Origin of the sequence: Roseibium sp., assembly GCF_048260565.1 — a bacterium.
Classification (GTDB): Bacteria; Pseudomonadota; Alphaproteobacteria; order Rhizobiales; family Stappiaceae; genus Roseibium.
On record NZ_JBLXGP010000002.1, the window covers coordinates 57474 to 170166 of the forward strand.

Genomic DNA, 112693 nt, shown 5'->3' on the forward strand with positions numbered 1-112693 from the left:
CATGTTTCGGCCAATCCCGATAACAGGTTAGGCGTGCATCTCGGCGAGTTCATTGGCCGTGACAAAGTGCATATCGTTGCAATGACGGGTTCTTATTTCCGGGGTGATGCCGAGCCTGTGTTGATGCCGCATGACGAGGCGAAATTCGATGTCGTCACCTACACTTACTATGAGCAGCTCAACGGTTATAAGTATCTGAAGCAACTCGATATCGGCTATTTCTTCTATGCCAGCGCTTATTCCGACGACATTCTGAAGGTACTGAACCCGAACGAGAAGACCATCATTCACATTCCCTCCGTCAATTCCCGGGAGAGCACGAAGGATAAAATCAGGGAAGTCGAGCACATCCTTGAAGAGCTGGGTGAATGGCAGGGGACCGACCCTTCTACGGGATTCCAGCGGGTGAAGACGACGGAAGGCCGTGTCATTAAGATTGCGGATCTGGTTGATGACGATGCCTCCAAACGCGACAAGGTATCAGCGGCTCTCAAAGACCCGGTTCACAAAGACGACCGCGATCATGTGGATATCATAATCGCGCTCGGCATGGCCAAAGAGGGGTTCGACTGGATTTGGTGCGAGCACGCCTTGACTGTCGGTTATCGCTCCAGTCTGACCGAAATCGTGCAGATTATCGGGCGAGCAACCCGTGATGCGCCTGGAAAGACCAGAGCTCGCTTCACCAATCTGATTGCTGAGCCAGACGCATCGGAAGAGGCCGTGACCGAAGCTATCAACGATACGTTGAAGGCGATCGCTGCGAGTCTTCTCATGGAGCAGGTGCTTGCTCCGCGCTTCAACTTTACGCCTAAGCGGCCTGAAAACGAGCCGATACCTGGTTTTACCTATGGTGAGGACGGATATGATCCTTCGAAATGCAATGTTGGCTTCAATGAGGAAAGCGGTCAGTTCCAAATTGAAATCAAAGGTTTGACAGAGCCGAAGAGCACGGAAGCGCAGCGTATCTGCAAAGAAGATTTGAACGAAGTAATTACCGCCTTTGTTCAGGACAAGACCGCCATAGAACGCGGCTTATTCGATGAAGAGTTGGTGCCAGAAGAGCTGACCCGTGTGCGCATGGGAAAAATCATCAAGGATAGATACCCGGAACTGAATGAGGGCGATCAAGAGGCTGTGCGACAGCATGCGGTCGCCGCTCTCAACCTAACGCAGCAAGCTAAGGCTCTACTGAACCCAGGTGGCGGTGCATCGGACACCCAAAATACGGCACTGATCGATGGCATTCGCAAAATCGCGATGGACGTTAGGGAACTTGATATTGATCTGATTGACCGGATCAACCCGTTCGGGGAAGCTTACGCCATCCTCGCCAAAACGATGAGCGAAGATAGTCTGAAGCAGGTTGCCGCTGTCATATCCGCAAAGAAAGTCAGCCTTTCACCAGAAGAGGCACGGGACCTTGCACGCCGGGCACTTAAGTTCAAGCAGGAGCGGGGTCGTTTGCCTTCAATTACTTCGTCTGACGCTTGGGAAAAGCGCATGGCAGAGGGTGTCGCAGTTCTCGCCCGCATGAAAGCGGAAGCTTCCAAAGATGGCTAAGTTTACCGACGAAGATGATGCGCTTCTAGCCGAGCTTGGCGTCGAATTCGAAATAAAGAATACGAGAAGCCGGACGCCGCGTGAGGAGAGGATCTTTGCCGGTTTTGAGGAAATTCAGCGTTTCGTTGATGAGAACGGTCATGTGCCCCAGCATGGGGAAAAAGGCGATATCTTTGAGCGGCTCTATGCTGTTCGGCTCGATCGCATCAGGGCGTTGGCGGAATGCCGCACGTTGGTCGAACCGCTGGACCATCAAGGACTGCTCGCTGAAGGAAACGCGTCTTTACAGCCTGCTGTAGAAGAGATGGATGATGACGCTTTGCTCGCGGAGCTGGGTGTGGAGGCGGAAACATCTGACATCACAACTCTCAAGTATGTTCGTTCAAGCGCGGAAAAGCGCGCAGCTGAAGAGATTGCCAATCGAGAACGATGTGAGGATTTCGATAGATTTAAGCCGCTGTTCGAAGAAGTGCAGGATGAATTAAAAAATGGCGTCCGGACAACCCGGCCATTTGTGAGAGACGCAGGCTTTCTCAAGGCGGAAATCAAGGCGGGCCAGTTCTTTATCCTGGCGGGGCAAACAGCCTATGTCGCTGAAGTGGGTGAACCCATCAAAGCCCCGAACGGTGAAATCGATGCACGGCTGCGGGTGGTCTACTCGAACGGAACAGAGAGCAATCTGCTTCTTCGGTCTCTTCAGCGCGCACTTTATAAAGATGAGGCAGGGCGCCGGATTACCGATCCGACCGCTGGTCCGTTATTTGCCGACGAAACTTCTGAGGAAGATGAAGCGAGTGGTACAATTTATGTTCTACGCAGCAAATCCAATCATCCGCTCGTCGTAGAAAACCGTGACATCGTGCATAAGATCGGCGTTACCAGTGGCAGTGTCGAGAAGCGTATCGCCAATGCAAAACTTGATGCCACCTTTCTCCTCGCCGATGTAGAAGTCATTGCCACTTACGAACTCTACAACATAAATCGGGCTAAACTCGAAAAACTCCTTCACCGTGTATTCGCAGCAGCTCGTTTAAATATCGAGATCATAGATCGCTTTGGGAATCCTGTGGTGCCAAGAGAATGGTTTCTAGTACCGCTTTTTGTAATCGATGAAGTGGTCGAAAAGATTAAGGATGGTACGATTTCTGATTATGTTTATGATACAAATTCCGCGTCACTGGTGAAAGAATAATTGACAGACTACAAAGCTGTTCATTTGGTGACTTGAGGGGATTCGCTTTGAAGCTTCCTGCTGTCCGAACAGGTGCACCGCTGTGCATTGAAATGGACAAAATTAGTGGAATGAACGGGGTTCGGCAACGTACATGCTCGGAGTCCGGTTCAGACCGCTTTCCACAAGTGCCATCTGCGGGCTTGCGTCTTGCGATGAAATGCGCATGAAAGAGTTTCTCCCCTTCATTTTCTAAAACACGGCGCCATGCCGGTATTCTTAAAACACACCCACCTCAAGCCCCCCGCCGCGCCCGTATCGCCCACACCCTGAGATCAACCGCGACCTTCACCGTCGCCGCGAGCACCAGCACGCACAGCACCGTCTTGGACACCGTCTCCATCGTTCCCTCGATCAGCAGGGCATGAACCACGCTTCCAAGCGCGGCCACTATGACGAGGGAGGTGTGGGCGGCGCGCCATGTCCGCGGGCGCAGGTGGAGCGGCCGGCGCAGGGCGGCGAGGAGGGCGGCGAGGAAAAGCGCTGCCATGGCGATCACGCCCCAGGCGGAGAACGGGGTGGGCGAGCGAAACAAAAGCGCGTCGATCACGTCCGGCGGGCTGGTGATCCACAGGCCCGCCACGTGGACAATCACCGCCGCGACCAGAACGGCGCCGGTCCATCGATGGACGGCGCGCCCGCGTGAGGCGGGCAGGCCCGGCAGATATCCGCCGGCCAGCAAGGGCTGAACCAGCAGGAGCGCCATGGCGGCGATGCCGGCGAAGCCGGCCGCGATATAGACCGGGTCGCGCCAGGCGAGCAGGGGACTGGCCGCAGCGGCGGCGAGCGGCACGGCAACGGCGATTGCAAGAGCGGTCCAGATCAGGATCGGGCGGGCCGACGGCATTCCGGGCAAATCCACCTCGCTCAGGCCGGCTGAAGGACGAAATGCGCCTCCAGGCTGGTGTCTTTCGAGCTTGCCATCACGGGCCGGAGGAAGACGGTTTGAAAGTCGCCGCTGTCATAGGCCAGATGCCCGTGCGGCTGGCCGAAGGCGGGCACGATCTGCGGCATCTCCATGCGGAAGACGCCGTTTTCGTCCGTGAGCGTGGCCCCGTGGCTGTGCGGGTCCCGCTCGTGGCCCTCGGTCGTATGCGCCCAGATCTGGATGCGCTGATGGCTAAGTGGAGCGCCGTCGCCCGCGCGGCGCACGGTGCCCGTCATAAGGAAGCCGCCACCACCGATCCGCTGCACGATCGGCGCGCCGGGCCGGTAGTTGTTGGACCCGCCGCGCATGGAGGGCGTCGGCGCCACGCCCTTGGCGATGGCGGGGGTGCTGAACGGCACGATGACGGGAACAATCAGCCCGCTCGCCATGACGGCTCCGCCGGTGGCGAGGAGGCGACGACGGGTGATCGGGTCTCTGGTCATGGGGCATTCTCCCATCGGGTTCGGACGCGACAGAACCCTGAATATAGGGCGCCTGCGGGCAATTCCGAGCCGGAGGCCGTTGGCAGATGCGGTGAAGGAGGTCACGGTTTCGTGAGAGTGGCGCAGGGCTGGCATCTGGTCGTTGGACAACTTTTTTCCGATTGCCCTAAAAAACTGACACATAGACAGGCGATTGTGCCCGCCTCGAATCACAGGCCCGGCAGAGGCGGGGAAGGAAAGACCATGAACATCGCGCAGCAATCGGACCGGACCGAAGGCGGCTCTGCCGTTTTCAAGAATGCGCGGCTGGTTCTCGCCGACGAGGTGGTCACAGGCCATGTCGCGGTAAGCGCCGGCAGGGTTGTCGCCATCGATACCGGCGTGGCGCCGCAGGGCGGCGTCGACCTGGAAGGCGACTTCCTGCTGCCGGGCCTGGTCGATATCCACACCGATCATTTCGAAAAGCACCTCTACCCGCGCGCCCATGTGCGCTGGGATCCGGTGCGCGCGGCGCTCGCCCATGACGCCCAGATCATCGGCGGCGGTATCACCACCGTGTTCGACAGCCTGTGCGTCGGCGCGACACTCAAGAACCCGGAACGCCGGGAAATCCTGGGGCCGATGATCGACGCGCTGGAGACGACCCGCAACGCCGGCATGCTGCGCGCGGAACATCTCGTCCATCTGCGCTGCGAAATCACCGACCCTGAATCCGCACGGCTGGTGGAGGAAAACATCGGGCGGGAGATCGTCCGGGTGATCTCGGTCATGGAGCATCTGCCCGGCCGCCGCCAGAGCAAGGATGTGGAGGGCTATATGCAGCGGCGCATGGCCGACACCGGGCTGCCCCGTTCCGTGGTCGAGCGCGACACGCAGGAGCTTCTGGATTTCTCCGACGAGATCAGCGCCGCTGTCCGGCCGGCCGTCGTCCGCATGGCCCATGACCATGGCCTGCCGCTCCTGAGCCATGACGACACCGATCCCGAACACATCGATCAGGCGCTCGCCGAAGGCGTTTCCGTGTCCGAATTCCCCTGCAGCCTCGAAGCCGCCCGTCTTGCCCGGGAAAACGGCATGACCACGGTGGGCGGCGCCCCGAATATCCTGCGCGGCGGATCCCAGTCCGGCAACGTTGCCGTTGCGGACCTGATGGCGGAAGGGCTGGTCGACATTCTGGCTTCGGATTATGTCCCGCGCTCGCTTCTGGATGCGGTCTTCCTGATTGCGGCCACGGAGCATTTCGAGGAGGATCTGCCGGCGGCGGTCCGCATGGCCTCCAGGACGCCGGCGGAAGCGGCCGGTCTGAACGACCGCGGCGAGATCGCCATCGGAAAGCGCGCCGACCTTCTGCACATCGGCCTCCATGGCGGCCATCCGTATCTGAAAACCGCATGGCGGCTGGGCGAACGGGTGCTTTGAGGGAAAGCCGTCTGTAAACCGGGTCGGATCTGGCGCATAATGCCAAGCGCAGTTTTTTAGACCTTGTTGAGTGGAATAGATCAAAGGGAGAATTTCAATGCGTCTGACCAAAATTCTGATGGCCGCGGCCTTCGTTATCGCCGCGCCGACCGTCGCCCTCGCCGATTGCACGTCGGATATCGACAAGGTGGAGGCGACCCTCGGGCGGGCCGACAGCAACGGCATCGATTTCGAGACCGGCAACCAGATGCGCGCACTTCTGGAAAAAGCCTACGAAGAGCACCGGAAGGGCAACGAAGCCGCCTGCCAGGAGCTGATCGATCAGGCGAAATCCATGGGCGGCGTGGAATAGACAGCGATCGTCCGGATCTCCCGGAAAAAAGCGTTTGGGTCATTGCGGGCGTTCCTGAGGAAGGGGCGCCTGCGATGACGCTTGGCTGAAGAGCACTTGACCTTCCAGTTGCTGGAAGCCTTATCTTCGGGTTCAATCACAAATCCGAACGATGAGAGGCGCCTGCAATGAGCACGAACAGTGTAGCGAAAACGCCGGCATCGGGACCAGGCAGCGTTCATGATGAACATGCTGGCGGTGATGGCGCTGCGGAGACGGTCATCGATCCGGTCTGCGGTATGACGGTCGCCCTTGGAAAAGGCAAGCCGCACCTTGTCTACAAGGGCAAGGACTATCATTTCTGCAGTTCCGGCTGTCACGACAAGTTCGAGGCCGATCCCTACTTTTATCTGTCCGGCAACCACAGCAAGAAAAAAGCGCTGGAGGCGGAAAAGGCGTCCTCCGGCGGAGCGCTCTACACCTGTCCGATGCATCCGGAAATCGTTCAGGAGGGGCCGGGTTCCTGCCCGATCTGCGGCATGGCGCTCGAGCCGATGAGCGGTGTGTCGGACGAGCCGAACCACGAACTGGTCGACTTTACCCGCCGCCTGTGGGTCAGCGCCGGCGCGGCTGTCCCGCTTCTCATCCTCACCATGGGGCCGATGATCGGCCTGCCGTTCCGCGAATGGCTCGGCGAACGGCTTTCGATCTACCTGGAGGCGCTGCTGGCGACGCCGGTGGTGCTATGGGCGGCCCAGCCGTTCTTTCTCCGCGGCTGGGCGTCGTTGAAGACACGCAAATTCAACATGTGGACCCTGATCATGCTGGGCGTGGGGGCGGCCTATGCCTATTCCATGGTCGCGGGGCTTATGCCGGAGATCTTCCCGGCCGAGATGCGTTCCGGGAACGGCTTCATGCCGGTCTATTTCGAGGCTTCGGTGGTGATCGTCGCCCTGATCTTCGTCGGTCAGGTGCTGGAGTTGAGAGCGCGTGAGCGCACCGGCGGCGCCATTCGCGCGCTGATGGACCTGGCGCCGAAGACCGCGCGCCGGATCACGCCGGAGGGCGATGAATATGACGCGCCGCTGGAAAATATTCTTTCCGGCGACAGGCTTCGCGTGCGCCCCGGCGAAAAAGTTCCGGTCGATGGCACGGTGATCGAGGGTTATTCCTCCGTGGACGAAAGCCTTGTGACCGGCGAACCGGTTCCGATCGAAAAGCAGGCCGGTGACGATGTCACCGGAGGAGCGCTGAACAAGTCCGGCACACTCGTCATGGAAGCAAAGCGGGTCGGCAGCGATACCATGCTGGCCAAGATCGTCGACATGGTGGCCGCCGCCCAACGATCCCGCGCACCGATCCAGGGGCTGGCCGACACGGTCTCGAGCTATTTCGTCCCCGCCGTGGTCCTGTCGGCCGTCGCGGCTTTCGTCGTCTGGCTCTTCGTCGGGCCCGCGCCGTCGCTCGTCTATGCGGTCGTGGCCGCGGTATCCGTGCTGATCATCGCCTGCCCCTGCGCGCTGGGCCTCGCAACGCCCATGTCGATCATGACCGCGACGGGCCGGGGCGCCCAGTCGGGCGTGCTGATCAAGGACGCGGAGGCGCTGGAGCGGCTTGCGCGCGTCGATACCGTCATCGTCGACAAGACCGGCACACTCACCGAGGGCCGGCCCGAACTTGCCGATGTAATTGCCTTTGGCAGCCTTGAGGAGGACGACCTGCTTGTCCTGGCCGCTAGCCTTGAAAAGGGATCGGAACATCCGCTGGCCGAAGCCATCGTGCGCGCCGCTCAGGACAAGAATCTCAGCCTCGGCCCGGTTTCCGACTTCAACGCGGAAACCGGCAAGGGCGTGCTCGGCACAGTCGATGGAAAGACATTGCTGTTCGGCAATCTGGGCCTGCTTCAGGACAAAGGCATTGACCCGTCTTCTGGCGAGGAACAGGCGGCACGGCTTCAGGATGAGGGCAAGACCGTCATGTTCTTCGCGGTGGACGGTCTCTTCGCCGGCTTGATCACCGTGGTCGACCCGATCAAGGAAAGCGCGCGCGCGGCGATCCGCACGCTCCACGATGAAGGGTTGTCGGTCATCATGGCCACCGGCGACAATGCCCGCACGGCCCATGCGGTGGCCAATGCGCTCGGCATCGACGATGTGCTCGCAAGCGCCCTGCCGGAAGACAAGAAGGCGCTGGTCGAAAAGCTGAAGAAGGCCGGCAAGAAAGTCGCCATGGCCGGTGACGGCATCAACGACGCGCCGGCGCTTGCCGCCGCCGATGTCGGCATTGCCATGGGGACGGGCGCGGACGTGGCGGTGGAGAGCGCGGGGCTCACGCTGCTGAAGGGCGATCTCGCCGGCATTGCCAAGGCGCGCAAGCTGGCCCGGGCGACGCTCGCCAACATCAAGCAGAACCTTTTCTTCGCCTTCGTCTACAATACGGTCGGCGTGCCGATCGCGGCCGGGGTTCTCTATCCCGTCTTCGGGGTCCTGTTGTCGCCGATGCTGGCGGCGGCCGCCATGAGCATGTCGTCGGTATCGGTGATTTCCAACGCCCTGCGCCTGCGAAACCTGAAACTCTAGATCAACCTGCTTTCATGCGGTCCCACATGAAAGCGGAAAAGTTGGTCGATCTTAAAATGATAGAAGATCTCGTCAGCGTTCACCTGAACGCAAGATGCCCTAACCGGGGAGCTCGACATGAATATCGGACTTGCGGCCGAACAGTCCAATCTGCCGCCCAAAACCATCCGCTACTATGAGGACATCGCCCTTATCCGGCCCGCCCGTTCGGAAAACGGCTACCGGGACTATTCGGAGACCGACGTCCACCGGCTGAAATTCCTGCAGCGGGCGCGCAGCCTCGGCTTCACCATCGACGAGTGCCGCCTGCTCCTGTCCCTCTATGAGGACGAGCATCGGGCGAGTGCGGACGTGAAGGCGATCGCGCTCGCCAAGATCGACGAGATCGACCGGAAACTGACCGAACTCCAGTCCCTGCGGGCAACGCTGGCAAACCTGGCCGGAAACTGCCACGGCAATGACAAGCCGAATTGTCCGATCATCGACGACCTTGCGGGGGAGAAATGAAGACGCAGGTCTGGATCGCCGCGGCAGCCGTCATTGCCATCGCGGCAGGCTATCTCCTTCTGAAAAAGGAGGACAAATCCTCCCTCGATGTCGCGGCCGGAGCCCCCCTGGTCGCCGTCAAGGTGCCGCAACTGACCGGAGACGCCCTGAAAGGCGAAGCGCTGTTCAACGACAACTGCGCAAGTTGCCATGGAAAGAATGCGGCCGGACGGGACGGCAACGGACCGCCGCTGATACACAAGATCTACGAGCCGAACCACCATGCCGACGGCGCCTTCTATCTGGCTGCGATGCGCGGTGTCAGGGCCCATCATTGGACCTTTGGCGACATGCCGCCGGTCGAAGGCATGGGGCAAGAGCAGGTGGCGAGCATCGTCACTTATGTGCGGACCTTGCAGCGGGAAAACGGGATTTTCTGACCGGCCTGTCCGGCAGACTTGAAAAGTGCGCTTTGCGCCGGGAAGGATACGTCATGGTGACAGGCAGTTCGGGTTTGACAGAAACCCGGAAGAACGATTTCCGGTTTACCCGCCGCAAACTGCTGGCGGGTGCGGCCGGTTTCGCTGGTGGGGCAATGATCCCCGGGAGTGGCTTCGGGACAGCTCATGCAGCCGACGGCTTTTTAGAAATCACCGCCGGTCCGACCCAATACAAGCTCTACAAGGACGATGCCGCAGCCTCGGACCTGTGGCTCTATGACGGCGGCCTTCCGGGGCCGGAAATCCGGGTCCGGCGCGGCGAGCGGGTGAAGGTGCGTCTGATCAATGCCCTGGAAGAGGCAACCTCGATCCACTGGCACGGGGTGCGGATCGACAACGCCATGGACGGGGTGTCCGGTCTGACACAGGATCCGGTGCCGCCCGGCGGAACCTTCGAATACGACTTCGTCGCGCCCGACGCGGGCACCTACTGGTATCACGCCCACAACAAGAGCTGGAACCAGGTCGGGCGGGGGCTCTACGGTCCCCTGATCGTCGAGGAAGAGGACCCGGTCTTCGACCGCGACCACGATCTCATGCTGATCATGGACGACTGGCGCCTCAATGACGAGGGCCGACTGGACACGGAAAGTTTCGGCGCGCTGATGGACTGGGCCCATGCCGGAAGGCTCGGAAACTGGCTGACCGTGAACGGCAAAAGCAGTCCGTCCTTCGCCCTCAAGGCGGGCGAGGCCTACCGGATCCGCCTGGTCAACGCCTCCAATGCCCGTGTGCTGGAACTCGATCCCGACAGCATCGGTGGTCAGGTGATCGGCTATGACGGGCAGGTCTTGACCGCTGCCGAACAGGCGACGACCGAAGCCCTCGTGATCGGCCCGGCGCAAAGGGTGGATCTGATGGTGGTGCCGGAAGCCGGCCGTGACCTCGCGCTTGTGGAGGTCTCCACCAGAGAACGGTTCGCCTTTGCCGAATTCAAGGTGACGGGGGAGGGCAAGGGCAAGCCGCCCGCGCGGCTGCCGCTGGCCAACACGCTTCCCGCACCGGATCTGTCGAATGCGACGCGGGTCGTCCTCGACATGACCGGCGGAGCAATGGGCCAGATGGGACCGATGCGCTACAAGGGTCGTGAGCTGACACAGGACGATATGCGGGCAACCGGTCAGGTCTGGGCTTTCAACGGGATCGCGAATGTTGGAGAGCAGCCCTTGTTCGAGGCTGCTCGTGGCGAAACGGTGCTCCTTGAGACCGTCAACAACACCGCCTGGCCCCATGCGATCCACCTCCACGGACACCATTTCCGGACCGTCGGCGCCGATGGTTCGCTGGGCCCCTGGCGGGACACGTTCCTGATCGGTCGGGAGGAAACCGTCAAGGTCGTGTTTCAGGCGGACAATCCCGGAAAATGGTTGCTTCACTGCCACATGCTGGAACATGCCGCAGCCGGCATGACGACCTGGATCCGGGTGACCTGATCCCGACGGCGGGCCTGGCAACGCTTGCCAAGCCCCCGGTCATGATCTACGTGAGAGCAACCGTTTCGATGAGCCTGATTTCCGGTTCGTTTTGACGCGACCGGCCCTTCGCGATAAATGACCGGGCTGAATTTGCATGTGAAGGAGCCGTATTCGGCATGACGATCCGCTACCACAAGAACGACCTGCCCGACCTGAGCGCCTACGCGGAAGCCGACGCCGTTGCCGTGGATTCAGAGACCCTCGGGCTCAATCCGCATCGCGACCGGCTTTGTGTCGTTCAGCTGTCGCCCGGTGACGGAACCGCCGATGTGGTGCAGATCGACCGTGGGCAGACCGAAGCGCCGAATCTCGTGGCGCTGCTGTCCGATGCGTCGAAGCATAAGATCTTCCACTTCGCCCGGTTCGACGTCGCGGTCCTGCGCCATTATCTCGGGGTCGAGGTCACGCCGGTATGGTGCACGAAAATCGCCTCCAAGCTGGTGCGCACCTATACCGATCGCCACGGCCTGAAGGACATCACCCGCGAACTCCTGGGCGTGGAACTGTCCAAGCAGCAGCAAAGCTCCGACTGGGCCGCCGAGACGCTGTCTGACGCCCAGCTGTCCTACGCGGCCTCCGATGTGCTGTACCTGCACCAGTTGAAAGCCCGGCTGGAAATGATGCTGGAGCGGGAACAGCGAACCCACATCGCGCAAGCCTGCTTCGATTTCCTGCCCACCCGTGCCGAACTGGACCTGAAGGGCTGGGAGGAAACGGATATTTTCGCCCATTCCTGATGGCGTTCGGGTAGATTGCCGGATGGATGGAAGCGAAAAAGCCTGTAATCCTGTTTTTGAAATCCTATATGGGTGCCGAGGGGGCGTCGGGACCGGTCCGCGGAATGCGGGCGAATAATGCGGGGTTGAACCGTGACGCTTGATGTTGCCGATACCGATCCTCTGCGTGCAGCGCTTGTCGGGGTCAGGGAGATGACGCGCGCCCAGAAGACGGCGCGCCGGCACAGCCGTGCAGTCAGGTTTTTTCGGATCTTCTTCCCTGCGATCGGTGTTCTGATCTTTGGCGGTATGGTCGCACTGATCGTCGTCTTCAATTACCTTTCCGATCTCGGCATCGGGGCCGTCAGTCTGACGGCCGACGGGCTGGTCATGCACAGGCCCGAGCTGTCCGGCCACGATGGCGACCGCTCCTACCGGGTGACGGCAAACCGTGCCGTGCAGCGTCTCAGCAACCCGATGATCATCGATCTGGAGATGATCCGGGCGGATATCGTGCCCGGTCCCAACCAGCTCGCCAAGGTCACCGCGTTGAAGGGCATATTCGATAACGACAAGGAAACGCTGAGGCTTTACGACGGGCTTCAACTCGAATGGAGCGAGGGCTATACCGTCGACCTGTCCGAGGTCTCGATCGATCTGAAGACGGGCGAGGTGCGCACGGATGAACCGATTTCAATCCGCTCCGAGAAGGGAACGATCCGGGCAGGACGGTTGAGCTACGATCAGGAAGCAGGCAAGGTGCGGTTTACCGACGGAATCAAGATGACCCTCCAACCGCCGGAACAGGGGAAATAGAATGAATAAACTGCTCCGCCTGACGCTCGCCGGAGTGCTGTGTGTGTTCGCAATCCCCCATATTGCGTCGGCGCAGACCTTTTCCGATGCCTTTGCAGGGTTCGGTTCCAATTCCAAGGACCCGATCCAGATCGAAGCGGAGCAGCTGGAGGTCGAGGACAAGTCCAACAGCGCCACGTTCAAGGGCGATGTGGTCGTGTCCCAGGGTGACACCCAACTGAAGACCGAACGTCTGCGCGTCTTCTACGACGGTTCCGCGACCGGCGACGTTCAGCAGAAGATATCGCGCCTTGAGGCATCGGGCCGGGTCCACATCACCGCCAAGGACCAGACCGCGACCGGCGATGAAGCGAGTTTCGACATGAACCGCCAGGTGATGGTCATGACCGGCAAGGAAGTGGTTCTCAGCCAGGGGCCGAACGTGGTGGTGGGCAAAAAGCTGACCGTCAATCTCAAAACCGGGACGGCGAACCTGCAAGGGGGCGTTTCTGGAACCTCCGAGGGGTCAGGCCGCGTAAAGGTACTTCTCCAGCCGAAAAGCCTCAACAAGAACTGACTTCGGTCATGACGACCGCGGTATTCCGGCCGGGCGCCTGCCTTGTTCTTAACTCGACAGTGGAAAGGCGAGGCCTTATGACAAGGGCTGCGCGCTCAATCAATGGATCGCATTTGTGAAACTGTTTTCCATCGCCTCGACACCGACGCCCGTGGACATGAATGAGATGTCCGGGGACGGTCATGACCCGACCGGAGCCCTGGTGGTGGATGGTATCGGCAAGACCTACGGTCGTCGTCAGGTGGTCAAGTTCGTGAGCCTGGCGGTTCGACCGGGTGAGGCCGTCGGGCTGCTTGGACCGAACGGCGCGGGCAAGACCACGACTTTCTATATGATCACCGGCCTGATCCGCCCGGATCAGGGCGCGATCATGCTCGATGGCCTGGACATCACCAAGATGCCCATGTACCGCCGTGCCCGCCTCGGTATCGGTTATCTGCCCCAGGAAGCTTCCATCTTCCGCGGGCTGACGGTGGAGGAAAACATCCGCGCCGTGCTCGAGGTGATCGAGCCGAACCGGAAGAAGCGCAACGAGGAACTGGATAATCTGCTGGCCGAATTCGGCCTGACCCACCTGCGCAAGGCGCCTTCGATTTCTCTGTCCGGCGGGGAGCGGCGCCGCGTCGAAATCGCCCGCGCTCTCGCCAGCCGCCCGTCGTTCATGCTGCTCGACGAACCCTTCGCGGGCATCGACCCGATCGCGGTCGGCGATATCCAGCAGCTTGTCCGGCATCTGACCCAGCGCGGCATCGGCGTTCTGATCACCGATCACAACGTGCGTGAAACCCTCGGATTGATCGACCGGGCCTATATTATCGCGGCCGGAGAAGTGCTCACAGAAGGCCTTCCAAACGAAATCGTAACCAATCCGGACGTTCGCCGGCTTTATCTCGGGGAACAATTTACGCTTTGATGACAGGTCCCCTAATACGCTATAAGCAAGAAGTGGACCAAAAGACGATCAGGGCGCGCCGGGCATAAATGGCAATTTCGACAAAGCTGGAGATGCGACAAAGCCAGTCGCTGATCATGACGCCTCAGCTCATGCAGGCGATCAAGCTGCTGCAATTGTCGAACCTCGATCTTGTCGCCTATGTCGACGCTGAACTGGAGCGCAATCCGCTTCTGGAAAAGGGCGAAGGTGACTTGCCCGCAGGCGGCGAGACCGAAACCGGTGCCGGGATGTCCGAAAGCGGGGACTATTCCGGAGAGGACGCCGGATCGGCCGCGTCCGGCGGTGAACCCACATCCGGCGACTGGATGGAAAGCCAGCTGGAAACCGGCTCGGAAGCCATCGCCTCGCGGCTCGATACCGACCTCGGCAACGTTTTTCCCGATGAACCCGGCGTGCCCGCATCGCCCGATCCGGCCGCGCTGAAAGGCGGCGACAGCTACAAGAACGTCTCCAGCGGCTCCGCCGGCGAGGACTACAATCTGGAAGCCTTCGTGGCGGAGGAAGAGTCGCTCGTTCATTCCCTGGAAGACCAGATGCATCTGGTGCTCGCCGATCCGGTGGACAAGCTGATCGGCAATCACCTCATCAACTCGCTGGATGAAAACGGCTATCTCCATCAGGATCTCGCCGAGGCCGCCGAGCAGTTCGGGGTGGACGAAGAGCGCATCGAGCGGGTTCTTGCGCAGATGCAGACCTTCGAGCCGGCAGGTGTTTTCGCCCGCAACCTGCGCGAATGCCTGAAGCTGCAGCTTATCGACCGGAACCGCTTCGATCCGGCGATGGAAGCGCTCATTGAAAACCTGGATCTCCTGGCGCGGCACGACTACGCGGCTTTGCGCAAGGTCTGCGGCGTGGATGACGAGGACCTGACCGAAATGGTCGCGGAAGTGAGGGCGCTCGATCCGAAACCGGGCAGCGTCTTCGGGTCGGCCCTGGTCCAGCCGCTGGTGCCCGACGTCTTTGTCCGCCGGGCGAACGACGGCTCCTGGTCGGTCGAACTGAACTCCGACACCCTGCCCAAGGTGCTCGTCAACCAGACCTATTACGCAACGATCACCAAGACCGCGCGCAACGAGACGGAAAAGGAATACCTGACCGATTGCCTGCAAACGGCGAATTGGCTGGTGAAGAGCCTGGACCAGCGGGCCAAGACGATCCTCAAGGTATCCACAGAGATCGTACGCCAGCAGGACGGGTTTTTGACCTACGGCATCGAGTATCTGCGGCCGCTCAATCTGAAGACGGTCGCGGATGCGATCGGCATGCATGAATCGACGATCAGCCGGGTGACGTCGAACAAATACATGGCGACCTCCAGGGGTATTTTCGAACTGAAATACTTCTTTTCTTCGGCCATTTCGGCGACGGAAGGCGACGATGCCCACTCGGCGGAAAGTGTCCGCCACAAGATCAGGCAGATGATCGACGCGGAATCTCCCGATGCCATTCTTTCCGACGACACCATCGTTAAGCGTTTGAAAGATGACGGCGTGGACATTGCGCGGCGCACCGTCGCGAAGTACCGCGAGGCCATGAAGATCGGATCCTCCGTACAGCGGCGGCGGGAGAAGCGGGCAAACCGCTAAACCGTCTGCACAGGCCTGATGGCGACCGCTTTTCGCCGTCGCGACTGCCTTCCAATTGGTAAACCGGACATCCCCCGCGTATGCGAGCGAATACACAATTCGTGAAGAATCTGGCGCGAAAATGCAAAGTCCTGCAATTGACACAGGCAGGGCACGAGCTTATACGACCGTCCGCATGATGAGAGTCGAAGGGGATGGCGCTCGGGCGCTGACTGGTCCATTCTGTAGGTCTGGAACGTTCACCGCGTTTCAGGCGCCGGCACGGTAGCCGGTGACCTATCGGTCGATACAAGAATAAGAGGTCCCCATGACATTACGGATTTCGGGAAAGAACGTGGACGTTGGCGACGCATTGCGGACGCACGTCACGGACCGGATTGAAGATGCGCTGTCGAAGTATTTTCCCGGCGGCTACAACGGGCACGTCACGTTGAGCCGGGAAGGCACAGGCTTTAAGTCCGAATGTACGTTGCATCTGGATACCGGGACGATTCTCCAGGTATCCGCGCAGGACCAGGAACCGCGGTTGAGTTTCGATCTTGCGGCCGACAAGATCGAGAAACGCTTGCGCCGCTACAAACGCAAACTGAAGGACCATCATCTCCACAATGGGTCCGGACGTGAGGCGTTCGAGGCGGTGTCCTACGTTCTGGCGTCGCCGGAAGAGGAAGAGGAAGTGCCGGAGGATTTCAATCCTCTGGTGATTGCCGAAACGTCGGCAAAGGTGAAGACCATGACGGTCGGTATGGCGGTCATGGAACTGGACCTGAGCGAGGCTCCGGTCGTGATGTTCAAAAATGCGGCCAACGGCGGTATGAATGTGGTTTACCGCCGGGCAGACGGAAATATCGGCTGGATCGATCCGGACCTGGTAGCGAAACAGGCTGCGGAATAAACCAGAAGAAACCGGGTCGGACCCGCGCGGGAGCGTCGGTCCGGTCCCGGACAGTGGCAGGCTAATATGGATCTGAGTGATCTTCTGACGAAGAATGCGGTGATTGCCGGGCTGAAGGCGAAAAGCAAGAAGCAGGCAATCCAGGAAATGTCGGCTAGGGCAGCTGCACTGACGGGGCTTTCAGAACGCGAGGTGTTCGACACGCTGCTTCAGCGTGAGCGTCTCGGTTCGACCGGTGTCGGCCATGGCATTGCCATTCCGCACGGCAAGCTGACGCGTCTGGACCATCTGGTCGGCCTGTTTGCCAGGCTGGAAAAGCCGGTCGATTTCGACGCGCTGGACGATCAGCCGGTCGATCTGGTGTTCCTGCTGCTGGCGCCCGAAGGCGCCGGCGCGGATCACCTGAAGGCGCTCGCCCGTATTGCCCGGCAGTTGCGCGACAGCACCGTGACGCAGGGTCTTCGCGCATCCCATGATCCGGGAGAGATCTACGAGTTGCTGACCCAGCCGATCGCGTCGTCGAACGCGGCCTGAGCCCCGGACGTTTTCGCTCCAGATCAGAGATCTGCAGAAGAGTTCAAAAAACCGGCCTTCGAGGCCGGTTTTTCGTTGCGTGAAGCCTTGTTCTTAGGCCTCGACCGGGACCCGGGCCGGAACCGGTTCGCCGTGGATCGGCATCTGGTCCCAGGCTTCGATCTCCCCGGCAAAGCCGCGTTCGGCCAATGGGGTAAGTCCGAGCGCCCAAAGTTCGGCCGGGGGATCGCTTTCCTCCGGGATCCGCCACAAGGTGGACTTGATGCCCGCAAGGCCGAGGAGAGGTGTGGACGTCAGGATTGCTGCGGGAATGGCGAGGAGCGGTCCCACGGCAATCGGCAGCACCGGCCAGACGAGGGCAAGCGGCTGCTGGCTGATCCAGGCGATGGCGACCAGTCCGAACAGGGTCTGCGGCCAGAGTTTCTGAGCGGTCAGTCCGAGCGGCAGACGCTCCAGATCGCGCCCTTGCGCGCCCCAGCCGATGGACTTTCCGAAGACGAGGCCGCCGATGAAGAGCGTATGGGCAACGGCCATGATCGGTGCGAGCATGGCCGCATAGAGAATTTCGCCGGCGGAGCTGACGATCACGCGGAAAAATCCGCCGAAGGCGCGGCGCAGGTCGGAGCGCAGCAGGATATCGGCGATGGTTGCCAGCTTGGGTGCGAAGACCATGGTCATGATGATGAGGAAGATCGCCGCACCGGTATCCGCCCTGAACGGAGCCACGCCGGTATCCGTCATGCCGAGCCAGGCGGCCGAGACCATGAAGCCGACCCAGGCGGGCGATCCGATGAACATCAAAATGGCGAGAGCGAGCTGAATGCGGCTGACCGGCTTGAGGCCGGGCATGGTCAGCAGCCGCTTGTATTGCAGATTGCCCTGACACCAGCGCAGGTCCCGGCGGATGAATTCCAGGAGGTGGGGCGGGTTTTCCTCGTAGCTGCCGCCTTCCTGAGGCAGGACCCGGACCTCATAGCCGGCCCGGCGCATCATCACCGCTTCCACCTGGTCGTGGGACAGGACCCAGCCCGACAGCGGGCCCTTGCCCGGCAGTTTCGGCAGGCGGCAGTGGTCGATGAACGGCTTGACCCGCAGGACCGCGTTATGACCCCAGTAGGGGCCGCAATCGCCCTGCCACCAGGCGCTGCCAATGGTATAGGAACGCATGCTCAGGCGCATGCCGAACTGGAAGATACGGGCAAAGGCGCTGTCCGTCGGCAGGCCGACCACGAGGCTTTGCAGGATACCGAGCTTCGGGTTGGCTTCCATGCGCCGAACGAGCCCCAGAATGGCCTCCGCCGACATGTAGCTGTCCGCGTCGAGCACCAGCGCGAAATCGTAATCCTTGCCCCAGCGGTCGCAGAAGTCCTCGATATTGCCGGCCTTGTAGCCAGGATTGTTTTCCCTGCGGCGATAGACGACGGAAATCTTGTTCGACCAGCGCTTGGCAAGCCTGTCGGCGAGGGCGTGCTCCGCTTGCACGATGTCGTCAACGAAGCTGTCGCTCAGGACGAACAGAGTGAAGGCAGAAGATTCGCCACTGCGCACCAGATTAGCCAGCATCGCGTTCAGGTTCGTCTCCAGCCGTGAGACGTCCTCGTTGCGGACACAGGACAGGATTGCCGTCCGGCTGGTGAGCGCCGCGGAGGGGTCGCCCTCGTCGATGGGGCACACCGCCCTGGCCGGATCGCGCGAAAGGCGCATGACCGCAAGACCGATGACCGCGTTCCAGAATCCGATGATGGTCCAGGGCAACGTGACGATGAAGCAGCCGAGCACGAGAAAGTCGAGCGCACCGTAACCGTTGGGAGAAAGGGTCACCGCCATCAGCACGGCGAGCGCGGCGAAACTGGCGACAAACAGCGTCAGGAAGGTGATCCTGCGGGCTGTCATGGCCGGTTGGGAGTGTTGGAAAAGAGACATTTCAAATCCAGCGCGCATATTTGTGACTTTCAAAACCTATCGTGATCGCATTAGGGATCTTGTCATCCGTTAATACGGAACTATGACAACGGCAGATCATCGACCGGGTTGTTTCATGACAAATTTCGACGAATTTGCGGCACGCACCGAAAATGCCAGGGCGCTCTGGTACACCGCTCCGGGCGCCTGCGCGTTGCTTGCCGCGAAACTTCCCGTTCCCGATGGCGATTCGGTGCGGATCAGGACGAAGGCGAGCGGCGTGAGCCGGGGAACGGAACGCCTGGTCTGGCGCGGAAACGTGCCCCGGGCCGAATGGCAGCGCATGCGCGCACCGTTCCAGGAAGGCGATTTTCCCTTTCCGGTCAAATACGGCTATGCTGCGGCCGGTATCGTCGAGGCCGGTCCCGATGAATATCTGGGCAGTAGTGTCTTTTGCCTTCATCCGCATCAGTCTGTTTTCACGGTCTCCGCCGGACACGTGGTCCGGATTCCCTCCGGCATCCCCCTGGAACGCGCCGTTCTGGCGGCCAATATGGAGACTGCCCTCAATGCTTTATGGGACGGAATGCCTTCACCTGGGGATCACATCTGCGTGGTCGGCGGCGGCGTGGTCGGCCTGCTGACCGCCTATCTGGCCGCACGTCTCCCGGCGACGCGGGTGACATTGGTGGACGTCAATCCGGCGAGGCGGGACATTGCGGAGGCGTTTGGATGCGATTTTGTTCTCCCCGAAAATCTTCCGGATGATCAGGACCTCGTATTCCACACCAGCGCCACGGCAGCCGGGCTGCATTCGGCGCTGAGAGCCGCCGGCGATGGCGCGACCGTCATCGAAATGAGCTGGTACGGCGACGAGCCGGTCCCGGCTCTTCTCGGCAGCGATTTTCACAGCCGCCGTCTTGTCCTGAAATCCAGCCAGGTCGGCCGCATCCGGGCCGAGCGCCGGGACAGGTGGAGTTTCAAGCGCCGGCTGGAAACCGCCATGTCACTGCTGGCTGACCCTACGCTCGATCGCCTGATCAGCCACCGTATTCCGTTCGACAGTGCGCCGGAGCGCCTGCCGGATCTCTTCAATGACCCGGACGCCCTTGCGACCGTTCTCACCTACGAATGAACCCGTTCCCTCATTTCCAGTTCAAGGATGCTGAAATCGATGTTTGGAGTTGAAGTCCGAGACCACGTCATGATCGCCCATTCCTTCAAGGGCGAATTGTTCGGCCCGGCCCAGGCGCTGCATGGCGCCACCTTCGTGGTGGATGCCGCGTTCCTGGCCGCGACCCTCGATGAAAACGGCGTGGTGATCGATATCGGCCGGGCGCATGAGGCGCTGAAGGAAGTGCTGGAACCGCTGAACTACAAGAACCTGGACGACCTGCCGCAGTTCGCCGGTATCAACACCACGACCGAATTCCTGACCAAACACGTCCACGACCATCTGGCCGCCGCCGCCCGCGACGACCGTCTCGGCCGCCCGGGATCGGAAATAGACGCGATCCGGGTGACCATCTCCGAATCCCATGTCGCCCGTGCCTGGTACGAGGCGCCCGTTGGCTGAGCGCGGCCGTCCGATCGTCTTTGCCTATCCGGGCGACATAGAGACACCGACCGGCGGCTACGGCTACGACCGCCGGATCATCTCCGGATTGCGGGAAAGCGGCCGGCAGGTTGATCTTCTGCCGCTCGGAGATGGATTTCCCTTTCCGGAAGCTGGGGTTCTAGATGAAGCCGTACGCCGGATCGAGACCCTGCCGAAGGGCAGTCGACTTGTCATCGACGGCCTGGCCTACGGGGCGATGGGGGAGGTGGCTGCCCGGCTGGCGGAAGGTCATGACCTGATCGCGCTGGTGCACCATCCGCTGTTCCTGGAAAACGGTCTGCCGCAAGAAACGGCGGACCGTCTGCGGACCTCGGAGAAAGCGGCGCTGGACCGGGCGCAGGCGATTATCGTGACCAGCCCGGCAACGGCCGCGCAGGTTCGCGACTGTTTCGGAAGCGCCGAAAAAAAGATCCATGTCGTTCTGCCCGGCACCGATCGTGCCGCAATTGAAGCGAGGCCGGAGACGGACTGTCCGAACCTGCTGGCCGTCGGCACCATCGTGCCGCGCAAGGGATATGACCTTTTGTTCCAGGCGTTGGTCGAACTGACCGACCTGCCCTGGCGTCTGGATATTGTCGGCGATACCACGCGGGACGAACGCTGCTTTCAGGTGCTCAAAACCCAACTCCATGCAAATGGACTGAAGGATCGGGTCACGTTTCACGGCGCCGTACCGCCGGAGGCCCTGGCCGGTTTTTACGCTAAGGCCGATATCTTTGTCCTTGCAAGCCGTTACGAGGGCTACGGCATAGCCTACACCGAGGCTCTTGCGCACGGCTTGCCCGTGATCGGCAGCGGTGGCGGCGCGGTGCGTGAGACCCTGCCCGAAGGCGCTGCGATCTATTGTGGTGTGGAGGATGTCGGCCGGCTCAAGGCAGCCCTGAAGCAACTCCTTGAGGACGGGCAGGCACGCAACCTTTTCGCGGAGGCTGCGCGGCAGGCTGCCGAGGCGCTGCCGACCTGGCGGGATGCGGCCCGTGCCTTTTCAGCCGTACTGGAGGATTTGTCATGAGCGGATTTTCCGCCGACTGGCTGCGACTGCGGGAACCGGTGGATCTGGCCGCCCGCAACGACCTGGTCGAAGACGCTTTTGTGTCCGCCCTTCCCAAGGGGCAGGTGCGCCTGCTGGATCTGGCCAGCGGAGCAGGCTCCACCGTCGCGGCTCTGTCCGCTCGTCTGGGGGCGTCCCAGAACTGGCTCCTGACCGACAATGATCCGGCATTGCTGGAGGTATCCGGGCAACGGTTCTCGCGGTTTGGACAAGGCGCGGTCGCGTGCCGTCAGGTGGATCTTGCCGGTGACCTCGCCTCGCTTCCCTTCGTGAACGTCGACGGGGTGACGACATCCGCCTTTCTCGATCTGGTGACCCCGCCTTTTCTGGAACAGCTTGTCGGCCTCGTTACCGCGGCACGCCTGCCTTTCCTGGCCAGCCTGACCTATGACGGTCGCGCCTCCTGCACGCCCGCCGATCCGTTCGACGAGGACATTCGCCAAGCCATGAATGCCCATCAGAAGACTGACAAAGGCTTTGGTGCGGCCCTTGGTCCCGATGCGGCGGCCGCGGCAGAAGCGCTGTTTGAAGCCGCCGGTTACCGGGTGGTGTCCGGACCTTCCGACTGGCACACGGACCGGAATGCGCCGGCCTTTCAGCGGGAACTGATTTCCGGCTGGGTCTCCGCCGGGTCGGACATGGGACTGGATCCGGACCGCTTGTCCCACTGGCTGGAGAGGCGGACGGAACAGATCGCGGAAGGCGCGCTCGCGATCGCAGTCGGGCATCGGGACATGGCTGCCATTCCTCGCTGACCTCGGATCAAAGAGCGGATGCGCGCCTGAAGAGCGCTACGAATAAAGTTCTCTCTGTGATTTTATAAGCAAAAATACCGCGATTACGCAGAGGCGCTTCTGTAAGCGCCTCTTTTTGTTATGAAATGTCTGCTATATTAAATATTTTTAATAATCGTTTTAGGTTAATAAATCGCTTTTTAACTTTATCAATAAATTAACCAAGCGTTTTAAGGTAAGTTTATCTATTATTCTCTAGTTAGATCTTACGAGGTGCGCAAACAGCCGGACAAAATCATCAAACCGGCGTAATCGACAGGAAATCACTATGACGACCATTATTCGCGAGCTGTTGGCCAAGCACGGCAGCCTTCCCGTTTCTGTTGACCAGCTGAAAGACACTGATGACCTCTATGAGGCGGGTCTGTCCTCCTTTGCCTCCGTCCAGCTCATGCTGGCGCTCGAGGACGAGTTCGATGTCGAATTCCCAGAAAACCTCCTGAACCGCAAATCGTTCTCTTCCATCGCGGCGATTGCCGAGGCGCTGTCCCAGATCACAGAAGACAAGAAGGTGGCCTGATATGAACAAGGTTGCCGATATCAAGGCCATGAGCCTTGTCGAACGGGCAAAGCGCGCAGCGGTCGTTGCGTCCGAACATGCCGATGATGTCGATCAAAAAGCACGCTTTCCGAAAGAAGCCGTGGAAGCCATGAAAGCCGAAAAGCTCATGGGAATCCAGATTCCGGTGGAGCTTGGCGGAGAAGGCGCTTCGACAGCCGAAATTGCAGAAGTCTGCAGCATTCTCGGCCAGGCCTGTTCAGCGGCAGCCATGACCTTTTCCATGCACCAGATCAAGGCGTCCAGCCTGGTCTCCCATGGGGATGGGGCAAGCTGGCATCGGGACTTCATGGCCCGCATTGCCAGCGAGCAGTTGTTGCTCGGCTCCGCGACGACCGAAGCCGGGATCGGCGGCAACCTGAGAAACTCCATCTGCGCCGTCGAGGTCGAAGGTAACCGTTGCCGGTTGGAAAAGGATGCGACGGTCATATCCTACGGCGAAGAAGCCGATGCCATTCTGGTCACCTCCCGCAGCCACAAGGATGCGGCTCCATCCGATCAGGTGATGACGGTTTTCCTGAAAGGCCAGTATTCGCTGGCAAAGACCCATGACTGGGACACACTGGGCATGCGCGGCACCTGTTCCGACGGTTTCCTGTTCAAGGCCGAAGCGCCGGCGGAACAGATTCTGCCCAAGCCGTTCGCCGAAATCGCGGCCCAGTCCATGCTCGCCAATGCGCATATCCTTTGGAGCGCCGTCTGGTTCGGTATTGCCGCCGATGCCGTCAAGCGGTCTCAGGCCTTCGTCAAGGCGGCCGCCCGGCGCACGCCGGGCGCAACGCCTCCCGGAGCGCTGCGGCTGGCCGAGGTCTCCGGATTGTTGCAGATGGTGAAATCGACTGTCACCGCAGCAATTGCCGAGTTCGACGCCGCCCGCGCCGACGAGAACAAGCTGTCGTCCATGGGCTTCGGTGTGGCGATGAACAACGTCAAGATCTCTTCCTCCCAGACGATCCTGACGATCATCAACCACTGCATGTTGATTTGCGGCATTCTCGGTTACAAGAACGGCACGCCTTTCAGCCTTGGCCGGCACCTGCGGGATGCCCATTCCGCGCAGTTGATGATTTCCAACGACCGCATCCTCGGGAACACGTCGACGATGCTGCTCGTTGGCAAGCAAGACACCAGCCTGTTGGGGTAAGCAAAATGGATATGCAGACTTCACTGCTCGACCGACTGTTTGCAAGCGGCCTTCTGATCGAAACCGGTGTCGATGGTCTTTACGGTCGTTCCGGCAAGTTCGAGGATGTCGTTGCCGCCTTCGAACGGCTGATCGAAACCTTCGGCGGCGAAGACGGCGCCGAGGCGATCCGCTTTCCTCCGGGCATGAACCGGGCCCATTTCGAAGGCTCCGGCTACATGAAGAGCTTTCCGCAGCTTGCCGGCACCGTGCACAGCTTCTGCGGCTGCGAACTCGATCACATGAACCTCCTGCAGTGTATGGCCGAAGGCGGGGACTGGACAAAGGATCAGCAGGCGACCGATATCGTGCTGACGCCTGCGGCCTGCTATCCGCTCTATCCGACGATTGCCAAGCGGGGCCCGCTGCCGGTCGGCGGCGGCCTGTTCGACCTGCAGTCGTACTGCTTCCGCCACGAACCGTCGAAGGATCCGGCCCGGATGCAGCTGTTCCGAATGCGCGAGTATGTCCGCATGGGCACTCCGGCCGAGGTTCAGGATTTCCGCCAGCTCTGGATGGAGCGCGGACAGAAACTGATCGAGACGGTGGGGCTTCCGGTTCATGTGGATGTCGCCAATGATCCGTTCTTCGGCCGCGCCGGCAAGATGTTGGCGAACAACCAGCGTGACCAGAACCTGAAATTCGAACTGCTGATCCCGGTGACCTCGACGGCCAATCAAACCGCGTGCCTGTCGTTCAACTACCATCAGGATCATTTCGGTTCGACCTGGGGTCTGAAGACCGCCGATGGCGAGACCGCGCATACCGCGTGCGTCGGCTTCGGTCTGGAGCGAATCGCGCTGGCGTTGTTTGCCCAGCACGGCCTCGAGACAGCCGACTGGCCGGCGCCGGTGCGCAAGGCGCTCTGGGGCGCGTAATGCGGAAGGACGTCGACATGGAAGCGGTATTTCCGGATATCGATCCGGCTACCTACGTGCGTCATCCCCTGCACGCGATGACGCGCGACTGGCCGGAGACCAACTGCTATCTCGACATCTGGATCGAGGTGCTGGCCGCCTGCGGCATGCCGCCGGAAGCCTGTCTCGGCTTTGCCGTCACCCAGGATTTCGAAGGCGACCAGTTCACCTTCTTCAAGGTGCCCCTGGAAGATCTGGAGGCGCTATTCGGCCTCCGCGTCACAGAGCTTGCGATCTACGACCGCGTCGAGCGCCACGTGGAAGAGCAAATCCGCCGCGGCCGTCTGACCTTGGTGGAAATGGACAGCTATTTTCTGCCGGACACGCAAGGGACCTCCTACAGGAGCCAGCACGGCAAGACCACGGTCGCGATCAACCGGCTCGATGTCGAAGGCCGGACGATGGACTATTTCCACAATCTCGGTCTGCACCGGCTCGAAGGCGAGGATTTCGACGGCATCTTTCATATGAATGCCCCGGAAGGCGCATTGCCTTTTCTGCCCTACACGGAGTTCGTCAAGTTCCCCGAGGACGGTGTCCCGGAGCGGAAACGGATCAGGGAGGCGGCTGTCGAGCTGCTGTCCCGTCATTTGGCGCGGCGACCGCAGGTCAATCCGGTTGCGGCTTTCGCCGGCGTGTTCCCGGAACAGGTCGCTGAGGTTGCCGACCGGCCGTTCGGTTTCTTTCACCTTTACGCGTTCAATACGCTGCGCCAGCTCGGTGCGAATTACGAGCTGTTCTCCGCCCATCTGGACTGGTTGACGGAAGAAGGCGTTGCGGACCTGAGCCAAACCGCCGAAGCCGCCCGGACGATCTCCTCGACCGCCAAGACGGTCCAGTTCCAACTGGCCCGGGCGGTGATGCGCAAGAAGTTCGACAAGCTCGTTCCGGCTTTGCAGCCGGCAGTCGAAGCCTGGGACACCATCATGGACACGCTTGACGCTCAACTCGGCAAGCCTTCGTCGAAGGCTGCCTGAGGATCGGCGCGGCCGGGCGATATCATGGATAGGGGCAAGACGGTTCCTGTCAGGGGGCGCTATAAAAAATGCTGACGGAACAATGGTCTCTTGCCGTGGCGGAGGCCGGAGGGATTGCAGACCCCTCCGGCCTCGCCACTCTCACCGATTGGGTGCCGGCAAAGGTTCCGGGAACGGCGGCGGAAGCCTTGTCGGCTGCCGGCCGCTACGATCCGGAAAATCCTCGGGCCTTGCATGACAAGGACATCTGGTACGTCACCGATTTTGCCGCAGACGTGCCGGGCACGCGGGTTCTGCGTTTCGATGGTCTGGCAACGATCGCCGAGGTCTATCTCAACGGCGAGAAGATCCTGGAAAGCCGGAACATGTTTCTGGGTCACGAGGTTCCCGTCGAGCTTCGCCCGGAAAACCGGCTTGTCCTCTGCTTTCGGGCTCTGCAGCCCGCACTTGACGAAAAAGGGCCCCGTGCCCGCTGGCGGCCACAGCTTGCCACGTCTCAGGGGCTCCGGCTCGTCCGCACCACGCTTCTGGGGCACATGCCCGGCTGGTGCCCGGACGTGCATGCGGTCGGCCCCTATCGCCCGATCTCCCTGATCGACACGTCGACCCCGCGCGTGACGGCCAGGGAGATCGGGGCGCGCCTCGACGGTTCCGGGAACGGCGTTCTCACCGTCTCGGCCGAACTTGGCGGCATCGATGATGCGCCGGTACTGGAATGCTGTGGCATGCAAGCAGACATGGTACACGGCGAGGATGGCCTCTGGTCCGCGACGCTGACCGTTCCTGACGTGAAGCCCTGGATGCCACATACCCACGGCGAACCGGTCCTGCACGCTATCCGCATTCGGTGCGGTGACACGAATCACGACCTGGGACGCACCGGCTTCCGGACGATCGAGGTCGACAGGGGAGCGGACGGCAACGGCTTCGGGCTGGTCGTCAACAGCGTGCCCGTCTTCTGCCGCGGCGCGGTCTGGACCAATGCCGATATCCTGCGGCTGCCGGGTGACCGGGAAAGCTACCGCCCGTGGCTGGAACTGGCGCGCGATGCCGGCATGAACATGCTGCGCATCGGCGGCACCATGACCTACGAGACGCGCGATTTCTTCGAGTTGTGCGACGAACTCGGCATTCTCGTCTGGCTGGACTTCCAGTTCGCCAATTACGATTACCCGGTCAAGGACGAAACCTTCGTCGAAACGGTCGAGGCGGAAGCCCGCTATCAGCTCGAAGTCTCCCAGGGCTGCCCGTCGCTGGCCGTCCTGTGCGGCGGCAGCGAGATTTACCAGCAGGGCGCCATGATGGGCCTGCCCGAGAGCCGCAGGAAGGGGCCGCTGACGGAAGAGATCCTGCCGGCAATCAGCCGCGACCGGCGTCCGGACGTGGCTTATGTGGCAAACTCTCCGTGCGAAGGCGCCTTGCCGTTTTCCCCGAACGCAGGGATTGCCCATTACTATGGCGTCGGCGCCTATCAGCGTCCGCTCGAAGATGCCCGCCGCGCCGATGTCCGCTTCGCGGCCGAATGCCTCGCCTTCTCAAACGTGCCCCAGGCCGAAACCCTTGCCGAACACTTGCCGGTGAAACCCGGCCATGATCCGCGCTGGAAGGCGCGGGTTCCCCGGGACCGGGGCGTCGGTTGGGACTTCGAGGATGTGCGCGATCATTATTTCAGGCAACTCTACGGCCTCGATCCGGCAGCCGTGCGTTACGGAGATCCGGACCGTTACCTCGATCTGTCGCGGGCCGTCACCGGCGAGGTCATGGCTGCGACCTTCGCCGAATGGCGGCGTGAGCGATCCTCCTGCCGAGGCGCGCTTGTCTGGACATTTCAGGATCTTCTGCCGGGCGCAGGTTGGGGGGTCGTCGATGCGACCGGACGTCCAAAGCCGGCTTACTATGCGCTGAAGCGAAGCTTCTCACCGGTTCAGGTAAGCGTGACCGACGAAGGCACGAACGGTCTCAGTGTCCACGTTGTCAACGAGACGGCGGGGTGCAAGCCGCTTGTGTTGACGCTTTCCTGCCTGCGTGACGGCAGAGTGCCTGTCGTTTCCGGGCGCAGAGAACTCGAGCTCCCGCCGCGCGAAGCGCAGGAGATCGCCGCAACCGATCTGTTCGGCGCTTTCTTCGACGTAACCTATGCCTACCGTTTCGGCCCGCCCTCTCACGATGTCACTGTGGCCCGCCTTATCGACCCGGCAACGGAGGAAGTTCTTTCCGAAGCCTTCCATTTTCCGTCGGGTTACCCGCAGGTGCGCCGGCCGCTGGAGATCGAGGGGGATCTGGAAGCAGCCGGCGATGGCAGCTGGATACTGCGTCTTAAGACGACGGGGTTCGCCCAGTCGGTGCATCTCGATGTCCCGGGATTTTCGATTTCCGACGACTGGTTCCACCTGGCGCCGGGAGCCGAAAAAAGGATTATGCTGACCCTCTCGGCCGGCACGGATCCGGAGACTCAGCCGGCCGTCCAGGTTACAGCGCTGAACGGGCTGGCCGCGAAGATTTAAAGGCGGCTCGCTCTATTCGGCTGCCTGAGACTGGAGCGGCTGCGTGTCGTTCCATCGCGGATCAAGTAGAACGCTTTCCAGAAGGTTAAGCAGACTCAGCTGGGAGTCTTCCGGCGTCAGATTATGGTCAGCATTGGGAATGAGGGTCTGCGTCACGTTCGAATAGACCTTTAGCCCGGCAAAATCGGCGCCGAAGTAAGTGGCGAGTTCATCAAGGCTGCCGTCGTTCTCGCTATTCACGATGTAGATCGGGACCGACCTTTTCGCATGGGTTTCGAAAATTCCGAGGCAAGCACGTCTGTTTCGGCCTGTTTCGGTGAGGTTCCCGAGATAGGGCGCAAGTTTGTGGGCAATGCGGTCGTTGACATGAGACAGGATGTGTCTGCCGGCACTGACCACATCGACCTGGCCGGTTACCAGGCGTTTCAGGGTCGACAGACTTCGCGCGCGATGCCGGTATTCCTCCATTGGACGGGCGCCGCTCACGAGGGCCTCATCGATATTGTAATTTGATTTCTCGATCAGCGTTAGCTGATTAATCAGCATCATGCCGCGAATACGCGGATCGCTATGGGCATAATGGAAAGAAGCCCAGGCACCGAGGCAGCGCCCGACCAGAAAGATCGGATTGGGCAGAGTATCAGTCAGGTAATCGGTAGCGATCTTCAGATCGTAGCTTTGGCCGGAGGTGTAGAGGATCCGGTCCGGTTCGCCTTCCGTCGGAGGCGTTTCACCGATGTTTGCGAAGTCGAAACGAAAGGACGGGATTCCCCTTTCGGCGAGGTAGCGCGCTGCGCGGACCCATATTCTGCCCCAGCCGACGGTATGATTGTAAGCGGCATTGAGGAAAACGGCCACTGGCGCGGTCGTTTCGCCCTTCGGACGGCAAAGTACGCCAAAATATCGGTTGTCGGGTCCGAAAGTGACGGGTTGCTCGGTGAAGCCCTGTCCATCCAGGATGACGGGTCCGGCATCCGTCCGGGCCGGTGTAATATCCGATCCTTCCTGGGGGGCGAAATGCGTTTGACTCCAGGCAATGACATCCGCGATCAGCTGGTCCGATATGATCGAGGTCGCGGGTGTGGCCATGAGTTCGGCATAGCCTTTGAAAACCCTCCGTTCGACCTTGCACCCTTTGGCTTCGATCTGATCGGCCATTTCCATATCGTTGCTATCCCCGGTTCGCATCAGAACCAGGCAGCGGGGAGTCGATGTGAGTTCCAATTTTCCGACGTTTACGGACTTGAGGTCCGCCTGCAGTTTTTCGGTCATCTTGAAACCCGAAAAACCCGTATCACTCTTTTTGCCCGACAAGGCGATACCGAGACCTTCATCGGTCATCTGTGCGTGGAGTTGCAACTCACGTATGTAGCGGCGGCCACTGAAAACCGGGTCGGCCAGAATGACGCCTTCGACATTACCAAGTGCCTGGCTCGCCATGAGGGCGATGGTCGAGCCGATGTTCAGTCCAAAGAAAAGAACACGCCGGCAACCGGAGACTTCCTGAAGCCGCTTCGCGGCGTCGACCGCAGTTTGCACCCAACCGTCCAGCCCGCTATCCGGTTCCGGATCCAGCATGTTGCAGGTTCCAGGATAATCGATGCGAAGCACCGGAAATCCCGCTGCCGCGAGTTCATCGGCCAGTATGCGCAAGAACTTGCGACTGCACAGTTCGGCAAAACCCCAGGCTCCGCACATCACGTAGCCTGTATCGCCGAAGGACGGATGGTAAAGGGCGAAGTTGTCTCCGAGGGAAACCGGAATAGCGGCCGAACGGGGCATGGTGGTCGAATACCTTTCTTATTCCATTCCTGTGATTGGTTCGGCGGGTTTCAGCCCGCCGGTTGCGGAGTCCTGAGCAGGCGGGCGACAGTGATCGCGATTCCGGCGACACGTTCCGGAAGCGCCCTTCTCAGACTGGTAGACAGGCTGTCGATGTCGTCGTTGGGGATTGCTCTCAAAAACCGCAACGCAAGCAGATAGACGAGGGCGCCCGCCGGAACTGCAATGCAGAGACCGGCAAGTTCAGGCATCGTCAGAAGCAGGCCGTATGCGGTACCTGCACTGAGGGCGGCCGCGAATCCGATGCGCGCAAGGCTGGACAGCGGTGCCGGGAGCCTCAGAACGGTCTGAGCGTGTCGCAGGAGCCAGGCCAGAGTGACGATGTTGACGCCGGCGCGAACCCATGCGGCGCCTTCACCGCCGAAGAAGGGGGTGACCGCGAGGTTGAGCGCGATCAGGATGACGGCTGAGATCGCGGTGGCATTCAGCATGGTCTGATCTTTTTCGCGTGCCTGGATCGCGGCCAGAGGGATCATGGACAGCGCCTGGGAAAATGTGAACAGGGTCAGCACCAGCGACATGTTGATCGCGGGAGTGAACTCGCTGCCGAACATAAGGGGCAGAAGCACTGGCATGATCGCCGCGCCGCCGAAACAGGCGGGCATCAGGATCAGGCTCATCCAGCGCAGGGCGCGTTGGTAACTGAGCGCGAATTGCGCGTTATTCTCGGTGTCGTGCAGCCGGCCGAAGCCGGGTGTGAGCCCGGCAAGCATGTACATGGAAAACTGGACAATAAGACTGTTGAAGGTCATGCCGGCGGCGAAATAGCCAACCTCGGTGATGGTGAAGAACCAGCCGATGAAGAGGAACTCGATCCGGGTGCGGACGAAGACGTTAAGTGCGCCGGCGATCCAGGTGTTCCGGCCGTAGCGTCGCATCTGGTCCGTCACGACATTGTTCTTTGGATCGGACTTGACCGCCAGATAGCCGAAGAGAGCCAGGCCTTGTGGCAGGTGCCGAACCAGGTAGCCGAGCATCGCGCCGGGAGCCCCGAAGAAGTAGGCGCCGGCGGCGATGACCGGAAGCTGAAGAAGACAGCCCAGGGCGGTAAGACGTGCGATCTCGGGAAACCGGTTGAGACCGCGGGCGGCGCCGATGGCAAGATTACCGTTGGCATAGACCAGAAAGATGATCGCAGTCACGCCCCACAGCAGTCCGGCTTCGGAGCTCTCCGTCAGTCCGGCCCAGACGGCGTAGAGCAGGAAACCGACGAACACGGTGATCATCGGCCATAGGAACCGAGGATAAAGGGCTCTGGTCAGGCCGCCGACGGAAGCGTCGGAATTGCTGTCCCGTGCAATGTAACGCAGTAGAATGGAAGGTATTCCGCGATCTGCAAGCGCGGTCGCGGAAAAGACCAGCCACAGGGCGAAGGCCGTCGATCCGGTGCCGTCTGCCCCCAGGAGGCGTGCGATCAGGACCGTACTGAATAGCCCGGCCACCAGCGAACCCATTCCGGCCACCGTGTTGATGATGCTGGAACTGATCAGACTTTGCATGGGGTGACAATACCTTCATGCGATGACCAGGCGGTCACCGGTACCAATACGATTACAAGACGTGTCCGGCTTCCGGGCGTAAGGGGCGCTTTTCCGGACGGGAGCGCCCGCAGTGTGCGATCTTTATCAGAAACAGATTTGCGAAACCCTAATTGCCCATGGGTCCTGCCTTTTTGCCCGGGTCGTCAGAGACGTCTTTTCGGAGTGTTTTGTCCCATCTCCGGCACAAAGGGCACGCTTGTCAAAATTCGCAGGACGTTTAGCAAAAAATTCAAGGTTTCGGCATTTATTCTGGCCGAGGTCCGCTGCCCGGATCCCGTAGCGGTTTCAGGGTGTTTAAGAACGTACCCGGAAGGACAATTCATGGATTTCATCACGCCCGGAGCGGTCCGGAAACCGCCTCTGTGGAAGCGGGCGCGGCATTTGTTCTGGCGTCTGATTTCCGTGCTTCCCGACCGGCCTTATCTCGCGATCAAATATGCGACCATCGTTGGCCGTTTTCCCGATCTGAAGCATGCCCGGCGCTTTACCGAAAAGCTTCAGGTTCGCAAGATCGAAGACCGCAATCCGCTGTATCCGACTTTGGTCGACAAGGTCGACGTCAAGCCGTACGTCGCCGAACGCGCGGGTCAGGAACATGTGGTTCCCACCTATTGGGTCGGGACGAACCTGGAAGAGGTCGAGTGGGACTCCATTCCACTGCCGGTCGTCGTGAAACCGACCCATGCGAGCGCACACGGCTTTTTCCTTCGCACGTCGTCGGACATCGAAAAGCTCATGGCCCTCCGGCCCGAAGAAGACTGGTTGGCTCTACGCCACGATCGCGTCAACCGGGAATGGGCCTACAAGAATCTGACGCCCCGGATCATCATCGAAAAAATGTTGGAGGACGGCGACCGGCCGCTGACCGATTACCGGCTGTTCGCTTTCAACGGCGAGGTCGTCCACATCGAGCTGCGTTTGCGGAAGGACGAGGGAATTTACGAGTACACGTATTCGCCCGACTGGAAACGTCTTCCTGTACGCACGGGGGATTATCTCTATTCCACGGAAGAGGCACCGAAGCCGTCCAGGCTGGAAGAAATGCTGGAAGTGGCGCGCAAGCTCAGCAGTGGCATAAGCTTCATGCGGGTCGATCTCTACGCTTCTGACGATTGGGTCTGTCTGGGGGAGATGACGCTCTATCCCGCCGGCGGGTTTGAAACCTATCAACCTGAGGACTACGACCTTTTCCTGGGGAGTGAATGGGAGCGCTGTAACAAATGACGCCGTCGAAGCGAATGCCGCAGCTTTGCGGACCATGTCTCCCATGAAGATTTTCAATCTCACGACGCGACCCTTCTTTCCGGAGACGCGGAAAGTCAGCACGCACTTCATTGCAGAAGAATTGGCCGCAGCCGGACACAGCGTGCATGTGGTTACAGTTGGTATGAGCTATTTGACGTTGTTGAAAGACAAGGCCCTGTTCAAACAGCTGACCCCCGACCGCAAGAACAGGTTTGTGGAGACGCAACCGGGGCTGAATGTTTCAGCCTATGCCCCGGTCCTGCATCCTTTCAGTTCCGCAAGACCGCTCCTGAACGCACTGAACAGGCCGTTCTTCAAGCTCTATGGGGGCTTTATTCCCCACTATTGGAAAGAGCCTCTGGCCGAAGCAGAGCTCGTTATTTTCGAGCCCGGAAGCGACTTGTGTTTTTACGATGCCATCAAGCGTTTCAATCCGAATGCTACAGTCATCTATATTCAGAGAGACTGGCTGCCTTCTATCGGTGCGGCTCCGATATTGCGTGAAGTCGAGCAGCGAATGTTCGAAACACTGGATCTCGTGATTTCGCCATCCTCATGGATCTTGTCATCGGTCCCCGCGAACTGCCGAACCGAAATTGTTCCCCAGGCGATCAACAAGGACCTGTTCGACGCTGATGTCGCATCGCCCTTTCCAGCCGGAACGCGGAATGCGCTTTCCGTCGGAAATATGCTGTTCGATGAAGGTGCCGTACGGGCCATGGCGCAGGCGGCCCCCGATGTGACGTATCATGTCTTCGGGGCCAGGTTTTCGGAGGCGGTGCCTGCGAATGTCATCGACTACGGCGAACGGCCCTTTACCGAACTTATTCCCTACATGAGGTATGCGGATTTCGGTATTGCGCCATACAAGATGACCATGGACGATGTCTATTTGGCCGAAACCAGCCTCAAGTTCCAGCAATATGCCTATTGCGGACTGCCCGTGCTGGCGCCTGATCTCATTCCGGACCTGCGCGGCAACCTGATTGGTTATTCACTCGATGACGAGCAGGACTGGAAGGGAAAAATAGAGACGGCGCTTGCGATGGGGCGGAACGAGAAGTTCAGGGAAGGGATCCTGAGCTGGGGGGAAGTTGCCGGAAAAATCGTGACGCTGGCCAAGAGTGCAAAAGCAGACCAGGCCGGACATTGAGAGCAGGCTGCTCGAATTATTTGCGCGCGGGACAGGCCGGCATTTCAAGACCGTCGTCGCGGATATAAGGCTCCAGCACCTTCAGCTGCGGTTTGTCGACACCTTCTTTGGGCTGCAGGGAAAGCGGATAGTCACCCCACCACGGTCCCGCCGCCCAGGCGCTCCAGCCGATCCAGGTGTCGCCTTGGGAATTGATGTAGTCGGCGATCCGGGCGAGACCGTCCAGGCAGTCAGGCGAGCCGGTGCCGCCGAATTCGCCGAGGAAGCCCGCATAGCCGTACTGACGGAACCAGCCTGATACGCCTTCGAGTGCTTTGATCGCATCCTGGACGCGTGGACAGGTCTGGTGCGTTCCTGAAAAGTCGCTGTCCATGTACTGGTGAATGTCGAACACGAACCGGTTCTGAGGGTCACGGACATTCCGCAAGACTTCCGCGTTTGACCCGCCGGGTTGCCGGTCGAACCAGTGCGATGCGCCGGTCCAGATCGTTCCGGGTACCATGACAAGATTGTCGGCACCGGCCTTTCGAATGGCTGCGATCCCGGCGTTGATCGCCTCCAGCCATGTTGCGGCGGTAATTCCTGCCGGTTCATTCATCAGAAGGTAAACGACGTCCGCTCGCCCTGCAAAATGGGGCGCCAGACGAGCCCAGAAATTGGCGAAAGCCGCCGCGGTGACATCGCCCTCTCCGAGCTTTATCTGGTTGTAGCCCGCATAGTTGTGCGGATCGAGGATGGTGGTCAATCCGCGCGAGGACGCTTGGTCGACGGTTTCCTTGATCCGGTTGAGCTCATCCTCGTTGAGCGGGCCATTCAGCTTTGGCTGCAACCGTTCCCATTTGAAAGGCAATCGAATGACATTCATGCCCTTTTGAGCGAAATACAGAACGGTCTTGTCCGAGGGATAGATATAGTTCGTGCCGTACTTGCCAGATGCTGATCCGAACTCGGCCCCGGCAAGGTTTATGCCGCGCAAGCAAGGGGCCGCCTGCACCGGCGTAGCGGCGAGAACGGCACACAGAAGAGCCCACGACCTCAACCGTTTCCCCGCATTTCGATCCGTCATGATCATGAAGCTCCGGTCCATTAACACATTCGATACTCTAATTGAAATTAGGCTTCTCTTTTAAAGGCGAGGCAAGGGGTCTTTTAATTCAAGGCGCTATTATTCCAACCGTTCGTTCGACGGTCCTCTTTTTTAGTGAGGGCCGGCACCAGGGAAGTTCCGTCCATGAATGCCAGCCCTCCCGTCAGAGACCAGGGGAAATCTGCTGAACCCGTGCAGGGGTTTACGAATGTCCACTTGCTGCATGTGGTCCGCCAGTACGCGCCGATGGTTGGCGGATTGGAGGATTTCGTCCGTAATCTCGTCGCCCGGCAGAAAGGCCGGTTTGCCTCCGTACGGGTATTGACGCTCGATCGACTGTTCACCCATCCGGACCAGCTCCTGCCGGAAGACGTCATCATCGACGGAATCCCGGTTCGCCGGATCCCCTATTATGGCAGCAGCCGTTATCCGGTTGCACCGGCAGTTTTTTCAAATCTTGGGCAGGCGGATCTGATCCATGTGCACGCGGTCGATTTCTTCTTCGACGCTTTGGCACTGACAAAGCCGCTTCACCGTCGGAAGCTGGTGGCGACCACCCACGGCGGGTTTTTTCACACCGAACAGAGCCTCGGCTTCAAGACAGTCTGGCTCAACACGATGACCCGTTTGTCTTCCCGTCTTTACGACGGGATCGCCTGTTGCTCGAATAATGATCTGGAGATGTTCCGCAAACTGGCGCCGACCAAGGCACGACTGATCGAAAACGGCGTCGATCTGTCGAAATTTCATGATGCCGCGGCACCCATGCCTGTAAAACGGCTCGTCAGCATTGGGCGGTTTTCGGCCAACAAACGCCTCGACCGGACCCTGGACGCGCTGCAGTCTCTGGTTCGCAGCGATCCGGCATGGCAACTCGACATCATCGGTTCTCCATCCGATCTGTCGGTGGCTGACCTTGAGGAATTGACGGCGGCACGGGATCTCAAAAGCCATGTGCATCTTCATCTTGGCCTGTCCGATACGGCGGTTTGCGATGTCCTGTCCAGAAGCAGCATCTTCGTCAGCGCTTCAGAATACGAGGGCTTCGGGATTGCCATGATCGAAGCCCTGAGTGCCGGGCTTATTCCGGTCGTTCAGCCGAACACGGCATTCAGGGCGCTTGCCGAACGTCATCCGATGGTGCATCTGGCCGATTTTGCCGATCCGGAACAGGCCGCGGGCACGATTTCCCACGTCATGGCCGAACTGGTTCGCGCACCCGCCTTGAGAAGGTCAGCGGTTGTCTCCGCCGAGCAACATGCATGGTCGACGACGATCGGGCATTATGACGAGCTTTACATGGATGCTCTGCGTTCTTGAGACGTAATTCCGGCTCTGCTTTCGGATTGATCGTTTCGGGCAATATCCGCAGCTCCGGCGCAAAACCAGAACAGGGCGGCAAGCTTGATCGAATATATCGAGTTCGAAACGACAAGCAGCAGGCATATAAAAACGGTCGCGAGGGCTTTGAATTTTCCAGCGTCCTCACTGTGTGATGAGGCAAATATGTAAAGCGCCCATAAAAACGCAGCCCCGACAACGCCGATCTGGCTGAAGGAATAGGCATAGCCGTTGTCATCGACGAATGGCAGATCCAGGGCTATTCCCAGATACGCCTGCCAATCCAACTTGGCCATGATCATAGCGGAACTCAGGACACGTCCTGGCAGGTTGTCTTCCCAATGGACCTGGTTGGTCCAGCCGCCATAGAGAATGAGCAGAAGAGCTACGAGAAAGGGGGCAAGCCACAAGACAGCGCGCGGCAGGGCGCGATGAACGAGTCCGACGGCAAAAAAGGCGAAGGTGACGAACAGCCCAAAACGAGCGTCGCCCAGAATAATGACCGTAAAGCCGAGAACGAACAACAGCCACCGCCAGGCCATATCCCGACGAAAGAAGGCCCAGAGACAGAGAAAGGCGCCATAGTTGCCCATGGTCACCGGTTCCAGAAACACGGAGGAGGCGCGGATGTTGCCGAGAAACGGCAAGAAATTACGGCCGCCAATCCGGGTGCTGGAGATGAACAAATTGGAGCCTTCAACGAAGTTGGAATCCGCTGTCAGGGTCCCGCGGGCGACGTAATACTGGAAGATATTCACGAAAGACGTGAAGAGATCGAGGAATAGAAATTCGAACAAACCGACCGCCAGCACGAGGTAGGCACTCAGGAAGACAACCCTGTCGGCGTCCTCGATGCGTTCGACCTTGCGTCCCAGGGCATAAAAAACCAATGGAATCAATATGTCACGGATCGCCTTCAAATCGAGTTCCGGGCGAAGGGACAAAATGAATGCCATGTAACTGAGATAAAGCGTAAGTACGACGTATAAGCTTGCTCTCCGATCCAGCGCCAGAAGAAGACCTACGGAAATAAGGACCATTTCAGACAGCATCACATGACTGTCCCGGATCCCCATGATGTTCGTGTTGACGAACGCAAGCATGAAATTGAACGTCATCGTGCCGAGGATGACGGCAGTGACAAGCGTCAGCCAGACAGTGTACTTGTTTCCGGGATCGGAGGAGACGTCGCCGGCGGGCCAGGAAGCTTCAAGCGGACGAGAGTACGACATTGCCGATTACCCGGTCGTGCCATGGTTCCAGATAAGCCAGCGTGCGATCCAGATCCCGGAAATTGGTCTCGCCGATTTCGCTAACCAGAACGATGCCGTCGCAATGCTTCAAAAGGACCGGAAGGATCGGACTGTCGCTCGCCGGGCCGCAGTCTATGATCAGAAAATCCTCCGCGCCTTCGGCGATCGATGCACAAGAGGCGTATTTGCGATGAGCGTCGATCCGTTCGACGGAAAGGTAGTTTGAGAGCCGGCCGCTATCCTGCTCCTGCCTGGCCGTGGCGAGATGGCCGCCAGAGGCATAGTCCCCGGCCGCTACCGCCACTTTTGCCAGAAGCTCCACTTTCGAATTGTGTTTCCCTTTTTTTCCGGCTTTCCGGAATGTCAGCGGCCTGGTGCTCCTGGCTTTGCTTCTGGATCCGTATCCATGGGCCAAGAGAACGTATTCCCCCATTTCGTTAAGCTGCAACGCGATCTCGCGCGTGAGAGACCTGATGTCGAGGTCATTGTTTGTCGAGAGCACTAGAATGGTAGTCGGACGGGCGTCCTCAAATGTTTGCCGCAGACTATAAGCGACTCGCGTCAGGGCCAAGCTGCGTGCCGTTTCATCGTTGGCCGCTCGCCGGGAAAGCCACGGGACCAGCTTGGCGAGACTGTCGAGTGAACCCGGATGATCGGTTGGAACCAGCGAAAGCACCGGGACGCCGGTTCTTGTGGCGAGTTCGCGCTCGGATGTGACCTTGCCGCTCAACAGTGCCAGGCCGACGATAACCGACGCGGCCACCGCAAAGCCGAAGGCCCCCGCGGCAACAAGCACAATAATCTTTCGAGGCCCGCTCGGTGCCGTTGGCACCTGGGCTTCGGAGAGCACCTGTGAACCGTCGTTATCGATTTTGGGCTGCTCTTCCAGTTCCTTCGAGCGTTGGAGAAAGGTTTCATAGATCGCTCGGCTGGCATCTGCCTCGCTTTGTAACTGCCTCAGTTCGATCAAGGCTTTGCCCTGAACAGAGTTTTCGGACTGCAGCGCTTGAGATTGCTGTTCCAGAGCTGTGAGTGTGCCTTTAGCCTGTTCGTAGGTGTTTTTCAGTGCCCTCTTTAAACGTTGCAGTTCGTTCTGGATCTGAAGCTGTGTATTGGCGAGTTGTGAACTCAATTCCTTGAGCTTGGGATGGTTGGCGCCAAGCGTTGTGGCAGCTTCCGCCCTCTGCTGCGCTATCCGCGAATGCTCAAGCCGGAGTGAGCTGAGGACCGTGCTTTCGCCTGTTTGCGGAACCAAACCGCCTTCCACATCTGCAGCTGTCATCGGTTCGGCGAGAAGATAAGCGGTCTTTGCCTTTTCAAGCTCCAACTTGGCTTGAGCGATCTGGGTGTTAAGCGCCTGAATTTGCTGGTCCACCACCAGCCCGCCGGCACCTGTGCTGATCAGCCCGTGTTTCGCTTTATAGGTCTCGACGGCCGTTTCCGCCTTGTCGAGACGTGCGCGTAATTCGGAGGCTTGCTTGCTGAATGATGAACCGGCTCTCGCCAAGGTTTCGTTGCGCGAAAGGAGGGTCTGGGCGATATAGGAGTTGGCGGTTTCGTTCGCGATTTGGGCCGCCAGGTTTGGCGAAGGGGTGCTGGCGCGGATCTGGAAAACGAACGACCCGGAAATGCGGGTAACCTGAATCATCTCCCGCAGCGCCACGATGATCGCAGCCCGTTTTTCAGTTTGGCTTTGCATGCTCGCCGGCTTGCCGAGAAGACCGCTCAGCAGTCCGGTTTGATTGAAGATCGGGTTGTCATCGAGATTGAGCTTGTTGGCGACATCATTGAGCACTGCGGCTGATAGGATGACATAGGCCTGACTGTCGATCTGGAGCGTTTGAATTGCAGGAGCAGGGCCTGTGCCGTTTTGTTGCATGGCCTGAATTTGCAGACCCTGCGGCTCGACCAGCAGCGTTGCCGTAGAGCGATAAACCGGCGTTTTCAAGACGACATAGATCAGCGCAAGCGCCATGAAAACAGCGGGCGTCACGATGAGCCATATCAGGTGTCTGCGCAAAAGACCCGGTAGTTGGGAAATTTCAATCATTCCGCGGCACTCCTGCACTCCATGACAATCGACGACGTAAGGGCCCTGGGCAGAGCAGACTGGAACGAAACATTGCCTTGACCCAAGCTGGGGGTGTCAGGAGGTAGCGATCGCGACGCGCAGGCCCGCGCGCAGAAGGCGGAACACCTGCGAAGATGAACAAACATGATTAACAGTTTGCAAATCCTGCCTGGTGGCGACATTCGCGCTTTTTATCAACCATCTAAATTGACCGGAAAGCAGGTGTTGCTCAAAGGTGGAGAATTTTTAACGTGTATATTTGGTAAAGTTAATATTATCGTCATGTATAGGTTAGGTTACGGTTAACCTAATAAAGATCGAACAAGCAAAGTTTATTCAGTTTTTACAAAAAGGGCCTATATTACCCTCCGTAAAACGGCCTATCCGAATTCGGAATAATAATCGTTAAGGGTCTGAGCAATCCGATGCTGGCACGAAATCAGGACATCGACTTCATACGGGAGATCGATACGGCGGAAATCGGTCCGCTGAGTATATTGCGCATGGAGCGGGACGAGGCGATCGATCTGGTCCGAACCGCGGTCCTTTCGCGTCAGCGCCTGGACATCGCCATCTGCAATGCCCACACGATCCTCTCCGCCCTCGATGATCCCGCTTATGCGGAAACCCTCCAGTCACTGACGCTGTTCAATGACGGTCTGGGCACGGAACTGGCCAGCAAGATCATTCACGGCAAGGGCTTTCCCGACAACCTCAACGGCACCGACCTTGTTCCCGCGATCCTGAAGGAAATCGGTGTCCCTTTGCGGATCTATCTGCTCGGCGCGGCCGAGGAACAGGTCCGGGCCGCCAGGGCGCATATAGCCGAAACCTATCCGCACCATTCAATCGTCGGGTTCCGAAACGGCTATTTCGACCTTGGCGATGTGGAAGAGATCTGCGAGACGGTGAAAGCGGCCAGCCCGGATCTTCTCCTGGTGGGCATGGGCAATCCTCGGCAGGAACGCTTCATTGCGCAGCATGCGGACCGGACGGGAGCCACCGTCGCGATTGGCGTCGGCGCTCTGTTCGACTTCATGTCCGGCACCGTTATCCGGGCGCCTAAACCGATCCAGAACATCGGTCTGGAGTGGCTGTTCCGCCTGCTGCAGGAGCCGCGCCGGCTTTCCAAACGGTATCTGATCGGGATTCCCAGGTTCTTCTACAAGATGCACGCGCTGAAACGATCCGGCAAGGCTTCCTCAAGCTCTAAGTGACGGTCTGCGCGACCAGGCGCAGGACGTCCTCCCTATCCCGACATGTCTGCGTATCTGAAGGATCCGGCCGGTCGATCATGATCACCGAGACCCCGAGACGCCTGGCCGCCTCGATCTTGGCATGCGACCGGCTGCCGCCGCTGTTTTTCGATACCAGATGGGTGATCCGGTATGTGCGCAGGAGATCTTCCTCCGCCTCCACGGATTGTGCGGGCCGGCTCAGCTCCAGATGCCAGTGAGCAGGAAGCGGAACCTCCGGCGGCTCGATCATCCGCGCCACCGCAAACAGATCCGTTCGATGAGTGAAGGCCGCAATTTCCTTGCGGCCGATTGCCAGAAAGACGCGCGCCTCGGCCGGGAGCCTTTCGGCAGCCTCCGCGAGGCTCGAAACGCGTTGCCATCGGTCGCCTGTTTGCCGAAGCCATTCCGGCCGTTCGAACCGGACCAACGGCACGCCCGTGTCCTTTGCGGCTTCCACGGCGTTGCGGCTTATGCGGTCCGCAAAGGGATGGGTGGCGTCGATGACGAGCGTCACGTGTTCCTCATCGATGAACGCGGCGAGACCTGCCGCACCACCGAAGCCGCCGGTTCTCGCCGGAATGCCGGGGTCGGGAATATCCGACACCGCGCCGGCAAAGGACGCCGTTAGCCGGACATCGGGAAAGCGTTCGGCGAGCGTCCGCGCCAGTTGTCTGGCCTCGGGCGTTCCCGCTAGGAGGAGGACATGGTGTCTCTCAGTCATCCCAGCCGGTTTCCCCAGTGACACGGCCGCTCCGGTCGACGATCAGAACTTCCACTTCCACAGGCGCGCCGCGCAGGATCTCCAGGACGGCGGCCTTTGTCCTGCGCGCCAATGGCGTGCTGAGGTCGATCCCGCTTTCCAGGGACTGGTCCAGCACCTCCTTGGCCGTGTTCGCGTGGAGCGCGGCATCGCGTAGCGCCTGCGGTGCGCCCTGGTCCGCGAGCAGGTCCGCGAGAAAGGCGAAATCGACCCGGCTGCGGGCCGAATGCAGGTCAAGCGCGCCTTGCGCCAGCTTGGTGAACTTGGCAAAGCCCCCGGCCAGTGTCAGGCGGGGGACGGGATGGGCGCGCAGGTATTTCAACAGCCCGCCGGCAAAGTCGCCCATGTCGAGATAGGCGGCCTCATCCAGCTCGTAGCGGGCCCGCACTGCTCCTTCCGAGGTGGAACCGGTCGCGCCGACCACATGGGTCATGCCTGTCGCCCGGGCGACATCGATCCCCCGATGGATCGAGGCGATCCAGGCGGCACAGGAAAACGGTCGTACGATCCCGGTGGTGCCGAGGATCGAGAGGCCGCCGACAATGCCGAGCCGGCCGTTCAGGGTCTTTTTCGCGAGCTCCTCACCGTTTTCGATGGAGATCTCGATCTCCACGTCTCCTGCAAGACCGGTCTGTACCGAGACTTCCGCGATCGCCTGGCGCATCATCTCCCGCGGTACCGGGTTGATCGCCGGTTCTCCGGGCGGGATCGGCAGGCCGGGCCGGGTGACGGTGCCGACCCCTTCGCCGGCCTTGAACACAAGGCCGCTTCCCGCTGGCAAGCACCGGACCGTTGCGCTGACAAGGGCGCCATGGGTGACGTCCGGATCGTCACCCGCATCCTTGATGATTGCGGCAGTGGCGGACCCGTTGTCCAGGTCATGACGGGCAAGGGCAAAAGCTGTGCTGCCGCCCCTGGGGAGAGAAATATCCACAGGGTCGGGAAAATCGCCCGTGGCAAGGGCGGTGAAGGCCGCCTTGGCCGCTCCCGTGGCACAGGCGCCCGTCGTCCAGCCGCGTCTGAGGTGTTGAGGATCGGCTCCGCTCATGGCTGCCTTTATAACGTGAAATTCGGCTGTGGCACCGGTGATTTGCAGCCCATGTCGCATGTGCGCGCATTCAGGTTGCCATAGCGCTTGGCGTTCCCGGCAAGGCCGGATAGAACGGGATCATGTCGACGGAAACAGAAATCGCGAACCTTCCTGGAAAACTGCCGGCTTTCGAACCGGGTTGGGTCTGGCTGGCGGGCGCTGGGCCGGGGGATCCGGGCCTTTTGACTTTGCATGCCCTGAACGGCCTCAGGCAGGCGGATGTGATCGTCTATGACGCGCTGGTCGATGAGAGTATCCTGTCCTGGGCACGGCCCGAGGCGCACCGGGAATACGCCGGCAAGCGTGGCGGCAAACCCAGTCCGAAGCAGCGCGACATCACCTTGAAGCTGATCGACTATGCGAAGGCGGGAAAGAGGGTGCTGCGCCTGAAGGGCGGCGATCCTTTCGTTTTCGGCCGGGGCGGCGAGGAAGCGCTCGGCCTTGTCGGCGCCGGTATCCCGTTCCGGATCATTCCGGGCATCACCGCGGGCATCGGCGGTCTGGCCTATGCCGGCATTCCGGCGACCCACCGCGACACCAATCAGGCGGTGACCTTTCTGACCGGTCACGACCAGACCGGACTGACGCCGGATGCAATCAACTGGGAAGGCATCGCCAAGGGCTCTCCGGTAATCGTCATGTACATGGCGATGAAGCATCTGGAAACCATAGCCGGCAAACTGATAACCGGTGGACGGTCTGTGGACGAGCCTGTGGGTATTGTGTGCAATGCGTCCCTTACGGGCCAACAGGTTCTGGAGACGACGCTCGGGCGCTGTGCCACGGATGCGGCGGCGGCAAATCTGGAGCCGCCGGCGGTCGTCTGTGTCGGGGAGGTGGTGCGTCTGCGGGCCGGGCTCGACTGGATGGGCGCCCTGTCCGGCCGTCTTCTGGAGGCTGATCCGCTCGGCCTGTCGGAGGCTCGGACCTCCGACGCCGGTTGATGATCACGGATGGCAGGCGCTAATCCAAGAGGCCTCCTGATCGCCGCGCCCCAGTCGGGGGCGGGCAAGACGACGGTGACGCTCGCGCTGCTACGGGCGCTGAAGAACGCCGGCCGTAAAATCGTCTCCGCCAAGTCGGGGCCGGATTACATCGATCCCAAATTCCACGAGGCGGCAAGCGGCCGGCCCTGTATCAATCTCGATGCCTGGGCGATGACGCCGGAGACGGTCCGCGCGCTTGGGCGTTCTCACGCGGAAGCTGCCGATCTCCTGATCGTTGAAGGTGCCATGGGGCTTTTCGACGGAGCGGCCAGCGGCAAGGGATCTGCGGCGGATCTCGCAGGCCACCTCGGCGTGCCGGTCGTCCTCGTGATCGATTGCGGCAAACAGGCCCAATCGGTCGCGGCTCTGGTCAACGGCTTCCGGACGTTCCGGGAGGACGTGACGGTCGCCGGGGTGATCCTCAACAAGGTGGGCAGTCCGCGCCACGAAAAGATGCTGCGCGATGCCCTGGCCCCGCTCGGCGTGTCCGTGCTCGGAGCCCTTCCGAGGATGGACGATCTGGTTCTGCCGGAACGCCACCTGGGTCTGGTGCAGGCGCAAGAACATGGCGATCTCGATTGCTTCCTGGAACAGGCTGCGGCCCTGTGCGCGGAGCGGATCGATCTCGAGCGCTTCGTCGAACTGGCCGCACCGCTCACACGGCCTCAAGAACCCGCTGCGCTCCTGCCGCCGCTTGGCCAGCGGATCGCGGTTGCCCGCGATGTCGCCTTTGCCTTTTCCTATCCCCATGTGCTGGAGGGTTGGCGCAAGGCCGGGGCGAACGTGCGTTTCTTTTCGCCGCTTGCCGACGAGACGCCCGATCCTGACGCCGATGCCATCTTCCTGCCCGGCGGCTACCCGGAACTGCATGCAGGCGCCCTTGCCGCGGCCGGCAGTTTCCGAGAAGCCATGCGGGAGGCCGCCGCACGCGGGACGCTGATCTATGGCGAGTGCGGCGGTTATATGGCCCTGGGCGAGGGGCTTGTCGATGCGCAGGGCGCGCGCCATGAAATGCTCGGCCTGTTGCCGCTCGATACCAGCTTCGCGGCTAGAAAACGCCACCTCGGCTACCGGGTGCTCACACCTCGTTCAGACCTGCCATGGGCGCAGCAGCTGGCGGCGCATGAATTCCATTACGCGACCACTCTGCGCGAGGGAAACGCGGAACGGCTGTTTGCGGCCACCGACGCGGAAGGGACTGCCGTTGCCGATATGGGCCTGCGCGTCGGAAGCGTCATGGGCTCCTTTGCCCATGTGATCGGTCTCCGCTGACCCGGATCAGCCCTTCGCCTTCTTCTTCGGCCGCAGAACATGCACATGGTCTGCATCGTAGAGCGCCGAATCCCGGAAGTCCTGAGCCGGCTTGAGAGCATGCCCGACAAAGATCAGTGCGGTGCGGGTGATCTTCGCCTTGCGCACTTCGTCCGCGATGGTCGACAGCGTGCCGTGGATGAAGGCCTGGTCCGGCCAACCGACCCGGTAGGCGACGATCACCGGGCAGTCGGCCCCGTAAAGCGGTGCCAGCTTGCGCTCTATTTCGCGCAAGTTTCGGATCGACAGGTGAATGGCAAGCGTCGCCCCGCTTTTACCGAGCGTTTCAAGATCCTCGTTGTTGGGCATGGCCGAGGATTTCATCGAGGTGCGGGTGACGATGATCGTCTGCGCGACTTCGGGAATGGTGAGTTCCATCTTGAGCGCGGCAGCGGCGGCCGCGAAGGCCGGCACGCCGGGAACGACTTCATAGGGAATGCCGAGCGCATCCAGCCGGCGCATCTGTTCAGCCGTCGCGCCATAGATCGACGGATCGCCGGAATGAACGCGGGCGACGTCGGCCCCCTTGCCATGAGCGTCCTCGATCTCGGCGATAATGTCGTCAAGCGTCATCGGCGCGGTGTCGATGACCCTTGCGTCGCTAGGAGCCGCGGTGACGATTTCCTCCGGCACCAGCGAGCCCGCATAAAGACAGACCGGGCAGGCCTGGATCAGCTTCAGCCCGCGAACGGTGATCAGGTCCGGGTCGCCGGGTCCCGCGCCGATGAAATAGACCGTCATGCCGTTTCTCCTGTTTTTTCTTGCTTAGTATTTTCTTTAGGCGCGTCGATCCGCTTGGCGTAACCGCGCGGGGTATAGACGAAGGGTCTGCCGTCGCCGCGCGTGACCGCCCGGCTGTTGGAAGACCCGACCAGCACCGTCGTCAGCATGTCGACTTCATCCACGGTCAGCGCGCCGAGGGTGGTGACGCGGAGCGTTTCTTCCGGGCGACCGAGATTGACGCCGAGCACCACCGGCGTGTCGGCGGGGCGGTGCGTCAGCAGGATTTCGCGTGCAGTCGCCAACTGCGACCGGCGCCGCTTGGAGACCGGATTGTAGAAGGCGACAACGAAGTCGCCCTCGGCCGCCGCCCTAAGCCGCTTCTCGATCGCCTCCCAGGGGGTGAGCAGATCGGACAGGGAAATGGCGCAGAAGTCGTGGCCGAGCGGCGCGCCGATGCGGGCGGACGCCGCCTGCAGCGCGGAAATTCCCGGCGCGTTGACGAGGCTGACGCGCTTTGCGGCATCCGAGACGCCGCCGTTGTCCGTATCCCGGTCGAGCAGTTCGTAGACCAATGCGCCCATGGCGTAGATGCCGGCATCGCCCGAGGACACCAGCGCGACGTTGCGGCCTTCGCCGGCGCGTTCCAGGGCAAAGCGCACCCGGTCTTCCTCCTTGCCGAGCGGGAAGTCGTGGCGGGTCTTGCCCTTGATGTGGGGTGCGACGATGTCGAGGTAGAGCGAGTAGCCGACAACCTCTTCCGCGTCCGCCAGCAGGCGCGTCGCCTCCGGCGTGCGCCAGGCGTCCTGACCAGGTCCGATGCCAATCACGGAAAGATGCCCGCGCGCGCGGCCGGCAAGATCCGGGTCGACCGGCTGCGGCGCCCGGGCGATGGCAACGGTCGCATTGGCGGTCTTTTGTTTCTCGACAACCAGCTCACCGTCGGCGTCGACACCGGCAAGGGCAGCGCCTTCTGAAACTCCGTGGCAGCCGACTTCTTCGAAGACCACGTCGGACGGATTTTTCAGCCGGGGCGTTTCCTGTTCCAGCCGGTCTGCTGAGAAAACCCGGAACGGCACGCCGAGATGCTGCGCAAGTGCGGCCATTGCCGGCTCATCCGCCTTGAGGTCGAGACTGGCGACACAGGCAACGCTGCCCCTGGCGATGTTCGCCTGGGCGAGGGCCGTATCGACAAGATCGATCAGTTCCTGAGCGTCGCAGCCCCGGGCACAGCCGACGCCGACCACGTGGGTCTGCGGATGGAACACCAGCCGGGTCGGCGAGCCGGGGTCCGGTTTTTCGGTCACGGCAAGGGTGATCGCCGCGTCGGCGCTTGTCGAGAGCGCGGCCTGTTCCAACCAGTCGGCGTTACCCTCAAGGCGCACCGCGGCTCCGGAGAGAAGCTCTGCCATGACCGGCTTGGCATCTTCGGGGTTGGCGATCCGCCAGCCTTTCGGCGGGGCGTCCAGCGCAATTCCAAGCGCGGTATCGCCGGCGGTCGTCACGGCGGCATGCCCGTCAAGAAGGCCTGCGACCCGGCGTGCCAGATCGTTGGCGCCGTGGTGGCCGCCGAGCAGCGGCACGACGCTTTGACCGTCTTCGGAAACGGCGAGCACCGGCGGCTCGGCGCGCTTGTCGGACAGAAGCGGCGCAAGCGCACGGATCAGGATGCCGCTGGCGCACACGCCGACAATGGGGTGCCCCGCGGAAAACAGCATGCGGATATGGGCGATGGTTTCGCTGAACAGCGTATCCGCCTCGCGGATCCGGCCGGCAAGCCCGTGGATTGCGGAACCTGGAAGCCCTGCTTCGATACGCTTTGCGGTCTCAAGACCGGCGGAATTCAGGACGAGAACGATGGGGGAAGCGTCCACGCTTCATCTCCCTTGTATATGAGGATCATGGAAAAATAAGGCGCTTTGTCGCCGGTGAAGTCGGCAAGGGGCAGCACCTTCTGTTCGTCGAGGCTGGCGCGCTCCACGTAACCGGCCCGGTCGGTCAACCCGAGGTCGTCGAGCAGCGCCTTAAGGCGGCCGACATGACGGCCGACCTTCATGATGGCGATCGACTGGGCGCTGTCGATCCGCGCGCGGATGTCGTCATCGGGCAGGGTCCCGGGAATGACGGTGAGCACGTCGGTCCGGCTGGTCAGCGGCCGCCGTAGCGCCGCCGCGCAGGCGGTCAGGGAGGTCACGCCGGGCACGATCACCGTCGGGTAACGTTCCGCCAGCCGTTCGAACACATACATGTAGGAGCCGTAGAAGAACGGATCTCCCTCGCACAGGGTGACGACGTCGGTACCGGAGTCGAGTACTTCAGCGATTTCCTTTGCCGCCCGGTCGTAGATCTCTTTTGCCGGAAACCGGCTCTCGCGCATCGGGATGACCACCGGGATTTCCCGGACGCCTTCCGGAAAGTAGCCGGCGGCAATGGCGCGGGCGAAGCTCGGGCCCGTATCCGGTGCCGGATAGGAAATCACCTTCGCCGTGGAGATCAGACGATGGGCCTTAAGCGTCAGAAGCTCCGGATCGCCGGGGCCGAGCCCGACCCCGTAGAGAGTTCCTGCCATGGTGTTATTGAGCTCCCTTGGTCATGTGCCATTGGGTGACCGGCATCAGCGGCCGCCAGCCGGTAAGCCCACCGACTGCACCGGCCCGCTCCACGGAAATCCGGGTGAGCCCGCCGCCAAGGCGCTTGTGGGCGTCGAGCAGCACGGCTTCGCCCTCCAGCGTCACCGCATTGGCAACCAGCCGCCCGCCGTCTTTAAGCGCGTCGTGACAGGCATCGACGATACCGTCTGCCGTCAGACCGCCGCCGATGAAGATCGCATCCGGCGCCGGCAAGCCGGCCAGCCCGTCAGGCGCGCTCGTGTCCCGGATGTCGAGACCCGGAACGCCGAGGGCAAGCGCGTTTTCGGACGCAAGACTGCGCCGCTCCGCATTCGGTTCCAGGCCGATGGCCTTAGCACCTCGCGCAGAGCGCATCCACTCAATCGCGATGGACCCGCAGCCCAGGCCGACGTCCCACAGCAGCGCACCCGGATGGGGCATGAGATGGGCAAGCGTGACGGCGCGCACCTCGCGCTTGGTCATCTTGCCGTCGTGCACGAAGGCGTCATCGGTCAGGCCCGGTACACGCGGCCGGAAGGCCGTGCCCGGATCGGCGGTGATTTCAAGCGCCAGCGTGTTGAAGTCGGCAACCGTCTCGTGCCAGGCGCCTGCGGTGCCGGAGACGATCCGCTCCTTTTCTCCGCCCATGTGTTCCAGCACGGTCATGCGGGACCGGCCGTAGCCGCTTGCGGCAAGAATGCCCGCGACGGTTTTCGACGTGTCGCCGTTGCTGGTCAGTGCAAGAATTTTTGCACCCGGATAGAGAAAGCCATTCAGGGTTTCGACCGGACGGCCATGCAGCGAAATCGTCTCCACATCCTGCAGCGCCCAGCCGAGGCGGGCGGCGGCAAGCTGGAATGCGGACGGCGCGGGCAGGACACGGATCTCCTCGGGAGAGAACTTCCGGGCAAGCGTCGAGCCGATGCCGTACCACTGCGGATCGCCGGTGGCGAGCACGGCGACAGGCCGGCCACGAAGCGCGTTCAACTCGTCATAGACAGCGGAAAACGGACTTGGCCAGACTTTTTCTTTGCCGGCTAAACAGCCGGTCAGTTCAAAGTGTCGCGCACTGCCGTAGACGACTTCCGCCTCCGCGAGATACATCCGCGCGGCATCGGAAATATAACCGTCCTCGCCGAGGCCGATCAGGGTGAGCCAGCGCGCGGTCATGTGTCTTTCCGCCGGTAGGGTCGCCGCGGCTTTGGCGGGTCCAGTTCGCGCGGCGTGCGCTCGTTGACGGTGCCGTGAGAGAGCATGCCGTGCGATCTGGCGGGCTTGCCGCCGTCCGTGTCATCCGGAGCCGGGTTGCCGCCATGGGACAGGAACCCGTAGGAACGCAGCTGCGGCTTCTTGGCAGCGGACTTCAGTCCGGGTTTCTTGTCGTCGTCAGCCACCGGCGGCCTCCTCCGGCAGGCCGGCAGCAAGCGCATTGACGGCGGCCGCCGCCATGGCCGAGCCGCCGCGCCGACCTTGAAGTGCGAGATAGGAGAGGCCGAACGGGTTTTCGGCAAGTGCCTGCTTGGATTCCGCGGCACCGACGAAGCCGACCGGAAAGCCGAGAACGACGGCCGGCTTCGGGCCGCCGGCGGCAATCGTTTCCAGCAGGTGAAACAGCGCCGTCGGCGCATTGCCGATGGCAACGACGGCCCCTTCGAGCCGGTCCCGCCACAGTTCCGCCGCCGCCGCCGATCGTGTCGTACCGAGCTCTTTGGCAAGCGCGGATACGCGCGCGTCGTTCAAGGTGCACAAGACGTCGTTGTTGGCAGGTAGCCGCGAGCGGATGATGCCATGGGCGACCATTTCCACGTCGGTAAAGACCGGCGCGCCCCTGGCCAGGGCTTCCTGTCCGGCCCGGGCGACATCGTCCGAGAACATCAGATCCTTTACGATATCGGTCATGCCGCAGGCATGGATCAGCCGGATCGCCACCGGCTCCATGTCTTCAGGAACAAGGTCGAGCGCCGCCTCCGCGCGCACGGTCGCGAACGACTGCCGGTAGATTGCCGAAGGGTCGTGCTCGTACTCATAGAGCGGACCGGAGGGAACCGTTTCGTTCACGCTTTCTGATCCGTCGCCTTGGGTCGTTCCATCGACTTCGGCCCGAGCGGATGGTCCGCATGCGGGTAGGGGTGATGATGGTGGTCATGCCCGTGATCATGATCGTGGCTATGGCCATGCCCGTGATTGTGGTCATGGGTATGTCCGTGGCTGTGATGATGGTCATGATCGTGCGCGTGATCATGATCGTGTTGGTGATGGGCGGCCGCGCGAACCTTTTCTTCGCAGGCGCCGGTGCAGAATTCCTCGCACAGCTGGCATTCCGCTTCCGCGCCCAGGCCTTCCACGTGATGGTGATGGCTTTCCTGCGCCAGGCCGATCTCCGCCTCGAAGCCCAGCACCTGTTCGCGGTACTTGCACATCTGGCAGTTCATCACATTGGCGCCCTGCAGGATTTCCTGCACCCGGTCGGCCATGGTGTCGATCACCTGCGGGTGATCGTTCAGATAACCCGCCTTGATGAATTCGATATCGGGATACTTCGCCGCGATCTCGTCCGTCGTGGAATAGATGCGCTGCACCAGAACGCCGGTGAACAGGAAATACGGGAAGACGACGATGCGCTTGTAGCCGAGCTTCGCGGCATGTTCGAGGCCCGGTCCTGTCAGCGGAAAGGTCACGCCCGAATAGGAGGTCTCCGCCCAGCCGAAGCCCATGCCTTCCCACAAGAGCCGGGTGATCTTGGTGACGTTGGAATTGGCGTCCGGATCGGAGGCGCCGCGGCCGACCACCATCAACAGCGTGTCGTGCATCGCCACGTCGTCGCCGGCTGTCTCGAGGGCCTCGCGGATGCGGTCACCGGCGGCGCGCACCATACGCGTATCCACGGCCAGTTCCCGGCCGTAGGTGATCTTCATCTCCGGATGCTGCGCCTGATAGGTGTTGAGCACGGAGGGAATGTCGTTCTTGGCGTGACCGGCGGCAAAAAGCATGCCCGGCACGGCGAGCACATGGGTGCAGCCTTCGGCCCGCAGACGGTCGAGACCGTCCTTGATCACCGGATTGGCGAATTCCAGATAGCCGTATTCCACCGGCCAGTCGGGAAAACGTTTCCGGAGTGCCTCGGCCAGCTTGGCGAACTGCCCGACGGCGCCCTTGTTGCGGCTGCCATGGCCGCAGATCATCAGTCCGAGTTTTTCGGTCATTGTGCGGCCTCGGCCTCGCCGGCGGTCTCCGCACCGGCTTGCGGCTCTTCCTTCCTGTCTTTTTTCTTGCGGTCTTTCAGCGCAACGATGCCGGCAAGAAGGGCCGCCCCGGCAATCGCCGCGGCACCAGCCCAGTGGGAATGGCCGGCAAGTTCGCCGAGATGGCCCACATGGGCATGGGCGATCGAGGGCAGCAGCGGCAGGATCGTTGCGGACAGCGCTCCGGCAATCTTCAACATTGGAAAGTCTCCCTCGTTTTGATCACGACGGTCGGTGGGACCGCGATCTTTTGCAGGCGTCCGGCGAGGGTGAGAAAGCGGGCGCCAAATACCCATAACCCCGGTCCGAGGGCCGGGCAGGGTATCAACGTCGACAGCTCCGGACTGGGTTCCCGAAATGGGTCAACCGTCACCGGAATCGCTTTCAGTCCCTCCGGGGGACGCCGTCCAGTGGCGGCCAAGCTAGAGGAGGGTGGTTCCCGGATCAAGCGCCAATCCGACAGGAAAAAGTATGAGAGCGTCCAGTCCGGCCCAGGCCTGCAGGATGCATCGGGCAAAAATGCTGCGGCACCATGGGACTTGCGCCGCGGCGGCCGGGCGGATGGAATGGGCAATTGATTTGAATGTCACAGGAAACACGCCAAAGGAGACGCAAATGTCCACCGTCAAGCTTGTAGCGGATGAAGAAGCGACCGGTCTTGTCGCCGAGGTTTTCGCCGATATCCGGAAAACCCGGAAAACCGACTTCATCAATAATTTCTGGCGCGCTCTTGCCGTGGACGGGGCTCTGCTGAAGGCGACCTGGGAAGAGGTCAAGGGCGTCATGGCCGTGCCCGGGGAACTCGATCCGCTGACCCAGGAGATGATCTACATCGCGGTCTCCGTCGCCAATGCCTGTTCCTATTGCGTGCATTCCCATACGGCGAGCGCAAGAGCCAAGGGCATGACCGATGCCCAGTATGCGGAACTCATGAAAATCGTGTCTCTGGCGGCCAAGACCAACCATCTGGTCACCGCCATGCAGGTCCCGGTGGATCCGGCCTTCGATCTGGCCGCGTCAAAAGTTTGACAACCTTTGCGTGTTCGAAAGGAATTTTTGCTAGATTGCAAACGTCCCGTGACGCGGCGATGGTATTGCGTCCGAATTCGTGAAAAGGAACATCCATGCTGAACCATCTGGTTTTTACTGTGATCGCGCAGGATCGTCCGGGCCTTGTCGAGCGGCTGGCGGATGCCATCGCGCAGGCAGGCGGAAACTGGGTGGAGAGCTCAATGGCGCGCCTGGGTGGCGAGTTCGCCGGGATTGTCAGCGTCGAGATCCAGGATGACGCGATCGACAATCTGCATACCCATTTCGACGACCTGCTGACAGACGGGATTGCGATTACCCTGCGCTCGGATGTGCACCGCAACGAGGAACCCACCGGCAAGGCCGCCCATCTCGACCTGGTGTCCCAGGACCATCCAGGCATCCTGCGTCAGATCACCCGTATCCTGACACGACATGGCGTCAGCATCGAACATCTGGAGACCGCCGTCGTCGCCGGCTCCATGTCCGGCGAACGGCTGTTCAAGGCCACCGCCGACCTGCGCCTTCCGGACGGCATGGAACCGTCGACACTGAGCGACGCGCTCCAGGCCACCGCCGCCGACATGATGGCGGACCTCAATCTGGTGGAATAAGGCCGCGCCGGCGCTGAGCAAGCTTCATGTTCGTCACATTCTTTCGGCGTCATCCCGGCCGCAGCGAAGCGGAGAGCCGGGGCCGGGGAGCCGGGGTGTCTCGGTGGATATTCAGCTTCGACCCGCAAACGCAGAGGCTCGCCGGTCCCGGATAAAGCCTGTCGGCTTTTCCGGGGTGACGATGGAGAGGGTGGGTTTTGTGGGCAGTCCGAACCGGTCAGCCGGTCTTCACCGTCAGCGGACGGCCGGCGAAGGATTGGCCGCCGTAGGCCTTGACGTAGCCCTTCTCCACCAGGAACTCCGCGTAGTGGAAGTCGTGGATCGTATCGATGTCGACCACCTTGACGTCGTCCGGCATGCGGAAGCCGCGGGAGCCGGGGCCGATCAGGTAGGCGTTGAGCTCGTTGATGCGGTCGGCGTTGACGATCATCGCCCAGGCTGTGAACTCGAAGCAGGACGGATAGTCCTGGCGCCGGTAATACCGGTTCGGGTCGTAGTCCACATAAGACGAGATCTCGCCGGTATCCGACAGGTTGGCGCACAGGAAGGGATGGGTGTCCGGCGTCTTGAAACCGACGACGCTGCCGCAGTCCTCGGCCGCGTTGTAAAAGGCAATGATTTCCGAAAGCTGCTTTGCCGTGCGGAACGGATAGGTCGGGTAAAGCACCAAAACCGCATCCACCGCCTCACCCATTGTCCGCAGGGCCTCGATGAAATCGGCGATCACCGCCTGCATGGTCGACACGTGGCAGGCAAGCGTGTCCGGTCGGTAGTAGGTCTGCGCGCCGAAGGAGGCGCCGATGTTCAGGTATTGCTGGCTGTCGCTGTTGAGATAAGTGGCCGCAATATCCGGGCAGTCGAGGGCGGGCAGGATGCTGTGGGCCACCAGCGGGATGCCGTTCAGCACCTGGATGTTCTTGTCCGGCAGGCCCTGGCTTCCCGAGCGGGCGGGGATCATCGCGACGATATTCTTCTTCATCAGAGGCTCAGCACTTCGTCCAGTTTACCGGCATCCAGCATCGACCGAACCTCTACAAACTGATCGTCCGGCATGTCGCTGTAATTCAGGGGGCGGCCGTCGCTGTTGGCGATCATCTTGCTCGCGTCATTCAGCTCCAGCACGTATTTGCGGTAGTTCTCGTCCGGCACCGGCTGCTTCGTCTTCGCATCGAAGGTGAGGCCGAACACCTGTTCCAGTGAGGCCATCACCTTGGGTGCCTGAAACATTTCCGTGCCCGGATAAGCGGTGGCGGTGAAAAGCGCCTTGTTGATGGAGGCAAGCGCGCGCTTGTGCTCGTCCGACCCCGGCGTCAGGCCTTTGGAGATTTCCTCTTCCTGCCAGCGGATGAAGGCGACGCTGGTCTGGAGATCGGGCAGGGTTTCGCCCGGATAACCCATGATCCAGGTGCAGTTGCCGTGAATGCCCGACGCGTAGGTGTTGCGGATGCCTTCCACCATGGTCAGCGGGAATTCGTAGCCGTTGATTTTGGTGATGCCGTTGGAGAGCATGAAGCCGCCCTTGCCCATGGCGTCGAGCGTCCGCGCGGAGGCGGATTCCGCACCGAAGCCGATATAGACGCAGCCGGCGCGGGCCATCTCGTCCACCCGGCGCACATCCGCCTTCTTGTAGCCGCCGTTCCGGTCGGGGCGGAGGTCTGCGGCCTCGTCCAGCCGGCCGTGGGTGCCCCACTGCAGCTTACCGTCGCGGGCATAGGGTTCCAGAATATCGGCCAGCTCGGTGATTCGCTTCGGGCTCACCATGAAATTATCGTCCAGAAGCGCGATGAATTCCACGCCGTAGCAGTCCCGGTAGTGCAGGAACTCGTCGGCGATGTTCTGCGCGCTGCGCACACCGTAATTGCGCTCGCCCTGACCGCCGCGGAAGCAGAACTTGCAGGCAAACGGGCAGCCGCGGCTGGAAATGGTGGAAATGCTGCGCGGCATGTCGAAGCTTGTCGCCGAGCTGTTCTTCGCCGACCCGCCCCAAACCGGCGTGTTCAGATAGGTCTCCAGCACCGGAAAGCCGTCGACGTCTTCCTTGAGAAGATCATAGGCAGGCCAGGGCAGGACATCGAGATCGGCGGTGCGGTAGCCCTGATAGAAGAACCGCGGGCGGCCGTTCCGGGTGTCGTGGAAGTAAGGCGCCAGACGTCCGGATTTGTTCGCCCGGTCGAAACCGAGGTCGCGGATCGTCTTGGCATCGAGCGCCATCTTCAGGATGACGTCGTCGCCCTCGCTGTGGGACACCGCGTCGAGTTCGGGGATCCAGTCGAGCAGGGTGGTGCGGAACTGGGTCGCAAGGCCGCCGCCGCTGACCAGCATGGCATCCGGATCCAGGTCCCGGATGATCTTCGCCACTTCCGTCTGCCACGTCAGCGTGGTGATCAGGCCGGACAGGCCGATCACATGCTGGGGACCGATCTTGTCCAGGGTGCGCGCGAGCAGCGCGCGCGCCTCGGCGAATGTCAGCGACCGGCCGAATTCCAGTCCGCGCCGGGCCGCTTCCTCGTCCTGGATGCGGTAGATGTTGAGGTCGACGATATTGGGTTCCGCGCCGTATTCCCGTAGGCGGCCAGCCAGAAGCGCGGGGCCCACCGGCGGATTGTTCGGCCGGGCCTGCTCGCGGATGGGCATGTTGATCAGCAGGACCTTCACGCCTTTCAGGGCGCTGGGTCCGAGCGTATCCGGAAAGCTTGTTGGAGCGACAAAATTCATCACTGCCTCGCCGAGATGGTCCAGGCGAACAGGTGGTCCGGACTTCTCCGGCCGAAGGCTGCAACCCTATCTGCTTTCAATTTCTGTTCACCGCCGAACTTTTCGTATGATCGGGTCATCCCAACTCATAACGGGACAGTCATTAACCAATCGATAATATCTTGCAAAATGCGAGTGGCGGTAGGTGCCGACGGAAAAACCGGGAAATCATCCACGGCTAATCGCGACATTTCGGGGCGGAGATCCGGTGCTCCGCATGGCGCCTTGTAAAGATTGCCGTAGCTGGCGGAGAACGCATCTTGCCGGATGTGCACCGATCTCCTTTCATGGGGCGCAAAAGGCACCAGGGGAGGAGACCGTCATGCCGGAATTCAAGACGCTTCGTATCGACCAGGACCCGGACGAGCCGCGCATTGCGCGCCTGCTCCTGAACAGGCCGGAGCGCCTCAACGCGATCACGGACGACACGCCGCGCGAAATCCGCGCCGCCGTCGAATGGGCGCAGGAAAATGACGAGGTTCACGTCATCGTCGTCGAAGGCGCGGGCAAGGGTTTTTGCGGCGGCTACGATCTCGTCGCCTATGCCGAAAACGATGCCGAACATCCGTGTCAGCAGGAAAGCCAGCCCTGGGATCCGATGGTCGACTACGCCTACATGAAGCGCAATACGGAAGACTTCATGAGCCTGTGGCGCTGTACCAAGCCGACGATTGCCAAGGTGCATGGCGCCGCGGTGGCCGGCGGAAGCGATATTGCGCTGTGCTGCGACCTGCTGGTCATGGCCGAGGATGCCCGGATCGGCTACATGCCCACACGTGTCTGGGGCTGTCCGACCACGGCCATGTGGACTTACCGCCTCGGCCCGGCCCGCGCCAAGCAGCTGATGTTCACCGGTGACGTGATCACCGGCACGACAGCCGGCGAGTGGGGACTGGCCAATGTGGTCGTACCCGCCTCCGATCTCGATGCAGAGACACAGAAACTCGCCGCGCGCATCGCCGGTGTGCCGCGCGGGCATCTCGCCATGCACAAGCTGGTGGTGAACCAGGTGATGCTCACCATGGGGCTGGAGCAGTCCCAGACCATGGCGACCGTCTTCGACGGCATCACCCGTCACAATCCGGAAGGCCTCTGGTTCCGCCGCTATGCCCAGACGGAAGGCTTCAAATCCGCGGTGGAATGGCGCGACAGCGGGCGGCCTATTCCGGAAGGCGACGAAGCGCGCGCGCTGATCCGCGAGATGGAAGGCAAGGGGACAGAATGATGTACCCGTCCCGCCCGCCTGTCCGGCCTGCCTGTCCCGCCCGCCCGTCTCGGGTCGCATCAGAACTGGAAATCCTGCGAATAGATCGATAAGTGCTTGGGGGCAGGATCTTAAACCATACCTGCCGAGAAGACCGAAGGAAGCCCAATGTCCGAGTTCGTGATCGCGCCCCCGCCCGTGCCTGCCATTCCGGTTGCCGGCAGCGACGCAATGTTTCCGGTTCGCCGGGTCTATTGCATCGGCCGCAACTATGCGGCACACGCCGTGGAAATGGGCCATGATCCGAACAAGGAAGCGCCATTCTTCTTCCAGAAGAACCCGGACAATCTCGACAGCTCGGGCCAGTTTCCCTATCCGGTGAAGTCGTCCGACGTGCATCACGAAGTCGAAATGGTCGTCGCCCTGAAGTCCGGCGGCACCAACATTCCGATCGACCAGGCCCTCGATCATGTTTACGGCTACGGCGTTGGCCTCGACATGACCCGCCGCGACCTGCAGGGCATCGCCAAGGAGATGGGCCGCCCGTGGGAAATCGGCAAGGCCTTCGAGCGCTCCGCGCCCGTCGGTCCGCTCGCCCCCGCCGAAAAGATTGGCCATCCCGATCACGGCACGGTCACGCTCCATGTCAACGGGGCCTTGAAGCAGGAAGGCGACCTCAACCAGATGATCTGGAAGGTGCCGGAAATGGTCTCCTACCTGTCGGACTATTTCGAACTGGCCGCCGGCGACATCATAATGTCCGGCACGCCCTCCGGCGTCGGACCGGTCATCAAGGGCGACAGGCTCGAGGCCCGTATTGAGGGCCTCGAGCCGCTGGTGGTCACGGTCGTCTGATCGTCGAATTTCCGCCCCGTTCCGATTCGGTGCAATTTGTATCCGGAAGGGGCGGCCCGAAGGCAGGAGCGATTGTCTCCTCCGGCCTGCCGTCGCGGGGTTATCGCGACGGCATTGCGGAAAGAAATCAGCCGGGTTGATCCTCGCCTGCCGCCTGGGCCGGGCGCAGATCCTCACGGGCGTCGGCTGCTTCCGCGGAGGCTGCATCGGCACCACCGGCCACGGCCGCCGTCTCGGCCTTGGCGGCACCGTTCGTCTCAACGGGCTGAGCCGCTTCTTCCGATACCGGTGCCTCAACAGGGGCCTGTGCCGGCGTCTCCGATTGCCCGGCCCCTGTCGCAACCTGCGGTTCAGATGCCGGAGCAGACGTCACGGGAGCCGGAACAGACGGGGACACTTCGCGAGGCGCTTCGGCGGGTGCTGCCGCCGGAGCGGTTTCAGGCAGATTGCCGAACGCGTCCCGAAGGTCGTCCGAACCGGTTGTATCTGCATTTGGTGCCGGTTGCGGGCGGCCCTCCGGAAGGTTGCCGAATTCATCGCGCAGTCCGGGCACGTCGACGGCTCCCGCTTCATTGTTGAACAGCACCTCGGGTGCGACGCCGGGATTTTCCGGAAACAGGACCAGTCGTTCGTCTTCATAAGGCGACAGGCAAAGGCGGCGGGGGCCGTGGTAGGGCTGGAACGTGTTGTCGTATTCCCGGTAGGACTTGTACCGGTTGTAGCACCAGCGAAGGTGCGGGTTGCTGCCCTGATAGGCGTTGTAGCTGCGGTAGGTGCGCGGTTTCTTGTACTGATAGCCACCATAGCCGCCACCATAGCCGCCGCCGTTGCCATAGCCGTAACCATAACCGCCGGCCGAGGCGGAAGTTGGGACAACTGCGGCGGCGGCGGAAGACAGCAGCACAACAGCGGTTACCGAGAGAATGGATTTCCGTAACATGGGTTGGTCCTTTCTGCGTTGTTGGCAGCGGAACTTATTGCTCCGCCGATATGCGCACGTTATGTGAGTGCCGCCTTCAGGACCTGTGACGGGCGACACTGCGGAAACCGGACCTCTCTTCGGTTCGATCGCTGTCGTCGAACGTCTTTTTCCGTTGAAAGACAAGCCGGCTAAATTAATGCAAAAAAGAACCCCCCGGACCGGGTCCGGGGGGTTGCGGAATTGGAGTTTGCGAAACCCGCGCATAGAGCGTCGATCGGGTCCGCCGTCGGACTGGTTCAGCCCTTGTAGAACGGCGACCAGCACTGCTTGCGGGCGCCGTTGTAGTGCGGCAGCCAGCTGTTGTCCCAGGAGCGGTAGGAATTGTAGCGGCCTTTGCACCAGCGGACGTGCTTGTTCCAGACGTAGGACGGGATGCCGTGCTTTCCGGCATAGCCGCCGTTGTTGTAGCCGCCGTTGTTGTAACCGCCACCGTTATAGCCGTAGCCGCCGGCAAAAGCGGAGGTCGTGCCGGTCGCAGCCGTAGCGACAGCGAGGGTTGCAATGGTCACTGCGGACAGGATGGATTTACGAAACATGATGTTCTCCTTTCGGTTCAAGCTCGGCGGTGAAGTTCGTTCCGCCGATGACCTGATACCTACGGGAGTTTCCGGGCCGGGACCTGTGACGCGCGACACTGCCCAGGCACGTCGCCGAATTTCTTTTTATGAGCCCGTACCCTAGGCCGGATCCGCCACGAGTTCGAGCTGAGGCCGGTTGCAGATGATCAGCCATCCGTCCTTGAGTTCGATGAGTCCGGCGCGCTGCCACTTGCGCAGGCACCTGTTCACGTTCTCTCGGGTGTTACCGATCATGCTGGCGATTTCCGATTGGGAGAGCGACAGTTTCGTCAGGGGTTTCTCGGCGCTTCCCGGTGCGGACACGGTCACCCGCAACAAGGCCTTGGCAAGGCGCGACGGGAGATCCAGAAATGCGATTTCCATCATCCGTTCGTCGGACCGGCGGACCCGTTGGCAAAGAAGCTCGATGAGCCGGATGGAAAGCTTCGGATCGCGCTGCAGCACCTCGAGCAGGGAGCGCCTTTCGACGACGACAAGTGTGCAGTTCGTCAAAGCCTTGACGGTTGCGGAGCGCTCGCCACCGTCGAGCAGGGCGATCTCGCCGAAGACATCGCCCGTGCTCAATTCGGAAAGGGTGACTTCGCGGGCGGACGGGGTCAGGACGCTGACGCGCACGCTTCCTTCCGCGATGGCCACCATGCTCTGGCCCGGGGCTTCGGCGTTGAAGATGATGTCTCCCGCAGAATACCGTTTGATGTGTGCAAAGGAGGCGAGCTCTCGCCTGTTTTCCTCATCGAGCGCCTGAAAGATGAGACTCCGGCTCAGGAGTTTTTCTTTTCCGACGTTCTCCAGATCGTTCATTTTCCGCACTTTCAAAAAAACATGTCGTTACAACACCAGCCCGCCATCTTGTCCGCCGCCTTGTTCGCCGCTGCGGGCGGACAGATGACGACAGGACCGGTCAGATCATCCGGTAGAGCGTGGTGTCCCGCCGAATGACATGATGGAAGAGAACCGCCGCGAAATGCAGGGCGAAAAGCCCGAGCAGGATCCAGGCGCTCCATTCATGGATCGCGGACAGCGTCCAGGCGATATCCGGTGTCTTGCCGATCGGGCTCCAGATCGGCAGAACGCCGAACCAGCTGAACGGAAAGCCATGGGCGTTCGTCGCCAGGAAGCCGCTGACCGGCATGATGATCAGGAACGCATACAGAAGCCCGTGGACCGAAGCCGCCGCCATCCGTTCGATCGCCGGCCCTTCGGCCGGAATTTTACGGGCAATCAGCTTGTTGCCCACCCGCACCAGCATGAGCCAGAGGACCAGGAAGCCGAGGCTCTCGTGGATCAGGTAGAAATCAAGCGCCGCCTCGTCCTTGATGAAATGGATAACGAAACCGAGCGGCCATGTCGCCAGGACCAGGGCCGCGATCAGCCAGTGCAACAGGCGGGTTGACGAGGGATAGCGTTGGGATCGAGGCAATGGAGAAGCGTTCCCGGCAGTGTTTCCGGCTTGGGGGCGTTCCGACATATCAAATTCCATTTTTTGCAACAGACTCGTAAAAGACGACAGGGGCCTCATTCACCGGCCTGCACTTATCTTACCTTGTTGCCTGATCATTTCGAACAAGACAACCGCGATGCAGCAGAAGGCCGCTTTGGCTGCGGCCACAGATCCACAAAAGAAGAGAAGCGTTTTGCCGTAACCGGCGGTGGGAGAGGGCCGGGTTCGGCGAACGGCCGGCCGGCCTGCGATTGAGCAGGGCGCGGCCGCCGTTTCGATGGGGTCAGACCGCGGGCTGGTTGGCAGCCGTCATGGCAGGCCGCCATTCGATCCGAATGCGAACCAGAAGCGACGCCAAGGCGACGCTGCCCAGGACGAAAGCGCCAATATCGGCGGCAAGCGCGATCCACGCCTCCGCCAGAAAATCGTGCATGATCCAGAGGGAACCGCCGGCCAGCAGAAGGATGCGAAGCCGAACCTGATCGGATTGCATCCGGCCGAAGGCGATCAGAACCATCGCAATCATGCTCAGTGCGGAGATCGGTCCCTGCCAGAAAGCGAGGCAGACAAGGATCATCTGGACGATGAGGCCGTAGCCAAGCCAGGTCATCGTCGAGTTGCGGCTCGAAAACAGCGCGGCACCCGTCTGTAGCAGGCCGAGCATGTTGACCGCGGCCGCCACGGTGACCCCCAGAAAACTGTAGTGGGCAGCGAAGCAGGCGCCGGCAGCGAGCTGGGTCAGCAGGATCGTCCGGCGCGTACGAAAGACCGGCGCGGCGGTCAGCAGCACAACCGCGCCGATCCCGGACAAAAGGACCGGGGCATCCTGCGTCAGCAGCAACGCGTTCATGCGCCTTGCCTCCATGCGTCCGGGCGATGCTCCCACCCGTGACGGCCGTTCCGGCTCAGGGCGACGTCATTCAGCAGCTCCGGAGAAAGCTCGAGAAGCTCCGCCTCGGCGCGCCTTCGCTCAATGGACTTGCGCAGGTCGTGGCAGGCCGAGGCCAGGATGTTGATTGCTTTCCGGGCTGTGCCGACTGCAATCCGCGTAAACGGGTGTTCTGCGCCCGGACGGTTGCCGGGATGGACGAAGTTTGAATTTCCGATGGTTTCGATATGCATGACTTTTCCTTTGGTCTTGGGGTCAGACCGCTGGAGGCAGGCCGCAAAAGGCCGTTCGCATGTCCCCGGGGGGCGTGCGGTGTCTCAAGTGATCAGACGTGTGTCAGGTAGATTTGTTCGGCTTCCACAGCACCGCCATGAACGGAATGTCCGGTCAGACAGATGCCTGGTTTCGCCCTCTAGCGGATCGTTCGACGAAGCACCGCGCTTCTCCTCTTGGCTTTTGACTTCGGCGGGTTTTGCGCCGCCGATGATCAATACCTAGCGGGGAAAGGGGCGAGGGACCTGTGACGCGCGACACTGCGCAGTCAGGCAGCTGAATTGCACCGGCGAAATCGGGTTGACCCCGTCATGAACCGGCGGGCCCTCCAAATTCGGAAGGAAAGCGCTTGAAACGGATTGGTTGTACGTAACGCACGCGTGTTTTTGGGGAATACAACGTCCGCTGCAACGATCTCCACGCACACTTCAGTATACGCCTTGCGGTCGTATAGCGGTTCGGGAACCCGAAACATTGGCTTCCCAGCCGCTTATAATGATGGAACCGGTAAGTTGAAGCCTGGGCCTTTCCCATCTGCTCCGGTTCATTGCCTGCTGCCGTGAAGTCGTTTTTCGCCTCACCGGACGGAACCGACTCCATCGCTGTTGCGGCGGCAGTCCAAAGGCTCAAATTCCTGATCAATGGAGCTTGTTGTCCGGAAAACCGCCGCCAAAATAAACGGCGTTCTCATAAGCACGTGCCTCAGCCATTTGCAGAGACTGTGGCGCATGCCGCGACTCATGTCCAGCGCTGCAACCGGAGAACTATCCCTAACTCGGGGTATTTTGGGGCGGAACGACAGAGCTCATATATGCTCAATAATTTATGAGAAAAAATGGCGAAGGACTGAGGACAAAGTCCGAACCGGGAGCCATGCGCTCAAGTAACCGAAGGCGGTAGCGCAAGGAAAGAAATGGCGGACAGAGAGGGATTCGAACCCTCGATAGAGTTGCCCCTATACACGCGTTCCAGGCGTGCGCCTTCAACCACTCGGCCACCTGTCCTTATTCGCTGGCGAAAAACCCCGCCTGCGAGTTGCGCAATATACTCAGGCATTGCCGGAGTGCAAGCGACTGTGAAAGTTTTTTTTGACGCCGGTGCATATGCGCCGAGTTTTTCCTGATGGCACTGGTAAAAATAAAGTGTGCATCGGTTGCAAGATTGGCTTCCCGCCGATCCGAAAACGCCGTGTTTGGATCTTTGCTATTGTTTTTTATGGGATTCTTTGTCAATGTATTCATAGCGTGGGAAGGCTCGCGTTCCCGGTCGCCAAGCGACCGGATAGCCATGAGATGGCTCGAATTATCATTTTGAATGACTATTTAATTTTTATCGTTGAGACGAAGGTCCGAAGTGTTTGCGTTGTTGAGATTACTGTTTCGGCTTGGCGGCTATGTCATGCTGGCCTGCGCGTTGGTCGCGATCATCGCCGATGCCAGCAAGAGTATCGCCCGGTCCGAACTGGTCCTGCTGCCGCTGGGCCAACTCTGGTTCGATCAGTCGCCGGACACGCTGAACATGGCTCAGGCGGCCATCCAGCGCCATGTCAGTCCGTTCCTTTGGGATCCGATTATCCAGACGCTGCTGACCTGGCCGATCTGGGGCGTGTTGGGGCCGCTCGGGCTGATCTTTCTGTGGCTTGGTACCCGCAGGGCCAGACGGAGCGCCGTTCTGGCCTGATCGGAATGCACCAACGCTCCGCGGAGCTTAAACTTTTCTTGCAAATCAGGTTCTCTGCGCCATCTTTTGGGAAGAGACCTGCGTCCGCCTTGCGTGGCTGTGGCGCAGCAATGCTTCGGGAGAAGAATTCATCATGTCCTTCATGACCATGCTGACCAAGAAATTTTCCTTGCCGACCGCCGACGAGGCACTGCCGGGGCGGGAGAACGCGATAAGTCCGGCCGAACCGCATTTCGTGAACGGCCGGTCCCTGATGGCCCCCTATCCGGAGGGAATGCGCACGGTCCTGTTCGGCATGGGGTGTTTCTGGGGTGCGGAACGCCTCTTCTGGCAGCTGCCGGGCGTCCATGTGACCGCGGTCGGCTACGCCGGCGGTCACACGCCGAACCCAACCTATAATGAAACCTGCACCGGCAGGACCGGGCATACGGAAGCCGTGCTGGTGGTCTATGACCCGGACAAGGTCTCCCTGCAGGACCTGTTCAAGGTCTTCTGGGAACATCACGATCCGACCCAGGGCATGCGCCAGGGAAACGATACCGGGACGCAATACCGGTCGGCGATCTATCTGGCCGATCCGCAAGAGGTGGCAGCGGCGGAAGCCTCGAAACAGGCCTACCAGGAGGCCCTGCGCACGGCCGGACTGAAGGCCACGATCACCACCGAGATCCGTCAGCTCGATACGTTTTACTTTGCGGAAGAATACCACCAGCAGTATTTGGCGAAAAATCCGGGTGGATATTGCGGTATTCGCGGTACCGGCGTCAGCTGTGCGGCGCCGGTTTGAGCGCACTTTCCTGAACTGGATTACGCGGGATTCAACCGATGCGCCGGTCAGCCTGTCCCTGGTCAGCCCGCGCGCCGGTTGAGGAGCGCAGCATGTGCGAATCCATTATTTCAATTTTATGAAATAATTTCCGAAATCAACTTCTGCGGGATGTGCATTGTATTCTGCCGCATTGCAATATGACCTAAGGTCAGATCTCGATTTTCATGCCCTGTTCTCTTAATTTCAGTAATTGTTAAACGACTTGCCTCATAAACGGTCCCAAGCTTGGTGCGTGCCTGGGGGCCGGAAATGTCCGCAAAAATATCGAAGCGCTTTGTCGCCACTTACTTCTCTGCCGCCTGCCTGGTCATGGTTTTTGCCGGCCTGCAGCCAGGCGCCGAGGGCAAGATCGCCGTCTTCGCAAGTCCCTGGAGCAATCCCGCTCCGCAGATCGTAGCTGCGGCGGGCGGACGGATCGTTTCAACGGATGCGTCCGGCTGGATCGCTGTGACGGAGGCCGACTCCGACGGCATCGTGGGGCGCTTGTATGCGTCCGGTGCCGCCTTTGTCGCGTCGTCGGTTGTCGCGCGGGCCTGTGCGGGCTTCGTGAATGTCTATGGGGAGAGTAATTCATGAGTGAGCAAACGCAGGCTGCCACCAGCCTCGATGCCATGCGCGAGATCTATTCTCGCTATATCATCTATTTCGTCTGGGCAAATGTGCTCCTTGTCATTGCAACCGCCTGGTGGGTCGGGACCATTTCGGTCGTGACCGTTTCGGGCGCTTCGCTCCTGTTGGGAGCCGCGGCGACCGGCACCTGGGTCAAATACAAGGCAGGGACCGAAACCCGGATTGCGACGGCCATCTCGCTGGCGGCACTGGTCGCCCTGTTCGTGGCCTCGCTGTCGACCACCGATCCGACCACGTCGTTCCAGATCGACGGGCACATGTATTTCTTCGCCGTGTTGGCCATTTTGGCCGGATGGGTCGACTGGCGGGCGCTCGTCGCCTACGCCGGTGTCGTGGCGGTGCATCACATCGTGTTCAATTTCGCGCTTCCCTGGGCGGTGTTTCCCGGCGGGTCCAATTTCCTCCGCGTCGTCTTCCATGCGGTGATCGTGGTGGTCGAAGTGGCCGCCCTGTGGTGGACCGTGGACCAGCTGTCCCGTGCCTTCGCAGCCGCGGACAGGGCGCGCAACGATGCCGAGGCCTCGCAAATCCAGGCCGCTTCGATGCAACAGGCCGAAAACGAGCGCATGGCGGAAGAGCGGAATCATCAGGAACGTGTCGGTCAGCGGATCGCCGCGTTCCGCCAGGAAATCGCAGGCAAGCTGGAAAGCGTGACGCAGCAGGTCCGCATGATGCGGTCCGCCTCGCACGATCTCGGCTCCGTTGCCGAAGACACATCCGATCGGGCCGCAACGGCCGCCCAGGCGTCCGATACCGCGTCTTCCAATGTGCAGATGGTCGCCTCCGCCGCAGAGGAACTCTCCTCCTCGATTGCGGAAATTTCGCGCCAGGTCGAACAGACCACCGGGATCGTCGCAAAGGCGACCCAGGGCGCCCAGACCAGCAATCAGAAGGTGGCCGGCCTCGCCGAGGCCGCCAACCGGATCGGTGAAGTCGTCACCCTAATCCAGGCGATTGCCGAGCAGACCAACCTGCTCGCGCTGAACGCGACCATTGAGGCGGCGCGAGCCGGCGAGGCCGGCAAGGGCTTCGCGGTGGTTGCGGCGGAGGTCAAGGAACTCGCCACCCAGACGTCCAAGGCGACAGAGGAAATCGGGGCCCAGATCTCCGCGATCCAGGGTGAAACCAAGGATGCGGTGGATGCCATCGGCGCAATCGCGGCGACCATGGACGAGGTCAACAACTACACCTCGGCGATCGCGGCTGCAGTGGAACAGCAGGGTGCGGCGACCGACGAGATTTCACGCAATGTCGCTGAAGCCGCCAACGGCACCGGCCTTGTCGCGACCAACATCAGCGGTTTGAGCGAAGCGGCCGAACGGACCACCGGGTCCGCAACGTCGGTGGCGAATTCCGCCGAGGAGCTGGAGCGCCAGGCGGCGGAAATGCAGGCCTCCATCGACGGCTTCCTCCAGGATGTCGCGGCCGCCTGACCGGCAATCAGATCAAGTGCAGGAAAGCCGGCCTTCGGGTCGGCTTTTTGTTTGCGACGCGGGAGTATAGAAGAACCGGCGCCGGGGCGGTTTCAGGACGCGTCCCACTCGGTGACATCGAGTTCCGGCCACAACGCGGTCATGCGCTTCGCTTTTTCCTCATAGGTCGACCGGTTGTTCGTTGCTGGATTGGGGGTCAGGCGCATCGCGAAAATCGAAGCGAGCCCGTAGGGTGCCCGGACGTCGATCGCACCTTCGTCCCCGAGACGCACGGCGACCGCGTGGGTCTTGGCGGCATAGGTCGTCAGCGATTCCATGGCGCAGCTCAACGGGAAATAGGGTCGCCCGAAGCGTTTTTCATACCACAGATGAACCCGTGCCTGGTTGCGGACCTCAAGCTTGTCCGCCAGATCCGGCAGCGCGGTATTCATGCTTTGGATCACCCTGTCCTCCGCTTCGTAGGACAGGTCCGTGCCGTCGAAATAGATGACGTCATAGTCCTTGATCCCGAAATCCGATGGTCGTCCGGTAAGGGCATTCCAGACGGTCTGATAGATCCCTCCGGAAACCAGCCATGCATCCGGAAGACCAAGGTCCTTGACCGCTTGAAGGATCCGCATCAGCGCAGGCGTCGCCCGGACGATATCCTGCACGGCCGAGATCCGGTCATCCTCGGTTGCACGGGTGGGAACGCCGAGCCGGTGGAGTGCCCTGGCCTTTTGTCGGTTCATATCGGAGATTACCGGTCTTGATCCTGCAAATTGGTCAAATCGTCAGGTGTTATGGTCAGTTCAAGATGACTTTCGCCCTGCTATATTGTTGAAACAAGGTCGAAAGTATAAGCGGACTGTCTTTATCTAAAATCCGACTTTTTGTGTTTGCCTCGCCGTTTCCTTTTCTGCGTAGCCTATCCCGATCCAATTGTCGCGCGGCACGCATGTCTTGCGGCTTGAAGAGGGACTTGTGGAAGGAGATGTGAGGTCATGGCCGGAATTCCTCCTTGCCGGAAGGCCGGACGACTGTCCATTCTTGCAGCTTTGTTTTTTACGGCAGGTGCGTTGACGCCCGTGGGGACCAGCTCTGGCGTATTCGGCGCCGGCGAGGCGCGGGCCGTCGGTATTCTGCAGGCCCTGGTAAAGAGCACCCTGATCCAGGCCGCGGCCGGTGGCGGCAAGACGGTCGATCACAGCGGATCTTCTGCGGACAACGATTCCGAGCCTGCTTCAGCGACGGAGGAGAGCTTGCCCGGCCGGGATCTTGAAACGGACGTCCCGCAGATCGATGGCACGGGGCTTTGACGTCACGGCCATATCGGCGTTTCGATATGAAAAAGGCGTCCCGCCGGGAAGACGGGACGCCTTTTCGTTTGACAGCTTTAAGGCTTATCCGCGCAGGCTGCCGCCGGTCGCCTTTTCCACGGCCGCGATGATCTTCTTCGCCACGGCGTCGATCTCCTCGTCCGTCAGCGTCTTCTGCGTGGGCTGCAGGGTGACGTCGATGGCGAGCGACTTCTGGTCCTCGGCGATACCCTTGCCCTCGTAAACGTCGAACAGGGTCACGTCGGCAATCAGGGCCTTCTCCGCGCCTCTGGCCGCCTTCAGCAGCGTCTCGGCGGGGGTGGACTTGTCGACGACAAAGGCGAAGTCGCGGCGCACCGGCATCAGGTCGGAGACATTGAGCGCGCCCTTGGACCGGGTCGCCTTGGCCTTTGGCTGGGGCAGATTGTCCAGGTAGATCTCGAAACCGACCAGCGGACCTTCGATATCGAGCAGGCCAAGCATTCGGGGATGGATCTCGCCGAAGACGGCGAGCGTGTTCTTCGGTCCGAGCTTCAGGGCACCGGACCGGCCGGGGTGGAAATAGTCCGGCGCGTCCGTATAGACCTGCAGCTTGTCCACCGGCGCTCCGATGGCTGCCAGCACCGCAGACGCGTCGGCCTTTGCGTCGAACACGCCGACGGCCGGCGAGGCGCCCGACCAGTGGCGGCCGGCCCCTTCCAGAACGGCGGTACCCCGGCGAACGCCGGCGGCGACCATGCTCTGGCCTGCCGGTGTGTCATCGGCGAAGATCTGGCCGACCTCGAACAGCGCCACATCCGGATAGCCCCGGTCCGCATTGCGCTGGGCGGCGGTCAGGAGGCCTGGAAGCAGGCTCGGACGCATGTCGGACAGTTCCGGAGAGATCGGGTTGGCGAGCGCCAGCTCCGGCGCGCCGCCGCCGAAGGCTTCCGCCTCTTCCCTTGAGACGAAGGACCAGGTGACGGCCTCGTTCAGGCCGCGCGCGGCCAGCGCCCGGCGGGCCCGGTTGCGGCGGATCTGTCCGGGGGTCAGCACCTTGGCGGCGACGCTGCCAATGCGTGGCAGCGGCGTGGACGGCACCTTGTCGAGACCGACGATGCGCACGACTTCCTCAGCCAGGTCGGCCTTGCCCTCGATATCCGGGCGCCAGCTCGGCGCGGCCACCTTGACGGTGTCGCCGGTGCCGGAGATCCAGAAACCGAGCGCCTTGAGCGTCACGTTGATCTCGGCGTGGGAAACCTCGAGGCCGGTCAGGCGTTTCACTTCCCGATAGGGGAAGTTGACGATGTGAATCTCATCGGGAACCTTGCCGGCCACGACGACCTCCGACGGCTCGCCGCCGCACAGGTCCATGACGAGCTTCGTCGCCAATTCCAGGCCCGGCAGCATGTAGTCCGGATCGACGCCGCGCTCGAACCGGTAGCGGGCATCGGTGTTGACGCCAAGCTTGCGGCCGGTGGCGGCAATGCCGTCCTCGTCCCAAAGAGCGGATTCGATGAGCACATCGACGGTTTCTTCCGTACAGCCCGATACCTCGCCACCGAGAATGCCGCCAAGGCTTTCCAGACCGTTGTCGTCGGCAATCACGCAGACGGTGTCGTCGACCTCGTAGGTCTTGCCGTTGAGGCCCTCGATGGATTCGCCCTTCACGCCGCGGCGGACGACCAGGTCGCCCTTGACCTTGGCCGCGTCGAAGACGTGCAGCGGACGGCCCTGGTCGAAAGTCATGTAGTTGGTGATATCGACCAGCGTGTTGATCGGGCGCAGGCCGATGGCGATCAGCCGTTCCTGCATCCACTTGGGCGAAGGCCCGTTCTTCAGACCCTTCACCATCCTCAGGCCGAAGGCCTTGCACAGGGGCTTGGTATCGCCGAAGTCGAGGGTAACGCCGGTCGGGCAGGGGTAGCCGCCGCGGATCTGGTCGTGGGAGCGTTCCCTCAAGGTGCCGAGCCCGGCAGCAGCCAGATCGCGGGCGATGCCGTAAACGCCGGTACAGTCCGGGCGGTTCGGCGTCAGGCCGATTTCGATCACCGGATCGTCCAGTCCGGCATATTGGGCGTAGCTCGTCCCCACGGGAGCGTCATCCGGCAGGTCGATGATGCCGGTGTGCTCGTCGGACAATTCCAGTTCGCGCTCCGAGCACATCATGCCGAAGCTTTCCACGTCGCGGATCTTGCCGACGGAGAGGGTCACGTCGATACCGGGCACATAGTCTCCGGGGCGGGCGAGGACGCCGACCAGACCGGCGCGCGCATTGGGCGCGCCGCAGACGATCTGCAGCGGCTCACTGCCGTCGCCGGCATCCACCTTCAGGACGCGCAGGCGGTCCGCGTTCGGGTGCTGTGTCGCTTCGATGACCTTGGCGATCGTGAAGGGCTTCAGCCGGTCGGCCGGATTGGTCACTTCTTCGACCTCAAGGCCGATCATGGTCAGTCGCTCGACGATTTCGTCGAGACCGGCGTCGGTATCAAGGTGTTCCTTGAGCCAGGACAGGGTGAATTTCATCGGGTCACTCTTCGTATGCGTCTCGGCGCTCTTGCGCCTGAAATTGGGTCGTACGGCTTATTGGCCCTGGAAACGGCTGATCTCCGGGATGGGCGTCGCGTTGGCGTAGTTGTCGGCGAAGCGACGGCCGATAGCCGTCAGGTCCCTGGTCCATTCGCGTACGATTTCCGGTGTCAGGGTCTGTCCGGTCGAAATCACCTGGGCCGCTTCCGCCTCGATCCGGTCGCGCAGGATGCCGAGCTCCACCTGAGCCGCATATTCCGCCCGGTATTTGCCGAGCCAGCCGAGCGACATGACGACGATCACGACCAGCAGCGCCGCCGAACTGGTCAGCGTGGCCCATTTGGCGGTTCCCGCCAGCTTCTTGTCGGCTGCCACCAGCACCATCGAGCAGATCGTCAGGAAGGCGACGATATAGATCGACGACAGGAAACTGTCGTATTTTTCCGCGGCCGACGCTTCGTGAGAGGCGCGCAACTGGGTGATCCGGTCGCGCAGGTAGAGCAAGGCGTCTGCCTGGGTGCCCAGCTTCTGGCGGAAATAATCGCCGCAAAATCGTAGGCGGCCGCGCTCCTGGCTTTTCTCCGCGCAGGCTTCCACGAAGGAGGTCGGCTGGGAGACGCGGCTGGAACGGTCTTCCGTCTTCTGGGCGCTTGCCGGAAAAACGGCGGCCAGGGTCAGGAAAACAACTGCAATTGCACGAATGAAAAGGGTCATGTCGCTCTGCCTTTTTGCAGAAAGGGCCGTTTTTAGCTGGAGAGGCCGCCGGCGAGGGTCGGCATGTCGAGCGGGCGGAAACCGTAGTGCTGGATCCAGCGCACATCGGCGTCGAAGAAGGCGCGCAGGTCAGGCATACCGTATTTCAGCATGGCGAGCCGGTCGATGCCCATGCCCCAGGCAAAGCCCTGGTACTCATCCGGGTCCAGGCCGCAATTGCGGATGACGTTCGGATGCACCATGCCGCAGCCGAGGATTTCCATCCAGTCGTTGCCTTCGCCGAACTTCACTTCCGCTCCGGACCGGTCGCACTGGATGTCGACTTCCATGGACGGTTCGGTGAAGGGGAAGAAGGACGGGCGGAACCGCATCTTGATGTCGTCGACCTCGAAGAAGGCCTTGCAGAACTCTTCCAGGATCCACTTCAGGTGACCGAGATGGCTTTCCTTGTCGATCACGAGGCCCTCGACCTGGTGGAACATCGGCGTATGGGTCTGGTCGCTGTCGCAGCGATATGTCCGGCCCGGGATGATCACGCGGATGGGCGGTTCCTGGGTGCGCATGGTGCGGATCTGCACCGGCGAGGTGTGCGTGCGCAGCAGCAGCCGTTCGCCGTCCGTCTTCTCGTTGAAGAAGAAGGTGTCGTGCATGTCGCGCGCCGGATGGCCTTCGGGAAAGTTGAGTGCCGTGAAGTTGAGTTCGTCGGTCTCGACGTCCGGACCTTCGGCGATCGCAAAGCCCATGTCGGCGAAGATGGCGGAGAGTTCGTCGATCACCTGGCTGACCGGGTGGATACGCCCCGCTTCGACCGGGGAGGGCCGCAGCGGCAGGGTGACGTCGACCCGCTCGCTGGCAAGGCGTGCCTCCAGGGCTGCCTCGGCCAGCACCGCCTTGCGGGCGGCGATGGCGTCGGTGACGCGGTCCTTCAGGCCGTTCAGCGCCGGGCCCATGGTCTTGCGCTCTTCCGGGCTCATCTTGCCGAGCGTTTTCATCTGCTCGGAAATGCGGCCCTTCTTGCCAAGGGTCGCGACACGGATGTCTTCAAGGCCAGCCTCGGTTGCCGCGGCGTCGATGGCGGCGAGGATTTCGGATTCAAGGGTGTTCAGGTCGGACATGAGTGCTCGATCTATCGTGCTGCGCGGACGCGCAATTAGCGGTCGAAAATGAATTCGACGGGTCTTTTAGCAGAATTGCGGGAGGATGCCACGGTCGGCATGCAGTTTCTCGAAAAGAGGAACGCCGTCCGGTCCGGGCCGTTTGGTCTGGATTAGCGACTAAATCGCCCGCAGGCGGGACCGTGACCGGTCGCGAGGCGCAAGGCGGACGGACACCGGGCAGGCAGGCCGCGGAGTGTCGTGCCGGTCATGTGTTTCGAACAACGGATCATTCAGTGCCTCGGTCGGGGGCGAAGGAATGCTTCGCGCCGGACCGGAAAGTAGCCGAAGTGTCGCGTCCTGTACAAGATCTATTACAGGTTACCTGCGGCGCGAATACCGTCAGGTGCCGATCGACCGGGCCAGTTCCCTCCGTATCCAGGAACCGAATGCCTCCATCGGCCGGCTCTTCGCTCGGCTTTTTCCTGCAAGCAGCCAGTAGAAGAAGCCCGTCTGGTATCGTCCCGGGAAGGGGGCAACGACCTGGCCGACCTGAAGAGCGTGATGGGCCAGCGTTTCCCAGGCCAGAAACAGGCCCTGGCCGGCGATGGCCGCGTCCAGGCACAGCGCACCGTCGGAAAACACGGGACCGTCACCGAGCAGGCCCTCGTCCAGGCCGTTGGGCTCCAACCAGGTTCGCCACGAAAACATCTGCCCCCGGTCGCGGATGATGGGCACGTTTGCGATGTCCGATGGATCCTTGAGCGATTCCGCCAAGGCGGGGCTGCAGATCGGGAAGATCTTCTGCGCAAGCAGCTTTTCCGCGTGAAGTCCGGGATAGGGACCCTTGCCGACGCGGATGCACAGGTCGACGTCGCTGAAATTGGGGTCGACCAGATCCACGGTCGCCTCCACCCGGACGCGGATATCCGGATGGGCCTTGCCGAAGTCCTTCAGATGCCAGACCAGCCACTTGCCGGCAAAGACCGGTGCGACCGACACCGTCAGGGTATCATCGCGCCGCCGCTCCGTCATGGCGACCGCCGCCGAGAGTGCGGACATGCCGACCGTGAGCTGGCGCAGGACCGCCTCTCCCTGTCCGGTCGGGCAAAGGCCGCGGCCGCGCCGTTCGAACAGGGCAGTTCCGAGCTGTTGTTCGGTCTTCTGGACCTGCTGGCTCACCGCGCCGATGGTGACGCCGAGTTCCTCAGCCGCGGCCTTGAGCGAGCCGAGCCTGCCGACAGCCTCAACGGCGCGAAGGCCGGCAAGATGGATCCGGTTCAGGTTTTTCATATAGAAAAACTAAACTATTAATCAGAGAAAATCGATATTATGGTTATTATTTCCGGATATAACTTCAGTTATGTTAAATCTGATGTGTTTCTTCAAAACGTGGATATTCAGGACGGAGCGCAGCCGGCAGGCGCGCTTGTCTGAGCAGGCGCAATGGGAACAGGATCCGCTCTCGCACCCGGTTCTGGCCCGCATGAGCTTGCACGAACTGGCGGATCTTCCCTTCGACCGGCCTGAGTGATCAGGTCCGGATGCGGCTGGAAATCCGTGTGTCAATCGACCTGGCGAATGCCCCATTTACGGCGAACCTGAACGTTCAGGTCGATGATGAATTCCTCGAACACGCGCAGCTTCTTCGGCTTCAGCCGATGCTTCTGATGGACGATATGCATGTCCTGGGCTTTTGGCCGGATGTCTTCGAGGATCGGCACAAGGCGTCCGGAGCGTATTTCGTCATAGACGAGATAGCTCGCCAGTTGGAGGATACCTGCTCCCCGGCTGGCCGCGGCAACCGCCGCTTCCGGGGCTTCGAAGGCAAGCGCGCCGTGGGCCGGAAAGGTGACGGCCTGTCCCTGAACGCGGAACCGCCAGGGCAAGGGAGTGCCCTGGGCCGTCGACAGCAGCGGGATGCAGCAGTGCCCGTCCAGATCCTCAGGCGCCTGAGGTGTGCCGTGCCGGTTCAGATAAGAAGGCGCGGCAACGGTCAGATAGGGGATCTTGCCGACCGGGCGGGCGACGATATCCAATTCCGGCAGATCCCCGACGACCAGCGCGGCATCGATCCGTTCGCCGATGAAATCCGGCACGTTGTTGCGTGACAGGATCTCAAGCTGGATCTGCGGATAGGTATCGATGAAATGCGGCAGGGCCGGCGCAATCACAATCCGGGCGAGGCCACTGGGCACCTGGATGCGCAACCGCCCGCGCGGTTGACGCTCGGAGGAGCCGATTTCGTCTTCCAGGCCCTCCACCATGGCGATGATATCGCGTGCCTGGTCCAGATAGTGCTGTCCGTCCTCGGTCAGCCGCAAACGGCGCGTGGTTCGCTCCAGCAGCTGGACGCCGAGATATTTTTCCAGTTCCGACACGATCGCGCTGGCGCCGCCGCGCGACAGGCCGAGATCGCTGCTTGTCGCCGTCAGGTTGCCGCGTTCCGCGACCCTGATGAAGACCCTCATTGCCCGAAGGTGGTCCATGGATTGCCTGAATTGGGATTGCCTGAAATTGGATTGCCCGAAATTTCCGGATACTCAATCCGATCCTAGGTGGCTTTTCGCGAAAAGGAAATCCGGTACACGCACCGCATTCCGGCGCCGGGTGGTCCGGCGCGCCAAAGGAGATTGATCATGAATGCGAAGACGGAAATTGCGGCCGAAGCCGAAGCCGGGGAAGACCTTTATTATGCGGTTCACAAGGGCATCCGCCTTGCCAACGCCCGGATGCTGATCGCGCTCGGGAGGCTCGATCCGGCCGATGAGGAGGCCGTTGTCGATACCCTGACCGCCTTGTCGGCCCACCTCGATCTGAGCTTGAGCCACCTGGACCACGAAAACCGTGAGATCCACACCGCGATCGATGCGCGTTGCCCGGGCTCCTCGGAGCATGCGGCCGAGGATCACGACGACCATCTGCATGCCTTCGGCGAATTGCGCCGGCTGGCGGAGGATGTGGCTTCGGCAACGGTCGACCGTCCGGCGTGCCTGCGCCGGCTTTATCAGCGCTTCGCCCTGTTCTTCGCCAACGACCTGCTTCACATGCACGAGGAGGAGACGGACCTGATGCCGCTGATGGAGAAGAATTTCTCCAACGAGGAACTCGCCGGTATCCACCAGCGCATCGTTCAGTCCATCCCGCTGCCGGAAATGATCCGGTACGGCAAGATCATGCTCGGCGCCGCGTCGAGTTCCGAACGGGTCGCCATGGTCACCGGCATGGAAATGGGCCTGCCCTCGGAAGCCTTTTCCGTCCTGATGGGTGGCATCGTCGGCAAGGCCTGGCAGATGGGCGACTGGCAGGCGCTGGACCGTGCGGTCAACTGACGGCAATCCGTTGCGGCTGACTATGCGGGCCGATCCTGGGATCGGCCCGCAGTTTCAGGACTTCTTGACGAATTCCGTCAGGATCACGATCCGCTGGTCGTTGACCCGGCCCTCGATCTGCTCCGGATTGTCGTGAACCAGCGCGATGTTGCGCACCGCCGTGCCGCGCTTGGCGGTGAAATTGGCGCCCTTGACCTTCAGATCCTTGATCAGCGTCACCGTATCGCCGGCGGCAAGCACAGCACCATGGGTGTCCTTGTGGACGACGGCGTCGTCATCACTTGAGGAAGTGTCGGTCGCGCCTGCCTTGGCCCAGGCGAGCGTCTCGTCTTCCAGATAGAGCATGTCCAGCAGGTCCCGCGCCCAGGTCTCCCCGGAGAGCCGGTTCAGCATCCGCCAGGCGGTCACCTGCACCGGCGGCACCTGGCTCCAGGCGCTTTCGTTCAGGCAATGCCAGTGATTGCCGTCAAGCTCCGCGCTGCCGTCGATCTGGCCGGCGCAGGTCGCACAGGCAAGGATCGCCCTGTCCGCGCTGCCGTCGCTGTCCGGCCCGACCGGAAGCATGGCAAGCCCATCGCTCGCGCCGCAAAGCTCGCATTTGTTATCCGCGCGCTCGCGCAATTGGGTTTCGGTCATCGTGACGGCTCCGTTTGCCTTATTGTCTTGCGGGCGTTCGCAGCTCGCTATGGGGCAGGGCCCGCTGCCTCCGGCAGCTCCCGCCCGTTCGAAACCTGCCGGTTCGGCCCGTTCGACGCTTCGCTTACACTCACGGGCGTTCGCAACCCGTTTGGGTGGGACCCGCTGCCGCTGGCAGCTCCCACCCGTTCGAAACCTGCCGATGATTCACCGGATCATCGGCTTGCCGCGAAGCGGCAACCGGTTTCTCACTCATCCATCTTGAGGGCCTGGATGAAGGCTTCCTGCGGGATTTCCACCTTGCCGAACTGGCGCATCTTCTTCTTGCCTGCCTTCTGCTTTTCCAGAAGCTTGCGTTTACGGGTGGCGTCGCCGCCGTAGCACTTGGCGGTCACGTCCTTGCGCAGGGCCGAGATGGTTTCGCGGGCGATCACACGGCCGCCGATGGCCGCCTGGATCGGGATCTTGAACATGTGCCGCGGGATCAGTTCCTTCAGCTTCTCGCACATGGCCCGGCCGCGCCGGTCCGCCTGGGAGCGGTGGACGAGCACGGAAAGCGCGTCGACCGGTTCTTCGTTGACCAGGATCGACATTCTCACGAGATCGCCGGCGCGATAGTCGGACAGCTGATAATCGAAGGAGGCATAGCCCTTGGAGATCGACTTCAGCCGGTCGTAGAAGTCGAACACGACCTCGTTGAGGGGCAGGTCGTAGGCGACCATGGCGCGCGAGCCCACATAGGACAGGTCCACCTGGATGCCGCGCCGTTCCTGGCAAAGTTTGAGGATGCCGCCGAGATACTCGTCCGGCGTCATGATCGTCGCCCGGATCCACGGTTCGCGGATTTCGGAGATCTTGACCAGATCCGGCATGTCCGCCGGATTGTGCAGCTCCACTTCCGATCCGTCGGTGAGCGTCATCTGATAGACCACCGAAGGCGCGGTGGCGATCAGGTCGAGGTCGAATTCGCGCGACAGGCGTTCCTGGATGATTTCCAGGTGAAGCAAGCCGAGAAAGCCGCAGCGGAAGCCGAAACCCAGCGCGGCGGAGGTCTCCATCTCGTAGGAGAAGCTGGCGTCGTTGAGCCGCAGCTTGCCCATGGCGGAGCGCAGATCCTCGAAGTCGTTGGCATCGACCGGGAACAGTCCGCAGAACACCACCGGCTGGGCCGGCTTGAAGCCCGGCAGGGCTTCCGCGCAGGGTTTCTTTTCCAGGGTGATGGTATCGCCGACGCGGGTATCGGCGACTTCCTTGATCGAGCCGGTAATCACACCGATCTCGCCGGCATGGAGTTCGTCGACCTGCAGGAACTTGGGCGTCATCACGCCGACACGGTCGACGTCATAGGCAGCCCCCGTGCCCATCATCTTGATCTTCTGGCCCTTTTTCAGCGAGCCGTCGATAACGCGCACCAGCACCATCACGCCGAGATAGGTGTCGTACCAACTGTCGACCAGCATCGCCTTCAAGGTGGCGTCCGGATCGCCCTGCGGCGCCGGCAGCTTGTTGACGATCGCTTCCAGTACTGTGTCCACGCCAAGCCCGGTCTTCGCCGAAATCATGCAGGCCTCGGACGCGTCGATGCCGATCACGTCCTCGATCTGCTCCTTGATCCGGTCCGGTTCGGCCGCGGGCAGGTCGATCTTGTTGAGGACGGTGACGATCTCGTGGTCGTTGTCGATCGCCTGGTAGACGTTGGCAAGCGTCTGCGCCTCCACGCCCTGGCTGGCGTCCACCACCAGCAACGAGCCTTCACAGGCCGCGAGCGAACGGGAGACCTCATAGGCGAAGTCGACGTGGCCCGGGGTGTCGATCAGGTTCAGCGTATACTGCTTGCCGTCCTTGGCGTTGTAGATCAGCCGGACGGTTTGGGCCTTGATCGTGATGCCGCGTTCGCGCTCGATATCCATCGAATCGAGCACCTGTTCGGTCATTTCGCGGTCGGTCATCGTGCCGGTCATCTGGATCAGGCGGTCGGCGAGCGTCGACTTGCCGTGGTCGATGTGGGCAACGATCGAGAAATTGCGGATGTTGGAAAGCGTCTGGGTCGTCATGGCGCTCGTTTATCACCGAGTAAGCGGATCGCAAAGGGATTTGGTGGGCCTGTGGCCCCGGTATCAGCGGGTTTTTCGCGTTTAATAGCAAATGGCCGGGTCGCCGGATCTGAAAACGCCGTTTCTGTGGCCCGCAACGGGCAGATGTCGGTTCATTCCAGGTCTTGCAACGTATCCTTCAGCACCCGGCCGAGCTTCCTGCCCTCTACGGCAATTTCCTTGGCAAACTCCATCAGGTGCACCTGCTCCATCGCCTCCGTGTTGCGGACGGTCAGGGCAATGTCCCGGAACAGCGGTTCCTCGTCCTTTGGCTCTATTTCCACAAGGCGTCCGTCCCTGAGGGCATCCGCAACGGAGGAACGGACAAAGAAACCGACGCCCTCTCCGGCTTCCACCAGACTGCGCCCCGGATCGGTGGGCAGTTCCACCCGCACCGGTGCGGACAGCGCGATAGAGATGGCCGCCGGCGGAGCGATCTGCCACCAGTTCAGGTTCAGGTAGCGCGGCGCCTTTTCCAGGATTTCGGCCACCGACGGCGAGGGACCGAAGGCCTTTGCCAGCTCCGGAGACGCCACCAGCGGCACATCCTCGCGGATTACAAGAAGCGGTTCGACGCTGGTCAGAAGCGGATCGAGATTGGGCCAGCACATGACGGCCAGTTCCACCTCCCGTTCGTGCAGCATGGCGGCGATCTGGTTGTGCCGGCCGTCGCGGATGACCACGTCGATCTCCCGGTTGTTGCGCTGGAAGCGGAGCAGGGCGTTGCTGACCAGCGGCATGATCATGGTTGCCAGCGAGGCGACCGCAAGCCGGCCCCGTTCCGCGCGCCTCAGGGTCTCGCGGGCCTCTTGCAAAAGGCCGAGAACGCGCCGGCAATAGGGCAGGAAACCGATTCCCTGGTCGGTCAGGTGCACATGCCGGCCGCGCACGAAAAGCTGTGCGCCGACCTCCGTTTCCAATGCGCGGATCCGCATGGAAATGGTTGCCTGGGTCACGTTCAAACGTGCGGCCGCCTTGGTGAAACTGCCGTCCCGGGCGACCCGGTCGAAGGCCTTAAGCTGATTGATATCCATTAGATATTCTTATCGATACAATAATTTCTTTTTCGTTTTTCTAGTTTAGAGTAAGGATATCTAATCTCAAAGAGCTTCTCATGCACATAAGACCCGCAACACACGCCGACCTCCCGGCGCTGCTTGATATTCACAACGACGCGGTCCGGACGCTGAAGGCGATCTGGACAGACAAGCTGGACACCCTGGAAGACAGGCGCGCCTGGTTCGATGCGCGCCAGGCAGCCGGTCTTCCGATCATTGTCGCGGAAACGGAAGACGGCACGGTCGCCGGCTACGGCTCCTACGGCCCGTTCCGGGCGAAGGAAGGCTATCGTCTGACCATGGAACATTCGATCTATGTGGCGCCGGAGGCACGCGGCAAGGGCATCGGCAAGACCTTGCTGGCCCGGCTGATCGAGCAGGCCAGGGCGGACGGCAATCACGTGCTTGTCGGCGCGGTCGATGGGGAAAATGCCGCTTCCGTTGCCCTGCACCAGAAGTGCGGTTTCGAAATCACAGGCCGTCTGCCGCAGGTGGGGATGAAGTTCGGCCAGTGGCTGGATCTGCTCCTGATGACCCTTGTGCTCGACGATCGGCCTGTGCCACCGAAGAATTGAGGTCGGCGGGCGGGGCAGAATGGAAGCCCCGCCGCCTTTCGTTTTTACACCGGCACTTGACCAAGATCCTTGACCAGCAGGGCGGCCTCGCCTTCCTCGTATTTCAGGAGCGGGCAGGGCACGATGGCCTGGCGGTCCGTTTCCCGGTAGCCGAGCGCCTCGTAGAGGCTCATGGCAGCCTTGTTTTCGGCAAAGCAGATCAGGCTGATGACAACGTGCCCGAGCTTCCGTGCCTGTACCTCGGCCAGCTTCATCAGGTCGCGGCCGATGCCGGAGCGTCGGTGCCGTTCGTGGACCGCCAGCCCGGCGATATAGAAACTGCCCGGATGTTCGAGTTCCGAATAGGGGCGCAGAACCGGATCGGTGTCCGGTTCTCCGGGACCGTCGGCCATGGAGTAGCCGTGTATCATTCCGGCAATCTCACCGCCCGCATCCGCCAGCAGGCAGTTGCCGTAGCCGAAATCCACCCCTTTCCGGGCATAGCGCTGTTCGCCGACGGACAGGATATCGGACGCCTCCGGATCGATCTTCCGCCAGATATATTCCGCCAAGCCATCGGATGACATGAGAAACAGCCGGGCGATGTCGCGGGCATCGGCAGCCGTTCCGCGCCTGTAGGTGACGGGCCTTTCCAGAAGATCGCTCATGCGGCAGCCCCCTGGCAGCAGGTGTGGCTGATCGCCGAGATGTGGCGATGGTCGGTCCCGCAGCAACCGCCAACGACCCGCACCCAGGGCATGGCATCCAGGATTGTGCGGTAGCGCGCGGCAAGATCCTGCGGATCGCCGATGTCCAGTTCCTCGCAGGCGTCCAGCTCCGCGTGGCTTAGCGTGGAGGCATTCGCCCGGATGCCGCCGATGCGTTTGACCCAGTCCCCGCCTGCTTCCAGCACTTGCGCGAAATGGGTGGGGTGCGCGCAGTTGATCATGTAATAGGCCGGGCCGTTTCCGGTGGCCGCGTCGACCGCCTGGATGGCGTCGCCAAGCGGCATGCCGGAGGGGAGGTGCCCGTCCGTTTCCACGGTGAACGAGATCACCGGAGGAATGCAGGTCTCAATGGCTGCGAGCGCGATGCCGGTCGCTTCCTCCACATTGGTCATGGTCAGGCCCGTCACCATGTCGGCGCCGGCGTCGGCAAAGACCTCGACCTGCCGGGCATGATAGCGGCGGGCTTCGTCGACGCTCATCAGTTTATCGACCACGTAGCCGTCGCCGCGCGGGCCGATGCAGCCGCTGATAAGAAACGGACTTTCCGCCGTTTTGTATTCGTCGGCGAGTTCCCGCAGCATCTCGATGGCTTCCCGGTTTGCGGCATCGAGCGCGACATCGCTGTAGCCGAGCTCTGCCGCCCAGTCCGGATTGGCGCGCCACGTCGCGCTTTCCAGGAGAAAGCCGGACCGGCTCCGAACGGCCAGGTCCGCATAGGGGCGGAAATAGTCCTTCAGTTTTTCCCGCCCGGCGCTGTTGCGCAGCAGGGTAAAGGCGGCAAACAGGGGGAGGTCCTCGCCGTCCAGGAAGACAAGGCTGGTTTCCAGGCCGCCATCGGTCAGGAACAGTCGCTCTGATTGATGCGGCAGGACTTGCGAAGTTTCGGGTGTCATGGGGGTCATTCTGGCTCATCCGTTCGGTTCGGTTGGGGAACGGCAGGTCCCGTTCCGGTGGCCGTGACTGTCGCCGAGCACTGCATCACAATCTAGAAGGCTTGCGGTCAAGTGCCTTTCGAGATTCTGATTTCATAATAATATCAATCGCCTATAGAAGTAGTCGCGATTTTTGACACCTATGGTCGCAGTCCGTCTGTCGAAATAACTGTACCGGCGGTACAGTATTGCCGGGATGAGGATTTGAGAGGCGTTCATGAACAAGGCACCGAACACCCGGCAGCGGCTTGTGGAGGCGGCTAAGGTTTCCGTTCTTGAAAAGGGTTTCGGGGCGACGTCCATCGACGAGCTGATCGCCGAAGTGAACATCACCAAGAGCGGCTTCTTCTACCACTTCAAGGACAAGGGAGAACTGGCCCGGGCGCTCCTGGAGGATTACATCGAGGAAGAGGAAAAGCTGCTCGATGATATCTTCGACCGGGGCAGGGATCTGGCCGACGATCCCCTGCAGGCCTTTCTGATCAGCCTGAAGCTGCTTGCGCGAACGGTTGAGGATCTGCCTGAGGGCCATCCCGGCTGCCTGATTGCGACCTATTGCTATCAGGAACGGCTGTTCGACCACACGGTGCGCGAACTGAACCGCAATGCCGTACTCGGCTGGCGCGCCCGCTTCCGCGCGATCTTTGAGGATATTTCGGCCCGCTATCCGCCCCGGGAGGAGATTGATCTGGACGTTCTGGCGGATATGGTCTCGACCATTCTGGAGGGGGGCATCGTCATGTCCAAGGCCCTTGGTACGCCGAGGATCCTGCCGCAGCAGGTGCTGCTCTTCCGCAACATGATGCGCGCCATGTTCCTTCCCGACGCACAACTGTCGCGGGCGCCTGCGGCCGGATAGGGTCAGAAACCTAGTTGGCCGTCAGGACGTCCTCACAGGCGCTGGGCAACGCCGCCAGGGCGAGAGGTCTCTTCTTCACGACCTTCTTGTTCGGATCCTTCGGCTTCTTGGGCACCCAGGGCTCGTCGGACAGCCACCAGGTGAGTTCCTTGCCGCAGCCGTCTCCGGGCGGCGGCGGGTTCTGGTCCTTGCAGCTGCGGTTGCCGGCAGGACAGTTCATGCGGACATGGAAGTGATAGTGGTGTCCCCACCAGGGGCGTACCGTGCGCAGCCAGGACCGGTCAGGACCTTTTTCATAGTCGCACAGGGCCTTCTTGATCGCCGGGTTGACGAAGATCCGCGCAACCCGTTTGTCGCTGGCCGCCCGCTTGATCAGGCGCGCGCGCGTGTCGGTCCATTTCTTCGGATCCACGGTCCGGTCGGCGCCCTTGACGTCAAGAGGACCCTTGAGCATCGAGACGGCGGAGATATCCTCGCGCTCCTGCCGCGACAGGCGGCGGTCCGGCATTTCGGTCAGCCAGATATCGGCGTCGAGGCCGATCTGATGGCTGGCGTGTCCCGAGGTCATCGGTCCGCCGCGCGGCTGCGCGATGTCGCCGACCAGCAATCCGCGCCAGCCGAGCTTGGGCGCGTCGTTCGCCAGGTCTTCCATGAATTCGATCAGATCCGGGTGTCCCCAGTTCCGGTTTCGTGACAGACGCATCACCTGCCACGCGGCGCCGTCGATCGGTAGTGGTTCCGCGCCGGCCAGGCAGCCCTTGGCATAAGAGCCGATCGAACGCGCTTTCAGATGCGCCGGCCCTTTCATGGCGCCGAAGTAGAATTTGGCCGGCTGATCGCCGCGCAGCACCAGCTGGCCGGAACGGTCATAAGGCGTTGCCTTGCCTTCTTCGGAAAGAGCCGCCTTCGGCCTCGGCACGGGAACGGCGGCCATCTGCAGAAGAGCGTTCGCTTCGGGTTTGGGAGCGGGTGGCGGCGGAGACGAGACAGCACCGGCGGGTGTTCCGGCGAAAGCGGACAGGCACAGAAGGCCGAACCCGGCGCCGGCGGACGCGCGACGACGTCGCGTCGATATGGCCGCACATAGCCTGATGTTTGGCGATCTGAAAATCGTCATGTCCAGCTTGCTCCGCGTGATTCGGCCGGGAAACGCAATCTCCCTAAGCTTCACTCACGCCGCGTTTACAATTTCTTTATCATCCGCCACCGGCGGCGCCTTTGCGTCGATCAGCATCTCGGCCAGTTCGTCCAGCAGGATGGTCCGGTCGCGAATGATCCGGTCTGCCGTGCCGTTGAGGGTGATCATGTTGCCGGGCCGGGCGTTGCCCATGTCCTCCGCGTCCGCCGGCAGTACGCCGTCCAGACGGATGAACCGGGTCTTGCCCATTTCTCCGAACAGCCACTCGGCCTGATAGGACGTGGTTGCGGACTGGCCATGGGTGGCGATCGCCTGAAGCGGCGCGCCCTTGGCAGCGGAGAACCAGCCGGGCGCGCCCCAGGCGGAAGCTTCCGCGTAAGGGAAGGCGTGCTCCGGCGCATGGCCGGTGCCCAGGGAAAGGATCACGATATCCTCCGCGTCCCAGCCGAGCTTGCGTGCCTCGATATAGGCGGCGATGGAAGGATCGTTCAGGAACACGCCGCCGTCGATCAGCGCCTCTTCTCGTTTGCTCGTCAGGTTTTCCACCCGCGCCGGTTCGAAGAAGCAGGGCACGGCCGTGGCGGCGCGTACCGCTTGCCAGATGTAATAATCATCCGGGGCCGCACCGTTGTGTTGCGGGGTGTTGGACATGAAGACCGGCTTGCGGTTTTCAATGTCATAGGCCGTCAGGACGAGGTGGGTCATGGCGCTTGCGATCGACGTCCAGCCGAAGCGTTCCTTCAACAGCCGCTCCAGCGGCCGAGCATCCAGCTTCTCGTCGTAGAAGGTAAAGGGGTTGGCGATGAACCGGGCCAGGCGATAGCGCATGCTCGGCGTGAAGATGTCGCGCGCTTCCGTTTCGAACAGGGTCCGCAGATCGGCGATGGTGGCCACGGCCTCGCCCTTGCGCCCGCCCGATTTCGGGGCCGACAGTCCGGCCGCGATCAATCCGCCGGTCGAGGTGCCGCACATCAGGTCGAAACAGGCATGCATGGGAAGAATAACGCCTCTGTGCGCCATCCGGCTTTCGATGGATTCCAGGATACGCAGGGGGATCAGGCCGCGGATGCCGCCGCCGTCGATGGAAAGTATGAAATGCTTCTTGCGGGCCAATTTCGTTCCCCCTTCAACTGTTAAAACAAATCGGGTGTTCTTCGTGGCCGGGAAGGTCCCTCTGCCGGAATGTCATCAGCTTTGCGCCCAATTGCGACAAGGGCATGGCAATCTGCGGTTACGCGGGGCCTGCGGCAGCACGCTCCTGAACCGGAACCGCGGCAGCCCCGGGAGCTGGGTCTGCAAGCGCCCCGTCGGCCAGAAGCGGCAGCTCGATTGTTCCTTCTGCGCTGATTTCAAGCAGCATGTTTTCCAGCAAGGGCTTCCAGCGGGCGCACTGGCCTTCCAGCGGTTCGGAGGCAACGGCCCGCCCGCCGTGATCCAGGTTATCGGACCGGTAAAGGGACGGAGCCTGACCGTCATTGGAATAGCGGAAGGCGAAGATGCGCGTCCCTTCGGAAAAGACGCAGGTGAGCCGCACCGGCTTTTCCGTCGCCCGGTGCCGGTCCACCAGTTCCAGCACCTGGGCGATCGATATTCGAAGCGCCTGCAAGGGATCGGTCTCAAGGCCGTTGGTCAGGAGCAGGTGGAAGAACAGTTCCGAATCCGTGGTCCCGCGCCGGGCGCCGTAGTAGGGATCGGGGATCAGGAGTTCCATGTCCCGACGGATCAGCGGAAAGTCGCCGATGCCGCCGTTGTGCATGAACGACCAGGACCCGTAGGTGAAGGGATGACAATTGTCCCGCGAGGTCGCGCCCGTCGTGGCGGCGCGGACATGGGCCAGGAACAGGGGCGACCGCACCAGCCGGCAGATGCTGCGCAGGTTCGTGTCCGCCCAGGCCGGCAGGACGTCCTTGAACAGGCCGGGCTCCGGCAGATGACCGTACCAGGCGATCCCGAAACCGTCACCGTTCACGCGCAGCTTCGCCTCCTGCGCATCGAGACTTTGCACAAGCAGGGAATGCCTGGGCCTGGCGATGATGTTCTCAAGAGGAATTTCAGTTCCGAGATAAGCGGCGAGCCGGCACATGTTCCATGACCCTATGCGTGCCTTCCGGGGCACCTCGCTCTCATACGCGCATGGCGGGTTTCCGGGAAGGGAATTGGCGGCATTGTCACGCCGAATTGGTTTAAATTATGCCAAAGCCGTTCGTCCAATTCGTTCCTTCTTTTCCATCCACAAGGGATGGGTTGGCCCGGTCTCCGGGACCGATTAAGATCCGAGCCAAATTCCACCCAACCGACAGGACCTTTTATGAATATCGATCTTCTGCGCCGCCTGTGCGAAACCCCAGGCGTTCCCGGCCATGAACACAGGATCCGCGATCTGATCCTGTCCGAGGTCAAGGGGCTGTTCGACGAGGTCACGGTCGATCCCATGGGCTCGCTCCTGTGCCGACGGGACGCGCGCAAGGCGCCGAAAAAGGGCGAGCAGCCGAAGAAGGTCATGCTTTTGTGCCATATGGACGAGATCGGCTTTCTGGTCTCCCATATCACCGACAAGGGCTTCGTCCACGTCCAGCCGGTCGGCGGCTTCGATGCGCGCAACCTGTTCTCCCGCCGGGTGCTGGTGTCCACCGACGATGGCGATCTGAAGGGCGTGATGAACCCGGGCGGCAAGCCGATCCACATCTCTTCGCCGGAAGAGCGCAAGAAGGTGCCGGAGCCCCATGACTTCGTCGTCGATCTGGGCCTTGGCGAAAAAACGAAGGACAAGGTCCGCATCGGCGACATGGTGACCATGGACGAGCCGCTGATCGAGATCGGCGATAAGATCGTGTCCAAGGCCCTCGACAACCGCATTGCCTGCTGGCTCGGCATCGAGGCGATCCGCGCGCTGGGCAAGGCCAAGCATGCCTGCGAGATCCATGTCGCCTTCACCTGTCAGGAAGAAGTCGGCCTGCGCGGCGCGCGCACCGCAAGCTTCGCGGTCAAGCCGGATATCGGCCTTGGCATCGACACGACGCTCGCCTGCGACACGCCTGGCGTGCCGGAGCAGGACCGCACCACGGTCCAGGGCGAAGGCTTCGGCTTGCACGTGAAGGATTCGAGCTTCATTGCCGACCGGGACCTGGTCAGGGAAATCGAGGCGATCGCCGAGAAGGAAAAGATCCCGTTCCAGCGCACCATGCTGCGCGCCGGCGGTCAGGATGGGGCGGCCGCCCAACAGGCCGCGGCCGGCGCCAAGGCGGTCGGCATCGTGGTCGGCACCCGCTACATCCACACGGTCACCGAAATGATCCACCGCGACGACCTGAAAGCCGCCCGCGACATCATCGCGGCCTATCTGAAGGTGGCGTAACTTTCACCGGCCGCAGCCTATGGATGCAATTGGCATGGCCCTTGCTATTTCTGACAGTACAGAAACGCAGGGACATCATCCGATGAGTATTGCAGGAGCTGGGGCTGCCTCCTCCGCTGTCTGGTATGGCGTTGGAAACACTAAGGTTGCAGGGGGGGAAGACCCAACTGCGGGCGGTTCGGCGGGGAGGCCGGGGACGGCGGCAGGAAATGCCGACGAGACGGTCGCTCCGGCAAATCCTGCCCGGCCGCCGGCCTTGAACGCCAGCACGGATACCTTTCTTGTGCTTCAGGGAGAGGGGGCACCACTCTCTTCCGGTTCGGCTAAGCCTGCGCCGCGTGCCGAGCCTGTCGTGAAACAGGTTGGCGGTGTGGACGTGACCGTCTCCGGTCACAGCGTCGACAACCGCGAAGGCGTTTCCCTGCTGCGAACCGTGCCGGGCAAGCTGTCCTATACGCCGGAAATCCTTGCCCAGATCTTGAGCGATGAGGAAGGGGCGCCGCGCCTGCGCATGCAGGAGACGGAAAGTACACCGGTCATTCCGGTGCCGGACGGCAGTTCGCTCTACATGCCCGTCACCGTATGGCAGCAGGAAGGCGAATGGAACCACGGCAACCCGCTGAAGATTCCGATTGATCTTGGCGAGGCCTATTTCCGGCAGGATGTCGAAAGCTTCATGAAACTGGTCGATACCGAGCGGCAGCTCAAGGAGGACTATGGAGACGACGTCAAGCTGGCCTACAGCCATAATGACGGCGGCTACATCATGCTCACGCCGGACGACTTGCATTACGACGACATACCGTCGACCGAAGACGGGGTCGGTGCGATTCTCGAGGATGTGCGACGCGGGTTCCGGGACGCCGAAGGCGTTCGGGATGTGCTCGCCAAATACGGCTACAACGTTTAGAGGCGAACGCCTGCTCAGCTCATCCAGCGCAGGGTCTTCGCCTTCACCGGATTGTCGAACTCCCGCTTCTCTTCCTGGGAACTGGTCCATTCTTCCTTGAGCTGCATCCACCAGCGGCCTTGTGTGTCCGCGTCGTTGATCAGCATGAGCTTGGGATTGTATTCCAGTCCCTCGCGCTGCTGGATGACGACCCGCCGGTCCTGGCCGAGGAAGACGTTCATCAGGTGGCGCACAAGCGGTTTCAAGGGCTTGACCCAGCCCATGGTGGTCCAGAACATCTGCCGCACTTCGGTTTCGTCTTCCGTTACCGGCGTGATGGTGGTCAGGCCGACCACGGAATGCTTGTCGCCTTTGATGTGCTCGATCCTGAGCCCCGGCAGCCGGTAGCTGATTTCGGTCGTGACATTGTCGCCGAGCAGTTTCCGATAGGCGATGTTCTGCGGCGGAATTTTGTGGCGCACCATGGCCCAGCCGAGATCGGACGGCTCGAACTGCTTTTCCTTCGGCCGAAGCTTCGTGCCCTCCTTCTTGAACCACCAGGAGGTATGGACGAAGGCCGCGTGGGTCGGGTCCATCAGGCCGAGGGCGGCATGGTCGACCGAACAGATGAACGGCTGCATGATGGCGACGCTGGGTGCGTCATGGACGCCGAAGTCCGGCAGCATGGGTGGCGCCGGCTGGCGGCCGTCTTCCGGCTTCTCGCCGTTTTCGGAGAAGTAGATCCAGATCAGTCCCTGCTGTTCGACGATCGAATAGGCGCCGCAGGTGATCTTGGAAAAATCGATGGTCTGGTATTCGTGCGTGGAGGGAATGTCGACGCAGATGCCGTCCGTGTCGAACTTCCAGCCGTGATAGCAGCACTGCACGTGTTCGCCGTCGAACCAGCCGTGGCGGAGCGGGATGCCCCGGTGCGGACAGATGTCGCGCAGAGCGAAGACCTTGCCGTCGGCGGCCCGTCCGAGAAGGACCGGTTCCCCCATCAGCTTCTTGCCGATCATCTTGCCCGGCTTGATCTCCGATCCGGGGCAGGCGACGTACCACAGGCCACGCAGAAGTTCTGCCTTCAGATTGTTCACGGAAACACGTCTCCTAGCTCGTTCCTATCAAACTGGAACCCGGAACGGATGTACAGGAGCCGAATAGGGGGCTCAAGGGGTAGGAATGCGTAGGAGCGGTTGAGAAGCTCAGGCGAGGCCCTGGAGCAGGTTGCCGATCTGGTCGCCGGTGCCGGCATAGAGCGAGCTGACCGAGGCATTCTGGTAGCTGGCGGCGACATTGCCGAAGTCGGCGTCGATGTTGGTTGCGTTCGCCGAGCGGACCGAGAGACCGGTGGCACTGTCGTAGGACTGGCGCTCAAAGGAAACGTACTGTGCCGAAAGCGTGTTGCCGTCGATTTCCGCCTCGATGGTCGTTGTGGTTATGGTTGCGCTCTCATAGGCGATGGATGACGTTTTTCCGCTGCCGTCATCGTGACCAAGGGCGGTTTTGATCTTACCGGCCGTTTCCCTGTATTCGTCGGCGGTGGCAAGTGCGGTCTTGTTGGCATCCTCTTCCGTTTCGCCCTTGCCCTTTTCGACCGCGGCCTGAAGGGCTGCGATCACGACCGCATCTTCTTCCGCTTTCTTGGAAGCGGATTCCAGAAGGCTGACGGAAGGGGCTTTGCCGGTGTCTTTTCCGGACGGGTCCAGGGGCGATTTCGAGCCGCCGCCTGAGGAGAAGGAGGCACTCAGGATGCTTGTGCTTTGCGTCGTTGTCTCGATGGAAAGCTGCAATGGCTTGATCCTGGCCGCAAGTGCAAAGGCGCACGGCCTTCTGCCGACGCTACAGACATTAACAATGCGGTTAGCCGGGTTAACAGGACGTAAACGCCGGTCTTTCAAGGACCGGAAAACGCGGCTTTCAGAAACCGGCCGCCTAAAACCATGCAGCGCTCATCGATGGAGTGGCCGAGCCCATCCAGCAAATGGCTTTCGACCTCGACGCCCCGGTCGATCAATGCATCCCGCGAGACCGGCAGATGGTAGGGTGGGACGACATCGTCTTCGCTGCCGTGGACCAGCAGCACCGGACTTGTCGTTTGTATGTCGTCCAGCCGGTCGGGACCGGCAAGCAGACCGGAGTAGGCCAGAATGGCCGCCGGCGGGGTTTTCCGGCGTAGCCCCGTGTGCAAGGCCATCATCGCGCCCTGGCTGAAGCCGACGAGCGCGAGTTCGGAGGCATCGACCTGCCAGCGGTCGAGTTCCGCATCCAAAAATGCGTCCAGCACCGGGCGCGCGGCGTCTACGCCCAGGCGGTATTCGCGCATGTCCCGCTCGGTCAGGGCAAACCACTGCCGCCCGCCGAGCGCCTCGAAGGGCAACGGTTCGGGCGCATCCGGAGCAACGAAAGCCGCGTCCGGCAGAACCTCCGCCCAGGCCCGGCCTATATCGATCAGGTCCGCGCCGTCGGCACCGTAGCCGTGCAGGAAGACGACGAGCCGGGTGGCTTTTCCGCCGGAGGCAGGCGAAAGACGCGGTCCGTCGAGGGTTGGCATCGGAATGAAACTATCCCTGTTCGGCGATTTTCGACGCCATGACGCCAATGGTTTTTTGGTAGACGGTCGCCTTGTTCCACTGTTTCAGGACATTGTAATTGGCTGTGCCCGGGCCCCATCCCTGGCCCCTGCGCCAACCATGGGCTTTCAGATAATTTGCGGTCGAGGCCAGAGCGTCCGGGGATGAGCGGATCAGGTCCCTCCGGCCGTTGCCGTCGAAATCGACGGCGTATTTAATATAGTTGGAGGCGAGAAACTGGGTCTGGCCGATCTCGCCGGCCCATGCGCCGCGCATTTCTTCCGGACGCATGTCGCCGCGCTGGACGATCTGGATCGCGGCGACCAGTTCCTCGGTGAAGAACCGGGAGCGGCGACAGTCATAGGCGAGCGTCGCCAGCGACCGCAGCACCGACATGTTGCCGCTGAAGCCGCCGTAGTTCGTTTCCAGGCCCCAGATCGACAGAAGGACGGGGGCCGGCACGCCGTAGCGTTTTTCGATTCTCCGGAAGATGCCGGCGTAGCGCTGCTGTAACTGCCTGCCGCGGTTGATCATCGCGTTGTTCACGCGCTTCCGGTAAAACTGCTCGAAGGACAGCTTGAAGGAACGCTGCGACCGGTCCAGCTTGATGACCTTGCTGTTATAGGAAACGCCGCTCAGAGCCCGTTCCACGGCGCTCGGTTTCAGTCCGTATCGAGGCGCCTCGGCCTTGAATTGGGCAAGCCACGCGGGAAACCCGGAGGCCCCGTTGCCGCATCCGGCCGACAGGGCGGGTGCCGCGCTGAGAAAGACGGCCGCAAGGCCCGCTGCAAGAACGCGTTTCAAGTTCATCCGCAATCCTCCGTCCCGTCGGCGACTCTCATGCCGAAGCACACAGAGATTAACAGAATCGGACGTAGAGGAAACCGCAAGAGTGCAGGGATCCGATTCCGGCCTATTCGGCTGCCACAAGTTCCGGGGTCGTCCAGGATCCGGATTCGATCTCTTCGATCTGCCGGTCGATCTGCTCGACGACGAACAACGAGAACGGGCCGAGATGGACGTAGAGCGCCATCATTTCCAGAACCGGTTTGATCGCCCGGAAATTGGTCAGCGCGGTGCCGATCAGGGTCCGCCAGAATGGCCAGCGATAGCTCTTGTTGGTGAAGGTCATGGACCAGATCAGCCGGCCGAAGAGTTTCAGGTCATGGGAGAAGCCGGCGCTGACGATCGATCCGTTGGCACCGTCGAGCTTGAGCATGCGCGCGACGTTTCGGACCCGGCCGAAATAGGCTTCCGGCGCATAGACACGGGCGATGATTTCCCGGAAATCGCGCAGGATCTCCTGCCGCGGACGCTTGGTCTGGAAGTTCAGACCGGCCGTGCACTGGTCTCCGTGGGCCGTTTCCGGATCGTCCATGCCGAAGTCGGCATGCAGCCGGCCCTCCCTGGCCAGCCTCCGGGTCAGCTGGGTGGTGGGAAGCGCGTAAAGCAGCCCGGTCATGGCGACGGGAATGGCGGCTTCCTCGATCAGATTGGAAATTTCGTCCGCGACCCGGTCGTTTTCCTCATCGAAACCGACAATGAAGCCGGCCAGGACCCAGATGCCGGCGTCGTAGATCCGGTGCACGCTCTTGGCAATGTCCCGCCGGGTGTTCTGCTTCTTGCGGGTCGCGACGAGCACGTCCGGGTCCGGGCTTTCGATGCCGATGAATACGGAAAAGAAGCTCGCCTCCTGCATCAGGCGCAGAAGTTCGGGGTCGTCGGCAAGATTGAGGGACGCCTCGGTGGAGAATTCGAACGGATAGTTGCGCTCTTTCTGCCACTTGATCAGATGGGGCAGGAACGCCTTCACCGCCTTCTTGTTGCCGATCAGGTTGTCGTCGACGAAATCGACGTGACCCCGATAGCCGAGGGCGTAGAGCCGGTCCAGTTCGGCCAGCATCTGGTCTGCGTTCTTGGTGCGGGGCTTTCGTCCGTAAAGCTCGATGATGTCGCAGAATTCGCAGGTGAACGGGCAGCCCCGGGAAAACTGGACGCTGACCTGGACATAGTTTTCGAAGTTCAGCAGGTCGAACCGCGGGGCGGGGGTTGCCGTGACATCGGCCTTGAATTTTTCAGCTGTGAAGGTGCCCGAGCGTGTACCGTTTTCCCAGGCGCTCAGGAATTCGCCGATCACGCCCTCGGCCTCGCCGATGATGCGGAAATCGGCCTCTTCATAAAGTTCGGGGCTGGTCGTCGGGTCCGGCCCGCCGACGGCGACGGGAATGCCCTTGGCGCGGCAGGTACGGACGATCTGAAGTGTGTCTGCCTGTTGCGGCAGCATGCCGCCGGTCAGGACGATATCCGCCCACTCCAGATCGGCGTCTTCAAGTTCCGCCGTATTGCGGTCGATGAGGCGGGCTTCCCAGGTCTCCGGCAGCATGGCCGCAACGGTGATAAGCCCCAGCGGAGGAGCCGGATATTTCGCGCCGACCAGTTCGCAGGTCTTGCCGTAGTTCCAGAAGGATCCAGCCATGAAGCGCGGATGGATCAGGAGGGCCCGGCATGTTGGTTCGGTCATGCGTGTCTTTCATCCCGCGCTGCTTCGGCGGCACCAGTGCCGACCGTTCGCCACACTCTATTGTATTTTACGGGGAACGAAAGGGAGGCTCTCCCGTAAAAAATAAAAAAGGGCGGAAAACCGCCCCTTTAATTCGATCTGTTCGATCCGCTTACAGGACCTTCAGATCCTCGGCCATCGCCTTGCCGCGGCGCCACTCAAGATCGAAGACCACAAGCTGGCCTTCTTGAAGCGTTTCAATGCCGGACCGGCGCAATGCCGAAATGTCGACGAGAATGTCCTCGCCGTCCTGGGGTTCGATTGAGCCGATTCCCCGGCCGTTGTCGAACCATTTTACGTTGCCGTGCAACATGACTGTGTACTTTCCAAATTTATATCTTCGTCGTCTAAATCGAGGCGTCTTACCTCGTTAACACAACGTCTTCATGACAGTTTTGTTTGAAGGTATGGGAGGCCCGTAAAGAAGAGCGTCCAAAACAATTGCTTGCCTGATCTGCAGACTACCGTAAAGATAGTTAATGAATTGTCAGGCAAGGAACGGCAGCACGAGCTCATAACTGAAATGCCCTGCGCTGCACCTTGTAGTCTCAAATGGGGTCCCGCACCGGAAATTCAAGGGGTGCGGGAAATTTCAATTTCTTAGCGATCCAGTTCGCCCTTGATCACATAACGCAGCACGCTCACCACCTGTTCCGACGTTTCGGTGACCGCGAGGGCCGCCCCGTCGACTTCCTTGAGCGGGTGCGTCAGGGACGGGTCGTGCATCACGATCAGGGATTTGCCGAGCGCGGCCGCATAGCCCGCGTCGAAGGCGGCGTTCCACTGCTTGTACTTGTCGCCGAACCGGACAACGACGATATCCGACTTCTCGATCAGCGTCCGGGTCCGGATCGCATTCACCTTGGCGCCCTTGTTGTCGTACCAGAACTTGTTGTCCTCATGGCCGAGGATGAAAGCCCCGCAATCGTCGCTGGCGTCGTGATCCGTGACCGGTGAGGAAAACGTGACCGGCAGACCTAGTTTTTCCGCGCCTTCGATGATCCGTTCGCGCCAGTCCGTATGGATTTCTCCGGACAGATATACCGACCATGTCGTCATCGGAAGCTCCCTGAATTTCCAAGTCGTTGCTGCCGCGCCGGCAGATGCGTCGGCAAGCTCGCGCAAGTGACGGGCCTCTGTCAACCGCAGGGAATGCGGGTCGAGCAATAAGCACTTTCAACGGGGGGCGCATATGCTAGGTATGGGCCGAACTCCCCATCCTTGGGGGGATGTTTGTCCGAACGGAGGAAGTGATAATGCCCGCATTGCTGATTGGCGACGAAGCGCCGGATTTTGAAGTCGAGACCACCGATGGTCCGATCCGCTTTCATGAGGTGATCGACGGCTCCTGGGCCGTTCTGTTTTCCCATCCGAAGGATTTTACCCCGGTGTGTACCACCGAACTCGGCATGACCGCCAAGCTGAAGGATGAGTTCGCGGCGCGCGGCGTGAAGGTTTTCGGTGTGTCCGTGGACCCGATCGAGGATCACCGCGCCTGGATCGGCGACATCAAGGACACCCAGGGCGTCGCGCTGAACTTTCCGCTGATCGCCGATCCGGACCGGAAGGTCGCGACCGCCTACGGCATGATCCATCCGAACGCCAACGACACGCTGACCGTCCGTTCCCTGTTCGTCATCGGACCGGACAAGAAGATCAAGCTGAAGATCGAGTATCCGGCCTCGACCGGCCGGAATTTCGATGAAGTCATTCGGGTGATCGATTCCCTGCAGCTCACCGCGAAGCATCAGGTGGCAACGCCGGCGAACTGGAAGTCCGGCGAGGACGTGATCATCGTCCCGGCTGTCAGCGACGAGGAAGCCAAGGAAAAGTTCCCGGGCGGCTGGAAAACCCTGAAGCCGTATCTCCGGATCGTGCCCGCGCCGAAATAAGGCCGAACAAAAAAACGCCCGCAGCTCGATGCGGGCGTTTTATTTTGCTTTTTCCGTCAGGTCACGCGGCCCGGACCTGTTTCAGGAAATCGTGCATGGCGTCACGCAGCCTTGTCGACCGTCCCTGGAGCTGTTGGACCGCTTCCCGCATTTCGCCGCTCAGCCCGCCGGTCTCGGTCGCTGAGGAACTGACCTGGGAAATGGACCTGGAAACGCTTTGGGTTCCGTCCGCGGCCTCCGTCACGCTGCTTGCGATTTCGCTGGTCGCGACGTTCTGCTGCTCGGCCGCCTGAGCCATGCTTGCCGCTTTTTCCGCGATCGAGCGAACCATTTCGGCGACGCTTTCTGTTGCGGAAATCGAATCGTCGGCGGCTCCGCGCATCTCGGAGATCTGGCGGTCGATTTCTTCCGTGGCCTTCGACGTCTGTTCGGCCAGTGCTTTCACCTCGGAGGCAACGACCGCGAAGCCCTTGCCGGCGTCGCCCGCGCGGGCGGCCTCGATTGTGGCGTTCAGGGCCAGCAGGTTGGTCTGCTCGGCGATGTCGGTGATCAGGCTGGTGACGTCGCCGATCTTGGCGACCACCTGCTGCAGGGTCGCGACCGCCTGGTTGGAGCGTTCGACTTCCGCCGATGCATCGTCGGCGAGCCGGGACGACGAGCGGACCTGCTCGTAGATCTCCCGGATCGACGCGGAGAGTTCCTCGGTCGCGCCCGCAACGGTGTTGACGTTGCTGGTTGCCTGCTCGGCGGCGGCCGACACGGACAGTGCCTGTTCGGTGGTTCCGTTCGCGATTTCCGACAGCGTTCCGGCCCGGGAGTTGAGACCTTCCAGCGCGGAGATCATCTCTTCGCTGATGGATAGAACGGTGCTCTCGAACTCGCTTGCGACCCGTTCCATCTCGGCGCGCTTTTCGACTTCCGCGTTTTCACGCTGCCGGGCCGCGTCTTCTTCCAGATCCTTGTTCTTGATCAGGTTCATGCGGAAGATGCCGAGGGCGGAACCCATGGTGCCGATTTCGTCCTTGCGGTCCCCGAAATCGATCTGCTGATCCGTATCGCCCTTGGCGAGCGCATGCACGATCTCGCTGAGCTTGGCCAGCGGGCGGGAAACCAGGGTATGATTGAGTAAGCCGATGAGGACGGCGAAGACGGCCATCAGCAGAGCGCTGCCGATGGCGAACAACTGGACCTGCAGCAATTGGGAATCCTGGTCGGCCAGCATTTCCTGCCGTTTGCCGTCCAGTTCGGAAAGCAGGGCGCTGTTCGCGTTCTCGATGGCGTCCAGAAGGTTTTGCCGATCCTTGGTCAACTCGAGTGCACGGGCCATGTCGACCGTGCTCGGATCGCGCATGAAATCGATCTGTTTGTCGATGAAATTCGTTCGCCACGCTTTCCAGGCCTCATCGATGGCGGCCAGCTTTTGCTGCATCGATGCGGGAGCCTGAGTGTCGAAGTCGGATTTCATCTTGCCGTACAGCGTATCGATTTGCGCAGTGAAGCCTTCGGCCTGGGTCAACAGGGCGCGGTCCCCGGTTGTCAGGAAGGTCTTGTAGGCCAATGCCTGATTAAGAATGAGCATCTCCAGCTTCATGGCGTCGTTGGTGGCATGGCCGATGCTCGTGGTCACCTTAACGGAATTCGCGACCGAAGCCGACTTGTAGTAGGAGAAGCCGCCGGCAATGGTACCGATCAGCGCCAGGCAGAAAAATGCCACTGCACTTTTCTTGGATACGGATAAATTCGCAAACATCGGATCCCTCGCGGTTAGCTGCCGAAACCGGCGCGGCGCTGAAGTTCGGTAAGATTGACTTCGACCGTTGCTGCGCCGATGGCCTTATCGGTCTCGGGATCCGCAATGGTCATGTTGACCTGTGCCCGCCAGATCTTGCGGTCCTCGTCCCATTCGGGTTCGTCGATAAACACCGCATCCTTGGCAACCGGGAAGGTTTTCTGAAACTTGGCTTCGTCGCCCTGCCAGTAATCGCTGGTGATCGAGCTCTGGCCGACATTGAGGCCATTCGCGTCCATGACGAAGATCTCGGTGTAAAGTCCCAGGTTCTGCGCCTGCACCCGGAGGAGATAAACGGACAACGGTGCGGTCAGGGTTGCCGAGATCAGCGGTTTGTCTTCGGCTTCGCGCTCCGCGCGCCATTGCTGATCCAACTCATCGATCTGTGCTTGAGACAGGGAGCCCCGTACATCGTTCTGGGTATTGATCGAAAGGCCGACGATCGGATTGGCCAGCCAGTCCCTGACCTTGGAAATGACGTCCTGCGTTACCAGGGCATTCGTGTCGGGCGGTGTTGGCTCTGCGGAATATGCGGCCGTAAATGTGAGGGGGATCAGGCACAGCCCCATCAACCATTTTTTCGAAATCATCGTTGTCTCCTTCCGAATGAAGGATACGATCCCAGTAAAGAATTAATAATGGATCAATAAAAATGAAGGGCATACTTAAAATCAGCGTATTTAGTTGCAGTGCAAAATGAGAATGACATAAGGGAAAGTCATTATAGGTCGTAAAAAATACGGAATAATACTAGGTCTATCTTCGCGAGTTTGGCAACCGATAGGTGTATCTTCGCAGGATGTTTAGAGGAATTTCGGTCTTGGCTAAAATAATTGTAATATTTCTGAGAATTCGAAATCCGTATTTCTATAAAATTTGAATATATTCATCTAATAAATATGTTTTGGCTATTCAGTGTGCAAATTTAACGCATCTGAAGACATTGTTTTCCGGAAAAGATGCAGTCTGGGCGAAAGAAAAGAGACCGCTCCGCGGATTGTATTTCGATGCTTGTCAAAAAGACGCCCGGAGCGCCTGTAACGCGGTTCGGTAGTTCGGATGCAGGAATGTATAGTCGAGCTCCTGCTTGACCCTTCTATTCGAGACCCGTTTGTTTTCCCCGTAGAAGGACCGGGCCATGGGAGAAAGATCCGCGCTTTCGAAAGGAATCTCGGGCGGCGGCTCGACGCCGAGCAGCTCGGCGGCATAGGCGACGACTTCCTGGGGTGGGGCGGGTTCGTCGTCGGTCACATTGAAGATGCGCGTCGACGGTTGCGCCATGGCCGCTTCCAGGACACCGGCGATATCGTCAACGTGGATCCGGTTGAAGACCTGTCCGGGCTTGACCAGGCGGCGCGCCGTGCCTTTCCGGAAATTTTCGAACGCATTGCGCCCCGGCCCGTAAATCCCGGAGAGACGGAAGATCTGCACCGGCAGTGCGTTTTCATCGGCAAAGGCCAGCCAGCCGTTTTCGGCCGTAACCCTCTGCACCGACCGTTTGGAGACCGGTTTGCAGGGCGTCTCCTCGTCGACCCATGCGCCGTCGTGGTTTCCATAGACACCGACGGTCGACAGATAGCCGATCCAGTCGGGGCGGGCAGTGGCAATTTCGTCCGCATGGGTGTTGAGAACCGGATCGCCGCTCTCATTCGGGCCAATCGACACCAGCACATGGCTCGCCCGGGCGAGTGCATCGCCAATCCCGTCTCCAGGCGTGGTACCGTCGAACACGAAGGCGTGGATCCCTTGTTCCTCAAGCGCGGCTGCCTTTTCGGCCGAGCGCGTTGTGCCGCCGATCCAGTCGAACCGGCCTTTGACCCGTTCGATGAAGGCTTTTGAGGAATAACCGATGCCGAAAACGAAAAGCCGCATGTGATTTCTCTTCAAAGCTCCAGATGCTTTCGACGGATTTCGTAAAGCGAAATGCCGGTGGCGACGGCCAGGTTGAGGCTGTCCGCCTCGCCGACCTGCGGGATCCGGATCAGGGTCGAGCAAGCCGCGGCCATGTCGTCTTCAAGGCCTTGCTGTTCATTGCCCATCAAAAGCAAAACGGGCTCCGTATACTCCGGTGTGCGGTAATCGACGGAGCCTTTCAGGTGGGTGCCGACGACGTCCCCCGGCCATTTCCCGGCAAGCGCCTTGAACTGGTCCTTGGTGAGCCTGGCAAGCGGGACATGGAAGAGCGATCCCATGGTCGCGCGAACCGCCTCGACCGCGAACGGGTCGGTGCAATCGCCGACCAGCATCACGCCCGAGGCGCCGACCGCGTCGGCGGTGCGGAGGATGGTGCCGAGATTTCCCGGATCGCGCACCCGGTCGAGCGCCACCCAGACGGTTGCCTTGGCGGGGTCGATCTGCTCGGCGGTGAGCAACTGCTGCTCATAGACGCCGACCACCGTTTGCGGATTGTCCTTGCGGGTCATGGCGGCCAGAACCGCCGTGCTGACCTCCAGGATCAGAGCGCCGCGCGCCTTGGCATTGGCGGCTGCCTTCTGCGCAACCGCATTGTCCCGGGCTTCCGGCCCAAGGGCGAGGTAGCGCACGCCCCAGCCCGCGGCCATAGCGTCGGTTGCCAGCTTCAGCCCTTCGGCAACGAACAGCCCGGACTGGGTCCGATGCTTGCGCTGCGCGACCAGACCCTTGATTTCCTTGACGATCGGATTGGAATGGCTGGTGACCTGCTTTACCGCCCCGGCCCTCTGTGGCTTTTCGTTCTGGCTCATCGGCTGCTCCATCTGGAAAACAGCGACGTGGACAGGGCTCGCTTTCCGTCCTCTTCGCGAATGACCAGTTCGCCGGATTCCAGCTGGCCGCCCTGCTTTTCCAGGGTTTCGGCCATCAGCTCGTGAATGGCGAGGAAACTGGACCTGATCGCATAGGCGGTCAGGATCATGAACAGCGCGTCTTTGGCCAGAAGCTGGCGCAGGTTGTCGAGCATTTCCGGCAGGCTTGTGTAGATATCCCAGACTTCGCCCTTCGGGCCGCGGCCGTATTTCGGCGGATCGAGAATGATACCGTCATAGGTGTTGCCGCGCCGGACCTCGCGGGCAACGAATTTCGACGCGTCCTCGCAGATCCAGCGGATCGGCAGGTCTTCCAGACCGGAAAGCGCCTGGTTCTCCCGGGCATAGCCGATCGCCTTCTTGGAGGCATCGACATGGGTCACCTGCGCCCCTTCCGTGGCCGGCAGCAGCGAGGCGAGCCCGGTGTAGCCGAACAGGTTGAGGATCTTCAAAGGTCGGTCCGGATTTTTCGTCCGTTCCGCGCGGATCTTGCCGTTCACCCAGTCCCAGTGCGCGGCCTGTTCCGGAAAAACGCCCACATGGCGGAACGACATGAACCGGCCGATATATTTCACCGGACCGTAGGCCATCTCCCAGGTCTCGGGAACGTTGCCGGAGAATTTCCAGCGGCCCGGGCCTTCTTCCTCCGTGTCGCCGGAAAAGACGGCATTCGCCCTTTCCCATGCGGCAGGTTTCAGACTCCGTCTGCCCATCGCCTGGGGTTCGGGCCGGACAATGGAGAACCGGCCGTATCTCTCCAGCTTCTGTCCCTCGCCCATGTCGAGCAGGCAATAGTCCTTCCATCCCCGGGTCTCAAGGATGACCGGCCAGTTCTGAACAGGCGCCTGTCCGTAAGGGGCGAAGTCGGATTTTGTCGGAGTGTCCGGCAAGGTTGTCTCTCAAAGGTTTGACGGGTCGGATTGAACAGGCATTATTCCGGCAGGACGCCGGGGTCAATCGCATCGCTCTGATTTGAGGGTGGCGCCAAAGGGAGGATTGGATGGAGAAAGCGGCGACGGCTGACATTTTTGCAGACGCACGATTGCCCGCTCCCGCTCCCTCCGTTGCGGCCTATCTCGCTGACTGCCCGCCTCCCGTCCGGGATGGACTGCTGGAGCTGCGTGCGCTTGTCTATCAGGTTGCCGGTGCGGATCCGCGGATCGGCCCGTTGCGTGAAACCCTGAAATGGGGCGAACCGTCCTATCTGACAGAAACATCCCGGTCCGGCACCACTTTACGCCTGGCGGTCAAGAAGTCCATGCCGGACACTTGTGGCCTGTTTTTCAACTGCCGGACCAGGATAGCGGAGCGGATCACGGACCTCTACCCGAAGACGTTCGTGTTCGACGGCAAGCGCGGCCTTCTGTTTTCCGCTGGCCGGGAAATTCCGGCCGTAGAGGTGAGGGCCTGTATTTCGCTGGTTCTGACCTATCGGCTAAAGGGCCTGTTCTAGGTTTCAGGGACAAATACAAAAAGGGCGGCTCATGCGGCCGCCCTTGTGTTTGTGTCCTGGCGCCGGATCAGGCGGCGGCCACTTCGCTCAGGAAGCGGTCTACTTCTTCCTTCAGGTGCGCCGTCTTCGAGCCGAGTTCGCTGGAAGCCGAAACAACCATGTCGGACGACTTTGCCGTTTCGTCCACGGCTTGGGACAGTTCGCTGATGTTGCCGGTCACGATATTGGTACCCTGGGCCGCCAGCTGGACGTTCTGGGAAATCTCCTCGGTCGCCGCTCCCTGCTGCTCCACTGCCGATGCGATTGCGCCGGTATAGGTGTTCACCTCCTGCATCGTCTCGGTGATCGAGGCGATGGCGTCGACCGCATCCTTGGTCGCCGACTGGATGGCGGAAATCTGTGCGCCGATCTCTTCCGTTGCCTTGGAGGTCTGGGTCGCGAGTTCCTTGACCTCCGCGGCCACCACCGCAAACCCCTTGCCGGCTTCGCCTGCGCGGGCCGCCTCGATGGTGGCGTTCAGCGCCAGCAGGTTCGTCTGTTCGGCGATCGCCTGGATCAGGGTCACGACCTCGCCGATCTTGGCAGCGGAAATTGCGAGGCTTTCCACCTTCTCGTTGGTGACCCGGGTGTTCTCGGTTGCCTGGTTGACGACGCCCGTGGTGCGCGCGACCTGTGACTGGATCTCGCCGATGGAAGCGGCAAGTTCTTCTGCTGCCGACGCCACAGTGTTCACATTGCGGGTCGCCTCGTCCGAAGCGCCGAGCGTCTCCATCGCCCGACTGGAGCTGGTGCGCGCGATTTCGGTCAGCTTGTGGGCCGTATCGTCCAGGGAGGCCGAGGTCTCGCCAACGGATGTGATGACATTCGATGCGGTTGCCCGGAAGGCTTCGATGAGAGCGTCGACCCGCTGCTGACGGGCCAGGCGGGCTTCCGCTTCGCTCGCGCTTTCGTTTTCAAGGCGCAGCCGCTCGACGGCGTTGTCCTTGAAGACCTGAACGGTGCGGCTCATGTCGCCGATCTCGTCGCTGCGGCTGGTTCCGGGAACGTCCACGTCGTGCTGGCCGTTGGCAAGGCCAAGCATGGCCGTCTGCAGCTTGCCGAGGGGACGGGTGATGGAGCGCACCACCATGAGAGCGGCACCGGCGATGATGGCCAGAAGCCCCAGATCGAGCGCCAGGCGGTAGCTGAACTGTTTCCAGAAGACGGCGGACAGGTCATCCACATAGACCCCGGTCATCGCGAACAGGTTCCAGGGCTTGAACGCCTCGACATAGGAAATCTTGTCGACGGGCTCGTCGCTACCCGCACGGGGCCAGACATAGTCGACGTAACCGGAGCCCTTGCTCTTTGCCAGGTCGCCCAGTTCCTTGACGAAGAATTTGCCGTTCCCGTCCTTCAGGGAAAGGATGTCCGCGCCGACCAGGGACGGCTTGCCGGCATGCATCAGGACCGAATATTTGTCGTCCAGGCTTTGAATGACGAAGTAGTTGCCGTCGCCGTAGCGCATCGACTGGATGATGTCGAAGGCGCGCTTTTGGGCGTCTTTCAGCGGCATCTTGCCTTCGGAGACCATTTTCTGGTGATCCTCCATGACAGATATCGCTGCGTCGGTCAGATGCTGCAACTCGGCGAATTTCTGTTCCTTGAGACTTGAATACTGCGTCCAGGACTCAACGGACATGATGGCGATCAGGCCGAATGCGAACAGCGCAAGCAGACCGAACAGGCGATGTCCGATTGAAAGCTTGGAAAAAACCTTGGGCATCTGATAACTCCAGCGGCAACACGTACGAGCATGTATCGGCTGTCAAACGTTAAAATTGACATAACCGGAAACCGGTTTATTCGAAATAAGCCTTTAAATAGAGTATCTTACGTTACGGTATTTTCCGAAATGCGCTCAGGCAACAAAAAGGGCGGCACGCAGGCCGCCCTCTTCATGAGAGTGTATGAACCGCAGAGCCTATGCTGCAGCAACTTCGCTGAGGAAGCGGTCAACTTCCTGCTTCAGCAGTGCGGTTTTGGTGCTGAGTTCGGAAGAGGCTGAGACCACGAGGTCCGCGGATTTCGTGGTTTCGTCGACCGCCTGGGACAGTTCGCCGATATTGCCGGTCACGATATTGGTTCCCTGGGCCGCCAACTGGACGTTCTGGGAAATCTCCTCGGTCGCAGCTCCCTGTTGCTCCACCGCGGAGGCGATCGCGCCTGTATAGGTGTTCACCTCCTGCATCGTCTCGGTGATCGAGCCGATGGCCTCGACGGATTCGCGGGTGGCAGACTGGATCGCCGCGATCTGGCCGGAAATTTCTTCCGTCGCCTTGGAGGTCTGGGTGGCGAGTTCCTTCACCTCGGCCGCGACCACCGCGAAGCCCTTGCCGGCCTCGCCTGCGCGGGCCGCCTCGATGGTGGCGTTGAGCGCAAGCAGGTTGGTCTGCTCGGCAATCGCCTGGATCAGCGTCACGACTTCGCCGATCTTGGCAGCCGATGCGGCGAGGCTTTCAACCTTTTCGTTGGTGACCCGGGTGCCCTCTGTCGCCTGGTTGACCACATCGGTCGTCCGGGCAACCTGCGAGCTGATCTCGCCGATGGAAGCGGCAAGCTCCTCGGCGGCGGATGCCACCGTGTTCACGTTGCGGGTCGCCTCGTCCGAAGCGCCGAGGGTTTCAGACGCCCGGCCGGAGCTCGTGCGTGCGATCTCGGTGAGCTTGTGCGCGGTGTCGTCCAGGGTGGCGGACGTTTCGCCGACAGAGGAGATCACATCCGACGCGGTCGCCCGGAAGGCGGCGATCAGCTCGTCGACACGCTGCTGGCGGGCCAATCGGGCCTGCGCTTCACCGGCGCTTTCGTTTTCAAGGCGCAACCGCTCGATCGCATTGTCCTTGAAGACCTGAACGGTGCGGCTCATGTCGCCGATCTCGTCGCCGCGACCGGTGCCTGGAACATCCAGATCGTGCTGTCCGTTCGCAAGGCCGAGCATGGCGTCCTGAAGGCTGCGGATGGGCCGGGTAATGCTGCGCACCACGAAAAAGGCCGCGCCCGCGACGACTGCGAGCAGAGCGATATCGAGCATCAGCCGATTGACGAATTCACCCCAGAAGATCTCCGAGAGGTCATCGATGTAGACGCCGGTCAGAACCAGGACGCCCCAGGGCTTGAAGGACTGAAAATAGGCGATTTTCGCAGAAGACTCTTCGCTGCCGGGCTTGGGCCACATGTAGTCCATGTAGCCACTGCCATCCTTCACGGCGATGTCGTTCATCATGCGGATGAACGGCTTGCCGCTCGTATCCTCGGCCTTGCTCTGGTCCTTGCCCTCAAGCGCCGGCTTGATGGGATGCATCACCAGATGGTAGTCGCCGCCCAGGCTCTGGACCGCGAAGTAATCGCCGTTGCCGTATCTCATGTGGCGGAGGGTGTTGTAACCCTGCGCTTTCGCCTCATCGAGGGTCAGTTCACCCTTTTCGACCCGGGTCTGGTATTCAGCCAGAATGCTGATGGCCGATTCAGTCAGGCTCTGCAACTCCGCGAGCTTGAGGTTCTTCAGGCTCTTGTATTGGTTCCAGGATTCCACTCCCATCAGGCCCGCGAGGCCGAGGGCAAAAATGAAGACCAGGCCGAACAGACGGTGGCCGATGGAAAATTTGCTCAGGATATTTGGCATTCAGGAAAACTCCGCCGCGCTTCTTCAGGGCGAATATCTTCGAGGTGAGTTAAACAAAGTATAAAACGCCTTATTTTCAGGGCGTTATGCTGTTTTGCCTGTTTTTATTGTAATAAATACCAATGAAAAATGGGGGTGTCTTCCCAGTCCCGCAACCGATGATTTGTTTTCGGCAATCGAGATTTCAAGCTGATTCGCGTGGTTGAATGATAGCTTTGGGAGACATTCGCGCCTAACGGACCGGAACCGGCGGACGCAGCTGAAACTGCGACAACGCCGGCCAGCGGCAGGGAGCCGCCGGCCGGCGCCGGATTTCATTGAAGTCTCTGGTTATCAGGCTGCGGCCACGCCGGCCAGGAACTGATCGACTTCCTGCTTGAGACGGTCAGTCTTTTCATTGAGTTCACCGGATGCGGACAGAACGAGGTCGGCTGAGGACGATGTGTGGTCGACGGCCTGGGAGAGCTGTGACATCGCAGAAGAGACCGACTGGGTGCCTTCGGCCGCACGCTGGACGTTCTGTGAGATCTCGGTTGTGGCAGCGCCCTGCTGCTCGACGGCCGCGGCAATGGTCGAGGTATAGTTGTTGACCTCTTCCATGATTTCGGTGATCTCGCCGATGGCCTGTACCGATTCTTCCGTCGCGCCCTGAATGGCGCTGATCTGCTGGCTGATTTCCTCCGTTGCCTTGGAGGTCTGGGTGGCCAGTTCCTTGACTTCGGCCGCGACCACCGCGAAGCCCTTGCCGGCTTCGCCGGCCCGGGCCGCCTCGATGGTGGCATTCAGGGCCAGCAGGTTGGTCTGTTCGGCGATCGCCTGGATCAGGGTGACGACTTCCCCGATCTTGGCGGCCGATGCGGCAAGTCCCTCGACCTTCTCGTTGGTCTTCTGGGTGCCAAGGGTCGCCCGGCCGACGACTTCCGTCGTCTGGGAAACCTGGCGGGAGATCTCGCCGATGGAGGCCGCCAGTTCCTCTGCCGCGCTCGCAACGGTCTGTGCGTTGCGCGTCGCCTCATCGGAGGATTCGAGTGTCTCGGTGGCGTGGTTGGAACTTTCGCGCGCGATCTCCGTCAGCGCATTTGCGGTCTTGTCCAGTCCATCGGCCGTCTGGCCGACCGAGCCGATGACATCTTCGGCGGTTGCGCGGAAGGAGGCGATCAGGGCGTCGATCCGCTCCTGGCGCTGCAGGCGCGCCTGCTCGTCCCGGGCACTTTCTTCCTGGAGCCGTGCCCGTTCCAGCGCATTGTCGCGGAAAACCTGGACGGTCCGGCTCATGTCGCCAATCTCGTCGCCCCGGTCGAGGCCGTTAATGACGACGTCATTGTTGCCGTTTGCAAGAGTGGACATCACGGATGTTATTTCGCGGATCGGACGCGTAATGACGAGATTGAGAACGAAGGCCAGGGCAAACCCGGCAGCGATGGCCAGCAAGATCGTGATGCCGATCGTGGTCAATGCAGTCCGCGCGGCTTCGCGAGCGCCGTGGGACTGGGAGGACGTAAGCGAGGCGATTTGCTGATTGACCCGGATCGTCAGTTCATCGAGCTGTCCCCGCCGCGTCTCCAGGTCCGACTTCGATGTGACCATTTCCTTGAAAGCCCTGTCGAAGGTCACGATCGCTTCGGCGATTTCCCCGGCAACCTCATTGACCGCCGGCAGAAACTGGGCCGAACCGGTCAGGGACTCTTCCAGCTTGACCAGCTGACCGACCTTGTCCTCGACCGGTTTCGTGTCCGTCGCGCCGAAGCCGCCGAAAAGGTTGAGGATTTCGGTCCGGGATTGCAGTGCCAGCGTGTCGAGCGTGGCCGCTTCTTCCTTGATGACCCGAATGCTCTCAAGCTTCATCGCATTTGACTGGGCGACGGTCTTCGCGTTCTTGACCGCGGGCAGAAGCTGGAAGCGGATTTCGCGCGCGATGTCGATGATTTTTTCGATCGCAGTGCCGGCGGCTTCCTTGACGGTGAAGGCTTCCCCGAAACCGAGATCGCCGGACATCTTCGTCAGGTTCTCCTTCAGGGAGTTGGCTTCCTGGGCAAGGAGGTCGAAATTGTCGGAAGACATGCCGGCGAATTGCTGGCCTGTCAGGGCAGCAGCCTCGGACGCGATGCTTTCCGTCGATCGCAGGGCTTCCTCCAGTTGTGAGCCGGAGAGGTTTCCGCTTGCTTTCAGGTAGGTCAGCTGAATGGCAAAGGCCTGTTCCTGCAGGGCGAAGACACGGCGCGCCAGCTCGTTTGCCGTTTCGAGGGACTTGTTGGCATTGGCGACTTCCGCTCTGATGCCCTTTTCGGTCTCCAGCACGGTGTCGTTGATGCGGTCGGCCTGGCCGGCCAGGGCATCCGTCGCCTGGATCAGGGTGGCGAGGCGCATCGATTGCTGATCTGTCAGGCTGACCACCTCGTCGAAGGTGGAGGAGAATTCCGCCATGGCAGCCGCGGCATCCGTCACCTGGCTGCCGGCGTCGCCCTCACCGGAGGCCGTTGCCCTCAACTGGTTCAAGGCGGCAGTCAGTTGTTTGATTTCCTGGCGGGTATCTTCCGCTGCCTCTGCGCTGGCATTCGTCAGAAAGGCCTCCCGCTTGAGGGATGTCGCCTGCATCAGGCTGGACACCTGGGCGGCCTGATCGGCAACCTCGAAACGCGACGAAAGGTTCAGGATTGCGAAAAAGCCGACCGCGCCCACGATGGCGGTCAGCACAAGGATGGCGCCGAAACCGCCACTGACCTTGTAGCCGAAACGTAGATCGACCAACCATTTACGGATTTGTTTCATAGGTTCCCCCACCTGGCAACTCCAAGAATTGCCGTATGTTTTGGAGGAAACTGTCGTTGAGAGAGGTGAAAAATATGTAAATCAAATAATAGGTATTGGATCGCTGGTCAGTTGTATTGTTATATTGCATTGAATATTTATAATTAAGATGTGAAGTGTTTCTGTGTAGGCACTCTTTACAGGTTCTAAGGCACTCCGGTCATTGATGTTTAAGACAATGACCCCTCGGTGGCGCGATCAGACATCGCACCGCAACAAAACTCGGCATTGCGTTGGAGGCGACCGCCCGGAACGATATCCGGGCATCGCGCTTCGGCGGGAAGAGACAGTCTAAACGTGCTGACCGCCATTGATCTGAATTTCCGCTCCCGTCACGTAGGAAGACGGAGAGGTGCACAGGAAATGGATTGTCTCGGCTACTTCGTCCGGTGTTCCGAGGCGGCGTAGCGGAATCTCCTCAACGAGTTTTTCAGTGCCCGGCGACAGGATGGACGTGTCGATCTCTCCCGGAGCGATGGCATTCACACGGATACCGTGCGGTCCGAAATCCGCGGCCATTTCCCGCGTCAGTGAGGCCAGAGCAGCCTTGGATGTCGCGTAGGCGGTGCCTGCGAACGGGTGGACCCTCACGCCCGCAATGGAGGTCACGTTCACGATCGACCCGCCGGCATTCTTCAATTCCTTGAACAGGCCCCGGCCCAGCATGATCGGCGCGAAGAAATTCACCTGGAAGACATGACGCCAGACGTGCATGGCGGTCGTCAGCGAATCCAGGCGTTCGCCATCGTCGCCCTTGGGGCTGATGCCGGCATTGTTGATCAGCGCATGAAGCTTCGATCCGTGTGGTTCCAGGCGTTTGCGCATTTCCTGAACGGCATAGCCGAGATTTTCCGGATCGGAGAGATCCACCTGAATGTGGTCTTCCGGGCCCATCGGCCAGGGGCATTTGTCGGAAAAGGCGTGCCGCGAACAGGTGATGACACGCCATCCGGCGGCGGAAAACCGCTTCACGGTCGCGTGGCCGATCCCCCGGCTTGCGCCGGTCAGGACGACGGTTCGACGCTCATCGATCGGATTGCTTTCACTCATGCGGGATTTGCCTCAATATGAAACCTGACGGGTTAAAGTTGACTTTTTCAGACTACTTTAGTTTATGCGGTCCAACCTTTGTATGCCAGAATGATCCCGAATGGGAATTCCTAAACGAAGCAGGGTTGGCGTGAGCAAATTTGATGGCATTATCAGTGTTGGGTTTCGTAAATTCTTCCGGTTTTCAGACCCTTGCGACTGGTTGGAGCGGCCTTGCCTCCGCCACGTTTGCCATGTGTGAGTTTACGATCTGAGACGAGGATGGCCCGGGGCCCGGAATGATCATCTGTTCCTGTAATGTGTTGTCGGACGAGCAGCTTCGCAAGGCGGCGGAAGAGATGCGCGACGATCCGAACGGCAAGGTGCCCACACCGGGGGCCGTGTTCCGGCACCTGGGATGCAGGCCCCGTTGCGGCAGCTGCTTCCCGGCTGTCATCCAGATCATTCACGAAGACACCAGAGACGGCGGCTCTGAGAGCGGCTATGCAAGATTAAAAGCCGCCGGCAACCGCAGGCGATAACGGAGAGGGCATCATGAAGGGCGAACCGAGGGTTATCGAATATCTGAACAAGGCGCTGCGCCATGAACTGACAGCGGTCAATCAGTACTGGCTACACGCAAACCTCATGGCAGATTGGGGTTATACCAAACTCGCCGCCAAGGAGTGGGAGGAATCGGCGGAAGAGCGCGATCATGCCGACCGGATCATCAAGCGGATCGTCTTCCTGGAAGGCCTGCCCAATCTGCAGGTGCTCGATCCGATGCGCATCGGCCAGTCGCTCAAGGAATGCATCGAAAGCGACCTTGCGGGCGAATATGTCGCCAGGGCCCTCTATCACGAGGCGCGCCAGGTCTGCCGCGAATGCGAGGACTATGTCTCCATGGACTTGTTCGAGACCCTTCTGGCGGACGAGGAAAACCACATCGATTTCCTCGAAACACAGCTAAAGCTGATCGAGCAGATCGGCATCGACAACTATGCGCTGCTCCAGGCATCGCCTGCGAACGCCGCTGACTGAGCTCTGCGCATTATAGCCGGATCACGTCACCGCCGGCGGCGTCTGCATCGTCCGGGTCGTGGGTGACGAGCAGGACAGGGAGGCCCTTTTCGCGGGCTTTCGAAAAGACCAGATTGCGCAGATCGGAGCGCCGACTCTGGTCCAGGCTTGAAAACGGCTCGTCGAGCAGGAGAGCCCCCGGCTCGGCGAGAAGCAGCCGCATCAGGGCGATCCGCGTCTGCTGGCCGCCGGACAAGGTCGCCGGGTCGCGGCCGAAGAACCCGGCGAGCCCGACATCGGACAACGCGTCCTCGGCAAGGACGCGGCGCTGCTCACGGCCCTGATCCTTGATTCGATCCAGGCCGAACAGGAGATTTTCGCCGACCGACATGTGCGGGAAAAGAAGGGGGGCCTGAAACATCAGCCCCACTTTTCGTTCCTGGGGCGGCAGCGACGTGATCTCCGTGCCGTCCAGCCAGATTCGCCCTCTTGCCCGGAAGGCGGGGTCCAGGAACCCGGCAATGAAATCCAGAAGAGACGATTTCCCGCTGCCGCTGTCGCCCATCACAGTCAGCACCTCGCCGGGGCCAATCCGCCGGTCAAGCGTAACCAGCCGCCGGGTGCCGAGGTCGATTTCCACCTGGTCCAGCGTGAGACCGGAAGAAGAGAGCGGATGGTCTGCCATGCCTGTCTTATCGTTGAAGTCTGAGGGCAAGTCGATGGCGGAAGGCGATCGCGGGTACCGCACTTGCCAGCACGAAGCCCAGGAGCGGCAACAGCAGCTGCAGCATGGCATAGACGGCCGCGACCGACCGACTGCCGCCGCTGGCAAGCGCCACGCTTTCGGTGGTGATCGTGGCGATTCGTCCCGCGCCGATCATCAGGGTCGGCAGATACTGGCCGATGGAAACCGCAAAACCGATTGCGGCTGCCACCATCAGCGGACGCAACAGCATCGGCAGGCGGATCGACCACAGGATCCGGCTTGGGGAAGCGCCCAGGGATGCCGCGACCTTGGCAAGCCGCGGGTCGAGATGATCCCAGGGATCGGACAGGGCGAGAAAGACATAAGGCAGGACAAAGACAAGATGTGTCAGGCCGACGGCGGCATGGGTTCCGTCCCATCCGACGAGAAGAAACAGGACCTGCAGGCCGAACAGAAACGAAATCTGCGGCACCAGCAGCGGCAGGAACATCAGATGCCTGAATGCGGCCTGTCTCCGACGAGGCCCGGTCCGGGTCCATAGCTCCAGTTGCCAGACGATCAGCGCGATGGCGACCAGCGCGGCCGGCAGGGCGATGACGAGCGTATCGGCGATGAGGTCGCCGCCGCCGGGATAAATGCCGGTCCAATGGCGCATTGTCAGTGCGGACGGAAAAGCCTGCGGAAACCACCAGCTTGCGCTCAGGGACCAAAGGACAAGGGCCGCCAGGGCCGCAACCATGGCAGCGATCAGGAGGGCGACGAGGGCCGCCGCCGAATGCCGCATCGCCCTGTCGCGGAGATGCCGCCGGCCGCTGCTCCAGCCGGAGTGGGCGAGACGACCGTACAGAATTTCGCCGAAGCGCCAGATGAGGATCGCGGCAACGCTTAACAGCAACTGGAGCACCGCTCCGGCGGAGGCCTCCAAGCGCAGCGCCGGATCGGCATCGGCCATCCAGTCGATGATCCTCGGCGCGAGCGGAGCCGGCGTCGTCGGTCCAAGGATTCGGGCGACATCGACGACCGAGGTCGAATAGGCGAGCACCGCCAGAACGGGCAGGCGGATCTGCGGATAGATCTGCGGCAGCGCAACCTTGAAGAAACCCGCTATCCGACCGTAACCCAGGTTCGCCGCGATCCGCATGTGGCGCCGGGCCTCCGTTTGCGGCAGGGCGGCGAGCGTCATCAGGAACAGGAACGGCACTTCCTTCGCGATCAGGCCCGCCGTCATGGTCAGCCCTAGCGGGTCATGCAGGATGAGCAGGTCCGGCGGGCGGTCGGACCCGGTCGCCCATGGCGACAGCAGCCGGACGATCAGCCCGGAGGGAGAAATCACGAAAGCGAGGCCGATCGCTGCCGCCGCATGGGGGACGGAAAGCAAAGGCGAAAGGAAACGAAGCATGACCTGGAAGGTCCGGGTTTCGAACCAGGCGGCGGTGAAAACCGTGACGATCGCCAGCGAGACGGCTGTCGCGGCGAGGCCCGTGCCCAGGCTGAGCGCCAGCGAAAGGTCGATGCCCGGCTCACTGAGGACAGCCCCGAACGGATCGAGAGACAGGGTCGATCCGCCGAGCGCCGGCAGATAGCCGAAGGCCGGCAGCAGGGTCGCCGCAAGTCCCAGGATGACCGGCCCGGCGATCAGGATCAGGATGACTGCAGTCGGCAACGTGGACTGCAGGAGGGCCGGTTTTCGCGTCACGGCAGGTTGTCAGGACCCGCCGTAGCGCGCGGCCCAGGCCTTCTCGATGGCCGCGACCCAGCTTGGGTGCGGTTCGGGAAGGGTGGGGCCGAGGTCTTCCGGCCCGAGCGTGGCGACGCCCAGATCGATCGCCTCGAAGAGCGCCTTGTCGGCTTCCGGCAGGCTTGAAATCTTCAGGACGGTCGGGTCGCCCCAGACCGCCGGATCCTGCTTGCGGGCCTGAGCTTCAGGTGACAGCAGGAAATTCGCCAGGACCTTGGCACCTTCCTTGGCAGAGCTGTTGAACGGAATGGCGACGAAATGGGTGTTGCCGATGGTTCCGCCATCGAGCACGAAG

108 protein-coding genes and 1 tRNA gene (2 of these 109 only partly in view) are annotated in these 112693 nt (G+C 61.2%); 48 read left to right on the forward strand and 61 right to left on the reverse strand.

What is annotated here, in order from left to right:
• Both ACN0SO_RS04910 and ACN0SO_RS04915 read left to right on the forward strand, forming a co-directional pair.
• Positions 1–1563, forward strand: partial view of a DEAD/DEAH box helicase gene (locus ACN0SO_RS04910; protein WP_417675155.1) — the 3' portion only. It extends 645 nt beyond the left edge of the window; only the last 1563 of its 2208 coding nucleotides appear in the window; its start codon lies off the left edge, out of view; the stop codon is at positions 1561–1563.
• Positions 1556–2755, forward strand: coding sequence for a GIY-YIG nuclease family protein (locus ACN0SO_RS04915; protein ID WP_417675157.1), 1200 nt, complete (start codon positions 1556–1558; stop codon positions 2753–2755). The genes ACN0SO_RS04910 and ACN0SO_RS04915 overlap by 8 nt, the downstream gene beginning before the upstream one ends.
• 274 nt (positions 2756–3029) lie before the next feature.
• Here ACN0SO_RS04915 and ACN0SO_RS04920 read toward each other — a convergent pair whose 3' ends face one another.
• Positions 3030–3641: a ferric reductase-like transmembrane domain-containing protein gene (locus tag ACN0SO_RS04920; RefSeq protein WP_417676381.1), complete on the reverse strand. Its 612-nt coding sequence runs from the start codon at positions 3639–3641 to the stop codon at positions 3030–3032.
• A 20-nt stretch (positions 3642–3661) separates the two neighbouring features.
• A complete protein-coding gene (locus tag ACN0SO_RS04925; protein ID WP_417676383.1) occupies positions 3662–4165 on the reverse strand; it encodes a twin-arginine translocation pathway signal in 504 nt (167 codons plus the stop codon).
• 243 nt (positions 4166–4408) lie between these two features.
• On the opposite strand from ACN0SO_RS04925, the gene ACN0SO_RS04930 reads away from it, so the two are divergent.
• From ACN0SO_RS04930 to ptsN, 13 genes are all read left to right on the forward strand, one after another.
• Positions 4409–5584 carry an alpha-D-ribose 1-methylphosphonate 5-triphosphate diphosphatase gene (locus ACN0SO_RS04930; protein WP_417675159.1) on the forward strand — a complete coding sequence of 392 codons (1176 nt, stop codon included), beginning with the start codon at positions 4409–4411 and terminating at the stop codon, positions 5582–5584.
• Between the two features lie 97 nt (positions 5585–5681).
• Positions 5682–5936, forward strand: coding sequence for a hypothetical protein (locus ACN0SO_RS04935; protein WP_417675161.1), 255 nt, complete (start codon positions 5682–5684; stop codon positions 5934–5936).
• A gap of 167 nt (positions 5937–6103) precedes the next feature.
• The gene (locus ACN0SO_RS04940) at positions 6104–8494 is read left to right on the forward strand and encodes a heavy metal translocating P-type ATPase (protein WP_417675163.1); all 2391 of its coding nucleotides are present in this window, start codon (positions 6104–6106) and stop codon (positions 8492–8494) included.
• Between the two features lie 117 nt (positions 8495–8611).
• The gene (gene cueR, locus ACN0SO_RS04945) at positions 8612–9001 is read left to right on the forward strand and encodes a Cu(I)-responsive transcriptional regulator (protein ID WP_417675165.1); all 390 of its coding nucleotides are present in this window, start codon (positions 8612–8614) and stop codon (positions 8999–9001) included.
• Complete coding sequence (locus tag ACN0SO_RS04950; RefSeq protein ID WP_417675167.1) at positions 8998–9420, forward strand: cytochrome c; 423 nt, start codon at positions 8998–9000, stop codon at positions 9418–9420. The genes cueR and ACN0SO_RS04950 overlap by 4 nt, the downstream gene beginning before the upstream one ends.
• A gap of 53 nt (positions 9421–9473) precedes the next feature.
• Positions 9474–10913 carry a multicopper oxidase family protein gene (locus ACN0SO_RS04955; RefSeq protein ID WP_417675169.1) on the forward strand — a complete coding sequence of 480 codons (1440 nt, stop codon included), beginning with the start codon at positions 9474–9476 and terminating at the stop codon, positions 10911–10913.
• Positions 10914–11071: 158 nt separating this feature from the next.
• Positions 11072–11692: a ribonuclease D gene (locus tag ACN0SO_RS04960; protein WP_417675171.1), complete on the forward strand. Its 621-nt coding sequence runs from the start codon at positions 11072–11074 to the stop codon at positions 11690–11692.
• Positions 11693–11824: 132 nt separating this feature from the next.
• The gene (gene lptC, locus ACN0SO_RS04965) at positions 11825–12487 is read left to right on the forward strand and encodes an LPS export ABC transporter periplasmic protein LptC (RefSeq protein ID WP_417675173.1); all 663 of its coding nucleotides are present in this window, start codon (positions 11825–11827) and stop codon (positions 12485–12487) included.
• A gap of 1 nt (position 12488) precedes the next feature.
• Positions 12489–13043 (forward strand): LptA/OstA family protein, encoded by a 555-nt coding sequence (locus ACN0SO_RS04970; protein ID WP_417675175.1) that lies wholly within the window; start codon positions 12489–12491, stop codon positions 13041–13043.
• A gap of 166 nt (positions 13044–13209) precedes the next feature.
• A complete protein-coding gene (gene lptB, locus ACN0SO_RS04975) occupies positions 13210–13956 on the forward strand; it encodes an LPS export ABC transporter ATP-binding protein (protein WP_417676385.1) in 747 nt (248 codons plus the stop codon).
• 68 nt (positions 13957–14024) lie between these two features.
• Complete coding sequence (rpoN, locus tag ACN0SO_RS04980) at positions 14025–15584, forward strand: RNA polymerase factor sigma-54 (protein WP_417675177.1); 1560 nt, start codon at positions 14025–14027, stop codon at positions 15582–15584.
• A gap of 307 nt (positions 15585–15891) precedes the next feature.
• Positions 15892–16479: a ribosome hibernation-promoting factor, HPF/YfiA family gene (gene hpf / locus ACN0SO_RS04985; protein ID WP_417675179.1), complete on the forward strand. Its 588-nt coding sequence runs from the start codon at positions 15892–15894 to the stop codon at positions 16477–16479.
• Positions 16480–16545: 66 nt separating this feature from the next.
• Entirely contained in the window at positions 16546–17013 is a 468-nt protein-coding gene (ptsN, locus tag ACN0SO_RS04990) for a PTS IIA-like nitrogen regulatory protein PtsN (RefSeq protein ID WP_417675181.1), read from the forward strand.
• Between the two features lie 93 nt (positions 17014–17106).
• On the opposite strand, the gene mdoH is transcribed toward ptsN, so the two are convergent.
• Positions 17107–18936: a glucans biosynthesis glucosyltransferase MdoH gene (mdoH, locus tag ACN0SO_RS04995; RefSeq protein WP_417675183.1), complete on the reverse strand. Its 1830-nt coding sequence runs from the start codon at positions 18934–18936 to the stop codon at positions 17107–17109.
• Positions 18937–19051: 115 nt separating this feature from the next.
• Between mdoH and ACN0SO_RS05000 the strand changes: the two genes are divergently transcribed.
• The 9 genes from ACN0SO_RS05000 to ACN0SO_RS05040 all read left to right on the forward strand — a co-directional run bounded on the left by ACN0SO_RS05000 (position 19052) and on the right by ACN0SO_RS05040 (position 28518).
• Complete coding sequence (locus ACN0SO_RS05000; RefSeq protein WP_417675185.1) at positions 19052–20050, forward strand: zinc-dependent alcohol dehydrogenase; 999 nt, start codon at positions 19052–19054, stop codon at positions 20048–20050.
• A gap of 39 nt (positions 20051–20089) precedes the next feature.
• The gene (locus ACN0SO_RS05005) at positions 20090–20491 is read left to right on the forward strand and encodes a 6-pyruvoyl trahydropterin synthase family protein (protein WP_417675187.1); all 402 of its coding nucleotides are present in this window, start codon (positions 20090–20092) and stop codon (positions 20489–20491) included.
• Positions 20484–21545: a glycosyltransferase family 4 protein gene (locus tag ACN0SO_RS05010; RefSeq protein WP_417675189.1), complete on the forward strand. Its 1062-nt coding sequence runs from the start codon at positions 20484–20486 to the stop codon at positions 21543–21545. The genes ACN0SO_RS05005 and ACN0SO_RS05010 overlap by 8 nt, the downstream gene beginning before the upstream one ends.
• Positions 21542–22339, forward strand: a complete 798-nt coding sequence (locus tag ACN0SO_RS05015) for a class I SAM-dependent methyltransferase (protein WP_417675191.1) — start codon at positions 21542–21544, stop codon at positions 22337–22339. The genes ACN0SO_RS05010 and ACN0SO_RS05015 overlap by 4 nt, the downstream gene beginning before the upstream one ends.
• Positions 22340–22646: 307 nt before the next feature.
• Positions 22647–22898, forward strand: coding sequence for an acyl carrier protein (locus ACN0SO_RS05020; protein ID WP_346915604.1), 252 nt, complete (start codon positions 22647–22649; stop codon positions 22896–22898).
• 1 nt (position 22899) lies between these two features.
• The gene (locus ACN0SO_RS05025; RefSeq protein WP_417675194.1) at positions 22900–24081 is read left to right on the forward strand and encodes an acyl-CoA dehydrogenase family protein; all 1182 of its coding nucleotides are present in this window, start codon (positions 22900–22902) and stop codon (positions 24079–24081) included.
• A 5-nt stretch (positions 24082–24086) separates the two neighbouring features.
• The gene (locus tag ACN0SO_RS05030; protein ID WP_417675196.1) at positions 24087–24998 is read left to right on the forward strand and encodes an amino acid--[acyl-carrier-protein] ligase; all 912 of its coding nucleotides are present in this window, start codon (positions 24087–24089) and stop codon (positions 24996–24998) included.
• 17 nt (positions 24999–25015) lie between these two features.
• The gene (locus ACN0SO_RS05035; protein ID WP_417675198.1) at positions 25016–26014 is read left to right on the forward strand and encodes a DUF1839 family protein; all 999 of its coding nucleotides are present in this window, start codon (positions 25016–25018) and stop codon (positions 26012–26014) included.
• 68 nt (positions 26015–26082) lie between these two features.
• Positions 26083–28518: a glycoside hydrolase family 2 protein gene (locus ACN0SO_RS05040; RefSeq protein WP_417675200.1), complete on the forward strand. Its 2436-nt coding sequence runs from the start codon at positions 26083–26085 to the stop codon at positions 28516–28518.
• 12 nt (positions 28519–28530) lie between these two features.
• On the opposite strand, the gene ACN0SO_RS05045 is transcribed toward ACN0SO_RS05040, so the two are convergent.
• Complete coding sequence (locus ACN0SO_RS05045; RefSeq protein ID WP_417675202.1) at positions 28531–30300, reverse strand: hypothetical protein; 1770 nt, start codon at positions 30298–30300, stop codon at positions 28531–28533.
• Between the two features lie 50 nt (positions 30301–30350).
• Positions 30351–31859: a lipopolysaccharide biosynthesis protein gene (locus ACN0SO_RS05050; protein WP_417675204.1), complete on the reverse strand. Its 1509-nt coding sequence runs from the start codon at positions 31857–31859 to the stop codon at positions 30351–30353.
• A 363-nt stretch (positions 31860–32222) separates the two neighbouring features.
• Here ACN0SO_RS05050 and ACN0SO_RS05055 point away from each other — a divergent pair, with 363 nt between their 5' ends.
• Positions 32223–33125 (forward strand): ATP-grasp fold amidoligase family protein, encoded by a 903-nt coding sequence (locus ACN0SO_RS05055; protein ID WP_417675206.1) that lies wholly within the window; start codon positions 32223–32225, stop codon positions 33123–33125.
• A gap of 43 nt (positions 33126–33168) precedes the next feature.
• Positions 33169–34299: a polysaccharide biosynthesis protein GumK gene (locus ACN0SO_RS05060; RefSeq protein WP_417675208.1), complete on the forward strand. Its 1131-nt coding sequence runs from the start codon at positions 33169–33171 to the stop codon at positions 34297–34299.
• 16 nt (positions 34300–34315) lie between these two features.
• On the opposite strand, the gene ACN0SO_RS05065 is transcribed toward ACN0SO_RS05060, so the two are convergent.
• Positions 34316–35365 carry a glycoside hydrolase family 5 protein gene (locus tag ACN0SO_RS05065; RefSeq protein WP_417675210.1) on the reverse strand — a complete coding sequence of 350 codons (1050 nt, stop codon included), beginning with the start codon at positions 35363–35365 and terminating at the stop codon, positions 34316–34318.
• A 213-nt stretch (positions 35366–35578) separates the two neighbouring features.
• On the opposite strand from ACN0SO_RS05065, the gene ACN0SO_RS05070 reads away from it, so the two are divergent.
• On the forward strand, positions 35579–36706 hold the full coding sequence (locus tag ACN0SO_RS05070) for a glycosyltransferase family 4 protein (protein WP_417675212.1): 1128 nt from the start codon (positions 35579–35581) through the stop codon (positions 36704–36706).
• On the opposite strand, the gene ACN0SO_RS05075 is transcribed toward ACN0SO_RS05070, so the two are convergent.
• Positions 36682–37779 carry a UDP-phosphate alpha N-acetylglucosaminyltransferase gene (locus ACN0SO_RS05075; protein ID WP_417675214.1) on the reverse strand — a complete coding sequence of 366 codons (1098 nt, stop codon included), beginning with the start codon at positions 37777–37779 and terminating at the stop codon, positions 36682–36684. The two genes, ACN0SO_RS05070 and ACN0SO_RS05075, sit on opposite strands and share 25 nt — an antisense overlap.
• A 157-nt stretch (positions 37780–37936) precedes the next feature.
• The gene (locus ACN0SO_RS05080; protein WP_417675216.1) at positions 37937–40030 is read right to left on the reverse strand and encodes a Wzz/FepE/Etk N-terminal domain-containing protein; all 2094 of its coding nucleotides are present in this window, start codon (positions 40028–40030) and stop codon (positions 37937–37939) included.
• Between the two features lie 446 nt (positions 40031–40476).
• Here ACN0SO_RS05080 and ACN0SO_RS05085 point away from each other — a divergent pair, with 446 nt between their 5' ends.
• Positions 40477–41268 (forward strand): WecB/TagA/CpsF family glycosyltransferase, encoded by a 792-nt coding sequence (locus tag ACN0SO_RS05085; protein ID WP_417675218.1) that lies wholly within the window; start codon positions 40477–40479, stop codon positions 41266–41268.
• Here ACN0SO_RS05085 and ACN0SO_RS05090 read toward each other — a convergent pair.
• Positions 41261–42010, reverse strand: a complete 750-nt coding sequence (locus tag ACN0SO_RS05090; RefSeq protein WP_417675220.1) for a cobalt-precorrin-6A reductase — start codon at positions 42008–42010, stop codon at positions 41261–41263. The two genes, ACN0SO_RS05085 and ACN0SO_RS05090, sit on opposite strands and share 8 nt — an antisense overlap.
• Entirely contained in the window at positions 42003–43097 is a 1095-nt protein-coding gene (locus ACN0SO_RS05095; RefSeq protein WP_417675222.1) for a cobalt-precorrin-5B (C(1))-methyltransferase, read from the reverse strand. The genes ACN0SO_RS05090 and ACN0SO_RS05095 overlap by 8 nt, the downstream gene beginning before the upstream one ends.
• A 122-nt stretch (positions 43098–43219) precedes the next feature.
• Here ACN0SO_RS05095 and cobA point away from each other — a divergent pair, with 122 nt between their 5' ends.
• Entirely contained in the window at positions 43220–44083 is an 864-nt protein-coding gene (gene cobA / locus ACN0SO_RS05100) for a uroporphyrinogen-III C-methyltransferase (protein ID WP_417675224.1), read from the forward strand.
• Positions 44084–44092: 9 nt separating this feature from the next.
• On the forward strand, positions 44093–45397 hold the full coding sequence (locus ACN0SO_RS05105) for a cobyrinate a,c-diamide synthase (RefSeq protein WP_417675226.1): 1305 nt from the start codon (positions 44093–44095) through the stop codon (positions 45395–45397).
• A 6-nt stretch (positions 45398–45403) separates the two neighbouring features.
• Here the strand turns inward: ACN0SO_RS05105 and cobM are convergent, their stop codons facing one another.
• From cobM to ACN0SO_RS05145, 8 genes are read right to left on the reverse strand one after another with little or no spacing between them, the layout of a single operon-like run.
• Positions 45404–46177: a precorrin-4 C(11)-methyltransferase gene (cobM, locus tag ACN0SO_RS05110; protein WP_417675228.1), complete on the reverse strand. Its 774-nt coding sequence runs from the start codon at positions 46175–46177 to the stop codon at positions 45404–45406.
• Positions 46174–48030 carry a precorrin-3B C(17)-methyltransferase gene (gene cobJ, locus ACN0SO_RS05115; RefSeq protein WP_417675230.1) on the reverse strand — a complete coding sequence of 619 codons (1857 nt, stop codon included), beginning with the start codon at positions 48028–48030 and terminating at the stop codon, positions 46174–46176. The genes cobM and cobJ overlap by 4 nt, the downstream gene beginning before the upstream one ends.
• A complete protein-coding gene (gene cobI / locus ACN0SO_RS05120) occupies positions 48000–48725 on the reverse strand; it encodes a precorrin-2 C(20)-methyltransferase (protein WP_417675232.1) in 726 nt (241 codons plus the stop codon). Before cobI ends, cobJ begins: the two co-directional genes overlap by 31 nt.
• A 4-nt stretch (positions 48726–48729) precedes the next feature.
• The gene (gene cbiE, locus ACN0SO_RS05125; RefSeq protein ID WP_417675234.1) at positions 48730–49935 is read right to left on the reverse strand and encodes a precorrin-6y C5,15-methyltransferase (decarboxylating) subunit CbiE; all 1206 of its coding nucleotides are present in this window, start codon (positions 49933–49935) and stop codon (positions 48730–48732) included.
• On the reverse strand, positions 49932–50159 hold the full coding sequence (locus ACN0SO_RS05130) for a hypothetical protein (RefSeq protein WP_417675236.1): 228 nt from the start codon (positions 50157–50159) through the stop codon (positions 49932–49934). The genes cbiE and ACN0SO_RS05130 overlap by 4 nt, the downstream gene beginning before the upstream one ends.
• Positions 50152–50823, reverse strand: a complete 672-nt coding sequence (locus ACN0SO_RS05135; protein ID WP_417675238.1) for a precorrin-8X methylmutase — start codon at positions 50821–50823, stop codon at positions 50152–50154. The genes ACN0SO_RS05130 and ACN0SO_RS05135 overlap by 8 nt, the downstream gene beginning before the upstream one ends.
• Positions 50820–51968, reverse strand: coding sequence for a sirohydrochlorin chelatase (locus tag ACN0SO_RS05140; protein ID WP_417675240.1), 1149 nt, complete (start codon positions 51966–51968; stop codon positions 50820–50822). The genes ACN0SO_RS05135 and ACN0SO_RS05140 overlap by 4 nt, the downstream gene beginning before the upstream one ends.
• Entirely contained in the window at positions 51965–52207 is a 243-nt protein-coding gene (locus tag ACN0SO_RS05145) for a DUF6732 family protein (protein WP_417675242.1), read from the reverse strand. Before ACN0SO_RS05145 ends, ACN0SO_RS05140 begins: the two co-directional genes overlap by 4 nt.
• A 415-nt stretch (positions 52208–52622) precedes the next feature.
• Here ACN0SO_RS05145 and ACN0SO_RS05150 point away from each other — a divergent pair, with 415 nt between their 5' ends.
• Positions 52623–53036 (forward strand): carboxymuconolactone decarboxylase family protein, encoded by a 414-nt coding sequence (locus ACN0SO_RS05150; protein ID WP_417675244.1) that lies wholly within the window; start codon positions 52623–52625, stop codon positions 53034–53036.
• 95 nt (positions 53037–53131) lie between these two features.
• Positions 53132–53650, forward strand: a complete 519-nt coding sequence (locus ACN0SO_RS05155) for a glycine cleavage system protein R (protein ID WP_417675246.1) — start codon at positions 53132–53134, stop codon at positions 53648–53650.
• A 217-nt stretch (positions 53651–53867) separates the two neighbouring features.
• Here ACN0SO_RS05155 and ACN0SO_RS05160 read toward each other — a convergent pair whose 3' ends face one another.
• A complete protein-coding gene (locus tag ACN0SO_RS05160; protein WP_417675248.1) occupies positions 53868–54629 on the reverse strand; it encodes a cytidylyltransferase domain-containing protein in 762 nt (253 codons plus the stop codon).
• Positions 54629–56365, reverse strand: a complete 1737-nt coding sequence (locus tag ACN0SO_RS05165) for a B12-binding domain-containing radical SAM protein (protein ID WP_417675250.1) — start codon at positions 56363–56365, stop codon at positions 54629–54631. The genes ACN0SO_RS05160 and ACN0SO_RS05165 overlap by 1 nt, the downstream gene beginning before the upstream one ends.
• A gap of 361 nt (positions 56366–56726) precedes the next feature.
• Between ACN0SO_RS05165 and ACN0SO_RS05170 the strand changes: the two genes are divergently transcribed.
• Both ACN0SO_RS05170 and ACN0SO_RS05175 read left to right on the forward strand, forming a co-directional pair.
• The gene (locus tag ACN0SO_RS05170) at positions 56727–57629 is read left to right on the forward strand and encodes a crotonase/enoyl-CoA hydratase family protein (RefSeq protein ID WP_417675252.1); all 903 of its coding nucleotides are present in this window, start codon (positions 56727–56729) and stop codon (positions 57627–57629) included.
• Between the two features lie 147 nt (positions 57630–57776).
• Entirely contained in the window at positions 57777–58463 is a 687-nt protein-coding gene (locus tag ACN0SO_RS05175) for a fumarylacetoacetate hydrolase family protein (protein ID WP_417675254.1), read from the forward strand.
• Positions 58464–58590: 127 nt separating this feature from the next.
• On the opposite strand, the gene ACN0SO_RS05180 is transcribed toward ACN0SO_RS05175, so the two are convergent.
• From ACN0SO_RS05180 to ACN0SO_RS05215, 8 genes are all read right to left on the reverse strand, one after another.
• On the reverse strand, positions 58591–59403 hold the full coding sequence (locus ACN0SO_RS05180; protein ID WP_417675256.1) for a BA14K family protein: 813 nt from the start codon (positions 59401–59403) through the stop codon (positions 58591–58593).
• A 278-nt stretch (positions 59404–59681) separates the two neighbouring features.
• A complete protein-coding gene (locus ACN0SO_RS05185) occupies positions 59682–59981 on the reverse strand; it encodes a BA14K family protein (protein ID WP_417675258.1) in 300 nt (99 codons plus the stop codon).
• Positions 59982–60122: 141 nt separating this feature from the next.
• Entirely contained in the window at positions 60123–60824 is a 702-nt protein-coding gene (locus ACN0SO_RS05190; protein WP_417675260.1) for a Crp/Fnr family transcriptional regulator, read from the reverse strand.
• A 100-nt stretch (positions 60825–60924) separates the two neighbouring features.
• Positions 60925–61443 (reverse strand): cytochrome b, encoded by a 519-nt coding sequence (locus ACN0SO_RS05195; protein ID WP_417675262.1) that lies wholly within the window; start codon positions 61441–61443, stop codon positions 60925–60927.
• 304 nt (positions 61444–61747) lie between these two features.
• Positions 61748–62314 (reverse strand): YgjV family protein, encoded by a 567-nt coding sequence (locus ACN0SO_RS05200; RefSeq protein ID WP_417675264.1) that lies wholly within the window; start codon positions 62312–62314, stop codon positions 61748–61750.
• Positions 62311–62586: a hypothetical protein gene (locus tag ACN0SO_RS05205; RefSeq protein ID WP_417675266.1), complete on the reverse strand. Its 276-nt coding sequence runs from the start codon at positions 62584–62586 to the stop codon at positions 62311–62313. The genes ACN0SO_RS05200 and ACN0SO_RS05205 overlap by 4 nt, the downstream gene beginning before the upstream one ends.
• 954 nt (positions 62587–63540) lie before the next feature.
• Positions 63541–63630: transfer RNA gene (locus ACN0SO_RS05210), tRNA-Ser, on the reverse strand.
• Positions 63631–63915, reverse strand: a complete 285-nt coding sequence (locus tag ACN0SO_RS05215) for a hypothetical protein (protein ID WP_417675268.1) — start codon at positions 63913–63915, stop codon at positions 63631–63633.
• Between the two features lie 76 nt (positions 63916–63991).
• Here ACN0SO_RS05215 and ACN0SO_RS05220 point away from each other — a divergent pair, with 76 nt between their 5' ends.
• From ACN0SO_RS05220 to ACN0SO_RS05235, 4 genes are all read left to right on the forward strand, one after another.
• The gene (locus tag ACN0SO_RS05220; protein WP_417675270.1) at positions 63992–64306 is read left to right on the forward strand and encodes a hypothetical protein; all 315 of its coding nucleotides are present in this window, start codon (positions 63992–63994) and stop codon (positions 64304–64306) included.
• 133 nt (positions 64307–64439) lie between these two features.
• Positions 64440–65093, forward strand: coding sequence for a peptide-methionine (S)-S-oxide reductase MsrA (msrA, locus tag ACN0SO_RS05225; RefSeq protein ID WP_417675272.1), 654 nt, complete (start codon positions 64440–64442; stop codon positions 65091–65093).
• Positions 65094–65384: 291 nt separating this feature from the next.
• Complete coding sequence (locus ACN0SO_RS05230; RefSeq protein WP_417675274.1) at positions 65385–65711, forward strand: hypothetical protein; 327 nt, start codon at positions 65385–65387, stop codon at positions 65709–65711.
• Positions 65708–67198 carry a methyl-accepting chemotaxis protein gene (locus tag ACN0SO_RS05235; protein ID WP_417675276.1) on the forward strand — a complete coding sequence of 497 codons (1491 nt, stop codon included), beginning with the start codon at positions 65708–65710 and terminating at the stop codon, positions 67196–67198. The genes ACN0SO_RS05230 and ACN0SO_RS05235 overlap by 4 nt, the downstream gene beginning before the upstream one ends.
• A gap of 92 nt (positions 67199–67290) precedes the next feature.
• Here the strand turns inward: ACN0SO_RS05235 and ACN0SO_RS05240 are convergent, their stop codons facing one another.
• Entirely contained in the window at positions 67291–67929 is a 639-nt protein-coding gene (locus ACN0SO_RS05240; protein WP_417675278.1) for a nucleotidyltransferase family protein, read from the reverse strand.
• Between the two features lie 336 nt (positions 67930–68265).
• Between ACN0SO_RS05240 and ACN0SO_RS05245 the strand changes: the two genes are divergently transcribed.
• Positions 68266–68496 (forward strand): hypothetical protein, encoded by a 231-nt coding sequence (locus tag ACN0SO_RS05245; RefSeq protein WP_417675280.1) that lies wholly within the window; start codon positions 68266–68268, stop codon positions 68494–68496.
• Between the two features lie 84 nt (positions 68497–68580).
• Here ACN0SO_RS05245 and pheT read toward each other — a convergent pair whose 3' ends face one another.
• From pheT to ACN0SO_RS05270, 5 genes are all read right to left on the reverse strand, one after another.
• On the reverse strand, positions 68581–71001 hold the full coding sequence (pheT, locus tag ACN0SO_RS05250) for a phenylalanine--tRNA ligase subunit beta (RefSeq protein WP_417675282.1): 2421 nt from the start codon (positions 70999–71001) through the stop codon (positions 68581–68583).
• Positions 71002–71058: 57 nt separating this feature from the next.
• A complete protein-coding gene (locus tag ACN0SO_RS05255; protein ID WP_417675284.1) occupies positions 71059–71718 on the reverse strand; it encodes a phenylalanyl-tRNA synthetase subunit alpha in 660 nt (219 codons plus the stop codon).
• Between the two features lie 32 nt (positions 71719–71750).
• Positions 71751–72833: a phenylalanine--tRNA ligase subunit alpha gene (gene pheS / locus ACN0SO_RS05260; protein WP_417675286.1), complete on the reverse strand. Its 1083-nt coding sequence runs from the start codon at positions 72831–72833 to the stop codon at positions 71751–71753.
• Positions 72834–73214: 381 nt separating this feature from the next.
• Complete coding sequence (locus ACN0SO_RS05265; RefSeq protein ID WP_417675288.1) at positions 73215–74105, reverse strand: LysR substrate-binding domain-containing protein; 891 nt, start codon at positions 74103–74105, stop codon at positions 73215–73217.
• Between the two features lie 272 nt (positions 74106–74377).
• Entirely contained in the window at positions 74378–75283 is a 906-nt protein-coding gene (locus tag ACN0SO_RS05270; protein ID WP_417675290.1) for a LysR family transcriptional regulator, read from the reverse strand.
• A 168-nt stretch (positions 75284–75451) separates the two neighbouring features.
• Here ACN0SO_RS05270 and ACN0SO_RS05275 point away from each other — a divergent pair, with 168 nt between their 5' ends.
• Positions 75452–76144: a hypothetical protein gene (locus ACN0SO_RS05275; RefSeq protein ID WP_417675292.1), complete on the forward strand. Its 693-nt coding sequence runs from the start codon at positions 75452–75454 to the stop codon at positions 76142–76144.
• Positions 76145–76198: 54 nt separating this feature from the next.
• On the opposite strand, the gene ACN0SO_RS05280 is transcribed toward ACN0SO_RS05275, so the two are convergent.
• The 3 genes from ACN0SO_RS05280 to ACN0SO_RS05290 form a co-directional block, all read right to left on the reverse strand.
• Positions 76199–76780: a PhnA domain-containing protein gene (locus tag ACN0SO_RS05280; protein WP_417675294.1), complete on the reverse strand. Its 582-nt coding sequence runs from the start codon at positions 76778–76780 to the stop codon at positions 76199–76201.
• Positions 76781–77028: 248 nt separating this feature from the next.
• Positions 77029–78834 (reverse strand): translation elongation factor 4, encoded by a 1806-nt coding sequence (gene lepA / locus ACN0SO_RS05285; RefSeq protein WP_417675296.1) that lies wholly within the window; start codon positions 78832–78834, stop codon positions 77029–77031.
• Between the two features lie 152 nt (positions 78835–78986).
• Positions 78987–79907 carry a LysR family transcriptional regulator gene (locus ACN0SO_RS05290; protein WP_417675298.1) on the reverse strand — a complete coding sequence of 307 codons (921 nt, stop codon included), beginning with the start codon at positions 79905–79907 and terminating at the stop codon, positions 78987–78989.
• Between the two features lie 80 nt (positions 79908–79987).
• On the opposite strand from ACN0SO_RS05290, the gene ACN0SO_RS05295 reads away from it, so the two are divergent.
• Entirely contained in the window at positions 79988–80506 is a 519-nt protein-coding gene (locus tag ACN0SO_RS05295; protein WP_417675300.1) for a GNAT family N-acetyltransferase, read from the forward strand.
• Positions 80507–80550: 44 nt separating this feature from the next.
• On the opposite strand, the gene ACN0SO_RS05300 is transcribed toward ACN0SO_RS05295, so the two are convergent.
• Together ACN0SO_RS05300 and ACN0SO_RS05305 are read right to left on the reverse strand one after the other, a co-directional pair.
• Positions 80551–81153 (reverse strand): GNAT family N-acetyltransferase, encoded by a 603-nt coding sequence (locus tag ACN0SO_RS05300; RefSeq protein ID WP_417675302.1) that lies wholly within the window; start codon positions 81151–81153, stop codon positions 80551–80553.
• Positions 81150–82106, reverse strand: coding sequence for a homocysteine S-methyltransferase family protein (locus ACN0SO_RS05305; protein ID WP_417675304.1), 957 nt, complete (start codon positions 82104–82106; stop codon positions 81150–81152). Before ACN0SO_RS05305 ends, ACN0SO_RS05300 begins: the two co-directional genes overlap by 4 nt.
• A gap of 256 nt (positions 82107–82362) precedes the next feature.
• Here ACN0SO_RS05305 and ACN0SO_RS05310 point away from each other — a divergent pair, with 256 nt between their 5' ends.
• Positions 82363–83004, forward strand: a complete 642-nt coding sequence (locus ACN0SO_RS05310; RefSeq protein ID WP_417675306.1) for a TetR/AcrR family transcriptional regulator — start codon at positions 82363–82365, stop codon at positions 83002–83004.
• 10 nt (positions 83005–83014) lie between these two features.
• Here ACN0SO_RS05310 and mepA read toward each other — a convergent pair whose 3' ends face one another.
• The 3 genes from mepA to ACN0SO_RS05325 all read right to left on the reverse strand — a co-directional run bounded on the left by mepA (position 83015) and on the right by ACN0SO_RS05325 (position 86225).
• The gene (gene mepA / locus ACN0SO_RS05315; RefSeq protein ID WP_417675308.1) at positions 83015–84121 is read right to left on the reverse strand and encodes a penicillin-insensitive murein endopeptidase; all 1107 of its coding nucleotides are present in this window, start codon (positions 84119–84121) and stop codon (positions 83015–83017) included.
• A 54-nt stretch (positions 84122–84175) separates the two neighbouring features.
• Complete coding sequence (locus ACN0SO_RS05320) at positions 84176–85255, reverse strand: patatin-like phospholipase family protein (protein ID WP_417675310.1); 1080 nt, start codon at positions 85253–85255, stop codon at positions 84176–84178.
• A gap of 118 nt (positions 85256–85373) precedes the next feature.
• Positions 85374–86225: a class II glutamine amidotransferase gene (locus tag ACN0SO_RS05325; RefSeq protein WP_417675312.1), complete on the reverse strand. Its 852-nt coding sequence runs from the start codon at positions 86223–86225 to the stop codon at positions 85374–85376.
• 225 nt (positions 86226–86450) lie between these two features.
• On the opposite strand from ACN0SO_RS05325, the gene ACN0SO_RS05330 reads away from it, so the two are divergent.
• Positions 86451–87497, forward strand: a complete 1047-nt coding sequence (locus ACN0SO_RS05330) for a M42 family metallopeptidase (RefSeq protein WP_417675314.1) — start codon at positions 86451–86453, stop codon at positions 87495–87497.
• Between the two features lie 352 nt (positions 87498–87849).
• On the forward strand, positions 87850–88407 hold the full coding sequence (locus ACN0SO_RS05335) for a hypothetical protein (protein ID WP_417675316.1): 558 nt from the start codon (positions 87850–87852) through the stop codon (positions 88405–88407).
• 14 nt (positions 88408–88421) lie between these two features.
• Here ACN0SO_RS05335 and ACN0SO_RS05340 read toward each other — a convergent pair whose 3' ends face one another.
• From ACN0SO_RS05340 to ACN0SO_RS05370, 7 genes are all read right to left on the reverse strand, one after another.
• The gene (locus ACN0SO_RS05340; RefSeq protein WP_417675318.1) at positions 88422–89483 is read right to left on the reverse strand and encodes a Rieske 2Fe-2S domain-containing protein; all 1062 of its coding nucleotides are present in this window, start codon (positions 89481–89483) and stop codon (positions 88422–88424) included.
• Between the two features lie 108 nt (positions 89484–89591).
• Positions 89592–90179, reverse strand: coding sequence for a hypothetical protein (locus tag ACN0SO_RS05345; RefSeq protein WP_417675320.1), 588 nt, complete (start codon positions 90177–90179; stop codon positions 89592–89594).
• A gap of 104 nt (positions 90180–90283) precedes the next feature.
• Positions 90284–90940 (reverse strand): alpha/beta hydrolase, encoded by a 657-nt coding sequence (locus ACN0SO_RS05350; protein WP_417675322.1) that lies wholly within the window; start codon positions 90938–90940, stop codon positions 90284–90286.
• A gap of 10 nt (positions 90941–90950) precedes the next feature.
• Complete coding sequence (locus tag ACN0SO_RS05355; protein ID WP_417675324.1) at positions 90951–91769, reverse strand: lytic murein transglycosylase; 819 nt, start codon at positions 91767–91769, stop codon at positions 90951–90953.
• Between the two features lie 103 nt (positions 91770–91872).
• Entirely contained in the window at positions 91873–93480 is a 1608-nt protein-coding gene (locus ACN0SO_RS05360; protein ID WP_417675326.1) for a B12-binding domain-containing radical SAM protein, read from the reverse strand.
• A 151-nt stretch (positions 93481–93631) separates the two neighbouring features.
• A complete protein-coding gene (locus ACN0SO_RS05365; RefSeq protein WP_417675328.1) occupies positions 93632–93832 on the reverse strand; it encodes a cold-shock protein in 201 nt (66 codons plus the stop codon).
• Between the two features lie 287 nt (positions 93833–94119).
• The gene (locus ACN0SO_RS05370; protein ID WP_417675330.1) at positions 94120–94578 is read right to left on the reverse strand and encodes a YtoQ family protein; all 459 of its coding nucleotides are present in this window, start codon (positions 94576–94578) and stop codon (positions 94120–94122) included.
• A gap of 197 nt (positions 94579–94775) precedes the next feature.
• On the opposite strand from ACN0SO_RS05370, the gene ACN0SO_RS05375 reads away from it, so the two are divergent.
• Positions 94776–95411, forward strand: a complete 636-nt coding sequence (locus ACN0SO_RS05375) for a peroxiredoxin (protein ID WP_417675332.1) — start codon at positions 94776–94778, stop codon at positions 95409–95411.
• A 61-nt stretch (positions 95412–95472) separates the two neighbouring features.
• On the opposite strand, the gene ACN0SO_RS05380 is transcribed toward ACN0SO_RS05375, so the two are convergent.
• The 5 genes from ACN0SO_RS05380 to ACN0SO_RS05400 all read right to left on the reverse strand — a co-directional run bounded on the left by ACN0SO_RS05380 (position 95473) and on the right by ACN0SO_RS05400 (position 100873).
• Positions 95473–97125: a methyl-accepting chemotaxis protein gene (locus ACN0SO_RS05380; protein ID WP_417675334.1), complete on the reverse strand. Its 1653-nt coding sequence runs from the start codon at positions 97123–97125 to the stop codon at positions 95473–95475.
• A gap of 50 nt (positions 97126–97175) precedes the next feature.
• Positions 97176–97790, reverse strand: a complete 615-nt coding sequence (locus tag ACN0SO_RS05385; protein ID WP_417675336.1) for a hypothetical protein — start codon at positions 97788–97790, stop codon at positions 97176–97178.
• 424 nt (positions 97791–98214) lie between these two features.
• A complete protein-coding gene (locus ACN0SO_RS05390; protein ID WP_417675338.1) occupies positions 98215–99072 on the reverse strand; it encodes an SDR family oxidoreductase in 858 nt (285 codons plus the stop codon).
• Positions 99073–99083: 11 nt separating this feature from the next.
• Positions 99084–99923 carry a TrmH family RNA methyltransferase gene (locus ACN0SO_RS05395; RefSeq protein WP_417675340.1) on the reverse strand — a complete coding sequence of 280 codons (840 nt, stop codon included), beginning with the start codon at positions 99921–99923 and terminating at the stop codon, positions 99084–99086.
• Positions 99920–100873 (reverse strand): class I SAM-dependent methyltransferase, encoded by a 954-nt coding sequence (locus tag ACN0SO_RS05400; RefSeq protein WP_417675342.1) that lies wholly within the window; start codon positions 100871–100873, stop codon positions 99920–99922. The genes ACN0SO_RS05395 and ACN0SO_RS05400 overlap by 4 nt, the downstream gene beginning before the upstream one ends.
• Positions 100874–100983: 110 nt before the next feature.
• On the opposite strand from ACN0SO_RS05400, the gene ACN0SO_RS05405 reads away from it, so the two are divergent.
• Positions 100984–101436 carry a DUF1801 domain-containing protein gene (locus ACN0SO_RS05405; protein ID WP_417675344.1) on the forward strand — a complete coding sequence of 151 codons (453 nt, stop codon included), beginning with the start codon at positions 100984–100986 and terminating at the stop codon, positions 101434–101436.
• Positions 101437–101503: 67 nt separating this feature from the next.
• Here ACN0SO_RS05405 and ACN0SO_RS05410 read toward each other — a convergent pair whose 3' ends face one another.
• The 4 genes from ACN0SO_RS05410 to ACN0SO_RS05425 form a co-directional block, all read right to left on the reverse strand.
• The gene (locus tag ACN0SO_RS05410; protein WP_417675346.1) at positions 101504–103201 is read right to left on the reverse strand and encodes a methyl-accepting chemotaxis protein; all 1698 of its coding nucleotides are present in this window, start codon (positions 103199–103201) and stop codon (positions 101504–101506) included.
• 198 nt (positions 103202–103399) lie between these two features.
• Complete coding sequence (locus ACN0SO_RS05415) at positions 103400–105097, reverse strand: methyl-accepting chemotaxis protein (protein WP_417675348.1); 1698 nt, start codon at positions 105095–105097, stop codon at positions 103400–103402.
• Between the two features lie 333 nt (positions 105098–105430).
• Entirely contained in the window at positions 105431–107866 is a 2436-nt protein-coding gene (locus tag ACN0SO_RS05420; RefSeq protein ID WP_417675350.1) for a methyl-accepting chemotaxis protein, read from the reverse strand.
• A 330-nt stretch (positions 107867–108196) separates the two neighbouring features.
• Entirely contained in the window at positions 108197–108955 is a 759-nt protein-coding gene (locus tag ACN0SO_RS05425) for an SDR family NAD(P)-dependent oxidoreductase (RefSeq protein ID WP_417675352.1), read from the reverse strand.
• Positions 108956–109233: 278 nt separating this feature from the next.
• On the opposite strand from ACN0SO_RS05425, the gene ACN0SO_RS05430 reads away from it, so the two are divergent.
• Together ACN0SO_RS05430 and bfr are read left to right on the forward strand one after the other, a co-directional pair.
• A complete protein-coding gene (locus ACN0SO_RS05430; RefSeq protein WP_417675354.1) occupies positions 109234–109476 on the forward strand; it encodes a (2Fe-2S)-binding protein in 243 nt (80 codons plus the stop codon).
• 13 nt (positions 109477–109489) lie between these two features.
• A complete protein-coding gene (gene bfr / locus ACN0SO_RS05435; RefSeq protein ID WP_417675356.1) occupies positions 109490–109975 on the forward strand; it encodes a bacterioferritin in 486 nt (161 codons plus the stop codon).
• A gap of 10 nt (positions 109976–109985) precedes the next feature.
• Here the strand turns inward: bfr and ACN0SO_RS05440 are convergent, their stop codons facing one another.
• The 3 genes in view from ACN0SO_RS05440 to ACN0SO_RS05450 are tightly spaced (at most 9 nt apart) and all read right to left on the reverse strand, a layout consistent with a single transcriptional unit that may run on beyond the window.
• Positions 109986–110639 carry an ATP-binding cassette domain-containing protein gene (locus ACN0SO_RS05440; RefSeq protein ID WP_417675358.1) on the reverse strand — a complete coding sequence of 218 codons (654 nt, stop codon included), beginning with the start codon at positions 110637–110639 and terminating at the stop codon, positions 109986–109988.
• 7 nt (positions 110640–110646) lie between these two features.
• Entirely contained in the window at positions 110647–112356 is a 1710-nt protein-coding gene (locus ACN0SO_RS05445; RefSeq protein ID WP_417675360.1) for an ABC transporter permease, read from the reverse strand.
• 9 nt (positions 112357–112365) lie between these two features.
• Positions 112366–112693, reverse strand: partial view of an ABC transporter substrate-binding protein gene (locus tag ACN0SO_RS05450; RefSeq protein ID WP_417675362.1) — the final stretch only. 890 nt of this gene lie beyond the right edge of the window; the window shows 328 of its 1218 coding nt (coding positions 891–1218); the start codon falls outside the window, past its right edge; the stop codon is at positions 112366–112368.

What these genes read in the sequence shown, in the direction of transcription:
- ACN0SO_RS04970 (WP_417675175.1), top strand. Translation starts at nt 12,489, where the DNA reads ATGAATAAACTGCTCCGCCTGACGCTCGCCGGAGTGCTGTGTGTGTTC.
- hpf (WP_417675179.1), top strand. Translation starts at nt 15,892, where the DNA reads ATGACATTACGGATTTCGGGAAAGAACGTGGACGTTGGCGACGCATTG.
- lepA (WP_417675296.1), bottom strand. Translation starts at nt 78,834, where the DNA reads ATGACGACCCAGACGCTTTCCAACATCCGCAATTTCTCGATCGTTGCC.
- ACN0SO_RS05150 (WP_417675244.1), top strand. Translation starts at nt 52,623, where the DNA reads ATGTCCACCGTCAAGCTTGTAGCGGATGAAGAAGCGACCGGTCTTGTC.
- ACN0SO_RS05005 (WP_417675187.1), top strand. Translation starts at nt 20,090, where the DNA reads ATGTTTGGAGTTGAAGTCCGAGACCACGTCATGATCGCCCATTCCTTC.
- msrA (WP_417675272.1), top strand. Translation starts at nt 64,440, where the DNA reads ATGTCCTTCATGACCATGCTGACCAAGAAATTTTCCTTGCCGACCGCC.
- ACN0SO_RS05060 (WP_417675208.1), top strand. Translation starts at nt 33,169, where the DNA reads ATGAAGATTTTCAATCTCACGACGCGACCCTTCTTTCCGGAGACGCGG.
- ACN0SO_RS05030 (WP_417675196.1), top strand. Translation starts at nt 24,087, where the DNA reads ATGGATATGCAGACTTCACTGCTCGACCGACTGTTTGCAAGCGGCCTT.
- ACN0SO_RS05095 (WP_417675222.1), bottom strand. Translation starts at nt 43,097, where the DNA reads ATGAGCGGAGCCGATCCTCAACACCTCAGACGCGGCTGGACGACGGGC.
- ACN0SO_RS05325 (WP_417675312.1), bottom strand. Translation starts at nt 86,225, where the DNA reads ATGTGCCGGCTCGCCGCTTATCTCGGAACTGAAATTCCTCTTGAGAAC.
- ACN0SO_RS05330 (WP_417675314.1), top strand. Translation starts at nt 86,451, where the DNA reads ATGAATATCGATCTTCTGCGCCGCCTGTGCGAAACCCCAGGCGTTCCC.
- cobI (WP_417675232.1), bottom strand. Translation starts at nt 48,725, where the DNA reads ATGGCAGGAACTCTCTACGGGGTCGGGCTCGGCCCCGGCGATCCGGAG.
- ACN0SO_RS05280 (WP_417675294.1), bottom strand. Translation starts at nt 76,780, where the DNA reads ATGACCGAAACCCAATTGCGCGAGCGCGCGGATAACAAATGCGAGCTT.
- ACN0SO_RS05205 (WP_417675266.1), bottom strand. Translation starts at nt 62,586, where the DNA reads ATGCATATCGAAACCATCGGAAATTCAAACTTCGTCCATCCCGGCAAC.
- ACN0SO_RS05145 (WP_417675242.1), bottom strand. Translation starts at nt 52,207, where the DNA reads ATGTTGAAGATTGCCGGAGCGCTGTCCGCAACGATCCTGCCGCTGCTG.
- ACN0SO_RS05310 (WP_417675306.1), top strand. Translation starts at nt 82,363, where the DNA reads ATGAACAAGGCACCGAACACCCGGCAGCGGCTTGTGGAGGCGGCTAAG.
- ACN0SO_RS05015 (WP_417675191.1), top strand. Translation starts at nt 21,542, where the DNA reads ATGAGCGGATTTTCCGCCGACTGGCTGCGACTGCGGGAACCGGTGGAT.
- ACN0SO_RS05160 (WP_417675248.1), bottom strand. Translation starts at nt 54,629, where the DNA reads ATGAAGAAGAATATCGTCGCGATGATCCCCGCCCGCTCGGGAAGCCAG.
- ACN0SO_RS05090 (WP_417675220.1), bottom strand. Translation starts at nt 42,010, where the DNA reads ATGACTGAGAGACACCATGTCCTCCTCCTAGCGGGAACGCCCGAGGCC.
- ACN0SO_RS05140 (WP_417675240.1), bottom strand. Translation starts at nt 51,968, where the DNA reads ATGACCGAAAAACTCGGACTGATGATCTGCGGCCATGGCAGCCGCAAC.
- ACN0SO_RS05440 (WP_417675358.1), bottom strand. Translation starts at nt 110,639, where the DNA reads ATGGCAGACCATCCGCTCTCTTCTTCCGGTCTCACGCTGGACCAGGTG.
- ACN0SO_RS05065 (WP_417675210.1), bottom strand. Translation starts at nt 35,365, where the DNA reads ATGACGGATCGAAATGCGGGGAAACGGTTGAGGTCGTGGGCTCTTCTG.
- ACN0SO_RS05420 (WP_417675350.1), bottom strand. Translation starts at nt 107,866, where the DNA reads ATGAAACAAATCCGTAAATGGTTGGTCGATCTACGTTTCGGCTACAAG.
- ACN0SO_RS05200 (WP_417675264.1), bottom strand. Translation starts at nt 62,314, where the DNA reads ATGAACGCGTTGCTGCTGACGCAGGATGCCCCGGTCCTTTTGTCCGGG.
- ACN0SO_RS04930 (WP_417675159.1), top strand. Translation starts at nt 4,409, where the DNA reads ATGAACATCGCGCAGCAATCGGACCGGACCGAAGGCGGCTCTGCCGTT.
- ACN0SO_RS05410 (WP_417675346.1), bottom strand. Translation starts at nt 103,201, where the DNA reads ATGCCCAAGGTTTTTTCCAAGCTTTCAATCGGACATCGCCTGTTCGGT.
- ACN0SO_RS05425 (WP_417675352.1), bottom strand. Translation starts at nt 108,955, where the DNA reads ATGAGTGAAAGCAATCCGATCGATGAGCGTCGAACCGTCGTCCTGACC.
- ACN0SO_RS05185 (WP_417675258.1), bottom strand. Translation starts at nt 59,981, where the DNA reads ATGTTTCGTAAATCCATCCTGTCCGCAGTGACCATTGCAACCCTCGCT.
- ACN0SO_RS05040 (WP_417675200.1), top strand. Translation starts at nt 26,083, where the DNA reads ATGCTGACGGAACAATGGTCTCTTGCCGTGGCGGAGGCCGGAGGGATT.
- ACN0SO_RS05080 (WP_417675216.1), bottom strand. Translation starts at nt 40,030, where the DNA reads ATGATTGAAATTTCCCAACTACCGGGTCTTTTGCGCAGACACCTGATA.
- ACN0SO_RS05360 (WP_417675326.1), bottom strand. Translation starts at nt 93,480, where the DNA reads ATGACCGAACCAACATGCCGGGCCCTCCTGATCCATCCGCGCTTCATG.
- lptB (WP_417676385.1), top strand. Translation starts at nt 13,210, where the DNA reads ATGTCCGGGGACGGTCATGACCCGACCGGAGCCCTGGTGGTGGATGGT.
- ACN0SO_RS05175 (WP_417675254.1), top strand. Translation starts at nt 57,777, where the DNA reads ATGTCCGAGTTCGTGATCGCGCCCCCGCCCGTGCCTGCCATTCCGGTT.
- ACN0SO_RS05235 (WP_417675276.1), top strand. Translation starts at nt 65,708, where the DNA reads ATGAGTGAGCAAACGCAGGCTGCCACCAGCCTCGATGCCATGCGCGAG.
- ACN0SO_RS04940 (WP_417675163.1), top strand. Translation starts at nt 6,104, where the DNA reads ATGAGCACGAACAGTGTAGCGAAAACGCCGGCATCGGGACCAGGCAGC.
- ACN0SO_RS05000 (WP_417675185.1), top strand. Translation starts at nt 19,052, where the DNA reads ATGACAAATTTCGACGAATTTGCGGCACGCACCGAAAATGCCAGGGCG.
- ACN0SO_RS05275 (WP_417675292.1), top strand. Translation starts at nt 75,452, where the DNA reads ATGAATGCGAAGACGGAAATTGCGGCCGAAGCCGAAGCCGGGGAAGAC.
- ACN0SO_RS05255 (WP_417675284.1), bottom strand. Translation starts at nt 71,718, where the DNA reads ATGACCCTTTTCATTCGTGCAATTGCAGTTGTTTTCCTGACCCTGGCC.
- cbiE (WP_417675234.1), bottom strand. Translation starts at nt 49,935, where the DNA reads ATGACCGCGCGCTGGCTCACCCTGATCGGCCTCGGCGAGGACGGTTAT.
- ACN0SO_RS05190 (WP_417675260.1), bottom strand. Translation starts at nt 60,824, where the DNA reads ATGAACGATCTGGAGAACGTCGGAAAAGAAAAACTCCTGAGCCGGAGT.
- ACN0SO_RS05370 (WP_417675330.1), bottom strand. Translation starts at nt 94,578, where the DNA reads ATGACGACATGGTCGGTATATCTGTCCGGAGAAATCCATACGGACTGG.
- ACN0SO_RS05300 (WP_417675302.1), bottom strand. Translation starts at nt 81,153, where the DNA reads ATGAGCGATCTTCTGGAAAGGCCCGTCACCTACAGGCGCGGAACGGCT.
- ACN0SO_RS05180 (WP_417675256.1), bottom strand. Translation starts at nt 59,403, where the DNA reads ATGTTACGGAAATCCATTCTCTCGGTAACCGCTGTTGTGCTGCTGTCT.
- ACN0SO_RS05020 (WP_346915604.1), top strand. Translation starts at nt 22,647, where the DNA reads ATGACGACCATTATTCGCGAGCTGTTGGCCAAGCACGGCAGCCTTCCC.
- ACN0SO_RS04955 (WP_417675169.1), top strand. Translation starts at nt 9,474, where the DNA reads ATGGTGACAGGCAGTTCGGGTTTGACAGAAACCCGGAAGAACGATTTC.
- ACN0SO_RS05035 (WP_417675198.1), top strand. Translation starts at nt 25,016, where the DNA reads ATGGAAGCGGTATTTCCGGATATCGATCCGGCTACCTACGTGCGTCAT.
- ACN0SO_RS05305 (WP_417675304.1), bottom strand. Translation starts at nt 82,106, where the DNA reads ATGACACCCGAAACTTCGCAAGTCCTGCCGCATCAATCAGAGCGACTG.
- ACN0SO_RS05290 (WP_417675298.1), bottom strand. Translation starts at nt 79,907, where the DNA reads ATGGATATCAATCAGCTTAAGGCCTTCGACCGGGTCGCCCGGGACGGC.
- ACN0SO_RS04950 (WP_417675167.1), top strand. Translation starts at nt 8,998, where the DNA reads ATGAAGACGCAGGTCTGGATCGCCGCGGCAGCCGTCATTGCCATCGCG.
- ACN0SO_RS05375 (WP_417675332.1), top strand. Translation starts at nt 94,776, where the DNA reads ATGCCCGCATTGCTGATTGGCGACGAAGCGCCGGATTTTGAAGTCGAG.
- cueR (WP_417675165.1), top strand. Translation starts at nt 8,612, where the DNA reads ATGAATATCGGACTTGCGGCCGAACAGTCCAATCTGCCGCCCAAAACC.
- ACN0SO_RS05350 (WP_417675322.1), bottom strand. Translation starts at nt 90,940, where the DNA reads ATGCCAACCCTCGACGGACCGCGTCTTTCGCCTGCCTCCGGCGGAAAA.
- ACN0SO_RS05415 (WP_417675348.1), bottom strand. Translation starts at nt 105,097, where the DNA reads ATGCCAAATATCCTGAGCAAATTTTCCATCGGCCACCGTCTGTTCGGC.
- ACN0SO_RS05405 (WP_417675344.1), top strand. Translation starts at nt 100,984, where the DNA reads ATGGAGAAAGCGGCGACGGCTGACATTTTTGCAGACGCACGATTGCCC.
- ACN0SO_RS05075 (WP_417675214.1), bottom strand. Translation starts at nt 37,779, where the DNA reads ATGCTGTCTGAAATGGTCCTTATTTCCGTAGGTCTTCTTCTGGCGCTG.
- ACN0SO_RS05365 (WP_417675328.1), bottom strand. Translation starts at nt 93,832, where the DNA reads ATGTTGCACGGCAACGTAAAATGGTTCGACAACGGCCGGGGAATCGGC.
- ACN0SO_RS04935 (WP_417675161.1), top strand. Translation starts at nt 5,682, where the DNA reads ATGCGTCTGACCAAAATTCTGATGGCCGCGGCCTTCGTTATCGCCGCG.
- mdoH (WP_417675183.1), bottom strand. Translation starts at nt 18,936, where the DNA reads ATGTCTCTTTTCCAACACTCCCAACCGGCCATGACAGCCCGCAGGATC.
- ACN0SO_RS05430 (WP_417675354.1), top strand. Translation starts at nt 109,234, where the DNA reads ATGATCATCTGTTCCTGTAATGTGTTGTCGGACGAGCAGCTTCGCAAG.
- cobM (WP_417675228.1), bottom strand. Translation starts at nt 46,177, where the DNA reads ATGACGGTCTATTTCATCGGCGCGGGACCCGGCGACCCGGACCTGATC.
- pheS (WP_417675286.1), bottom strand. Translation starts at nt 72,833, where the DNA reads ATGTCCGACCTGAACACCCTTGAATCCGAAATCCTCGCCGCCATCGAC.
- ptsN (WP_417675181.1), top strand. Translation starts at nt 16,546, where the DNA reads ATGGATCTGAGTGATCTTCTGACGAAGAATGCGGTGATTGCCGGGCTG.
- ACN0SO_RS05170 (WP_417675252.1), top strand. Translation starts at nt 56,727, where the DNA reads ATGCCGGAATTCAAGACGCTTCGTATCGACCAGGACCCGGACGAGCCG.
- cobA (WP_417675224.1), top strand. Translation starts at nt 43,220, where the DNA reads ATGTCGACGGAAACAGAAATCGCGAACCTTCCTGGAAAACTGCCGGCT.
- mepA (WP_417675308.1), bottom strand. Translation starts at nt 84,121, where the DNA reads ATGACGATTTTCAGATCGCCAAACATCAGGCTATGTGCGGCCATATCG.
- ACN0SO_RS05055 (WP_417675206.1), top strand. Translation starts at nt 32,223, where the DNA reads ATGGATTTCATCACGCCCGGAGCGGTCCGGAAACCGCCTCTGTGGAAG.
- ACN0SO_RS05025 (WP_417675194.1), top strand. Translation starts at nt 22,900, where the DNA reads ATGAACAAGGTTGCCGATATCAAGGCCATGAGCCTTGTCGAACGGGCA.
- ACN0SO_RS04925 (WP_417676383.1), bottom strand. Translation starts at nt 4,165, where the DNA reads ATGACCAGAGACCCGATCACCCGTCGTCGCCTCCTCGCCACCGGCGGA.
- ACN0SO_RS05355 (WP_417675324.1), bottom strand. Translation starts at nt 91,769, where the DNA reads ATGAACTTGAAACGCGTTCTTGCAGCGGGCCTTGCGGCCGTCTTTCTC.
- ACN0SO_RS05240 (WP_417675278.1), bottom strand. Translation starts at nt 67,929, where the DNA reads ATGAACCGACAAAAGGCCAGGGCACTCCACCGGCTCGGCGTTCCCACC.
- ACN0SO_RS05390 (WP_417675338.1), bottom strand. Translation starts at nt 99,072, where the DNA reads ATGCGGCTTTTCGTTTTCGGCATCGGTTATTCCTCAAAAGCCTTCATC.
- ACN0SO_RS04915 (WP_417675157.1), top strand. Translation starts at nt 1,556, where the DNA reads ATGGCTAAGTTTACCGACGAAGATGATGCGCTTCTAGCCGAGCTTGGC.
- ACN0SO_RS05215 (WP_417675268.1), bottom strand. Translation starts at nt 63,915, where the DNA reads ATGGCTATCCGGTCGCTTGGCGACCGGGAACGCGAGCCTTCCCACGCT.
- ACN0SO_RS05395 (WP_417675340.1), bottom strand. Translation starts at nt 99,923, where the DNA reads ATGAGCCAGAACGAAAAGCCACAGAGGGCCGGGGCGGTAAAGCAGGTC.
- ACN0SO_RS05105 (WP_417675226.1), top strand. Translation starts at nt 44,093, where the DNA reads ATGGCAGGCGCTAATCCAAGAGGCCTCCTGATCGCCGCGCCCCAGTCG.
- ACN0SO_RS04920 (WP_417676381.1), bottom strand. Translation starts at nt 3,641, where the DNA reads ATGCCGTCGGCCCGCCCGATCCTGATCTGGACCGCTCTTGCAATCGCC.
- ACN0SO_RS05155 (WP_417675246.1), top strand. Translation starts at nt 53,132, where the DNA reads ATGCTGAACCATCTGGTTTTTACTGTGATCGCGCAGGATCGTCCGGGC.
- pheT (WP_417675282.1), bottom strand. Translation starts at nt 71,001, where the DNA reads ATGAAATTCACCCTGTCCTGGCTCAAGGAACACCTTGATACCGACGCC.
- ACN0SO_RS05165 (WP_417675250.1), bottom strand. Translation starts at nt 56,365, where the DNA reads ATGAATTTTGTCGCTCCAACAAGCTTTCCGGATACGCTCGGACCCAGC.
- ACN0SO_RS05385 (WP_417675336.1), bottom strand. Translation starts at nt 97,790, where the DNA reads ATGATTTCGAAAAAATGGTTGATGGGGCTGTGCCTGATCCCCCTCACA.
- ACN0SO_RS04960 (WP_417675171.1), top strand. Translation starts at nt 11,072, where the DNA reads ATGACGATCCGCTACCACAAGAACGACCTGCCCGACCTGAGCGCCTAC.
- ACN0SO_RS05050 (WP_417675204.1), bottom strand. Translation starts at nt 31,859, where the DNA reads ATGCAAAGTCTGATCAGTTCCAGCATCATCAACACGGTGGCCGGAATG.
- ACN0SO_RS05045 (WP_417675202.1), bottom strand. Translation starts at nt 30,300, where the DNA reads ATGCCCCGTTCGGCCGCTATTCCGGTTTCCCTCGGAGACAACTTCGCC.
- ACN0SO_RS05270 (WP_417675290.1), bottom strand. Translation starts at nt 75,283, where the DNA reads ATGAGGGTCTTCATCAGGGTCGCGGAACGCGGCAACCTGACGGCGACA.
- ACN0SO_RS05230 (WP_417675274.1), top strand. Translation starts at nt 65,385, where the DNA reads ATGTCCGCAAAAATATCGAAGCGCTTTGTCGCCACTTACTTCTCTGCC.
- ACN0SO_RS05295 (WP_417675300.1), top strand. Translation starts at nt 79,988, where the DNA reads ATGCACATAAGACCCGCAACACACGCCGACCTCCCGGCGCTGCTTGAT.
- ACN0SO_RS05265 (WP_417675288.1), bottom strand. Translation starts at nt 74,105, where the DNA reads ATGAAAAACCTGAACCGGATCCATCTTGCCGGCCTTCGCGCCGTTGAG.
- rpoN (WP_417675177.1), top strand. Translation starts at nt 14,025, where the DNA reads ATGGCAATTTCGACAAAGCTGGAGATGCGACAAAGCCAGTCGCTGATC.
- bfr (WP_417675356.1), top strand. Translation starts at nt 109,490, where the DNA reads ATGAAGGGCGAACCGAGGGTTATCGAATATCTGAACAAGGCGCTGCGC.
- ACN0SO_RS05085 (WP_417675218.1), top strand. Translation starts at nt 40,477, where the DNA reads ATGCTGGCACGAAATCAGGACATCGACTTCATACGGGAGATCGATACG.